Genomic DNA, 112,764 nt, shown 5'->3' on the forward strand with positions numbered 1-112,764 from the left:
CGCGGGCGGCCGCGGCCCCGGGCCTGCGCACCCAGACGGAGCGCAGGCCGCTGATGCTCACCAGGCGCCCACCGACGGACAGGTGTCCGTGGCAGGCGCCCTGCACGTACTCGCCCGACAGCGCCACCCCGTTGGTCAGATCGGCGGGGTCGAGCCGGACGACGGGCACGCCCGCCTCGCCCAGCCGGAGGACCACCATGTCCGCCGTCACGTCCTCTTCACTGGTCAGGATGAGCACGGTCATGTTCTCGGATCCGCGGTTCAGTCGTCGAAGTGCGTCTTGGAACCGGCGGTCGACGTCGTCGTCCCCAGAGCTCTCAGCGTCGCGTGGTCGGTGGCGGCGATCCGCCCGTCCGGGAGGACGTTCAACTGCAGTCCGGAGTCATACGCATACGGAGTGGTGACGTCCAACTGCACAGCGGGGCGCGCGTAGTTGAGCGTGAACGGTTGCATGGTCTCTCCCTGGTTCGGCTTTCACGTCCTTATACGAATCGAACGGGTGATTGGTTTCCTTACGCTGCGTAACCGCAGCTCGGAGCGGGCGCCGCACGGGTCCCCCGCAAGGAAACAACACAACGTTGTTCCGTTGTGCGGGCCGGATAGCATGCCCGCATGGCACAGGACGCCTACGACGCCCACGACGCCCAGGGCGCGGCTCGGCTGCGGCTCGCCGCCCTCGCGGCCGAAGCCGCGGCCGACACCGCGCTCGACGGTGCCCCGGCACACCGGGTCGCCCAGGACGCGGCACTCCTCGGCCGGCTGCTGAGCGCGACCGACCGCCGCAGGGCCGGGAACGACGCGGCGCCGGACGTCACGGCCGACGACATCGGCGCCGCCCTCAGCCTCGTCGACGGTCTGCGCCATCAACTGGACCAGCTGGAGAGCCAGGTGGTGATGGAGGCACGGCGCCGGGGCATGGACTGGCGGCAGATCGCGCTGCACCTGGGGCTGAACTCCTCCCAGGCCGCCTCGCAGCGCCACCAGCGGCTGACGACCCGGCTGGAAGAGATCCGCCAGGGCGTGCGGTAGAAAGGCGTCAGAGAGAAAGACGGATGTGGAAATGACGGACCAGCCCGACGATCTGTTCTCCGCGGTGGACTCGCTGCTCGCCGCGGTGGACGACGGCACGGTGCTCCCCGCCCCGGCGGAGCGGACGCGGCTGCGCGAGGCGGCCGGCCTGACCGAGGCCGCGGTCGCGCAGGCCCTCGGGGTCCGCGTGCCCAGCATCCAGGCCTGGGAGGCGGGCCGCGCCGAACCGAAGGGCGACCGCCGCGAGGCCTACCACCGCCTCCTGCAAGGCCTGTCCCACCGCTACCCGGCCGCACCCCGTCCCACGACACCACCGGGGACGCCTCCGCCCGCATCGGCGCCCGAGGCCCACGTAGCGACGCCTGGGCCGACTCCGTCCGTGTCCGCCGCGCCTCCGGCGCCGTCGGCCGGCGTACCGAGCCCGCAGACGCCTGCCTCGCCCAGGGCCGCTGCGGGACATGCGTCGGCTCCGGTTGACACGCCTGCGGCCGCTCCGGAAACCCGCGCCCCAGCCCGCCGCCCCGCATCCCGCACCTCGGCCCCCCGTCCGGCCCGCGGCCCCGCCGCCAAGAAGGTCGCGGCCGGCACGTCACGCGCCCCTTCCCCTTCCCCCTCGGCCCCCGACCCCGTGGACCCCCGCTTCGCGCACGGCCCCCTCGCCGTGGTCGATGCCGATGACGACGGGCGGGTGAGCGCGTACTGCGTCGGCGGGCTCGTGCTCGACGTGCCCGCCACCTCACTGGCCGGGCTCGTGGAGTGGATCCTCGCCGAGGCGCGGCTCGGGCAGCCGCGGTTGCACCGGTCCGGCAAGGACGCGGACCCCCTCGTCGTTCTCACCGAGTCGGCATGTGTGCGGTACGGGCTGCCGGCGCGGCTCAGCGCCGAGGAGCGGCTCGCCGGCCGGATCCCCGACGCGCACCAAGCGGTCCGGCAGTTGCGGAAGGCCGACTGGCTGCTCACCCGGCGCGGTTTCGGGCCCTGGGCCTGGGTCTACCGCCCCGCCGAGGGCAGCCGGCGCCACAGTGTCCACTTCTGTGTGCCGTCCTGGAACGCGCTGGACAGCCGGTACTGGGGTGACGCGGCCGGTCTGCCCCCCGCGGAACTCGCCCGTGTCCTCGGCGCGTACGCCGCCCGCGTGCTCACCCCGTGCGGTTCCACGGCCGTGACGGGCCTGGAGCTGATGACCGCCCTGCACCCGCCGACCCGCGCGGTGCGCGACGAGCACGGCACGTGGGTGTCCGCACCGAACCCCGGCGCCCTGACCGAGGCCGTCGACTGCGCGCCCTGCGAGGCCCCGGACGGCCATCCGCTCCTCGCCCATCTGCCCCGCTTCCACGAGCGCACCCCGGGCGAGATGCTCCGCGAGGAGGCCTACGACTGGGCCCGGCCGCTGACCGACGAGGAGTGCATGCTGCCGTACCTCGTCGGCGTCGACGTCAACATGGCGTTCGCGGCGGCGGCCAACCGTACCGTCGTCGGCCTCGGCGCCCCGGTCCATGTGCTCAACCCGGAGTTCGACCCGGCGCTGCCCGGCTCCTGGCTGGTCGACCTCTCCCACGTCCGGCTCGACCCCCGCCTGCCGAGCCCCTTCACACCGGACGGCGAGCCGCCCGAGGGCCCGGCCTGGTACGCGACGCCGACCGTGGCGTACGCGCTCGAACTCGGCTACGAGGTCGCGCCGTTGGAGGCCCACGTCCGCCCTGAGCACGGCCCGTACCTGGACGGCTGGTACACCAGGCTGCGCGACGCGTACATCGCCACGATGGCCGACCTCGGCGTCACCACCGGCATGACGCCCGAGGAGTACCTGACGGCGATGGAGGGGCACAAGGACCGCGACCCGCACCTCGCGCTCGTGCTTTCGGCGATCAAGGCCACGGTCAAGGGCGGCATCGGCAAGTTGCGCGAGCGCGGCCGCTCCGGCTGGCGGCCGGGGGAGCGGTGGCCGGCGCTGGACCGGCCGACCTGGCGTCCTGACATCCGGGCCGCGGTCATCGCCAAGGCGCGGGTCAACATGCACCGCAAGATGCTCGCCACCGCCCGCGCCACCGGCCGGTACCCGGTCGCGGTCCTCTCCGACTGCGCGGTGTACGCCTCCGCCGGTCCGACCCCGCTGGACTTCCTGCCGTACCGCGACGGCAAGCCGCTGCCCGGCGGCTTCCGGATCGGGGTGAGCCCCGGCATGGTCAAGCACGAGGGCACCCAGAGCGTGCTGTGGGCGGAGGGCCTGCGCGAGGAGTACGGCGACCACCTCAACCTCGCCCGCTACATCAAGTCCGGGCTGATCACCGCCCCGGACGCGGAGGAGTAGCCCCGCCTCACACCCCGAGGGCGCTCCGGGCCACCCCCAGGGCCTGTTCCGCGTATCCGCGTCCGAACAGCACGGCGTGCACCAGCAGCGGGAACAGCTGGTGCACGCCCACCCGGTCCTGCCAGCCGCCCGCGAGCGGAGCCCTCTCCTCGTACCCGGCGAGCACCCGGTCCAGATGGGGGCAGCCGAACAACTGCAGCATTGCCAGGTCGGTCTCGCGGTGCCCGCCGTGCGCGGCCGGGTCGATCAGCCGGACCTCGCCGTCGGCGCCCCACAGCACGTTGCCGTTCCACAGGTCGCCGTGCAGCCGGGCGGGCGGCTCGGCGGGCCCGGCCAGCTCCGGCAGCCGTGCGCAGACCCGCTCGAACACCTCGGCCTCCCGCGACCGGAGCGTGCCGCGGTCGACGGCGCCGCGCACATACGGCAGCACGCGGTGCTCGGCGTACCAGCGCGGCCAGTCGGTGCCGGGCGTGTTGCGCATGGGAGCGAGGCCGATGAACGCGTCCTCGGGGCCGTCGGGTGGCGGCGCTCCGAAATCCGAAGCACCCGCGGTGTGCAAGGCGGCCAGGGACTGGCCGAAAGGCATCGCTGCGTCCGGGTCCGGACGCCCGGTCGGCACCCGCTCCGTCACCATCCAGCGCTCGTCGTGCCCGAGCACCTCCGGCACCCGGACCGCGTGCGCCGCGGCCAGCCAGCGCAGTCCGGCCACCTCGGCCCGTACGGCCCCGGGGGCGTCCCCGCGCTTGACCATCACCCGGACACCGCCGTCCAGCGTGACCTCGGCGGGTGATCCGGACCCCACCGGCGCGCCGGCGACCGGCCGCCCGGTGAGCCGGGACGCCGCCCGGCCCGGGTCCTCGTGCGCGTCGTCGCGGTTGCCCGCGGCCTCGTCCCGGTTGTCCACGGCCCCAGAGTACGGCCCTCAACGGATGCACGATGCACGGAACTTCGAGCATTGCTACGACTGTTTTCAGTCAAACTCAGATGGTCACTACCCGTGCTGATTCCGTACGACTAGCGTGAGGGCGTCGCGCAGCCACACCAGGGGCACCGGGCCCCGACGGGACTAGCGCGCGGCGGAGGATTCCCTCTGTGACCACAGCATCCGTGCTGATGGCCGACGTCTTCGAAGTCCAGCCGTACACCTCCCACTGCGAGATCATCCTCGGCGAGGGCGCGCACGCCGTGATCGGTGTGTCCCCGGGCAACAGCTATTTCTCGGCCCGCCGCCTGCACGACCTCGCCCGCTGGGGACTGGACCGCTTCGACCGCGTCGACTTCGTCTACACCGACCTGTACGTCGCCGAGATGTACGAGGCGTCCGGCTATCCCCCGGACGAGGCCCGGCGCAAGGCGGTGAAGAACCTGCGCGGAGTGCGCGCCAAGGTCCGGGACGCGGTGACGGCGGCCGACCCGGACGGCACCCGGCTGGACTGGCATCCGATGTCGCAGTTCCGTACCAACCCCGCCTACCAGGAGATCCACCGGCAGCTGACGACGCGACTGGCCACCGACGGGGCCTTCCGTGCCGTGTGCGATGCCTTGGTGAATCGTTTCCTCACGGCTCGTGGCGGGACGCCGACCGAGCGGCAGCGCGCGGTGTGCCTGGAGTACGTCTGCGCCGAAGCCCCGCTGTTCCTGGACACCCCCGCGATCCTCCAGGTGCCCTCCTCGCTCAACTGCTACCACCAACTGCTGCCGATGGCCGAGCTGTTGTACTCCCGCGGCGCCGGCCTGCGCGCCTCCCGCAACCAGGGCCACGCCGTCGTCACCCCCGCCGCCCTGGAAGGAACCGCCGCATGACCACCGCCCCCGCCCTGCGCCCCGACGCCCCGCCGCTGCTCGGCTTCCCGTTCTCCTGGGACGGCACCCGGGTGCCCGCCGAGGTCGAGGAACTGCGCGCCACCACCCCCGTGCGGCGGGTGCGGACCATCGCCGGCGACGAGGCCTGGCTGGTGTCGTCGTACGACCTGTGCGCACGGGTGCTCAAGGACGACCGGTTCTCCCTCAAGGACACCTCCGCCCCGGGCGTGCCCCGCCAGTACGCGCTCACGATCCCGCCCGAGGTCGTGAACAACATGGGCAACATCACCGGGGCCGGACTGCGCCGGGCGGTGCTCAAGGCGCTCAACCCCAAGTCGCCGGGCCTGATGGAGTGGCTGCGCGCCGAGGCCCACCGCCTGGTGGACCGGCTGCTGGCGGACGGCCCCACGGCGGATCTGCGCGGCGCGTTCTGCGAGCCGTACTCGGCCGGGATGCACTGTCACCTCCTCGGCATCCCGCAGACCGAGGCCCCGGCCTTTCTGCGCAGCCTCGACATCGCCTTCATGAACGCGCCCGGCCCGGTCGCCGGCGCGCGCATCAACTGGGACCGGGACATCGCCCGGATGACGGCCCTGCTCGACGATCCCGCGACAGGCGGCCTGATGGGCGAACTCGCCGCCCTGCGCGACGACCCCGACTACGCCCACCTCACCGACGAGATGCTGGCCACCGTCGGCGTCACCCTGTTCGGCGCCGGTGTCATCTCCACCTCGGGCTTCCTCGCCATGGCCCTGGTCTACCTGCTCACCCACCCCGTCGCCCGCGACCTCCTCCGGGACCGCCCGGACCTCATCGGCCCCGGTGTGGAGGAACTGCTGCGGGTGAACCTCTCCATCGGCGACGCCCTGCCCCGGCTGGCCCTGGCCGACATCCGGCTCGGCGACACCGTGGTGAAGAAGGGCGAACTGGTCCTGGTACTGGTCGAGGGCGCCAACCTCGACCCGGCCAGGTTCGAGGACCCGCACCGCTTCGACGTCCACCGCGACAACACCGCCGACCACCTTTCCTTCGGCGGCGGCGCCCACTACTGCCCCGCGACCGCCCTCGGCCGCGCCCACGCCCGCATCGCCCTGGAGGTCCTCCTCGACCGCCTGCCCGACCTCGCCCTCGCCGTCCCACCCGCCCAACTGGTCTGGCGCACCGGCTTCATGAAACGCATCCCCGAACGCCTGCCGGTGACCTGGTAACCCGGAAACCGCCCGCACGGCACCCCCGACCCGGCACCCCGGGCGGGGGCGCTGACGGTCTACGACGCCCGGGTCAGCCCCACCGGATTGGTCGGGGGCAGGAGACCCGAGGTCTCCACGGCGTCGGCCAGTGGATCCAGCAGCTCGGCCAGACGGGCGGCGCGGTCCGTGCCGAGGGCGGTCCACGGTGCTTCGGCCGCCGCGTCGGTCAGTGCCTCGACCTCCGCGCGTACGGCCGCCCCGGCCGGGGTGAGCGACCCGTCCGCCGCGAGCAGACCCCGCTCGCGCAGCCGCGCCCCGGCCGCGTCCCAGTCCGGCTGCTCCCACTTGCGTGTCTCGCGCAGGAACGCCGCGTCCGACTCGCCGGCCGCGGCCTTGAGCACCATCGCCTCGACCGGCCCGAGCCCCTGGCTCACCAGCACCGCGACATGCCCGTCACCCCGGTGCTCACGCAGGGTGGTCAGCCCCTGCCACAGCCGGGCTGCCGGGCCCTCCGGCCGCTCCAGCGCCTGGTTGGCGGCGGCCAGCACCCGGCCCGTGGTGTCCGCGGCGGCCGCGGCCTCCCAGGCGAGGTCGGCGGCCTCGGCGAAGTCCGCGGAGCCGACCGTGTCCGGCCCGAACAGGCCGGTCATCGCCGCCTCCAGGGCCTCCAGCCGGGCGGCCAGGACGTCGCCGGGCGCCGCGTACCGCCAGGCGTCCGGCAGGGCCCGAGCCACCCGGGCGGGGTGGAAGACGTAGAAGCAACTGGTCACCACGGACGGGGACACGGCACCGAGCGGCGCGGCGCGCAGCGCGAAGTACCCCATCCAGTACCCGCGCATCCCGAGCGCGTCCGCCGCCCTGTGCGCCTCCGGTGCGAAGTACACGAGGTCGTGCACCGGCTCGTACCGCTCCCACAGGGCCCGCGCCATCCCGTCCGCCACTGCTTCCTCCCACCGCGTCGGCCTGCCGTGCTTGTCGGCACCAGCCTGCGTTATGACGGCGGTCATAACAAGGGGGTCAGCGGGGAAGAGCCTGGACGCGGCCGAGCGTGTTGCCGATCAACCCGGTGAACCACACGGCCCGGTCGGGTCCCGTGGCCAGCCGGAAGGGTACCTCGGCGGCGCCGTCCGGCACCGGGAAGGCGGTCACCTTACCCCGCGCGTCGATCCTGCCGATCCGGCCGGACCGGTCGGCGTACCAGATCCCGCCGTCGGGCCCGCGTGCGATGCCGCTCGGGTCGCCGTTCGGATCGGGCAGCGGGAAGCGGGTGACGTGGCCGGTGCGGTCGATCCGGTCGACCGCGTGCGCGCCGGGCGCGGTCAGCCACATACCACCCGGTCCGGCGACGATGCCGTCGGGCAGGCCGGCGGCCCCGGGCAGCGGATACTCCGTCACCCGGCCCGACGTGGTGATCCGGCCGGCCTTCCCGGCGACCAGCTCGGTGAACCACAGTGCGCCGTCGTCGCCCGGCGCGATGGACTTGGGTGAGGCGCCCGGGGTGGGGACCGGGAACTCGGTGAACCGGCCGTCGGGCGTGAGCCGGCCGATCCTGTCCGCGTCCGCCTCGGTGAACCACAGCGCCCCGTCCGGCCCGAGCGTGATCCCGGCCGGCCCGCTGTCGGCCGTCGGGACCGGGAACTCCGTAAGCCCTCCGGAGACGGTGAGACGGCCGATCCGGCCGGCGCCCGTCTCGGTGAACCACAGGGTCCGGCCGGGCCCTTGGGTGATCTCGGTGGGCCCGGTGCCGGGACCGGAGGTGGGGAAGTCGGTCATGGTGCCGTCGAGGGCCATCCGGCCGATCCGGCCGACGCCGTTCTCGGTGAACCACAGGGCGCCGTCCGGCCCGGCAGTGATGCCGACGGGACCGCTGTCGGGCGCGGTGGTCACCGGATGCTCCGTCACCTCGCCGACGTCGGCCCGGGCGGGGGCGGCGACGGCGGTGAGGCCGATCAGCGCACCCAGCGGCACCGCGAGCAGCCGCCGGGTGAGCGAGGTCTCGGGCAGGGAGCCCCTTCTCGACGGACGGGCCGCCGGGGCACCGCCTGAATCCGAGGGAATGTCGGATTCAGGCTAGGACCGAGGGCGCGGCCGTACGCCTCCGCCGTCGCAGACGGAGTACGACGCCGGGCCCGCCGCCGACGCCCGCAGGGCCCGAACACCCCGAGGTACTGGTCCGTCGCGTGCTCGGGGGGCGAGCGTGAAGGATGCCTCGAAGCCCGCCGCGGAGTGCCACAACTCCCCGACCGTGTGGGGCGAGGAAGGCGAACCCCGCCCGGCGGTAGGCCCGTCCGCCACCGACCGGCCACAGCGGCACGGTGACCGTCAGCACCTTGAACTGCACGGCCCTCACGCCGTCCAGGGCGGTCAGCAGCAGGTAGGGAAGGTTGCCCAGGGCTGTCCGGCGCGGCCCCGGGCGGCGGGCGAGGACGCCACCGGTGGCAGCAGGGCGAGGACGGCGGCGGACGCCAGGCCGGACAGGGCCGGACCGGCGACGAGTAGCTGGTAGGCGGTCTGCGGGCGGGCGCCGCCGTAGTGCCGGACGAGCGGACCGCGCGCGGCTGCCCCGGCCCACCTCGCACCCGTCGCCGGCGTCTACGACGTGATGCGCCGTACGACGGTGGCGCCACGCCGCTCGATTCCCCCGAACGGCGGTCTAAAGAAGGCGATCACTGGGACAGACGGGTGGCTCGGTGACCCGGCTGGGTGGCTCGGATGGTGCGAGTCCGGCCACGCGCTGACGGTGGTTCATGTCGAGGCCGGGTCTATCCAGCTGATGAGGTATCCGCTGCCCGGTCACGGCGGAAGGACATCGCTATGCGTTCTGCCCGCAGGCTTCTGGCGACGGCGGCCGTCAGCGCCGCTCTCGCCTTCGCCACGCCCGGCGCCGCGTTCGCCGCCCATATGGGCGACGACGGCGGCCGGGGCAACCATTCTCACAGCCAGGACAACGACCGGGACAGCGGCGACGACCGCGGGTCCGACAAGGGCAACGGTCGCGACGACGACCACGGCCGTGGCGGCGACCACGGCCGGGACAACGACAACGATCGCGGAGGCGACCACGGCAGGGGCCGCGGACACGACGAGCCGCGCGGTGGAATTCACACGGGTGGCGGAGCACTCTCCGTCGTGCGTGGCGATGACCACGGCGGCGACCGCGGCCGGGGCGGCGACGAGGACAACGGTCGCGGCGACGATGACCACGGCGGCGACAGCGACCGCGGTGGCGATGACGACCACGGGCGTGACGACGACAACGGCCGGGGCGATGACCACGGTCGGGACAACGAACACGGTCGGGGTGAGGACCACGGCCGGGGCGGCGACCGCGGTGGCGACGACGAACACGGTCGCGGCGGCGAACACGGTCGGGGCGGCGACCGCGGTGGCGACGACGAACACGGTCGGGGCGGCGACCGCGGTCACGGCAACGACCGTGGTCGGGGCGGCGACCGTGGGCGTGGCGAGCCGCGTGGCGGTGTGCACACCGGTGGCGGCGCCCTCGCCTTGGTGAGTAGCGACAACTGGGGTTCGGACTCGGGTCGCGACAACGGCCAGGGCAACGACCGTGGGAACGGCCGGGACAACGGCCAGGGCAACGACCGTGGGAACGGCCGGGACAACGGCCAGGGCAACGACCGTGGGAACGGCCGGGACAACGGTCGGGACAACGACCGTGGGAACGGTCGGGACAACGACCGCGGCAACGGCCGGGACAACGGTCGTGGCGATGACGAGCGCGGCAACGACCGCGACCGGCCCAACGGCGGTATGCACACGGGTGGCGGCGCTCTCGCCGGTCCGAGTGTTACCGCGGGCGGCCTGGCGGTGCTGGCCGCGGGCACGGCCGGCATCTACGTGATGCGCCGTCGGAAGGCCGGTCAGCAGTCCTGACCCGACTGACCCGACGGCTCGTTGCCGAGAGCGGCCGCCGCCGACGCGCCCATCGCGTCGGCGGCCCGCCGCCCGAGCGAGGCCCCGTGTTCCTCCCTGTGCGCCGGGCTTCGCGCCGGCGCCCTTGTTCTGATTCCTGTGCTGCCGTGTCCGAGCGAGGTGGTGTCCGATGGCAGCAAATCCCTCCTCCCCGACACCGGTGGACGGGCGGAGTTCCAGCCGCAGCGGGCGGCTGACGCTGTGGGTGGTGGCGATCGTCGTCCTCTTCGTCAGTGTGCTCGGCGGCCACCACAAGACGGGCGACGCCCCGCAGACCGCGCGTCCCGCGGGCGCCGGCGCTGGCGCAGGCGCCGGGGCAGGCGCGGGCGCGGGCGCGGGCGCGGGCCCGGGTGCGCGTACCGGCCCGGGCGCGGGAACTGCCGCGCCGGCCGATCCGCAGGAGCTCGACGAGGAGCTGCCCCGGTCCGCACCGACCCGCCTGCTCATCCCGAAGATCGACGTGGACGCCCCTTTCACCACCCTGGCCAAGGGCGCCGGGGGCGAGCTCCAGCCTCCGGCCGCCGAAGACACCAACCTGGTCGGCTGGTACGCCCAGGGCGTCTCGCCCGGTGAGAAGGGCACCGCGATCATCGCGGGGCACCTCGACACCACGACCTCCCCGGCCGTTTTTGCCGGCCTCGACGAGCTGAAGGAGGGCGACACGTTCACCGTGCAGCGCGCCGACGGTCGCGACGCGGACTTCGTCGTGGACGACACCGAGACCTTCGCCAAGGACGCCTTCCCCGACCAGCGCGTGTACGCCGACGCGTCGCGCCCCGAGGTCCGGCTGATCACCTGTGCCGGGCCGTACGACCACGACGCGAAGGACTACAAGGACAACCTGGTGGTCTTCGCCCACCTGGTGTGAGCAGGCTTGTACGGTTCAGGCGGCGCCCTTTCCGAGGGCGCCGCCCGGCGTGAACGCCCGCGCCGCGAACCGCTCGCCGATGCGGCGATGTGCGGCGGCGTCGGGGTGGAGGTCGTCGGGCAGCGGCAGCTCGCCGAAGTCGGCCTCGCCGTACAGGTCACGGCCGTCGAGGTAGTGCAGGTGCGGGTCCTCGGCGGCCCGCTCGCGCACGATCCGGGCCAGCTCCTCCCGGACGACCCGCAGGGTGAGCTTGCCGCTCGCGGTCTCCGCCGGATCCCCGGCGGCCCGGAACCGCAGCCGTCCCTCGCTCAGGGCGGAGAAGTCCGGGACGCTGGGACCCGGCGTGTCCTCGTGTATCGGGCACAGGATCGGCGAGACGACGAGCAGCGGGGTGTCGGGGTGGCCCTCGCGGACGGTGTCGAGGAAGCCGTGCACGGCGGGGCCGAACGCGCGCAGCCGCATCAGGTCGGTGTTGACCACGTTGATGCCGAGCTTGACGCTGATCAGATCGGCGGGCGTGTCGCGCAGTGTGCGCGCGGTGAACGGGTCGAGCAGCGCGCTGCCGCCCAGCCCGAGGTTGATCAGCTCCACCCCGCCCAGGGACGCGGCGAGCGCCGGCCAGGTGGTGGTCGGGCTCGCGGCGTCGGAGCCGTGGCTGATCGAACTGCCGTGGTGCAGCCACACCGTGCGGCCCCGGTCCGGTACGGGCTCCACGGGTGCGTCGGTGCGCAGCGCGACCAGCTCGGTCGTCTCGTTGTGCGGCAGCCAGATCTCCACGTCCTTGACGGTGCCGGGCAGGTCCGTGAAGCGGATGGTGCCGACCGGGCCCGGCCGGTGCGCGGCGCTGCCGGCCGCCATGTCGATCGTGAGCGTGTTGCCGCCCTCGACCCGGCCGCTGCCGGCGAGCCGCCCGTCGATCAGCAGGTCGTACACGCCGTCCGGGCGGGGCGGCGCGCCGACGTGGACCCGTTTGGTCGGCAGGGTGTCCAGCTCGACGGTGGTCGCGCGGGTGCGCAGGACCAGCCGTACGCCGGAGGGCTGGGACTCCGCCAGGGCCAGCTGAGGGTCGGCGCACTGCGCGCGGGCGCGGGCGGGCAGCCGGTGCGGCAGCAGTCCGTGCCCGGTGCGTTCCACGTCCAGCGCGCCGCGCAGGAGTTCGGGGGTCAGCGGGATGGTGTGCATGGTGTCGGCCTGCGTTTCGAAGGGGTCGAAGAGGGTCAGGGGGTGGGCCAGTCGCGCAGCAGGGAGTCCAGCGCGTCCAGGATCCGGGTCCAGGACTCCTGCGAGTCGGGGGCGCTGTGGCTGAAGCCGCCGGCCGTCTCCAGGCTGACGTAGCCGTGGAAGACGCTGCCGAGGAGGCGGACCGCGTGGGTCTGGTCGGGCTCGGGCAGGTCGTAGCCGCGCAGGATCGCCCGGGTCATCTGCGCGTGCCGGCCGCCCGCGCTCGCCGCCGTCGCTTCGGGGTCGAGTGGATGCCGGGTCGCCGCGTAGCGGCCGGGGTGTGCGCGGGCGTAGTCGCGGTACACGTCGGCGAACGCGATCAGGGCGTCCTTGCCGGCCCGGCCGGCGAGCGCCTCGGCGGCGCGGTCGGCCAGCTCCTCCAGGGCGAGCAGCGCGATCCGGGTCTTGAGGTCCTGGGAGTTCTTCAGATGCGAGTAGAGACTCGCGACCTTGACGTCGAACCGCCGGGCCAGCGCGGACACGGTCGCCTGCTCGAAACCGACCTCGTCGGCCAGCTCGGCGCCCGCACGGACCAGACGCTCGGTGCTCAGACCTGCGCGAACCATAAATTATCTCCCCTCTGCCATAATCGATTATGGCACTGCCTAAAAGTATTAGGCAAACGAGGATATGCTGTAGCCACGTCGAAACGTGGACGGCTTCGCTCAGTGGGCGGTCGACTCGCGCAGCACCAGCGAGAAGGGGCTGACGAACTCCTCCTGCTCCGCCGGAGGCCCCGCGCTGCCGAGCCGGGCGACGAGCAGCCCGACGGCGCGCTCGGCCATCAGATCGTGATCGGGATCCACCGTGGACAGCGACGGCACGAGGAAGGCGCTCTCGTCGACGTTGTCGAAACCGATCACCTTGACCTGCTCCGGCACCCGCACCCCGGCGTCCGCCAGCCCCCGCAGCACCCCCATCGCCACGGTGTCCGTCACACAGAACACGCCGTCGAAGTCCAGGCCGCCCGCCACCATCGCCCGCGCCCGCCGGGCCCCCTCCGCCATGGTGAGCGCCGGCACGCTCTGCACCAGGGCCGGGTCGGCGGGCAGCCCGGCGGCCCGCAGTGCCTGCCGGTAGCCGGTGTGGCGCAGGCTCGACATATGGACCTCGTCGCGCAGCTCCCCGCACACGAGGGCCACGCGCCGGCAGCCCCGCTCGATCAGATGCCGGGTGGCGGCGGCGGACGCCTCGACGTTGGGCATGGCGACATGGTCCACGGGCCCGCCGAAGATCCGCTCGCCGAGGAGCACCACCGGGTGGTCCACCTCGAGCGCCGCGACATCGGCCGGGCCCATGCCGACGGTGCTGAGGATGAGCCCGTCGTAGAGCCGGTTGCGGGACAGCGACAGCGCCGCCAGCTCGTTCTCGCGACGGGCGCCGGTCTGCTCGACGCTCACCCGCAGTCCGTGCCGGGCGGCCGCGGTGATGATGGCCGCGGCCAGCCGGCCGTAGTACGGGCGGTTCACCTCGGGGACCGCGAGGCCGATGGTGCCGGTGCGGCCCTTGCGGAGGTTGCGGGCGGCCACGTTGACCCGGTAGTCGAGCCGGGCCATCGCCGCGAGGACGCGTTCCCGGGTGGCGGGGCGGACGTTGGGGTGGTCGTTGATGACGTTGGAGACGGTCATCGCCGACACCCCGGCCGCCTTCGCCACGTCCTGGATCGTCGCCACGCTCACTCCCGCCCGGTGTCCTCCGCAAGACGATAGAGGGCGGCGCCGTGGGCGGGCACGTCGACGGTCAGCCGTCGGCCGTCGTGCGTGACGTCGCTGTGGCTCCACAGCTCCCGGACCCGGTCGGCGGGCCGGCCACCGAGCGAGCCGAGCGGCACCTCGTACCGGCGGGGCACGTCGGCGAGGGAGAACACGGCGGCGTAACGGGTACGGCCGTCCGTGTCGCGGGCCGTCCACAGCACCAGGTCGCCCTCGCGCAGCACCTCGCGGTTGCCGGTGCTGTGCCACAGGACGGCCAACGCCTCGTCGTTGCTCAGGAGTTCGATGGTCTCCGGGGGACTGGTCGGCAGGTCGCCGCCCATCATCAGGGGCGAGCGGGAGATCAGCCACAGGGTGAGCAGGCTGATCTGCTCGGGCCGGGTGAGCCGGGACAGCCGGTCCGCGCCGCGTTCGGCGCGGATGCCGATCCGGCCGAGCGGCAGCATGTCGGCGTCCGCCCAGCCGCCCTCACCCTGCCAGGGCGCCCACCGGGCCATCCGCGCGAACTGGGCCTCCACGTCCGCCCAGCGGTCCCACAGGTCGTCGCAGACCCGCCACATCGTGGCGTGCCTGCGCAGATGGTCCAGGTGGGCGAGGGAGACATCGGTACCGGGGGACAGGCTCAGCTCGATCGGCCGTCCGCTGCGCTCGATGGCCCGCGCGTAGGCCGCGATCTCCCGCTCGTGGTACGGGAAGAGCATGTCGTCGGCCTTGACGAAGTCCACGCCCCAGTCGGCGAATTGGGCGAGCTGGGAGTCGTAGTAGGCCTGGGCGCCCGGATGGTCGTGGTCCAGGCCGTGGTTGTCGGAGTTCCACGGGCAGACGGAGTCCGTGTCGGCGATCTCGCCGGCCGTGAACTCCGTGCCGTACACGGGTAGTTGGGAGGCGACGGCCCGGCGTGGGATGCCCCGCATGATGTGCAGGCCGAAGCGCAGCCCGAGGTCGTGCACCCGCCGGGCCAGCGGCGCGAAGCCCGCCCCGCCGGCGGCGGAGGGGAACCGGTTCGGCGCCGGGAGCTGACGGCCGTACGCGTCCAGGACCAGCGGCGCGTCCGGGTTGTAGCCATGGGAGCGGGCCGTCGGCTCGTACCACTGGATGTCCACCACCACCGTGTCCCAGCCGTGCGGGAGCAGGTGATCGCGCATGAACACCGCGTTGGCGAGCACCTCGTCCTCGGTGACGGTCGTGCCGTAGCAGTCCCAGCTGTTCCAGCCCATCGGGGGACGCGACCGCCGCTCGGGCAGGGGCCGTTCCATGGTCGCCATCTCTCAGCCCTCCACGGTCAGGGGAGCCTGGACGGTCACGAAGGAGTGCGGGGGCAGGGTCAGCGCCAGCCCCCGGTCCGTGACCCGTACGCCGTCGCCGTCGAAGGCGCGCGGGGCCACCGCCTCCGGTGCCTGCGGGGTGTTGTGCGCCTGGAGCTTGTCCGCCGTGAGGATCCGCGCCCGCGCCTCACCGATCCGGCCGCCGCGCAGGTCCAGGGTCACCTCGGCGGCCTCCTCGGCGTCCAGGTTGCTCAGCGAGACGAGGACGGTCCCGTCCTTCACACTGGCCGAGACGGACACCGTCTCCAGCTCGGCGTCCCCGACGGCGCGCCGGGCGCCGTCCGCGCGCAGATGAACGGGGAGTGAAGTGGCGTCCTGGTGGCCCTTGTTCATCTCGAAGACGTGGTACGTCGGTGTCCGCACCAGTGCGTCCCCGTCGGTGAGCACCATGGCCTGGAGCACGTTGACGGTCTGCGCGATGTTGGCCATGACCAGGCGGGCGGCGTGCCGGTGGAAGACGTCGAAGTGGGTGCTCGCCACGAGCGCGTCCCGCAGCGTGTTCTGCTGGAACAGGAAGCCCGGGTTGGTGCCCGGCTCGACGTCCCACCAGGTGCCCCACTCGTCCAGCACGAGGCCGACCGTGCGCCCCGGGTCGTAGCAGTCCATGACGGTGGAGTGACCGGTGAGGATGCGGTCGACGCGCCGGGCGGAGACCATCGTGCGGTAGTAGTCGTCGGTGTCGAAGACCGTGGCGCTGCCCTTGGCCTCCCAGGGTCCGGCCAGCGTGTAGTAGTGGACGGACAGCGCCTGGTAGTAGGTGCGCGGAGTGGCCTCGCAGCCGAAGCAGTTGATCTGCCGCATCAGCGTCTCGGTCCACTTGTAGTCCTCGTCGGAGGCGCCCGAGGCGATCCGGTACAGCTTGTTGTCGCCGTGGTCACGGCAGTACGTGCCGTACTGGCGGGCCAGGTCGGCGAAGTACTCGGCGCGCATGTTTCCGCCACAGCCCCAGGTCTCGTTGCCGAGGCCCCAGAACCTCACCCGCCACGGCTCCTCGCGCCCGTTCTCCTTGCGTAGCCGCACCGTCGGGCTGTCGCCCGCCCGGGTGAGGTACTCGACCCACTCGCTCATCTCGCGGACCGTGCCGCTGCCCACGTTGCCGCTGATGTACGGCTCCGCGCCGAGCAGTTCGCACAGGGCCATGAACTCGTGGGTGCCGAAGTGGTTGTTCTCCTCGACGTTCCCCCAGTGGGTGTTGACCATCCGGGGCCGCTGCTCGCGGGGTCCGATGCCGTCCTGCCAGTGGTACTCGTCGGCGAAACAGCCGCCCGGCCAGCGCAGGTTGGGAATGTCCAGGGCGCGCAGTGCCTCGACGACGTCCAGGCGGATACCGCCCTCGTTCGGGATCGGGGAGTCCTCACCGACCCAGAACCCGCCGTAGACACACCGGCCGAGATGCTCGGCGAAGTGCCCGTACAGGTGGCGGCTGATCGTGGGGCCCTCGATGTCGAGGTTGATGATCGCGGTGGCGGTGGGCACGCGGTACTCCAATCCGAGATCGTTTGTATCGATAAAAAATCACATCGGGATCGGGGCGCGTCAAGAGGCCGGGAGCCGGCGGTATCGGGAGGGGCAGGGGGAGGGAGGGGCATCCGGTACGCGTGCACCTGCCCCGTTGAGGGGCGGGCCGGGTCGCGTTGGCGGGCCGCCCCTCTCGTACACCCACTTTTTTGTGCGTACTTGGCAGCCGGTACCTGGCCGGGAGAGGCTCGTCCCACGAGGTCAGGGACGTGCGCGGTGGCACAACGGACGGGGGTGGAGGTGTGGCGACCGCGCGTCAGAAGGACGCGACCCCGCGTTCGCGGAGGCGCTCCAGGCGGCGGTGTCCCCAGTCCGAGACGGGGCCCAGGGCCTCGGACAGGTCGCGGCCGAAAGCGGTCAGCGAGTAGACGGTCTTCGGCGGCAGCACGTCGTGCACCTCGCGGTGCACCAGGCCGTCCTCCTCCATCTCGCGCAGCGCCTGCGTCAGCACCTTCTCACTCAGCCCCGGCAGTCGGCGCCGCAGGGCGGCGGGCCGGTGCGGGCCGGACTCCAGCAGCCACAGCAGGGACGTCTTCCACTTGCCGTCGATCACGGCGATCGCGGCGGTCACCCCGCAGACGTTCGGGTCCTGGGCGCGGCTGCGTGTCATTGGCGTCCTCGGTTCCTCACCAGGCCGTAAGGCCATTTTCTTGAACACGTATGTTTCGCACACGTACAGGAGTTGGAACATGTCCGCATCCTCGAATCTTCCTGCCGTCACCGTGCTCGGACTCGGCCCCATGGGCCGCTCGCTGGCCGCCGCGTTCCTGGGAGCGGGGGCGCGTACGACGGTCTGGAACCGTACGCCGGGCAGGGACCGAGAGCTGATCGAGCGGGGCGCCGCCGGTGCCGGCTCGGCCGAGGAGGCCGTGGCCGCCTCCGACCTCACCGTGGTGTGCGTGGTGGACTACGACGCGGTCGACCAACTGCTGCGGCCCGAGGCGGTTACGCGTGCGCTGAAGGGCCGTACCGTGGTGAACCTGACCGCGGACACCCCCGGACGGGCCCGGGACATGGCGGACTGGGCGGCCGCACACAGCATCCGCTACCTGGACGGCGCGATCATGACCCCGGCGCCCAGCATCGGAACACCGGAGGCCGTGTTCCTGCACAGCGGCCCGCAGGACCTGTACGAGGAGCACCGACCTGTCCTGGCGGCGCTGGGCGGGACGCACACCCACCTCGGCGAGGAGATCGGGCGCGCGGCGACGTTCGACATCGCGCTGCTGGACATCTTCTGGACCGCCATGGCGGGCTACGCCCACGCCATGGCGATCGCCCGGGCGGAAGGCGTCACCGCCGGCGAACTGGCCCCCTTCGCGCAGGGCATCGGCGCGATCCTGCCACCCCTGTTCGCCACGTTCGCCCAGGACGCCGACGAGGGCACCTACTCCGGCGAGATCAACCCCATCACCTCGGCCGTCTCGACCATGTCCCACGTCATCGCCCTCTCCGAGTCCCACGGCATCGACGCGGGCGTGATGCGCGCCGCGGAGGCCATGGCCCGCCGCGCCATCGGGCTGGGCCACGGGACGGACGGCTTCATCCGCACCACCGAGGTACTGGGCCGCCGGTGAGGGGGCCGAGCGGCGCGGGGCGCTGCGCCGGCGCTGAGAGATCAGGGCCGCGCTGGAGTGGGGCGGGGTCGGGGCGGGGCGGCACCGGTCCACCCCCGAGAAGCGTCGGCCACCCTCGGGGCGGGCTCCGGGGCCGGTGGGCCGGGGCCGAGGTCGTCGGTGCCGTGTGCTCGGCCAGGGCCTGGGGGCGGCGGTGCGGTGGGTTCGGTGCGGGTCGGAGGCCGGTGGTTGTGTGGTGCGGGTTCGGGTTCCGGGGTGGGGTGTCCTGTCTGGCCTTGGGCCGGTGGTTGTGTGTGTTCGGCGCGGCTGTGAGGCCGTCCGTGCGGTGTGCTCGGTTCGGGCTCGAGGCCGGTAGTTCCGTGCTGTCGGTCTGGGTCCCGGGGCGGGGTGTCCTGCCTGGCCCCGGGCCGGTGGTTGTGTGGTGCGGGTTTGGGGTCCGGGGTGGGGTGTCCTGCCTGGGCCGTGGCCGGTGGCTGTGTGTTCGGCGTGGCTGCGTGGCCGTCGGTGCCGTGTGATGGGTGCGGGCCGGAGGCCGGTGGTTGCGTGCCGTGGGTCTGGGGCCCGAGGTCGGCGGATCCTTGCGGCCGGGCTGGGGCCTGAGGTGAGGCGGACCTCCGGCCCGGCCCCGGGGATGGTGGGCTGTCTGCTCGCCCGGACCCCCAAGGTCGGCTGACCTGCCCCTTGTGTCGGGTGCGGCACAATGGAACGCTTCGGGCCGCCGGGTGTGGTCAGGTGCGGCGGTGGTGGTGAGCGGCGGGGTTTCCGGGGCGGGTGGTACTCGGGTGTGGGGATGAGGAGGGGTGCGATGGAGCTGGAGCTGCGGCATCTGCGGGTGGTGTGCGCGATCGCCGACGTCGGCAGTGTGGGGCGCGCGGCGGCACAGCTCGGGTATTCGCAGCCCGCCGTGAGCACTCAACTGCGCCGTATCGAACGGCACTTCGGCGAGCCCCTCTTCGAGCGCGGCACGAGTGGGGTGCGGCCCACCGCATACGGCGCCGAGGTGGTCGCCCAGGCCCGCGACGTGCTGGCCCGTGCCGACGCCATCGGTCACCGCCCGACGTCGTCGCGGCCTCGCCGTACGCTGCGCGTGGCCGCGACCAACTCGCCCATGCTGTCCGGCACGGTCTCCCGCGTTCGCACCCGGCTGCCGGAGCTGTCCCTCGCGGTCAACAGCGTCTACGCCTCCTCACGGATCGTGGAGCTGCTGGAGCAGGGCGCGGTGGACGCCGCGATCGCCGCCGACTACCCCGGCATGGAGCTGCGCCACTCGGACGCCGTGAAGCACCGCGGGATCGTCACCGAGCCGACGTTCGTCGCCCTGCCCTCCCGGCACCGGCTGCGCCAGTGCGCCCAGGTGCAGCTCGCGGACCTCGCCGAGGACGCGTGGTTCGTGACCCCGGACGACGGCGCCGGCTGGCCCGGGGTGTTCTACGACGCCTGCGCGGCGGCTGGCTTCACCCCGGTCACGGTCCATGAGTTCCTCGGCGACCAGAGCCAGCTGCAGAGCATGATCGCCGACGGTCTCGGGGTGTCGCTCGTCCAGCCGACGCTGCGGCCGATCCCGCACGTCGTGGTCAAACCGCTGGTCGGCTCGCCGCTGTGGTGCCGTTATGTGCTGGCCTGGCGGCCCGACACCGTCGACGACGAGGTCCTGGAGGCGCTGGCCCAGTCCGCCACGGCCGCGTACCGCGATCTCGTCGCCCAGGCACCCCATCTGCGGGCCTGGGCCTCGCGCACCTGGAGCGTCACCGGGGTGTAGCGGCACGTCGGCACGGCTGCCTGTCGGCACGTCACGAGCACACCGCGATGTTATGAGGCGTCAGTGTCATGTGCTATGTCACACGGCATTGTTGGAGCGCGCGGCCCGCTGAGACAGTGCCTCACACGCCTCAACACCCCACCGAGGCGCATCCCTTCGTGGAGGAACCCCGATGCGCTATCGCTTCGCGCTGCCCAGACGCATGCCCGGCCGCAGCCACCCTCGTACGGCCACGCGCATGGCCGGTGCCGTGGTCGTCTGTGTCACCGTGGCCGGACTGCTGTCCACGCCCGCGCTGGCGGCCCCGCAGCGGCCGCACACAGCTGCCGCCACCGCGCCCCGGCAGCACGCGTCCACACCGTCGCCGACCGGCGCGACCACCCCCGTCACCGAGCGTCCCGCGAGCCAGGCCCGGCGGCTCAGCCCGGACCGGCTCCCGCCTCTGCAGCCCCTCTCGGCCCATCCGGCCCGAAGGGCGGCCAAGGCGGCCTCCTGCACTCCGGCCGATTTCGGCAGCCGTACCGGCTCCGCCCTCGTGTCCTTCGTGAAGGCCTCGTCCACGGACTGCGTCAACACCCTGTTCTCGGTGACCGGCAAAGACGCGCACGACGTCTTCCGGCAGGCCCAGATGCTCAGCGTGGCGGCCGCGTACACCCGCACGGCCAAGCTGTACCGCGGCGACAACTCGGGCGGCCTGGAGCAGCTGGTGCTCTTCCTGCGAGCCGGTTACTACGTGCAGTTCAACCACTCCGCGGACGTGGGCGCGTACACCACCCGCCTCACCACGGCCGTCACGGCGGGCCTGGACGCCTTCTTCGCCCGGTCGTACTCGCGTGATGTCACGGCGGTCAACGGCGACATCCTCGGCGAGACCGTCATCCTCACCGACAGCGCCGACCAGCAGGGCCGCTATCTCTCCGTGTACCGGCGGCTGCTGAACGACTACGACAGCTCGTACGACTCCGTCGACAGCATGGTCAGGGCCGTCAACAACGTCTACACCCCGCTGTGGCGCGGCAACTGGAACCCCGACTACGTCAAGGCGGTCGAGGCCGACCCGGGCATCATCGACACCCTGGACGACTTCGCGCTCGCCAACACCGACCTGCTCGGCACCGACCGGGCGTTCCTGGACTCCAACGCCGGGATGAACCTGGCCCGTTACGTCGAGCACCCCGAACTGCAGGACACCGTCCGCCCGTTGACCAAGGACCTGCTCGAGGAGACCGCGATGACCGGCCCCACGGCCGGGCTCTGGGTCGCCGTGGCCACGCAGGCGAACGCCTACGACAGCGCCAACTGCGCGTACTACGACGTCTGCGACCTGCCCGGCAAGCTGACCAGGGCCGTCCTGCCGGTCAGTCGCCGGTGCGACGCGAACGTCAGCATCCTCGCCCAGTCGCTGACCGCCGCCGACCTCGACTCCGCCTGCGCCAGTGTGCTGAACCAGAGCGCCTACTTCCGCGGTGTGGTGAAGGCCGACGGAGAGATACCCGGCCAGTACGTGTCCAGCATCCAGCTCGTGGTCTTCGCCAGCCGCGCCGACTACCAGACCTACGCCGGCCCGATCTACGGCATCAGCACCGACAACGGCGGCATGACCCTGGACGGTGACCCGTCCGACCCGGCCAACCACGTCACGTCGATCATGTACCAGAAGGACTACGACGACGGTTTCACGGCCCGGATATGGAACCTCAACCACGAGTACACGCACTTCCTCGACGGCCGCGACGACATGAAGGGCGCCTTCGACCAGCAGATCTCGGTGCCGGACATCTGGTGGATCGAGGGCCTGGCCGAGTACGTCTCCTACAGCTACCGGGGTCTCGCCGACGACCAGGCCACCCAGGAGGCCGGAAAGCACACGTACAAGCTGAGCACCCTGTGGCAGAGCACCTACGACAACAGCGACGTGATCCGCACCTACCCGTGGGGCTATCTCGCCGTGCGCTACATGGCCGAGAAGCACCCTGACGACCTCCAGCACATGCTCGCCCGCTTCCGCGTCGGTGACTACGCCGGCGGATACGCCGTCTACCACGACGGCATCGGCACCCGCTACGACGCCGACTTCGACCAGTGGCTGACCGCGTGTGCCGCGGGCGCCTGCGCCAGGCCGGCGAAGGCCTGACCGCACGCGCCCCAGCACAACGGCCGCCGACCGGAGAACCCGGTCGGCGGCCGTACGCGTGTCGACGAAACGGATCAGACCGCCGTCGCCGGGAACGTCGGGTACTCGACGCCCGAGACGTGCTGGACGACGCGGACGACCTGGCAGGAGTAGCCGAACTCGTTGTCGTACCAGAGGTAGAGGATCGCGTTGTCGCCGTCGACCTTGAGGGCGCCGGCGTCCACGATCGAGGCGTGGCGCGAGCCGATGAAGTCGCTGGAGACCGCGTCGGGCGCCGTGATGAAGTCGATCTGGCGGCGCAGCGGCGAGGTCAGCGAGACCTCGCGCAGGTAGTCGTGGACCTCCTCGCGGGTGGCCTCGCGGGCCAGCTGCAGGTTGAGGATCGCGATCGAGACGTCCGGCACCGGGACGCGGATCGAGCTGCCGCTGATCTTCGCCTTGAGGTCGGGCAGGGCCTTGGCGACTGCAGAGGCGGCACCCGTCTCGGTGATCACCATGTTGAGCGGCGCGGAGCGGCCCCGGCGCTCGGACTTGTGGTAGTTGTCCAGCAGGTTCTGGTCGTTGGTGAACGAGTGGACGGTCTCCACATGGCCCCGCAGCACACCGTACTCGTCGTCCATCGCCTTCAGCGGCGGGACGATCGCGTTGGTCGTGCAGGAGGCGCAGGACAGGATCCGCTCGTCCGGCTTGACGGTGTCGTGGTTGACGCCGTGCACGATGTTCGGGACGTCGCCCTTGCCCGGCGCGGTCAGCACGACCTTGTCGATGCCGGGGCGCAGGTGACGGGAGAGGCCCTCGCGGTCGCGCCACTTGCCGGTGTTGTCGATGAGGATGGCGTCCCGGATGCCGTACTCGGTGTAGTCCACGTGCGACGGGTCGTCGGCGTAGATCACCTTGATCGCGTTGCCGTTGGCGACGATCGTGCTGGTGTCCTCGTCCACGGTGATCGTGCCCTGGAACTGGCCGTGGATGGAGTCACGGCGCAGCAGCGAGGCGCGCTTGACGAGATCCTCGGCGGCCCGGCCGCCGCCGCCGCGCACAACGATGGCACGCAGGCGCAGACCATTGCCGGAGCCGGCCTTCTCGATCAGCAGCCGGGCGACGAGCCGGCCGATGCGGCCGAAGCCGTACAGGACGACGTCGCGCGGCTCACGGCGCTCGATCTTGTTGCCGCCGGTGGCACCGGCGACGGCCTCGGCGGTGAACTCCGCCACGCTCAGGCCCCGGTCGTCGGCCTTGTACGTGCTGGCCAGCATGCCGAGGTCGATCTGGGAGGGCCCGAGGTCGAGGGTGGCGAGGGCCTGCAGGAACGGCATGGTCTCGGTGACCGACAGCTCCGCGCCGGCGATCTGCCGGGCGAAGCGGTGCGTCTTCAGGATGCTGACCACCGACTTGTTCACCAGGGAGCGGCTGTGCAGCAGGACGGTCACGTCCCGCTCGCGGTGCAGCTTCCCGATGAGCGGGATCATCGACTCCGCGATCTCCTCGCGGATCTTCCAGTTGGTGAACGAGTCGTCGTTGACAGTCACTACATCCATCTTTCGAGCTAGGGAGCGCTCATATGTTTACCACACCCTATGTCGATCTTTCCGGGAGCCGTCATCGGGGTGCCGGTCGGGGTTGTTTGCCAGGATTGCCCCGATTCCGAAAGAAGGGGGAATTTCCTGAATCAGGGTGGAAGTGTGTAAGAAACCCGGGTCGCGGATTGAACGTCTTACCAGGCGTGTTCAAGGTCAATAGGGTGAGTACCTCATCCGTACCCCGGCCCGAGTCGGCCGCCCCCAGTCGTCCGCTCCGACGACCGACCCTGCCCCGGATCGCCCGACGCGGGATCCCCGAGGGCGCGCTGCCGGCCCTCGCCCTGTTCGCGGCAGTCCGGTTCGCCGGGATTCTGGTGGTGATCCTCACCAACGCCCAGCGCGGCCACCCGCTCGTCAAGAGCCTCGCGCACTCCTGGGACTCCCGCTGGTATCTGCACATCGCCGCCCACGGCTACGGCCACAAGATCTGGATCACCCCGCAGGGCGCCGTCCAGGCCGACTGGGCCTTCTTCCCCCTGTACCCGGGCATGATCAGAGCGCTGACCACGGTCCTGCCGCTCACCCCCGGCCAGGCCGCGCTGCTGATCTCCTGGATCGCCGCCGTCGTCGCGGCGTACGGCGTCTACGCCATCGGTCACATGCTCTACGGGCGCGGCGTCGCCACCGCACTGGTCGCCCTGTGGGCCGCGATGCCGCACGCCGTCGAACTGACCATCGCCTACACCGAGTCGCTGTTCGCCGCGCTCGCCATCTGGTCCCTCTACCACGTGCTCAAGGGCCGCTGGCTGTGGGCCGGGACGCTCGCCGCGCTGGCGGGTCTGGCCCGGCCCAGCGGTTTCGCGATCGCGCTGGCCGTCTCCCTCGCCGCCGCCTACGAGGTGCTACGACAGCGCGGCCGGGTCCCGGTGAGCCTGTGGGCCGGCGCCGTGCTCGCCCCGCTGGGCTGGCTCGGCTATGTGCTGTGGGTCGGAAGCCAGACCGGAGACCTGCTCGGCGGCTACTTCAAGGTGCAGAGCGCCTGGGACTCCAAGTTCGACGGCGGCATCGGCTCGGCCAAGTTCGTCAAGGCCCTGCTGCTGCACGGCGGGGGCGTGGTCTACCCGATGGCCCTGGTGCTCGTCGCCGCGGGCGTCCTGCTGTTCGCGCTGCTGTGCCTGGAGCGGGCCCCGCTGGCGCTGCTGGTCTTCTCCGGCGTCCTGATCCTGCTCGTGGTCGGCGCATCCGGCTCCTTCTCCTCCAAGCCGAGGTTCCTGCTGCCGGCCTTCCCGCTGCTGATCCCCATGGCCCGTGCGCTGATGCGGACCTGGCGGGTCCGCCCGGCCCACGCGGTGCTCGTCTACGGCACCCTCACCGTCGTGTCCCTGCTGTTCGGCGCCTATGTGACGGCGGTGGCCAAGTCCCCGCTGTGAGCCACGGCCGGCGGGTCCTACGGCGCCGGGCGCGTGCCCTCGTGGGGAATCCCGGGGGTTTGTGCCCGGCGCGTCGAGCGGCGGGCCTCCCGCGCCGGGCGCGCGGGGCTCACGGGGCCGGGGGCGCCTGCCGGGCGAGGGGTGGGCGAAGGCGTTCCACGACGGGGCCGAGGGCCGGCGCGGTGAACGCCGGTGCCATCAGCAGGACGCTGACCCAGACCGGGGAGCGGTAGCCGAGCCCGCCGTCGATCGCGGCACCGCCCAGGAGCGGGCCGAGGGCGGCGCCGACGTTCAGCGCCGACGTCGCGAACGCGCCCGCGAGGGACGGTGCGTCCGCCGCCTCGTACAGCACCCGGGTGATCAGCGTCGAGCCGACGCCGAACGCCAGCAGCCCCAGGACCGGGACGAGCAGCACGGCCGCCGCCGTGTGCCCGGCGACCACGGCCAGCAGCGCCCAGCCGGCGAGCAGCGCGGCCCCGCCCGCAGGACCGGCAGGGGCCGCCGGTCCGCCAGCCGGCCCGCCGACGTCACCCCGGCGAACGCGCCGGCCCCGAACAGCGCCAGCACACCCGGCACCCACGCGGCCCCGAGTCCGGTCACCTCCGTGGCCAGCGGCGCGAGGTAGGTGAAGGTGCAGAAGGTGGCGCCGTTGACGAGCGCGCCGAGGCCCAGCGTCACCAGCAGCCGGCGCCGGCGCAGCACCCGCAGCTCCGCACGTGCCCCGGTGCCGGGCCGGTCCGGCTCGCTCCGGCCGCCCGGCACCGAGCGGGCGATCGCGGCCGGCGCCGGCGCGGACAGCAGGACCACCGCCCAGAACGCCGAGCGCCAGCCCAGCAGATGCCCCAGGGCGGCACCGGCGGGCACCCCCATCACACAGGCGAGCGTGGTGCCGCCGAGCAGGACCGCGGTGGCCCGGCCCTTGGCGTCGGACGCGACCATGCCGGTCGCCGCCGTCAACCCGACGGCCAGGAAACCGGCGTTGGCGAGGGCCGCGAGGACCCGGGTGGCCAGCAGGACGGCGAAGTCGGAGGTGAGCGCCGCGACGACATGGACGGCCAGGAACACGCCCAGGAACACCAGCAGGGCCTGGCGTGGCGGCCGGCGCCGGCCGAGCAGCACCGTCAGCGGCGCCCCGACGATCATGCCGACGGCGAAGGCGGACGTGAGCGTGCCCGCGGCGGGGACGGAGACCCCGAGGTCCCGGGCGATGTCCGGCACTAGGCCGGCCAGCATGAACTCGGACGTGCCCTGGGCGAAGACGGCCAGCCCGAGCAGATAGAGAGCGAAAGGCATGAAGACTCCACACACCGTGTCGCGGACGGGTAGCGAGAACGCGGACCCGCGACGGTCACGACCGGTGAGTGCGGTCGTTCACGACAGATGAGCGCAGTCGGAATCGGACATCCAGCCGGGCGCACGGGTCAGTGCGTGCGGAACGGCGGTCCGGTGAGGGGCGTACGTCGCACGGCCTGCACGGCCTGCACGGCCTGGACGGAGAGACAGGACAAGAACGCCACCGGACGGCCGGTGACTAGCGCCTGGATGCCTCGGGACTGGACATGGGTGGCACGCCAACGCCTGGGCGCGGACGCGTGCCACCCGTTTTCGGCGTGGGCCGGCCGTCAGCGCGGGTTGAACACGATGCTGGCGAAGTGCGCGCCGCTGGGCGCCGACTTGCCCGGAGCGAGCCGCGTCGCCGCTCCCTTGCACTTCTTCTGCGTGTACACGACCAGCGGTTTCTTCATGGCGTTGCGGGCGCCGCGCGCCTCCTGCCCCATGTCGAGGCACTTGTTCTCCGGCGGGTTCTCCAGGTAGTACGCCTTGCCCTGGGGGCCGACCCAGACGAACATGCCGTCCGCGGCGAGCGCGGAACCGGCGGTGGTCAGGGCGAGGGCGAGCCCGCCGAGTACGGCGACGAGCGGACGGCGCAGGCGCATGACGGTGATCCTCCGTGGGCGTGAAAAAAGGGGGGCGGGGGTGAAGGGGGGTGAGAGAAGGGGCGGCCCGGGGCCGCAGCCGTAATCTCCCATTCCGGTCCGGCGTGGCATGGGCCCGACACGGGCACGTCCACCGTCCGGGGGACGGCAGGGATCGCGCCGCTGACCCCCTTCACCGAAGCCCCGCCCAAAGGCGGGATCATCAGATTTCGGTAAAATCTAGGCGTTTGCCGAAAATTCAGGTGGGTGGCCGCCGAGGGTCACCGCCGCGCCGGAAGTGATCGATGCCCCGTAAGCGCTCCATGGACGAAGGCGACGAGCTGCTGGCCCGACTCGGCTCGCTCACCGCCCAGGCACGCGAACGCGCGGAGGTGCAGCGCAGCCAGGTCGAGCTGGCCATCGCCCTGCAGCGCGGGATGCTGCCCAGGGACCTGCCCACCGCTCCCGGCCTGCACCTCGCCGTGCGCTACACCCCGGCCAACCTCGGTCTCAACGTGGGCGGCGACTGGTACGACGCCTTCGCCCTGCCCGACGGCCGGATCGGGCTGTCCATCGGCGACGTCCAGGGGCACAACATCGAGGCCGCCGCCTTCATGGGCCAGGTGCGGGCCGGACTGCGCGCCCTCGCCTCGGTCACCGGCGACCCGGGCGAACTGCTCGCCCGTACCAACGAGCTGCTGCTCTCCCTGGGCAGCGACCTGTTCGCCACCTGCACCTTCATGCGCCTCGACCTGGAGAGCGGGGTGCTGGAGAGCGCCCGGGCCGGCCACATTCCCTTCGTGTGGGCCACGGCGGACGGCAGGTCGGGCGTCGTCGACGACGAGGGAGGGCCGCCGCTCGGCATCGGGCAGGGCATGGAGTACCCGGTGACCCGGCACAGGCTGACCACGGGCGGGGTGTTCGTCCTGCTCACCGACGGCGTGGTGGAGGGACCGTCGCTGACCATCGAGGACGGCCTCGACCAGGTGGTGCGCCTCGCCGGCATCGCCGCCGTCGCGAGCCTGGAGGCACACGCGCTGGCCGCCGCCGTGATCAAGGGCGCGGAAAGCGTCGGTCACGAGGACGACGCAGCGGTCCTCGTCGTCGGCCTGGACGTCCCCTGTACCCGCCCCTGACCGTCCTCGTTGTCGGTCGGGTGGGCCGGGTCTGCGGTCGTAGCCGTCTCGTTGTCGGCTGGCTGGGCCGGGTCCCTGGCCGTGACCGTCCTCGCCGTCGGCTGGGTGCGCTGTGTCTGCGGTCGTGGCCGTCCTCGCCGTCGGCTTGGACAGGGTCCTGCCCTCGGGCTCTGGCCGCCCCGTCGTCGGCCCGCGCGGGTCCTGCCCTGGGTCGTGCCTGTTCCGTGGTCGGCTTGGACGGGCTCTGCCCCCGGGCTCTGACCGTCTCGATCGGCCTGGACGGATCCCGCCCCGCCCCTGACCGCCCCGTCGTCGGCCCGCGCAGGCTCCGCCCCCGGCGCTACCAGCCGCCGGCCGGACACGGCCGCATTAGCCCATGGGAGCGGACGGCGCCCGCTCTCGCCTCGCCGAGCTGAGGGCGGCGGTGTGAGATTACTGCTGTGGTGGGTTATGAGGATCTGCGTCGGCCGGGCGGTTACGTCGTTCAGGTGCTGGCCGTCGGTGCCTGCTACTTCGCCGCGGGCCGGCTCGGGCTCATGCGGGAGCTGGTCGTCGAGGGGGCGGTCGTCACTCCCGTCTATCCCGCCAGCGGCGTGGCCGTAGCCGCCCTGCTGATCCTCGGTGTGCGTTGCTGGCCCGGCATCACGATCGGTGCCTACTTCGTCGTGCTGTCCATCGCCAGTCCCCGCCTCGACGTGCTCGGCACCCTCGCCGGTCAGACCGCCGCACCGGTGTGCGCGGCGCTGCTGCTGCGCCGGGCCTGTTTCCACACCGACCTCGGCCGGTTACGCGACGGCCTCGCCCTGGTGTTCCTGGGCGCGCTCGGCGCCATGCTGATCAGCGCGAGCGTGGGCGTCGGCCTCCTCGTCGTCACGGACCATCTGGCCGCACACAGCTTCTGGCCGGTCTGGCTGGCCTGGTGGGTGGGCGACGCGATGGGCGTCCTGCTCGTGACCCCGCTGCTGCTGTTGCTGCGGAGCGCCCGCCGGCCACCGCCCCTGGCCCGCTGGAAGGAGGCGACCGCGCTGGCCGTCGTCGCCTGCTGTCTGCTGCCGACCGCCGTCTACAGCTCGCTCAGCCTGCTCTACCTCGTCTACTCCCTCCTCATCTGGACCGCCCTGCGCTTCCAGCTCGCCGGCAGCGTGCTCTGCGCGCTGCTGACCTCCGTGCTCGCCACGGTGGCCGCGACGGACGGCGTCGGCGCCTTCGCCGGGCTGAGCCGGATCGAGGTCATGGCCAAGCTTCAGGCGTTCAACGGCTCGATGGCCCTGACCGCGCTGCTGCTGTCCGCCGTGATCACCGAACAGCGCAACACCCGCCGCTCGGTGGAGCAGGCCTGCCAGGAGCTGGTCGAGGTCCTGGAGCACCTCACCGCGGGCGAGGCCCCGCGACCGCGCCCCCGCCCGGACGCCGAGGGCCGGGAGGATCCACGTACCGGCCGGTCGCGCTCGACCTCATGACACCCGCCGCGGCGCCCACGGCTCGGTCCGCACGGTGCCACCGCCCGCCTGATTACTTACCCGTGGTTGAACAGTCCAGACTGATAAACCTACCGTTATCAAACATGGACACGGTTGCACTCGCCGCCGGACTCCGGCTGGCCATGGGCCGGATCGTCCGCCGACTGCGGCAGGCGCACGCGGTCGGGGACGTGTCGCTCTCCGGCGTCTCGGTGCTGGCCCGGCTCGCCCGCACGGGTCCGGACTCGCCCGGGGCGCTCGCCGAGCTGGAACGGGTCCGGCCGCAGGCGATGGCCAGTACGCTCGCCGGGCTCGAACAGCGCGGACTGGTGAGCCGTACCCCCGACACGGCCGACGGGCGCCGGGCCATCGTCTCCCTCACCGACGAGGGACGGGCCATGCTGGAGCAGCGCCGCTCCGAGTCCGTGGCCCGGCTGGCCCACGCCCTGGACGAGTTCACCCCGCGGGAACGCCAGGCCCTGCAGGACGCCCTGCCCCTGCTCGACCGACTGGCGGACCGGCTGTGAGCGGCAGTACGCCCGCCGCGGGCGTACGCGGCCGCCTCCTCGCCCGCTCGGCGCGCCTCAGGGATACGCCAGGCCCCGGCTACAAGTGGGTCGCCCTCTCCAACACCACGCTCGGCGTGCTGATCGCCACGATGGATGCCTCCATCGTGATCATCTCGCTGCCGGCTATCTTCCGCGGGATCGGCCTGGACCCGCTCGCGGTCGGCAACATCGGCTATCTGCTGTGGATGATCCTCGGCTATCTGCTGGTCTCGGCCGTGCTGGTGGTCGTCCTCGGCAGACTCGGCGACATGTTCGGCCGGGTCCGGATCTACAACCTGGGCTTCCTGGTCTTCGCCTGCGCCTCCGTCGCGCTGTCCCTCGACCCGTTCCGGGCCGGAGCGGGCGCGCTGTGGCTGATCCTGTGGCGCATCGTGCAGGCCTTCGGCGGATCGATGCTCACCGCCAACTCGGCCGCCATCCTCACCGACGCCTTCCCGGCCCGGCAGCGCGGCATGGCCCTCGGCATCAACCAGATCACCGCGCTCGCCGGGCAGTTCCTCGGTCTGCTCGCCGGCGGTCTGCTGGCCGTGGTCGACTGGCGGGCGGTGTTCTGGGTGAGCGTGCCGGTCAGCGTCACCGGCACCGTCTGGTCGTACCTGAGCCTGCGCGAGACCGCGGCCGGCGGACGCGGCCGTGTCGACTGGCTCGGCAACCTCACCTTCGCCACCGGCGCCGGCATCCTGCTCGCCGGCATCACCTACGGCATCCAGCCCTACGGCGGCCACTCCACCGGCTGGACCAACCCCTGGGTGCTCACCGGGCTGTGCGGCGGCCTCGTCCTGCTGCTGGTGTTCGGCTACGTCGAGACCCGGGTCCCCGAGCCCATGTTCCGGCTGTCGCTGTTCAGGGTGCGGGCGTTCGCCGCGGGCAACCTCGCCGCCCTGCTGACCGCGATCGCCCGCGGCGGGCTGCAGTTCATGCTCATCATCTGGCTCCAGGGCATCTGGCTGCCGCTGCACGGCTACGACTTCGGGGACACCCCGCTGTGGGCCGGCATCTTCATGCTGCCGCTCACCCTCGGCTTCCTGATCGCCGGGCCCGTCTCCGGCTATCTGTCCGACCGGTTCGGCGCCCGGCTCTTCTCCACCGCCGGGCTGCTCGTCGTCGCCGGGTCCTTCCTCGGCCTGCTCGCCCTCCCGGTGAACTTCGACTACGGGCTCTTCGCGGCGCTGCTGCTGCTCAACGGCCTGGGCCAGGGCATGTTCTCGGCGCCCAACACCTCCTCCATCATGGGCAGCGTGCCGGCCCGCCACCGGGGCGTGGCCTCCGGGATGCGCTCCACCTTCCAGAACTCGGGTACGGCCCTGTCCATCGGCGTCTTCTTCTCGCTGATGGTGTCCGGTCTCGCCGGCACGCTGCCGAAGACGCTCGCACACGGGCTCCAGGCGCACGGCGTCCCCGCCGGCACCGCCCACCAGGTCGCGACGCTGCCGCCGGTCAGCACCCTGTTCGCCACGTTCCTCGGCGACAACCCCGTCGGCCATCTGCTCGGCTCCGCCGGCACCCTGGACCGGCTGACCACCGCCCAGCGCGCCGCCCTGACCGGCCACACCTTCTTCCCCGAACTGGTCTCCGGCCCCTTCCACCACGGCCTGACCATCGTCTTCGGCGTGGCCGCCGGCATGGCCCTGGTCTCCGCGCTCGCCTCCGCCCTGCGCGGCGGCCACGAGCGCGCCGACGACGACACCCCCAAGGCCACGCACGACACGGAAGGACAGCCCGCGCGGGGCACAGCGCGCTCCTCGTGAGGGCGCGGCCGTCGCCGGCACCTCAGGGGTCAGTCCGCGCGGCGCCTGCGCACGACGTGCCGTACGACGAACGCCGCGACGAGGAGGGCGGCGGCGATGACGACGTACAGCAGATAGCGGTTGAACTCCTCGTAGATCACCGTGATGTGACTGCCCGCCACATAGGCCAGGGTCGTCCACAGACCCACCCACAGTGCCGCGCCGAGGGCGTTGAAGGCGAGGAAGCGGCGCCAGTGCATGCCGGAGGTGCCGGCGATGATTCCGTTGGCCTGGCGCAGGCCCTCGATGAACCGGGCCACGGTCACGATCTTGCCGCCGTGCCGGGCGAAGAACTCCTCGGCGGTCGCGAACCGCTCCGGCGTCAGAAAGACGTACTTCCCCCACCGGTGCACGAACGCCCGCCCGCCGACCCGGCCGATCAGATAGCCGATGTTGTCCCCGACGACGGCCGCGACGAAGGCGATGACCGCCACCGCCATGACGTTCAGCCGTCCCGCGCCCGCGTACACCCCCGCCGCGAGCAGGATCGTCTCGCCGGGCGCGGGCACCCCGAAGTCCTCCACCAGGACCACCGCGCCCACCGCCCAGTAACCGTAGTGTTCGAGCAGCGGGGCCAGATGAGCGAGCGGGCCCGGGAGCGGAGGGGCGGACATGACACCACGGTACGTCCGGGCGGGCCGCCGTCAGGAGCGGCCCACCGTGTCCTCGTCGGGTACGACGGCGAGCGGAGCCTCGGCCGGCACCGTCCGCCCGCCCCGGCCCCCGGTCGGCCGGCGCGCGACCGGCTCGGTGTACCGGGCGGTCAGCGGGCCGAGGACCACGAGGATCAGTACTAGGCCGTGGCCGGCGGGCCGAGGCCGGAGTCGATCCCGGTCGTCGCGATCTTGGTGAATGTTTCTTGGTGAAACCATTACTCGGAGCTTGTCCCGGCGGCAGGTGGGCGCCGGGAGCGCCCCGGTCGGGCAGGGCAGCGGTTTTACGCGTCGGAGCGGCGGATGTCCTCGTCCTCGCCGGGAAGGGGCTGGCAACCGTGGCACAGCTCGTGGTCCCCGTCGCGGGTGACGACGGTTCCCCAGCCCAGGCACACCGCGCAGTCACGCGCGAGGCTCAGGTCGGGACGGGGAGTCAGGAGGGGGCTGTATTGGGCTCCGTGTGCCATGCGGTATGCGGCTCCTCGGAAGTCGCGGGGAAAGCGGAGTAATGCTGCTGGGAGCAGTGACAACGCTGTCAGGCGACTTCAATTATGTCTGACTTATCCCTTATGTCAGTGACCTACGTCACATCACCCTCATGTCAGCCGAGATTGCCCAGCCGGGCCTCCCGCCACAGGTCCACGCCACCGTCGGTCGCGTACTTGTCGATCTCGGCCAGCTCCTCGGTGCTGAATTCGAGGTTCTCCAGCGCGGCGACGTTCTGCTCCAGCTGCTCGGTCCGCGAGGCCCCGATGACGAGTGACGTCACCCGCTCGTCGCGCAGCGCCCAGGCCAGCGCCAGCTGCGCGAGGGTCTGCCCGCGCCGCCCCGCGATGTCGTTCAGGCAGCGCAGCCGGTGCAGCATGTCGTCCGTCAGCCAGGAGGCGTCCAGCGACGTACCCTTCGCCGCCCGCGAGTCCTGCGGTACGCCGTCGAGGTAACGGCCCGTCAGCAGGCCCTGGGCGAGGGCGGTGAAGCCGATCACTCCAAAGCCCTCCTCCTCGGCCGCGTCCAGCAGACCGTCGGTCTCGATCCAGCGGTTGAGCATGCTGTACGACGGCTGGTGGATCAGCAGCGGCGTGCCCAGCTCGCGCAGGATCGCGGCCGCCTGCCGGGTCCGTTCGGCGTCGTAGGAGGAGATGCCGACGTAGAGGGCCTTGCCCTGGCGTACGGCGGTGTCGAGCGCGCCCATCGTCTCCTCCAGCGGCGTGCTCGCGTCCAGCCGGTGGGAGTAGAAGATGTCCACATAGTCCACGCCCATACGGCGCAGTGACTGGTCCAGTGAGGCCAGCACATACTTGCGCGAGCCGCCGCCCTGCCCGTAGGGGCCGGGCCACATGTCCCAGCCGGCCTTGGTGGAGATCACCAGCTCGTCCCGGTGTGGCGCGAGGTCCTCCCGTAGCAGCCGGCCGAAGTTCAGCTCGGCCGCGCCGTACGGCGGGCCGTAGTTGTTGGCCAGGTCGTGGTGGGTGATCCCGAGGTCGAAGGCGCGCAGGGCGATCTCACGCTGGGTCTCGAAGGGGCGGTCGTCGCCGAAGTTGTGCCAGTAGCCGAGCGACAGGACCGGCAGGTCCAGTCCCGAGCGGCCGGTGCGCCGGTAGCGCATGGTGCCGTCGTAGCGAGCGGGGTCCGCGACGTAGGTCATCGGGTCGTTCTCCGGGAGGTGCTGTAGGGGGTGCCCCTCCGGATACGGACGGGCTCGTCCACCCTGCGCCCGCGCGCCGCGCAAGTCCAACCGCCGTACCGGATGGGATTGAGCGGTTCGGTTTCTGAATCGACCTCATCCCGCAGACGGTTGTTCGATCCTACGAACTTCACGCAGACCGGGTTACGGCTCCTCACTGGCTTTGATAGGAAACTTTCCTACCAGTAACGGAACGGACCAACTCCCCGCCCCCCACCCCGACTTGGAGTCCCTGTGGTGCACGCAGACCGCGACCCAGCCCCCGCCACCGTCTCCCGCCGCACCGTCGTCGCCGCGCTCGGCGCCGCCGTAGCCTCCGGCGCCCTCATAGGAACCCAGCGCGCGACCGCGGCCCCGGCGGGCCGGGCGGCCGCGACGGGCCTCGACGACCCGGCGAAGAAGGAGATCGCCATGGAACTCGTCTCGAGCGCGGAGAACTCCTCGCTCGACTGGAAGGCCCAGTACAAGTACATCGAGGACATCGGCGACGGCCGCGGCTACACCGCCGGCATCATCGGCTTCTGCTCCGGCACCGGCGACATGCTCGACCTCGTCCAGCTCTACGCCGACCGCAAGCCCGGCAACGTCCTCGCCAAGTACCTGCCCGCCCTGCGCAAGGTCAACGGCACCGACTCGCACGACGGCCTCGACCCCAACTACCCCAAGGACTGGCGCAAGGCCGCCCAGGACACGGTCTTCCAGCAGTGCCAGAACGACGAACGCGACCGTGTCTACTTCAATCCCGCGGTCGCCCAGGGCAAGGCGGACGGCCTGCACACCCTCGGCCAGTTCTGCTACTACGACGCCATCGTCATGCACGGCGACGGCGACGACCCCACCAGCTTCCGCAACATCCGCAAGCGGGCCCTGCGCAGCGCCAAGCCGCCGGCGCAGGGCGGCGACGAGACGACGTACCTCAATGCCTTCCTCGACGCCCGGGTGTGGGCCATGAAGCAGGAGGAGGCGCACAGCGACACCACACGTGTCGACACCGAGCAGCGGGTCTTCCTGCGCAAGGGCAACCTGGACCTGAACACCCCGCTCGACTGGAAGGTGTACGGGGACAGTTACCACATCGGGTGACGCGCCTGTCCTAGGAGGCGTGCGGCAGGCCGGCGGGCGCGGGCACCGGAGTCACGGACCGCAGCCCGGCGGCCTGACGTGCCGTGATGCGCTGGATCACGGCGATCGCCAGGACGGCGGCCAGGAGGTCGAGGCCTTCCGACGCCACCAGCAGCGGCAGAGAGGTGCCGCCGCCCAGGTTCATGGCGGCCAGGGACAGCGTCGCGTGCCCGACCCAGGCCGCCCACCACACGTTGACCAGGACGTTCTCGCGCCCCTCATCCGCACGGCCGGGGTCGCTCGCGCGCTGTACGTCCAGCACGAGCCCGTGCGGAACCCAGAGATTCATCACCGGTATCAGCCAGGCGACAACGGCCCACGCGACAGAGCCGCGCACCGCACCGGGCGAGAGGAGTCCGGCGTTGCGCCAACAGCGGGCGAACCAGAGGAGGAACAGCACGATCGCCGCCGTCATGACGTTCACGAAGATCATCGACACCCGCCCGAAATCGGAGGCCGTGGTCGTCGCCGGATGCAGCAGATGAGCACGGGCCGTCAGCGCCCGGACCAGTTCGACGCCGGCCGCCGCTGCCACGGCGAACTGGGCGCAACGCGCGAGGAGCCAAGGAGCCTGGGCGGCGGATGCGGTCACGGTTGAAGCCCTGTCTGTGGAAGGCGCCCCTGCACGGACGGCAGCACGGCGCGACGATCGGCGGACCGGATCATAGAGCGGGGCGCACTCGCGTGTCAGGGCCCTGACGAGGAAAGATGGGCGGTGAGCGATCGATCACACGGATGTCGATCCCACCGACGCGGAGGAACGGACTCATGCCGCACGAGCGAGCGGGCCGGCCGGCCGGTCCCGAGGACCTTGTCGACGTGGCCCGGCTGGTCACGGCGTACTACGCGCTCCACCCGGACCCGGCCGACCCGGGCCAGCGGGTCGCGTTCGGCACCTCCGGGCACCGGGGCTCCTCCCTGGCGAGCGCGTTCAACGAGGACCACATCGCGGCCACGAGCCAGGCCATCTGCGAGTACCGCACGGCCCAGGGCACCGACGGCCCCCTCTTCCTGGGCGCCGACACCCATGCTCTGTCCGAGCCCGCCAAGGTCACCGCGCTGGAGGTGTTCGCCGCCAACGGTGTGAGCGTCCTCGTCGACAGCGCGGACGGCTACACGCCCACCCCCGCCGTCTCGCACGCGATCCTCACCCACAACCGCGGCCGTACCTCCGGTCTCGCCGACGGCGTGGTGGTCACCCCGTCGCACAACCCGCCCGCCGACGGCGGCTTCAAGTACAACCCGCCGAGCGGCGGCCCGGCGGCCTCCGACGCCACCTCCTGGATCCAGGACCGGGCCAACGAGATCATCACGGGCGGCCTGAAGGACGTACGCCGGCTGCCCTACGCCCGGGCGCTCGCCGCCGACACCACCGGACGGTACGACTTCCTCGGCGCCTACGTCTCCGATCTGCCGAGCGTGCTGGACCTGGACGCGATCCGCGCGGCCGGGGTGCGCATCGGCGCCGACCCGCTCGGCGGCGCCTCGGTCGCCTACTGGGGCCGGATCGCCGAACAGCACCGCATCGACCTGACCGTGGTCAACCCGCACACCGATCCCACCTGGCGGTTCATGACGCTGGACTGGGACGGCCAGATCCGCATGGACTGCTCCTCGCCGTACGCGATGGCCTCGCTCATCGAGCAGCGCGACCGGTTCCGTATCGCCACCGGCAACGACGCCGACGCCGACCGGCACGGCATCGTCACCCCGGACGCGGGCCTGATGAACCCCAACCACTATCTCGCGGTCGCCATCTCCTACCTCTACCGGCACCGCGAGCAGTGGCCCGCCGACGCGGGCATCGGCAAGACGCTGGTCTCCTCCACGATGATCGACCGGGTCGCCGCCGACCTCGGCCGTCAACTGGTGGAGGTGCCGGTCGGGTTCAAGTGGTTCGTGGACGGACTGGTCGGCGGCACGCTCGGGTTCGGCGGCGAGGAGTCGGCCGGCGCGTCCTTCCTGCGCCGGGACGGCTCGGTGTGGACCACCGACAAGGACGGCATCATCCTGGCCCTGCTCGCCTCCGAGATCACGGCCGTCACGGACCGGACCCCGTCGGAGCACTATGCCGGCCTGACCGCCCGCTTCGGCGAGCCCGCCTACGCCCGGATCGACGCCCCCGCGACCCGCGAACAGAAGGCGCTGCTGGGTAAGTTGTCCCCGGCCCAGGTCACCGCCGACACGCTGGCCGGAGAGCCCGTCACGGCCGTCCTCACCGAGGCGCGCGGCAACGGCGCCGCGATCGGCGGCATCAAGGTCACCACGGACAACGCCTGGTTCGCGGCCCGCCCTTCGGGCACCGAGGACGTCTACAAGGTCTACGCCGAGTCCTTCCTCGGCCCGGACCACCTCGCCCGGGTGCAGGAGGAGGCCAAGGCCGTGGTGCTGAGCGCGCTCGGCGGCTGAGCGTCGTGGAACGGTCCCCGGCACGGGGATACGGCGGCCTGCCGCAGGTCCTGCCGCGGCCGGCCGCCGTCCGCGCGCCGGGCTCAGTCCCGGCCGCGTCCCCGGTCGAGTCGGTTCAGCACAGCCTGGGCCATGGACTGCTCGCCCTTGGCGTTGGGGTGTGCCGGGGCCGCGGGGGAGGTGGGCTGGAGCGGTTCGATCCAGCGGTCCGTGGGCGGCTTGCACATGTCGTGGCCGACCGTGGGGCCGTACGTGTCCACGTACTCGGCCCGGTTGACGGCGGCCACCAGCCGCAGCATCAGGTTCAGGCGCTTCTCGGTGTCCCGGAGGTAGGGGAAGTCGCCCTGAGCGAAGGGGACTTGGGGGAAGCAGCCGGTGCCGTCGTCGGGCAGCAGGTCCGGGTAGCCGACGACGACCACGCGGGCGTGCGGTGCCCGGGCGTGCACGGCTCGCAGCACCCGGTCGACCTTCGGCGCGGTCCTGGCGATCGCGAGGGTCAACTCGTCGTAGCCGGAGGCCTGGTAGGAGCGCTCGCAGGGGTTGCCCGCCGGGTCCTGGGCGGCGAGCCGGGCGCAGGTGCCGATGATCGGGCCGAACCCGACGTCGTTGCCGCCGATCTGGAGCGTCACGAGGTCCGTGTCCCGGTTCACCGCGTCGAGCTGGGGCTTGTTGGTGCCCTGCGCCTGCCACATCTCGGCGGTCGTCGCTCCGGCGCAGCTGACGTCCGTGAAGGAGGTCACCTCCCGCTGGGCGGCCACCAGTGAGGGATAATTGCGGTCGGAGCGGGCGCAGTTGGTGTCCACCTGGGCGGGGATGCCGGGGCCCGAGGTGTAGGAGTCGCCGAGCGCCACATAGCCGGTGCCGCGGCCGTGCCCGGCGGGGTGCGCGGCGGCCGGGGTGGTGGAGGCGGCAACCAGCGCGCAACCACCCAGCGCCACCCCGAGCACGGCGACCCGCCGCCGGCCTCTCGTCCCGTCCGCCGGACGTATGTCCTTCGCCATGACATCCTCCCCCTGAGTTCGACGGAGTCTGTATACCGTCCGGTAGGTCTCGCCGACCAGAAGCGGGAAGCAACGAGTTGCCGGGCGGCACCCAAGGGCACAGACCGTCACGTCCTCGCCAATGCCGCCCGCCGGCCGCCGCGGCCCGGCCCCTCGGCCGGCCCACACCCTCGACGACGCCCTCGCCGAACTCTGGGCGGCCGCGGCGGAGAGCGTGCCGTGAGCCTGCTGGTCCCGCTGTATGTGCACCCGGCCGAGGACCCCGCCGCCTGGCACCGGCTGATCACCGCAGCCCCGGGCACCTACGCCGTCGTCCTGAACCCGGCCGGCGGACCCGGCACCGCGCGGACCCGTCGTTCACGGCGGTCGTGCGGGCGCTGCGCGCGGCCGGGGCCCGACTGCTCGGGTACGTCGACACCGACTACGGCGTCCGGGACCGGGACCGGATCACCGAGGACGTGCGCCGGCACCAGGCCTGGTACGCGGCGGACGGCTGCTTCCTCGACCAGGTCACCGCCGACCGGGAGGGCCTGCCCGCCTGTCGCCGTCCGGTTCGCGAGATGCGGCGGCTCGGCGCGGCCACCGTCATCCTCAACCCGGGGGTCCACCCGGCTCCCGGCTACGCCCGTCTCGCCGACCTGACCGTCACCTTCGAGGGCCACTGGTCCAGGTACGTCGGTGCGTTCACCCGGCCTGCCTGGACGGGCCGTCATCACCCCGACCGGTTCGCGGTCCGGTGACCGGCGAACCGCCCGATCCCTGGGCGGTGTTGACGTCGGCGTTACCCGGTGCGGACGAGTGACCTGGGGGAACGGTATGCGAAGCTGTGGGGGTCCACAACCGCGCTACGGAGGGGAGGCGCCAGCATGGCCATCATCCACCACACCACGCTGAAGCCCACGAAGCTGGGGCTGCTCACCGACTGGCTGCCCTCCCGCCCCTGGTACCGTGGCGGCCCCGGCGCCCCGGTGCTGACCAAGTCCGGCGGCTTCCGGCTGGACGACCCCGAGGGCGAGGTCGGCATCGAGCTCATGGTGGCCACCGACACCTCCACGCCCGAACCGACCGCCTACCTCGTCCCGTTGACCTACCGCGGCGCACCGCTGGCCGGCGCCGAGCACGCGCTCATCGGCACGATGGAGCACGGTGTGCTGGGCAAGCGCTGGGCCTACGACGGCTGCCACGACCCGGTGCTGGTCGCCGAGTCGCTCTCGCTGATCGAGGGCCGGGCCCAGGCACAGGCCCAGAGCATCGACGACACCCCCGACCACGAGGTGGTCCGCTCCTACACCGGCGCCCCCTTCACCCTGGACGGCCTCACCCCCGTCCCGGCCGACGACGAGGAGGGCACCCGCCTTCCCGCGCCGCACGGCACGGTCCTGCGCGTGCACCGGGTCCTGAACCCCGTCGCGGGGAACCCGCCGGAGCGCCCCGAGGGAGCGATCGGCCATGTGGCGCGCGGCTGGCAGGCGCCGGACGGTGGCCGGTTGGCCGCGCTGTTCATGACGCTGCACACCGGCTGATCCGGAACGTCCATACGCCACTCCTGCCGGGCCTTCTGGCATGGACGGGTCAAATCTGTCACGCTTTCCGCCAGTCCTCGCCCTGACCCCTCGAGGGCGCGGCGCACCTCACGGTGCAGCGATCGCGCAAGCCCCGTCCGCGGCCGCCCGGCGCACCCCAGCCGGCGCCGGCCGCCATCGAGCAGGCCGGGATCCCGGCCGCCGCAAAGGAGTAGCGTGTGAGACCGACCCCCCACAAGGCCCTCGGCGCCGGTGCGCTCACCGTCGTCGCCGCGCTGGCCGCGTTCGTACTCCCCGCAAGCCCCGCCGCCGCCCAACCGGCCACGCACCAGGCCACGCATCGAGCGGCCGCCGCCTGCACCCCGGCGCAGGTCGTCGCGAACGGCGGTTTCGAGAACGGGACGTCGCCCTGGACCCAGTCCACGGCAGACGTCGTCACCAGCCGCACCGGAGAGACCGCCCACGGCGGCAGCTCCTACGCCTGGCTGGACGGCACCGGCGCCACCCACACGGACACCCTGTCCCAGAGCGTCACCATCCCGGCCGGGTGCGACAAGGCCACGCTCACCTTCTGGCTGCACATCGACACCGACGAGACGACGTCGTCCACCGCCTACGACAGGCTCACGGCCAAGATCGGCGGCACGACGCTGGCCACCTACTCGAACCTCGACGAGAACACCGGCTACGTCCAGAAGTCGATAGACGTGTCGGCCTACGCGGGGCAGACCGTCAGCCTGTCCTTCACCGGGACCGAGGACTCCAGCCTCCAGACGAGCTTCGTCCTCGACGACATCGCGCTCGACACCTCCGGCGGCACCGCTCCGCCGAGCGACTCCACCCGCACGCCGGCCGCACCCTCGTACACCGTGAACCTCAGCAGTGACACCACCGGCACCGAGTGGACCGGACACGAGAGCGTGACCTTCACCAACGCCTCGGCCACCGCGCTGAACGAGGTCTACCTGCGGCTGTGGGACAACTACCACGGCACCTGCGACGCCATGCCGATCCGGGTCACGGGCGTCACCGGCGGTACGGCCGAGCCGCCCACCGTGGCCTGCACCGCACTCAAGGTCGACCTGCCGGCCCCGCTCACCCAGGGGCAGAGCGCCACCATCGGCTTCGACCTCGGCATCACCGTGCCCAGCGGCGCCGACCGCTTCGGCCACGACGGCGCCTACAGCTTCATCGGCAACGCCCTGCCCGTCCTCGCCATACGCGACAGCTCCGGCTGGCACCTGGACCCGTACACCAACAACGGCGAGTCGTTCTACTCCCTGGCCGCCGACTTCAAGGTGACCCTCGACCACCCCAGCAGCCTGCTGGTCCCGGCCACCGGCACCTCCACCGACACGCCCGGCTCCAGCGGCCGTACGGTCACCACGGCCACCGCGAGCAAGGTCCGTGACTTCGCCTGGGCCGCCGGTCCCTTCAGCAAGATCTCCGGCACCTCGTCGTCCGGCGTCGCGGTGAACGTCTACTCCGTCTCGGGCATCAGCTCCTCCAGCGCCCAGTCGATGCTCAGCACCGCCAAGACCGCCGTCGACGCCCACGCGAGCCGCTTCGGGGCCTACCCCTACGGCGAGCTGGACGCGGTGCTCGACAACAACTACTGGTTCGGCGGAATGGAGTACCCCGGGTTCGTCCTGGACCTGGTCAGCACCACCGCCCTCACCCACGAGATCGGCCACCAGTGGTGGTACGGCCTCGTCGGCGACGACGAGTACAACGGCCCCTGGCTGGACGAGGCGTTCACCGACTACGCCACCGACCTCGCCCTCGGCAAGACCGGCAGCGGCTGCTGGAACAGCGTCTCCTGGGCCTCGGCCGACGAGAAGATCACCGACTCGATGGCCTACTGGGACGCGCACTCCTCGCGCTACTCCACCGTCGTCTACGGCTACGGCAAGTGCGCCCTGCACGACCTGCGCCGCGTCCTCGGCGACACCGTCATGGCCAAACTGCTGAAGGACTACGCGACCGCGCACTGGTACGGCGTGTCGACCACGGCCGAGTTCAAGGCCGCCGCCCAGGCCGCCACCAGCACCGACCTCACCTCCTTCTGGACCCAGCACCGCATCGACGGCTGACCAGGGCTGACACCGTCCGACAACGGCTGACCGGCCGGGGCCGGTCGCGGAAGGCGCCCCTCGCGTCCCCCGTGACCGGCCCCGGCCGCGGCTCCGGGGGCACGGGGGCACGGGGGCACAGGGGCACGGGGGCACCCGAACGGACCAAACACGGCCCGGAACGGCCTCGTTGGGCGGTATCCGGAGTGCGCTCCGGCCCGACCGCGGGTCAGATGGTGGGCGTGAGATGCTCCATATCCCTTCAGCGCGGCCCGTCCCGGCTGGCCCTCACGGGCGCCCTGACCGGCCTCCTCCTCTGCGCGTCCGTCCCCGCGGCGCTGCCCGCGTCGGCCCCGGACGCACCCCTGCGCGGCAGCGCGTACATGGGCATGGGCGTGCTCGCCCACGACGGCGGCGGCAGCGGCCCGGACGCCCCGTTCCCCGTGATCCGCGCGAGCCAGGCCGAGGGCGTGGACGTCTCCAGCTATCAGCGCAACGTCTCCTGGGCCACCCTGTGGGGCGACGGCACCAAGTGGTCGTACGCGAAGGCCACCGAGGGGACGAGCTACACGAACCCCTACTTCACCCAGCAGTACAACGGCCCGTACAGCGCCGGCATGATCCGCGGGACCTATCACTTCGCCACCCCGGACACCTCCGGCGGCGCCGCTCAGGCCGACCACTTCGTGGAGCACGGCGGCGGCTGGTCCAAGGACGCCAGGACCCTGCCCGGCGCCCTCGACATGGAGTGGAACCCGTACGGCGACGCGTGCTACGGCAAGTCCGCGAGCGCGATGACCGGCTGGATCCGCGACTTCCTGAACCGCTACAAGGCACGCACCGGCCGCGACGCCGTCATCTACACGGCGACCAGCTGGTGGGAGCAGTGCACCGGGGACTACGGCGGTTTCGCGGCGAACAACCCGCTGTGGATCGCCCGCTACGCCTCCAGCGCCGGACCGCTGCCGTCGGGCTGGTCGACGTACACGATGTGGCAGTACACCTCGACCGGGAAGACCGTCGGCGATCACGACCGCTTCAACGGTTCCCAGGACCGGCTGCGGGACTTCGCGGCCGGGTGAGCCGGTCCGGTTCAGTCCACCTCCACGTCGTCGAACAGCGCGTGCATCGCGCCGAGCACGCGCAGGCACGCGTCGATGTCGTCCAGGGTCAGATCGCCGCCCACGCGGCGCAGCAGCGCGTGTTCGCGGGCCCGTACCGCGCCGATCGCGTCCCGGCCCCGGTCGGTGAGTCGGATGAGTGAGGACCGGCGGTGGGCCGGGTTCGTGACGCTCTCCACCAGACCGAGCCGTGCCGCGTCGTTCACCATGCGCTGGACGAACTGCCGGCTGAGCGCCTGAGCCCGCCCCATCTGCGGCACCGTCATGGACCCCTGCGTGCGCAGCAGATCGAGCACGGCACGCACCCCGACGGACAGGCCCTCGATCGGCGCCGCCTCCTCCACCTTGCGGTGCACCCGCCGGTAGAGCGGTCCGACCAGGTCGAACACCTCGGTGAGGCGCTCGCCCAGCTCGTCCGGGGAGGGTCTGGCGGCGGATGCGGTCCGTTCGTTCATGAGACCAGTTTGACACCTAGGTTGCCAATATCGAGACGGGGATGACACCTTGGTTGTCATGACAGTCGACTTCACTTCCACGCCGACCCGTTCACTGCCCACCGCCGACGGCTCACTCGCCTACCGTGCAGCGGGCTCCGGATCGCCTCTGGTGTTCGTGCACGGCGGCTTCCTCGACCACCGCATGTGGGCGGAGCAGATCCGCGCCTTCGCCCCGCATCACCGCGTCATCGCGTACGACGTCCGCGGCCACGGCGGCTCGGCCAACGCCTCCGGCGCGTACCGGGACGCCGACGACCTCGCCGCGCTGCTGCGCGGCCTCCACGCTGCCCCCGCCGTGCTGGTCGGGCTGTCCATGGGCGGGGCCATCGCGGTCGACTGCGTGCTGGAGTACCCGGAACTGGTCCGCGCGGTCGTCGTCAGCGGGGTCGGCACCAGCGAGCCGGTCTTCGAGGACCCCTGGGTGCTGAAGGTGTTCGCCGACCAGGAGCGGGCGCTGGCCGCCGGGGATCTGGAGGGCTGGGTGGACGCCTTCCAGCGGTTCACCGTCGGCCCGCACCGTGACCCGGCCGACGTGTCCGCCGATGTGCTGCGCCGGATACGGGAGATGGCGCTGAACACCCTGGCCAAGCACACCGCCGACGAGCCCCTCCACCGGGTGCCCGTCACCGCCACCTGGGAGCGGGCCCCGCACATCGCGGTACCGCTGTGCGCGATCAACGGCGCCCTCGACGCCCCGGACCACCTCGCCATGGCCACGCGTCTGACGGACCTCGTCCCCGGCGCCCGCGCCGTCACCGTGCCGGGCGCGGCGCACTACCCGAATGTGGACAACCCAGCGCGCTTCGACGCCGAACTGTCCGCGTTCCTGGGGGAGTTGCCGTAGCGGTTGCCTCGGAGCCCAGGATCCGGAGCTCAAGGGAGACCGCGGGCCCGTGTCCGACTCAGCGGGGGCACCCCGGAGCCGAGGGCGCGGACCGGCAGGTCTGCTCGCGGCCGCGGACCGAGGCGTCGTCGTGGGCCTGGGCCAGCGCGCCGGTGAAGACGATGACCGTGACCAGGAGGGCCATCACGGTCTGGCCGACGACGGTCACCATCGCGCGGGCGCGGGCCGCGACCAGGGCGGCCAGAAGGGCGACCGCGCCGACCGCACCCGCGGCGGTCAGATAGCCCCACAACGAGTCCGCGTGGACCGTCTTGGCGGTGTCCAAGGTGAACCCGGACAGCAGCCAGCGCCCGAAGACGGCCACCAGGGCCACGAGTTCGAGGAAGACCAGTCCGCAGCCGGCCGCGATGTCCGCGCCGGTGTCCGCACGCTCACGCTGCCGTGGGCCCTCGGTGGCGTCGAACGCCGGCGGGGCGACGGGAAGATTCATGACCGCCACGGTGCCGTGCCGGGGCGGCGCACACATGAGTACGGGTACTCACCTCCCGCCGAGGTCGCACGCAGCCGTGCGCGGTGAGCCTGCCGTCGGGGGCGTCGGTGAGGCAGACCCCGGTTCACGCACGCACGTGCTGCTCGGTCGGGGTCGTGAACCAGGAGCTGGAGTTCTCCCACACCTCCTCCGCCTCGTCGCATCAGGGTGTCTCGATGAGGCCGTGGCCTCCCGCGTGGCCATCAGCGGCACGTACCAGATCAGGTCGGCCACCGCCCAGATCACCGCGAAGGCAAGCAGATACGGCAGGACGGGGGCACCGTGCGGCACGAACTGCGGCAGGAAGGAGACAGCGAACACGCCCGCCTTGGGATTGGCGATGTTGGTCACCAGGCCCTGGCCGTACGCTCGCCGGAGCGGGACCCCGGCCGGTTCTGCCGCTTCCTCCTGCTCCCCGCCGCTCCGCCGCGCCTGCCACAGGGCGCGCGCACCCATCCACACCAGCACCGCGGCGCCCGTCACACGTGTGACGTCGTACGCGACCCGTGAGGCCAGCAGCACGGCCGAGAGGCCGAAGGCGGCGGCGAGGCCTCACAGCAGGACGCCGCACTCGTTGCCCAGGACGGTGGCCAGGCCGGTTCTCCGGCCGTTCACCACCGCCCGGCGCAGGATGACGACGGTGCTCGGGCCCGGGACCATGGCGATCAGGAAGGCCGCGCCGATGAACGCGATGACGGAAGTGGGCATGGGTGAAGCTTCGCCAGCCCGGTGCGGCTCCACAAGGCGCCGGACGCGCTCCGGTGGTGCGACCGGTGGCCGATTTCGCGCCGTTCGGATTCACTTCGCAGAACGCTCGCCGGACTGGCCCTGGCGCTGCTCGTCGGAGCCGGTCTGGTGCCGGCCGGTTCTGGTGTGGCGAGTGCCACGGCGACCACGGACATACCGGCCGTCACCGAGGGCGGGATCTCGGCCACGGTCACCTTCCACGGCGCCGTCGTCCCGCAGCCGGACCAGCCGGATCCCAACGCCGCCGTCGGCGTGGGACCTCAGGACGCGAGGCTCGGCGGTGTCCAGTCGGCGTGTCGCAGGATCGCCCGCATCGTCGCCCCGGACGGGGCGAGCCGCAGGGCGGTGTTGCGCAGGGAGACGGCCAGCGGGTGGGCGAGCCGCTGGCCCATACGGCCTGCCTGCCGGGCGGCGCGGGCGACCGCCTGGGAGCGGGGTCGGCGCTCCGCGTCGTAGCGGGCCAGCGCCGCAGCGACCGAGGTCCGCGTGGCGAGCGCGGCGGCCAGCGTGGCGGCGTCCTCCAGGGCCTGGTACGCGCCCTGGCCCAGGTTCGGCGTCATGGCGTGCGCCGCGTCACCGAGCAGGGCGACCCGGCCGGCGACGAACGACCGCAAGGGCGTGACCAGTTCGTGGATGTCATGGTGGAGCACGGCCTCCGGGCGGGTCGCGGCGAGCAGTTCCGGGATCGGAGCGTGCCAGCCGCCGAACCGACGGCACAGCCAACCCAGCGGGTCGCCATGGCGGAGGGAGGCCGGCGCGGTGAGCACCGCGTGCCACTCGGCCCGGCCGTCGGTGAAGCCGATGTGCCCGAACTCGGCGCCCTCGCCCCACGTCAGCTCGAAGTCGGTGTCCAGGTCCAGGGGGTGGTCGGTGATGGCCCGCAGGACCGTCGAACCGGCGTAGACCGGTCCGGGATGCTCGGGGAACAGCAGTCCGCGCAGTCGGCTGTTCACGCCGTCGGCCGCGACGACCAGGTCCGCGTCCCAGACCTCGTCCGCGACCGGCACGGCCACCCGGTCCGGTGCCGAGCGGTCCAGGGTGGGCACGGTGACGCCGATGCGCAGGCACTCGGCGGGCAGTGCCGCGCGCAGCAGCCGGTGCAGGTCGGCGCGCCGGATGCCCACGATCGGCGTGCCCAGGGCGCGTTCGAGCGCGGCGCCGTCCATCCGCGCCAGCCACCGGCCCTCGGGGGTGCGGGTGCCGCCGGTGTACTGCGGGCGGGCCGCCGCGCGCACCGCCTCACCGACGCCGAGGGCGTCCAGCGCGCGCAGCCCGTTGGCGTGCAGCGAGATGCCCGCGCCCGCGTCGGCCAGGGTGCCGGCCCGCTCCACCACCCGGACGTCCCAGCCGATCCGGTGCAAACCGATGGCCGCGGCCAGCCCACCGATGCCGCCCCCGACCACCACCGCCGTACCACCCATGCCGGACCCCCTTCGACCTCGCGTTTTCCTCGCGTCTTTCTACAGGTGTAGAAGACCCTACCTGTCACCCTCTACAGGTGTAGAAGCGGGGGTGTAGAAAGAGGGGGTGACCGCAGACCGACGTACTCTCCTCGCCGACACGGCCATCGCGGTGCTCGCCGACACCGGCATGCGGGGGCTGACCCATCGCGCCGTGGACCGGGCGGCGGACCTCCCGCCCGGCACCACGTCCGCCTACTACCGCACCCGCCAGGCCCTGCTCACGGCGCTGGTACGGCGTCTGGTGGCGCTCGACCAGGCCGAGCTGGAGGAGGCGGGGGCCAGGGTGCCGGTGGTGCGCACGGCGGCCGAACTGGCCGAGGGCATCGCCGCGTTGGCCGGGGCACGGCTCACGGGGGACGGACGCAGACGCTCGCTCGCGCGCTACGCGTGCGCCGTCGAGAGCGTGCACCACCCCGAACTGCGCGAGATCCTGGTGCCGCGCGAGAACCGGGGCCGGCGGACGGTGCGCGACTTCCTCGCCGCACAGGGGGTGGCGGACGCGGAGGAGCGTACGGTGACGCTGCTGACCTGCGTGGACGGCCTGGTCTTCGACCGGCTGGTGAACGGCGGCAGCGTGCACGAGCAGGAGATCCGCGGACTCGTGGCCGCGGCGCTGCGCTGAGCCGAGCGGCAACACGACGGCCGCACCATCGGCGGTGAGTTCCTTGTCTCACGGGTGAGTTGGACCGGGCGGTGGCACCGCGCGCAGGGCACGCAGCACCGACCAGACGACGGAGACCAGCGGTACGGCCACGACGGCGCCGATGACCCCCGCGACGATGCTCCCGGCGATCACCGACACAGCGACGACCAGCGGATGCAGCCGTACCGCCCAGCTCATCACCAGCGGATGCAGCACATGCCCCTCCAACTGGCCGATCACCACGATCAGCGCCAGCACCGCCACGGCCGTGAGCGGTCCGCGCCCGGCCAGTGCGACGATCGTGGCGACACCGAGCGCCACCGGCGAGCCCACCAGCGGCACGAACGCGGCGAAGAACTCCAGCAGGGTCAGCGGCAGCGCCAGCGGCACCCGCAGGACGAGCAGCGAGATCCCGACGAGTACGGCGTTGGTGGCGGCCACGATGATGATGCCGCGCGTGTACCCGGCGAAGGCCCGCCAGGCCGCCCGCCCCGCCCGGTCCCAGGCCGGCCGGGCACCGCTCGGCAGCAGCTCGTCGCGCATCCAGCCCCACAGGCGCTCGCCGGAGTGGATGAAGAACACCGAGGCGAACAGCGCGAGCGCGCCCCCGGTGACCACCTCGACCGCCCGGCTCAGCCCGCTCACCGCGCTGCTGAGCAGGCTCGCGCGGTGCGTGGAGATGTAGTGCGTCACCTGGCTCTGCAGCTCGGAGAGCCGGCCGGGGCTCAGCCGGAACGGCGGCCGCTGCAGCCACTGCTCGATCCGGTGCACGCCGCCCCGGAACTCGCCCGCCAGCCGGCCCGACTCGCCCGCCACCGCGTTGCCCACCAGGGCCAGCAGCGTCAGCAGGACGAGGATGCTGCCCACCAGCGCGACGGCGACGCACAGCGGTCGCGGCAGCACCCGGTTGAGCAGATCCGTCAGCGGGCGCAGCACGGAGGTGATGATCAGCGCGAGGAACAGGGCCACGGCGATGAGCTGGAAGCTGCCGATGATGATGAAGATGCCATAGACGACGATGCCGACGAGGATGAGCCGCCAGGCGTAGGCCGCCGCGACCCGCAGCCACGGCACCGTCCGCTCGGCCACCAGCACCGGCTCGGTGCGCGCGGTGGGCGGCAGCCGTACGGAGTACGCCGGCCGGCTGCCCAGCACCTCCCCCGTCCGGCGCCGTCCGCCCGGCCCCGCCGTCCGCCGAGTCCGCCGACGCGCATCGCCCACCACCGCTTACGGCTCCTCTCCGTCACCCCTGCTGACGGTCGGTCACATTGAGAGAACCGTAAGCGCACGGCACGGAAGGGCCTCGTACAACGCGCCCGGGCGACGGATGCGACCGCTTCCTCAGGCGCTCCTGACCTGCTGGTACTGCCCGAGGAAGACCGGCTTGCCGTTCTGCACCCGCCACAGGAACAGGCCCGGGTTCATCTGCACCACACCGTCGCTCGCGCCGAAGGCGAAGGTGCGGGTCACGCCGCGGTACGACAGGGCCCGCAGCCGGTGGGCCACGTTTCCCGGGTCCACGTGGCCTGTCCCGGCGGCCGTCAGCGCGGTGGTGACCATCCCCGCGGCGTCGTAGGCCTCGGCGGCACCGACCGGGACGCTGTCCACGGCGTACCGCTTCTCGTAGGCCCGGACGAACCCGGTGGCCGAGTCCAGGCGGGCCGGGTCCACGAAGGTGGCCGAGAAGACCCAGCCCTCGGCCGCCGTACCCGCGGCGGCCAGGAACGCGGCGTCGAGGACCGGTTCCGTCGCCGCGGCCGTGCCGGTGAACCCGGCGGCGCGCAGGGCCCGGGCGCAGGCGGCGGCCCGCTGGGGCGAACGTCCGCAGTAGACGACGGCCTGCGCACGCGCCGACATCGCTTGCGCGACGGCGGGGCCGAAGTCGTCGCTGCCGGCGGAGACCGTGGCGGTGACGGCCGTGCCGTGCGGCAGGGTGGACTGGGCGAGGGACTTGGAGATCTGCCAGCTGTAGTACCTCGCCGCTCCGTCGTTGATCAGTGCCCGGCGGGGGGCCGGGCGGACGGTGGCGAGGTAGTGGACGAGCGGGGCGGCGATCGCGTCGTCCGACGGGCGGAGCTGGAACACGGCGGGCGGGGTGGACGCCGTGGCGTACAGATCGGCGGAGCCCGACCAGGCCGTCACCAGCGGCAGGTGTGCCGTGTTGTAGATGTCCCGCACGGCGAGCGCCGTGGTGTCCGAGGTCGGGCCGATCACCGTGGACACCCGCCCGGCGGCGACCAGGTGCCGGGCCACCGTCCGTGCCCGGTCGGCCTCGCCCCGGTCGTCGTAGGCCCGGACGACGAGGTCGAAGGGCCGGTCGGCGCGCGCGTTGTGCTGCGCGGCGGCGAGTCGTACGCCCCGTTCGACCGCCGCGCCGAGGGCCTTGCCGGGACCGGTCAGGTCGGCGTGTACGGCGATCGTGCGGGAGGGTACGGCGGTGGGGGCGGCGGAGTGCCGGGTGGCGAGCCAGGCTGCCGTGGCCCCGCCCGCCGCGAGCACTCCCGCCGAGGTGCCGAGCAGCAGGAAGCGGCGTCTGGTCGGCGCGGGTGCTTCCTCCGCGAGCGTGGGCGGCTCGGCGCGCTGCGGCTCGGGCAGCTCCAGGACCTGGGCCGAGCGTTCGGCGATGATCGCGGGCAGGCCGGGTGGCAGCCAGTCGTCGGTGCCGAAGTGGCCGAGTGCGACCCGGAGTTCGGACACCGTGGGACGGGCGGCCGGTGACTTCGCCAGGCAGCGGGCGATCAGCGCGCGCAGCGGCTCGTCCAGGACGCCCGTGAGGTCCGGTGCCTCGTGGATGGTGCGGAAGATCACCGCCGCCGCCAGGCCCGTGCCGAACGGCGGCCGGCCCGCCGCCGCGTAGGCCAGCAGACAGCCCAGCGCGAACACGTCGCTCGGCGGGCCCAGTTCACCGCCCCGGGCCCGTGCCTGCTCCGGCGACAGATAGCCGGGGGTGCCGATCACGACGTCCGTCTCGGTCAGCGCGGTCGCACCGCCCGCGCGGGCGATGCCGAAGTCGATCAGCCGCGGTCCGTCGAGCGCGAGCAGGACGTTGCCGGGCTTGATGTCGCGGTGCACGAGCCCGGCCGCGTGCACGGCGGCGAGCGCCTCGACCAGCCGGGCCCCCAGCGCCCGTACCGTGCCCGGGGGCAGCGGGCCGTGCCCGGCGACGATCTCGGCGAGCGAGGGGCCGGGCACGAACGCCGTGGCGAGCCAGGGCTCGGGAGCCTCCGGGTCGGCGGCCAGCACCGGAGTGGTCCAGCGGCCGTCGACCCGCGCCGCCGCCCGCGCCTCCCGCCGGAACCGGGCCCGGAAGGAGGGGTCGGTGGCGTGCTCCGCCCGGATCACCTTGACGGCGGCCAGGGCGCCGCCCTCGGAGCGGGCCAGGTAGACCACGCCCATGCCACCGGCACCGATCCGGGCGAGCAGCCGGTACGGGCCGATGGACTCGGGGTCGGCGGCGAGAAGCGGACGCACCGTCACTTGCCCCGGGGCAGGGGCGCCTTGTCCGGGGCTGGGCCGACGTAGCGCAGGGCGCCGCCGCGCACCTGGTGGACGAAGCTGGCCGGAGTGGCGAGCATCGGGGTCCCCACGGTCTTGGAGTCGAAGACGAACTCTCGTGTGATACCCCGGTACTTGGCCTTCTGAAGCGGCGCGATGAGGTCCCTGCGCGCAGGTCGCCCGCCCTTCGTCGCGGTCAGCTGCTGGATCAGCAGGTTCGCCGCGTCGTAGCCCTCGGCCGCCCAGAAGCCGGGCGCGTGCCCGTACCGGGTACGGAACGCCGTGGCGAAGGAGGTGACCTGGGCGGCGCCGGGGCCGATCGCGCTGGCCAGGACCGTCCAGCCGTTGGCAGTCGGCTCGGCGGCGAAGCGGGTGTCGAGGGCGGGCTCGGCCGCGTACTTGGGGCCCGTGAAGTCGGCCATGCCCCGGGCGGCGCGCAGCGCCCCGTCGAGCGGGCCCGCGTACACGAAGGCCTTGATGCCCGCCGAGCGCATCTCGTCGAGCACCGGCTTCAGGTCGGTCGTACCGGCGGGCACGACCCGGGGGTGGGTGGTGCGGCCGTACTCGCGGACGATCAGGTTGACCATCTGGATGGTCATCCAGGACACGTCACCGCCGCTGCGGTCCAGCAGCATCCCCACGGGCCCGGCCGCGCTGGTGGCCGCCCACTGGAACGCCAGCTTCATCGCGACCGCGTTGTGCAGCGGGCGGCCGCGCAGGAAGGAGCGGGTGTTCTGCAACAGGTTCTGCCCGGCGGACATGCTCAGCAGGGGCAGCAGGGCCGCGTCGTACACCGGGAGCGCGGCCTGTGTGGTGACGTCCGTGCTCGACCCGATCACCGCCAACACGTCCTTGTCGTCGGCCAGTTGCCGTGCCGCCGTGGTCGCGCGGCCGGTGTCGCCGCGGTCGTCGGCGGTGCGCAGCTCCAGTGTGAACGGCTTGTCGCGGCGGGCGTTGAACTGCTCCACGGCGAGCCGCGCGCCCTGCTCCTGCGCCTGCCCGGCCGACTTGCCGGGACCGCTGAGATCGGCCTGCACCCCGATCGCCCAGCCGGGCGCGGCCGGTCTGCCCGACCCGTCGGGGGTGCCGCGCAGCGCGGCCCAGGCCGCCGCCCCGCCGCCGACGGCCAGGACGGCCGCCCCGGCGGACGCGGCCGTGAGGAAACCCCGGCGGGAGGGAGCCCTGACGGCCGGCGGCTCGGCGAGGGTGGCCTCGATCTCGGGCAGCGCGAGCATCTGCGCCGACCGTTCGGCGATCATGCGGACCACATCGGCCGGCAGCCAGTCGGCGGTCCCCGACGGCACGTCCTCCACCAGCGCCGCGTCCAGTTCGGCCGGTGTCGGCCGGGCGGCGGGATCCTTGGCCAGGCAGCGGGCCAGCACCGCAGCCAACTCCTCGTCCACGCCGTCGAGATCGGGCTCGTCGTGCACGGTCCGGTAGAGCAGGGCGTCGGTCGCCCCGGTGCCGAACGGCGGCCGTCCGGTCGCCGCGTACGCCAGCACACAGCCCAGCGAGAACACATCGCTCGCGGGGGACAGATCCCCGGCCGCCGCCTGCTCGGGGGAGAGGAAGCCCGGGGTGCCCACGACCAGATCGGTGGAGGTGACAGCGGTGTCGTGCGGGGAGCGGGCGATGCCGAAGTCGATCAGCCGCGGGCCGTCGACGGCCAGCAGGATGTTGCCCGGCTTCACGTCCCGGTGGACCAGACCCGCCTCGTGCACCGAGGCCAGCGCCCGCGCCAGCATCTTGCCGAGCACCCGCACGGCCCGCGAGGGCAGCGGGCCGTGCCGCCGTACGGCGTCGGCGAGGGCGGGGCCGGGCTCGAACGCCGAGGCCAGCCACGGCTGTTCGGCTTCGGCGTCCGCGCCGGTCACCTTCACCACCCAAGGGCTCGCCACCTTCTGGGCGGCCCGCACCTCGCGGCGGAACCGGACGCGGAACTCCTCGTCGTGCGCGAACTGCGCCTGGATCACCTTGACGGCGGCGAGCGCCCCGGACTCCGTACGGCCCAGGTAGACCACACCCATGCCGCCCTCGCCGAGCCGGGCGAGCAGCCGGTGGCCGCCGACGAAGGACGGGTCGGACGGACGCAGCGAACGGTCGATCACTTCGGTGCCCCCAGCTGGTTGCGCACTCCGGTCTCCATGTCCGCGACCGCCCGCGCCTGCACGGTCAGCAGATCGGCCTGCTGGAAGCCCTTGCCGCCCTGGACGGCGACGGCGATCGTCACCGGCCCGAGCCGCACCTGATCCCACAGATAGAACAACGGGCCCTTGTCCAGGGCGGGGTTGAGGTAACTGCCCACCTCCTGCAGGTAGTCGTCGGCGGACACGTTGCCGTTCGAGCCGTACCCTGCGCCCACGGAGTTCAGCCCGGAGATCCGCTCGGTGGCGCGCAGTTGCTGGTCGGGGCAGCGCAGCGCCTCCTCGAGCGTCTCGGCGATCTCCTGGTCGGCCTGTGCTGCGGTGCGGTGGACGGTCACGGTCGCCGCGGTGTGCACCTCGCCCTTGCCGCCGCCGGCCGGGAGCCTGCTGTAACGGGTGAGGCTGGCCAGCACGTCACCGGGCAGCGCCTGCTGCTGCCACACACAGTCGGTGCCGAGCACCGGCCAGTCGGCGGGGTCGCTCTCGAACGGGCTGCGTTTGGTGTAGCCCGGCCCGTAGCTGTCCGGGCCGGCGGTCACCGCACGCAGCAACTCCAGCGCCGCGGACCGGGTCCTGGGCAGCTTCGCCGGATCGGCCGTGAAGCGTGGTGTGGTCTCGGCCGTACCGCCGTCGCTCGCCCGCGCGCTCACCGAACCCGACGCGGACGGGTTCGCCGTCCCCGACCCGCCGCTGCCGCCGTCCGAGCCCGAACACCCCGCGAGCAGCACCCCGCAGACGGCCAGCGCGGCGCCCGCGCGCCCGCCGTGCCTTCGCGTCCCTGCGTTTCCCACCGTTCTCCGTTCCGTTCCGCCCTCGTCCCGGAGATCCAACAACCGCCGGTCACCGGTCAATCTCGCAGATCACAGCGGGCTCCTACGTCCGTGTGACCACGTAACTTCCTACGTATCCGGGGAGTACGAAGGCGTTCGGGCCTCACTCCGTGGCCCGCAGCCCCTGGTACGGCGAGTGCGGCCCCGATGCCTCGTCGGGCCGGGGCACGAGCGCGGCGAGCGCGGTACGGGACGACACGCCGGTCTTGCGGTAGATGCGCGACAGATGGGTCTCCACCGTGCGCGTGCTGAGCACCAGCTTGGCCGCGATGTCCTTGCCGGTCAGTCCCTCGGCGACCAGCGTGGCGATCTCCCGTTCGCGCGCGGTGAGCCCGGCCAGCGGCGCGGCCGGCCGGTCCGACGCGCCGAGTACGGCGTTCCGGGTGGCGTCGGCCAGGCCCACGAGCGCGGCGGCACCCCCGTCCAGCGCCAGGCGCCGGCCGCGCCGCCAGGCCTGCCCGGCCCGGGCGGCATGCCGGGGCGAAGCCGCCATCAGCGGGGCGCCCAGCAGCAGCGAGTACGCCTCCCAGAACCGCGCCCCCGACCGCTCGCACTCGGCGGCGGCCTCGGTCAGCAGCCCGGCGGCGTCTCCCGGCCGGCCCTCCGCCACCGCGAACTGCGCGGAGATGCGCAGCGCCAGCGCCCGTTGCAGCGGCAGGTCCAGCCGGCCGGCGATCTCGCGGGCCCGTCCCTCGTGCGCACGGGCGCCCGGCAGGTCTCCGAGGGCCAGACAGGCCCGGACCAGGATCTCGAGGAAGAGCAGGTGCCGGGAGGGCGGAAAGCGTTCCAGACCGGGCCCGCCCGCTCGCAGCACCAGGTCCCGCGCGCCCTCCGGATCGCCGCTGAGGAACGCCGTGTAGCCGAGCACGCTCCACGCCGTCGACGCCCACCAGTCCACGCCCGGCCCCGACACGGCCACCGCCTCGCGCGCCGCGGCCACCGGAGCCGGATCGCCGGGCGGGCAGGCGGCGGTCAGCACCTGCGCCTTCAGCGCCATCACGAACGACAGCGCCTCGTCACTGCCCAGCCCGCGCGCGACGTCCTCGGCCTCCGCGACCTGCTCCAGTGCGGTGCGCAGTTCGCCGGTCTGATTGCCGATGTGCGCCTTCGCCAGCAGCAGATACGGCAGTTGGGCCACCTGGCCGGTGCACCGCGCGACGGCGAGACCCCGGTCGGCGTGCCGGCCCGCGTCGGCGAAGGCCTCCAGCAGTGTCTCCGCCCAGGCCAGACGGGCGAGCGGCTCGCACAGCCCGGTCAGATCGTCGTCGGGCAGCGCGTCCACCAGCGCGGCGGCCCGCAGGGCGTCCCGGCGCGCCGCCGCCATGTCACCCTCGTACGCCTCGCCCAGCGCGGACACCGCGAGGACACCGGCCTCCGCCACCTCGTCGCCCAGTGACCGGGCCGCCGCGAGCGCCCGTACGACGGTCGCCCGGACCTCCCCGTAGGCGGCGGCCCGGGACGCCGACGAGCCCAGCTCCCGGCCCAGCGCCACCACGTCGGCCGGAGCCGGGCCGGGCCGTCGCTCCAGCTCCCGGCGCAGCAGCGCGACCGCCTCCGCGTACCGGCCCAGGTGCCGCTCCATGTCCGCGCAACTCACCACGGCCGGCACCCGCACCGAGGCGTCGTCCGGCCCCTGTGCCAGGGCGATCACCTCGTGCAGCAGGTCACGGCTGTCCCGCAGCCGCCCGGCGGCGCCCAGCGCCCGGGCCCGCTCCAGCATCCAGCCCCGGCGCCGGCCCGCGTGCTCCGCGGTGTGCGGTAGATGGCGCAGCGCCGCCTCCCACCAGTGCGCGCTGCTCGCCGGCGCCGTCCGCGCGGTCTGCCGGGCGGCCCGAACGAGTACGCCCGCCGCATCCGGGTCCCAGCCGGTCAGCGCCCGCTCCACATGGTGCGCCTGCTCGGCCGCGGCGGCGCTCGTCCGGGCCAGTGCGGCGGCGGCCCGGCGATGCACGGCGGCCCGCCGCCACGGCTCCATCTCGTCATGGACGAGCGACCGCAGCACCGGATGGCGCAGCGCGAGCCGGTCGCCCGGGCCGGAGCGCAGCAGATCGCGACGCGCCAACACGCCCAGGTCGTCCAGCAGTTCGGCCTCGGGGCGGTCGCTGACCGCCCGCACCAGAGCGGGGGTCGCCTGGTCACCGAGGATCGCGACCGTCTCCAGCGCGCGCAGCTGCTCCTCGGCCAGCGGGCTCAGTTCCTCCAGCAGCAGAGACGTCAACCCCACTGCGGGCAGGGCCTGTTGGGTGCCTGCCGTCCGGTGGGCGTGCAACAGGGCCAGCAGATAGAGCGGGTTGCCCTCGCTCGCCGTGTGCAGCCGGTCCAGCTCCGCGGGCGCCAGATCGGGGGCGAGGCGCTCGGCGCACGCCTGCCGGGGCAGCGGGCCGAGGTCCAGCCGGAGCACGGTGTCGGCCTCGACGCCCCGGGTCAGCGACGCGGCGAGCGGCGCCGGACTCTGCCGGGCCCGGCGGGCGACGAGCAGGACGACGGGGCCGGGCGCGGGGTGCCGTACCAGATGGTCCAGCAGATCCCAGGACGCCGGGTCCGCCCAGTGCAGGTCGTCCAGCACCAACAGCAGCCCCGGGCCGCTGACATGGGACAGCAGTGCGGCCGTCGCCCGGTGCAGCCGGAACCGTTCCACCCCGCTCCGTACAGAGCCGTACAGCACGGGAGCGGCGTCGGCGAGCGCGGCGAAACCCTCCGGTGCGCGCGGGTCGAGGTCGGCGAAGGCGTCCGTGAACGGCTGGAAGGGCAGATGCCGTTCGTACTCCGTTGCCCGTCCGCGCAGCACCGTGAACCCGCGCTGCCGCGCCCGTCGGGCCACCTCGCTCAGCAGCCGGCTCTTGCCGATCCCGGCCTCCCCGGTGACGTCCACCACCGACGGCGTCCCGCGCTCGCCACCGCCCGCCAACACCGCTTCGAGTGCCGCGAGTTCGGCGTCCCGGCCGACCAACGGGGCGACCCGCCCGGCCACCGCCTCCATGCCGATCCCAGCCTCCACGCGTCCCCCTCCGCACACCCGCCCGCCCCGGCGGTCCTCGCCTGCTCACCTGTCGGACAGATCATCGCCTGTGACCGGGGACCGCAGAAGACGGTCACAGGACCTTCACAACGGCGGACGGCGGGTGCCCGCGGACCGGGGGACTCGGGAGATGTCCCCGCGCGGAGGGAGAGCCTCCAGTGATCATCGTCGCGGTTCTGCCGCTGCCCGTCCTGACGTTTCTGCTGTTCGGCCTCGACCAGGTCGAGGACCGGTGGATCGTCCGCCCTCCGGCCCCCCACCACGCTCGCCACCGCCGCCGGGCCGTTTCCCGGCCGGCCGTCGCTGAGCGGCCACCGGGACCCGCCTGACGGCGGCCGATGAGCTGGTCCGGATCTGGCAGCCCCCGCCACCGCGCCGCGCGCCCGCACCGGCCGGCCGCCGCCCCGGCTCAGCCCGTGTTCCCGGTGCCCTCGGTGCCCTCGGTCTCTTCGGCCGCCCGGCCCACCGGCAGCAGCGCGCGGATGTCCGCGGGCAGCGCGGCCGCCATCCGCTCGGTCAGTTCCGGGGCGACGGCGGCGTCCAGCACCTCCAGCACGGCGGCGGCCTCCCGCAGCGCCGTGTCCTCGTTTGTGCCCGCCCGGCCGGCTATACGGCCGGCGAACGCGGTCAGCCCGAACCTTTCGGCCGCCGTGCCGGCGTCGGCACCCGCGCAGGCGTCGGCCGCCTCCCGCATCGCCGCTGCCATGTCGGGCGGCAGTTGAGCGGCCACATGCCGGGCCAGGCCGGACGGCAGCCGCTCCGACCGTGTGCACACCACGGCGTGCGCGGCCCGCTCGGCCGACCCCCGGTCGGGCAACTGGGCGAGTGCCTGCACCTTTGCGATCATCTCGTCGTGCCGCATGAGGCCGGTCCTTTCCGGATGAAGTTCTCCCAGGCTCTCCCCGGTCGGCCGTCCATGCCGAGAACACTGGGTTCCCCGGGGTGAGCGAGCGACACGCGGGTGCGGCACACTTCTCAGGCGTTCGAGGACCTGCGCCAGGCGATCCGGATGGAGGAAATGACCTGAGCCGCGCCGACGAAACGCCGCCGCGGTCCTTCACCGCACCCGGAACAGCGACGACCATCGCATGTCATGAACATTCTGCTCGTGGCCAGCGCGTTCAACAGCCTCTCCCAGCGTCTGTACGCCGAACTGTCGGATCTCGGTCACCACGTCGACGTCGTCCTCGCCTCGCACGGCCCCGGCCCGGTCCGGGCCACCGTGCGCGACCCGCGGCCGGATCTGGTCGTCGCGCCGATGCTCAGAACAGCCCTGCCGGAGGACGTGTGGCGCGAGCACACCTGCCTGATCGTGCACCCGGGGCCGCCCGGCGACCGCGGCCCGTCCGCGCTGGACTGGGCCATCGACGGACAGGCGGCGGAGTGGGGAGTGACCGTCCTGCAGGCCGAGGCGGCGATGGACGCAGGCGCCATCTGGGCCGCGCAGGCGTTCCCCGTACAACCCGTCGGCAAGAGCAACCTGTACCGCAACGAGGTCTCCGACGCCGCCGTCACCGCCGTCCTCACGGCCGTACGGCGCTACGCCAAAGGGTCCTACAAGCCCCGCCCGCAGACCGACGAGTCCGTCAGTGTGGTCTGGCAGGACGCTCTGAAGCAGGAGCGGCGCCGCATCGACTGGGCAGGCGACGACACCGGGACGGTCCTGCGCAAACTCCGCGGTGCCGACTCGCAGCCCGGCGTCCTGGACGAGCTCCTCGGACGAGAGGTGTTCCTGCACGGCGGGCACCCCGAGGACGAGCTGCGCGGCCGGCCCGGCGAACTGCTGGCACAGCGCGCGGGCGCCGTCTGCCGGGCCACGCGGGACGGCGCCGTCTGGATCCCGGAACTGCGCCCCCGCAAGAGCTCCGGCGACCCCGCACCCTTCCGGCGCCCGGCCGCCTCCGTCCTCGCAGCCTGGGAGCCCGGCCTGCGCCTCCCGGACGCCGCCGCCCCGCTGGAACTGCCGGCCGGTCGGCGCACTTGGACCGACATCCGCTACCGGCAGCGCGGCGACACCGGCTTCCTGGGCTTCACCTTCCCCGGCGGCGCGATGAGCGCCGACCAGTGCCGCCGGCTGCTCGCCGCCTACCGGTACGCGCTGACCCGCCCCACCCGGGTCCTCGTGCTCGGCGGGGAGCGCGACTTCTTCTCCAACGGCATCCATCTGAACGTCATCGAGGCGGCCCCCGACCCGGCCGAGGAGTCGTGGACCAACCTCAACGCCATGGACGACCTGGTCGAGGCGGTGCTGCGCACCACCGACCGGCTGGTGGTGGCCGCCCTCGCGGGCAACGCGGCGGCCGGCGGAGCCATGCTCGCCCTCGCCGCCGACGAGGTGTGGTGCCGCACCGGAGTCGTCCTCAACCCGCACTACCGGCGCATGGGTCTGTACGGCTCCGAGTTCTGGACCTACACCCTGCCGCGCCGCGCCGGAGCCGAGCAGGCCGGGCGGCTGACCACCGAGGCACTGCCCGTCAGCGCCGCGTCCGCCGCGCGGCTGGGACTGGTGGACCGGCTCGTACCCGCCACGACCGGTGCCTTCCCGGCCGAGGTCGAACGGCTCGCGGCCCGACTCGCCGCCGCACCCGGCCTGGACCGGCGGATCGCCGACAAGGCCGCCGCCCGCGCCGCGGACGAACACGAGCGTCCCCTCGCGGACTACCGCGCGGCCGAACTCGCCCGCATGCACGCCCTCTTCTTCGACCCGCGGGCCCCCTACCACGCGCTGCGCTCGGCCTTCGTGCGCAAGACACCCTCCGGCTCGCCCCGGCCTCTGGCCGCGCCCGCCGGGGACGTCCGGTGACGGCCCGCCTGCTGGTGGCGGGCGTCGGCAACGTCTTCCTCGCCGACGACGCCTTCGGCCCCGAGGTGATCCGCGCCCTCGCACAGCGCCCGCTGCCGTCCCAGGTGCGCGTGCGCGACTACGGCATCCGAGGCATGGACCTCGCCTATGACCTGCTCGACGGATACGACACCGCCGTCCTCGTCGACACCGCGCGGCGCGGACACCACCCCGGCACCCTCACCCTGATCGAGACCGAACCGCCCGACGCCACCGTCGTACCCGAGGCCCACGGCATGGACCCCGCGAAGGTGCTCGCCCTGGCCCGGCACCTGGGCGACGAGCCACTGCCCCGGGTTCTCCTGCTGGCCTGCGAGCCCGCCGTGCTGCCGAGCGGGGACGACGACATCCTCCCCGGGCTCAGCACACCGGTCCGGGCGGCCGTCGACCATGCCGTGGCCGCCCTGCACACCCTGATCCCAGCCCTGCTCGCCGACCCCGCCGGTCCCATGCCCATCTCGGCGTCGGGCCACTCGATCCCCGCCGGGCCCGCGCCCAAGTCGGGCCGCCCTGTCCCCGCCGGACGCGTCCCCGCGTTGGGCCGCCCGGTGGAATCCGGGCCCCCGCGACCGGCTGCGCTGCCCGGCGGCGCGGCCGGCGGAGCCGAAGATCGGTGAGATCCCGGGCCGCATCCGATGCGGCCCGGTCCCCGCCGCCGTATTCGAGGAGCAGCGCCCATGTGCCGGTCCGACGTCCGCCAGGCCGTCCTGGCCAAGAACGACGACCTGGCCGCGGGCCTGCGCGGCGACCTCGCCGGGCAGGGCGTGAGCGTCGTCAACCTGCTGTCCAGTCCCGGCAGCGGCAAGACCGAACTCCTCGGCCGGGTCCTGGCCCGCGCGGTGGGGCGGGGTGTGCCGGTGGTCGCGCTGACCGCGGACCTCGCCACCGAGAACGACGCCGTACGGCTCGCCCGGTCCGGGGCGCCCGTCCAGCAGCTGCTCACCGACGGACTGTGCCACCTGGAGGCCCGCCAGGTGCGCGCCCGGCTGGACGGCTGGCTGCCGCCGGACACCCGGCTGCTCTTCGTGGAGAACGTCGGCAACCTCGTCTGCCCCGCCGCGTACGACCTCGGCGAGACCCTGCGGATCGTGCTGATGGCGGTCACCGAGGGGGAGGACAAGCCGCTGAAGTACCCGACCGCGTTCGGCTCGGCCCATCTGGTCGTCATCACCAAGACCGACCTCGCCGAGCCTGCCGGCTTCGACGAGAGCGCCTTCCGGACGAACGTGCACCGGGTCAACCCCGGCGTGGAGATCGTCCGGTCCTGCGCCCGCACCGGCGCCGGTGTCGACACCCTCCTGGACCGCGCCCTCGCCGCCCGGGACGGCACCCCGCACCGCCCGCCCCTCGCCCCGCGTCCGCACGGCCATCACTCCGCCACCTCCGCCCCCCTCGCATGACCGCCCCCGCCGCCGGCCTGGTGCGCCGCGTCGTCATCGTGCGGGGCACCGTGCAAGGGGTCGGCTTCCGGCCGTACGTGCACCGCCTCGCCGCCGGACTGGGCCTCGCCGGATTCGTCGGCAACACCGGCGACGGCGTGCACATCGAGATCGAGGGCCCCGCGGAGGAGGTGCACCGCTTCTGCGTCCGCCTCGCCGAGCAGCCGCCGCCCCTGTCCACCGTGACCGCCGTCGACTGTGCGGACCTGCCCGCGACGGGCGACACCGGTCCCTTCGCCATCCGCTCCACCGAGCGGGCCGGCGGCCGCACCCAGCTCCCGCCCGACACCGCCACCTGCGCCGACTGCCTTCGTGAACTGGCCGATCCGGCCGACCGGCGCCATCGGCACCCGTTCGTCACCTGCACCCACTGCGGCCCCCGGTTCACCATCGCCACCGGAATGCCGTACGACCGCGTGGCGACCACCATGGCCGGCTTCCCGATGTGCCCCGCCTGCGCCCGCGAGTACGGCGCCCCTACCGACCGGCGTTTCCACGCCCAGCCCGTCGCCTGTCCCGACTGCGGCCCGAGGCTCGCCCTGATCCCCGCCGACGGCCTCGGGGTGCGCCCGGCCCGGGACGCGGAAGCCCTCGCGGCGGCGCGGGTGCTGCTGGCCGCCGGGCGGATCATCGCCGTCAAGGGACTCGGCGGCTACCACCTGGCCTGCGACGCCACCGACGCCCAGGCTGTGGCCACCCTGCGCGGCCGCAAGGAACGGGGCGGCAAGGCCTTCGCGGTGATGTGCGCGGACCTGCCCACGGCCGAGCGGATCGCGGTCGTCTCCGACGCGGAGCGCGCGGCCCTGACCGGCCCGCACCGCCCGGTCGTCCTGCTGCGCCGGCGCACCCCGGCGGACGGCCCCGGCCTCGCCGACCAGGTCTGTCCGGGCAGCCCGCACGTGGGGGTCATGCTGCCCTACACCCCCGTCCACACGCTGCTGCTCGGGCTGCCCGGCGATCCCCCCGGCCCCCGCATGCTCGTCATGACCAGCGGCAACCGCTCCGGCGAACCCATCGTCACCGACGACACCGAGGCGCTCACCCGGCTTGCCGGGCTCGCCGACGCCTGGCTCACCCACGACCGGCCCATCGCCTGCCCCTGCGACGACTCGGTGCTGCGGGTGCGCCCCGACGGCAGCACCCAGGTGCTGCGCCGCTCCCGCGGATACGTGCCGCGCCCGCTGCGGCTGCCGGTCCCGGTCCGCCCCACGCTCGCGGTCGGCGGCGACCTGAAGAACGTCCTCTGCCTGGGCGAGGGCGACCACGCCTGGCTCGGGCCGCACATCGGCGACATGGGCGAACTGGCCGCCCTGGAGGCTGCCGAGCACGCTGAGCGGCACCTGACCCGCCTGACCGGGGTCACTCCGGCCCTCGTCGCCGCCGACCGGCATCCCGGCTACCACTCCACCCGCCAGGCCCGGCACCGTGCCGCCGGGCTGCCGGGCGGCTCCTTGCGGCAGGTCCAGCACCACCACGCCCACATCGCCTCCGCGATGGCCGAACACGGCCTGGACGGCACCACCCCCGTCATCGGGGTCGCCTTCGACGGCACCGGGTACGGCGACGACGGCACCGTGTGGGGCGGCGAGGTCCTGCTCGCCGACTACGGCGGATACCGGCGCTACGCGCATCTGGCGCCCGCCCCGCTGCCCGGCGGGGACGCGGGCGTGGCCAACCCGTGCCGGCAGGCGCTGGCCAGGCTGTGGGCGGCCGGGCTGGCCTGGGAGCCGGACCTGCCGAGCGTGCGGGCCTGCACCGAGGCCGAACTCAGCCTGCTACGGCAGCAGTTGACCCGGCGGACGGCATGCGTCCCGACGTCCGGCATGGGCCGCCTGTTCGACGCGGTGTCGTCCCTGGCGGGAGTGTGCCAGCGGGCGGGGTACGAGGCGCAGGCCGCGCTGGAGCTGGAGGCGGCGGCACTCCAGGCCGCGGACCACGACGCGGTGGCGTACCCCTTCGGCGTCACCGGCAGGGATGTCATTGTGTGCAGCCCCGCGCCGATGCTGCGGGACCTGCTCGCGGACCGGCGGCGCGGCACCCCCGCACCGGTGCTCGCCGCCCGCTTCCACCGGGGTGTCGCGCATGCAGTCGCCCGGATCTGCCGCCGCGCCCGCGCCGACACCGGCCTGCGCACGGTCGCGCTGACGGGCGGCGTCTTCGCCAACGGCCTGCTGGAGCAGGAGTGCACCGCGCTGCTGGCCACCGACGGCTTCACGGTCCTCAGACACGGCGAAGTCCCCCCGAACGACGGAGGACTGGCGCTCGGTCAGCTCCTGGTCGCGGGAACGGCAAGGAACCGACGGACGGAGTGACCCATGTGTCTCGCAGTGCCCGGCAAGGTCGTGTCCATCGACCGCGATGCCAGTCCACTGACCGGACTGATCGACTTCGGCGGTGTGCGCAAACAGGCATGCCTGGAATACCTGCCCGACGTGCGGGCGGGGGAGTACGTCATCGTCCATGTCGGCTTCGCCCTCCAGCGCCTGGACGAGGAGTCGGCCCGCGCATCCCTGGAGCTGTTCGAACAACTGGGGCTGCTGGAAGAGGAGTTCGGTGACGCCTGGGAGCAGGCGGCACGGCAGCGGAACGGGAGTGAGGCCCGGTGAAGTACATCGACGAGTTCAACGACCCCGCGCTGGCCCGGCGGCTGCTTGACGAGATCCGCGCCACGGCCACCCGGCCCTGGGCGCTGATGGAGGTGTGCGGCGGCCAGACCCACTCCATCATCCGCCACGGCATCGACCAACTGCTCCCGGACGAGGTCGAGTTGATCCACGGCCCCGGCTGCCCGGTATGTGTCACCCCGCTCGACGTCATCGACAAGGCCCTGGAGATCGCCGCCCGCCCCGAGGTGATCTTCTGTTCCTTCGGGGACATGCTGCGCGTGCCCGGCACCGACCGCGACCTGTTCCGGGTCAAGGGCGAGGGCGGTGACGTACGCGTCGTGTACTCGCCGCTGGACGCCCTCGACCTCGCCCGGAGGAACCCGGACCGCGAGGTCGTCTTCTTCGCAATCGGCTTCGAGACGACCGCCCCCGCCAACGCGATGGCCGTCCACCAGGCCCGCCGTCTCGGTGTCGGCAACTTCAGCCTGCTGGTCTCCCACGTCCGGGTCCCGCCGGCGATCGAGGCCATCATGACGGCACCGGAGTGCCGGGTGCAGGGCTTCCTCGCCGCCGGGCACGTGTGCAGCGTGATGGGCACCGCCGAGTATCCCGGCCTGGCCGACCGGCATCGGGTGCCGATCGTCGTGACCGGCTTCGAACCCCTGGACATCCTGGAGGGCATCCGCCGTGCCGTGCGCCAGCTGGAGCGCGGCGAGCACCTCGTGGAGAACGCCTACCCGCGCGCCGTACGCGAACAGGGCAACCCCGCGGCCCTGCGCATGCTGGAGGAGGTCTTCGAGGTCACCGACCGCAACTGGCGCGGCATCGGCCGGATCCCCGCCAGCGGCTGGCGGCTGTCCGACGCCTACCGGCCGTACGACGCCGAGCACCGGTTCGACGTCACCGGCATCCGCACCGAGGAGCCCGCCGTGTGCCGGGCCGGCGAGGTGCTCCAGGGGCTGATCAAGCCGACCGAATGCGAGGCGTTCGGCACGGCCTGCACACCGCGCACCCCGCTCGGAGCCACCATGGTCTCCAGCGAGGGCGCCTGCGCGGCCTACTACCTGTATCGCCGGATGTCCGACGGCCCGGCAGGACAGGGGGCCCGCATCCTGCAGACGGAGGTGAACCCCGTTGGCTGACCTGGCCACCGACGCGGCCGTCGACCCCGCGAACTGGACCTGCCCCGCCCCCCTGCGCGACCAGCCGGTCGTCGTCATGGGACACGGCGGAGGCGGTGCCCTGTCCGCCGAACTGATCGAGCAGGTCTTCGCACCCGCCTACGGCAACCCCACCCTGGCCGCCCTCACCGACTCGGCCGTCCTCGACCTCGCCGGCACCCGGCTGGCCTTCTCCACCGACTCCTACGTGGTGCGGCCGCTGTTCTTCCCCGGCGGCAGCCTCGGCGACCTGGCCGTCAACGGCACGGTCAACGACCTGGCGATGAGCGGCGCCCGGCCCGCCTTCCTCTCCACCGCCTTCGTCCTGGAGGAGGGGGTGGAGATCAGCGTCGTCGGGCGCGTCGCCCGGGCCATCGGCGCCGCGGCGCGGGCCGCCGGCGTCACCGTCGCCACCGGCGACACCAAGGTGGTCGAGGCCGGACACGGTGACGGCGTGTACGTCACCACCGCCGGTGTCGGCCTCGTGCCCGACGGGGTCGACATTCGCCCGCAGCGCGCCCGGCCCGGCGACGCCGTCCTCGTCAGCGGACCCATCGGCCTGCACGGTGTCGCCGTCATGAGCGTGCGCGAGGGCCTGGAGTTCGGCGTCGAGATCGCCTCCGACACCGCGCCGCTGGCCGGCCTCGTGGCGGCGATGCTGGACGTCACCCGGGACGTCCATGTCCTGCGCGACCCGACCCGCGGCGGGCTCGGCGCGTCCCTGAACGAGATCGCCCGCGCCTCCGGCACCGGGGTACGGCTGGACGAGCGGGCCGTCCCGGTCCCGGACGAGGTCCGCAATGCCTGCGGATTCCTCGGGCTGGACCCGCTGTACGTGGCCAACGAGGGCCGGCTCGTCGCCTTCGTGCCCCCGGAGCACGCCGAGGCCGTGCTGGCGGAGATGCGGTCCCATCCGCAGGGCACCGGTGCGGCCCGCATCGGCACGTGCGTGGCCGATCACCCCGGCATGGTGGTCGTCGCCACCGGCCTCGGCGGCACCCGCGTGGTCGACCTGCCGCTGGGCGAGCAACTGCCCCGCATCTGCTGAGAAACCGGCGAGGCGGCCGGCCCCGGGTGGGGGGCCGGCCGCCCGTTCAGCGCGCCGGTTCGACGCCCGTGATCTCCAACTCCCGCCCGCTGCGCAGGTCCTGCGAGGGCCGGTCGCAGCGCGGGCACCAGAAGAACGGCGGCATGCCGACCGCGAACTCCTCGGCGCACGGCGCGCAGTACGCATGGGCGGCCACCTGCTCGACCACCAGCCGGGCGGCGGCCAGCGCGGTACTCTTCCGGGCGACCTCGAAGGCGAAGTCCAGCGCGTCGGGGACGACACCCGACAGCTCGCCCACGCGTACCGTCACCGACGAGACGCCGCCGGCCCCGTCGGCGCGGGCGATCTCCTCGGCCTGCTCCACGATCGCGGTCGCGATCGACAACTCGTGCACGGCCGCCTCAGCGGTGGCGGCGGTCGACGCACGGGCCACCGGTCATCCGGTAGATCTTCAACTCACGCCTTACACTGGGCAGTTGCCTGATGAACAGAGCCAGCAGCAGGCCGCCCACCACGGCCGCCTGGGCGATCAGCACCTGGCGGCCGGACATCGCCGACCTCGCGGTCGGGCAGCGCTTCAACACGGTCACTCCTGTTCCCTCATCCCGGTGAGATGTTCGGCATGGCCTTCAGCAGGGCGTCATGCCGCTTCGAATGGATCCCCGTGGAGCGGCGCGCGTCCGCGGTGCCGTCCTCGTGGTGTCCGCCCTGCCGGCCGTACGGGCCCTTGTTGCCCTGGTGCAGACCGGGTACGTGCGTGGGGGTGTCGGGCCTCGCCTGGGCTCGGCCCACTCGGATGCTGCCCATGGTCATCTCCTTTCCGGCTTCACGACCGCTCGGTGAGCTCCGAGAAGAACCGTTCCACGGCCGGCCAGACCCGGCCGCCGCCGGACAGCCCCCGCCACTCACGGCGTACGAGGGCGACCATCCGGTAGCAGTCGTCGACCGGCACGATCCAGTGTTCGTCCAGGCCCCGCACGGTGTTCACCAGCAGCGCCTCCACCTCGGGTGCCACGGAGGCGAGCCGCGGACACCCGGCGGTCAGCTGCTGCCAGGCCGCCGCGTCCACCTCCCAGCGCATGGCCCCGGCCGGGCTCGGGCCCTGGGCGGTGACCGTGCCGTCCGCGTGCGGTACGAAGAACACCAGCCCCACGGGCACGCCCAGCACCGCCGTGTCCACGGACGGCAGCCGGACCCGGCGCCGGGGCACGAGCCGGTACCGGCCCGCCGCGTCCCCGGGGAACAGCACCGAGCACGGCGCGCACACGCACCGCACGGCGGCCGCACCGGTCTCGTACAGGTGCGGGTGGCCGTCGGCCACGGGAGCGGCGCACAGGTCGCAGCGCTCGGCCTCGGCGGCCGCCGCGCGGTCCGCGGCGGACCGGATGACCCGGGCCAGCGCCCCGGCCGTGGTCACCGCGCCTCCTGCGGCCGTGCCGCGCGGTGGGTCACCGTCGCCAGCGGGACGAACGCCGGAGCCGTCCGCCGCCCGGCGGCCTCCGGCACCAGGGCCACGGCCGTCAGCTCGGGTGCCACGGCCAGCACCGCCGCCCGGACGGCAGCCAGGGCGTCGCCGGCCCCGCCGCCGCATCCCGCCCCGCACCCGCCGCCCGTGCTCAGCCGGACCCGGGCCACACTCCCGTCGAGGCCGGCCCACTGAAGGTCGCCGCCGCGCTCGCGCACCGCGGGCCGCAGCCGCTCGACCGCGCGGGCCGCCCGGCGCTCCGGCGGCTCGGGATGGATCGCGTGCAGCACCAGCAGATGCCCCACCAGCTCGTCCTCGGCGAGGCCCGCCCGCAGCGGCGCGTCGGCGCGGTCCAGCACCCGGGCTAGCGCCTCGCCGTAGACCTCGGTCAGCAGCGAGACCGCCTCCAGAGCCGGGCCGGGTGCGGACTCCAGCTCGGCGAGCACCTCGTCGAGCCGGGCCAGCCGCGCCTCGATCGCCGGGCCGGTGAGCCGTACGGCGTCAGCCATGATTCGCTCCGTACGTCGGCGAGTGCACCGTGGACAGCGTCCGGCCCTTGCCCATGTACATGTGCACACCGCACGGCAGACACGGGTCGAAGCTGCGCACCGTGCGCATGATGTCGACGCCCTTGAAGTCGTCCGGACCGTTCTCCTCGAAGATCGGCTGGCCCTGCACGGCGTCCTCGTACGGGCCGGGGGTGCCGTAGATGTCGCGGGGGCTCGCGTTCCACGGGGTCGGCGGGTACGGGTGGTAGTTGGCGATCTTCTTGTCCCTGATCACCAGGTGGTGGGAGAGGACACCGCGCACGGCCTCGTGGAAGCCGCAGCCGATCGCCTCGTCCGGCACCTCGAAGTTCTCGAACACCTTGGTGTCCCCGGAGTGCAGCATCCCCATCGCCTCCTCCAGGAACTGCAGGGCCATGGCGGCGGCGTAGGCGACGAAGTAGGGCCGGGCGCGGTCCCGTTCGATGGTGTTGCTCCACTTCGGGATGCGCCACTCCAGCGTGGTCTCCGGCAGCGTCTCGCCCTTGGGCAGGGAGATGCGCACGCTGTCGCCGGTGGCCTTGACGTACGGCGTGTCGACCAGGGCGCTCAGCGCCGTCGACCACAGCCGGGCGAGCGGCCCGCCGCCGGTGTCCAGCGCGAGGTGCTGTCCCGTCTCCGGGTGTTGCCAGCGCGGGCTCATCACCCAGCTGTACTTGCCGTCGAAGTCGCGCTTCTGCGGCACCGGGACGGTGGTCTGGTTCCACGGGTGGCGCATGTCGACGGGATTGCCGAGCGGGTCGTGGGTGACGAACGGCTGCTCGTTGACCCAGTCCTCGTAGAAGGAACTGCCCAGCATGATGCGCAGGCCGAGGTTGATGTCGACCAGGTTGTTCGTGACCAGCTCACCGTCCACGACGATGCCGGGCGTGACGTACATCGCCCGGCCCCACTCGTTCATCGTCGCGTAGCGGTAGTCGACCACGTCCGGGTTCTGCCAGGCGCCCCAGCAGCCCAGCAGGACGCGGCGCCGGCCGACCTCCTCGTAGCCGGGCAGGGCCTCGTAGAAGAAGTCGAAGACGTCGTCGTTCATCGCCACCGCCTTCTTCACGAAGTCGATGACACGCATCAGCCGGGAGAGGTAGTCGGTGAAGGTGTTCGGCTGCGGCATCGTGCCGACACCGCCCGGATACATCGTGGAGGGGTGCACATGCCGGCCCTCCATCAGGCAGAACATCTCCCGGGTGACGCGGCTGATCTTCAGCGCTTCCTTGTAGACCTCGCCCTCGAAGGGGTTGAAGGCCTTCATGATGTCGGCGACGGTCCGGTACCCGTGGACGTCCCCGCGGGGCGCGGCCGTGCGCTCGGCGCGGGCCAGCACCCCGGGGTTGGTGGCCTTGACCATCGCCTCACAGAAGTCCACGAACACCAGGTTGTCCTGGAAGAGCGTGTGGTCGAACATGTACTCGGCGGCCTCGCCGAGGTTGGTGATGTGCTCGGCCAGCTTCGGCGGTTTGACGCCGTAGGCCATCTGCTGGGCGTAGTTGGAGCACGTGGTGTGGTTGTCGCCGCAGATGCCGCAGATGCGGGAGGTGATGAAGCCCGCGTCGCGGGGGTCCTTCCCCTTCATGAACACCGAGTAGCCGCGGAAGAGCGACGAGGTGCTGTGGCACTCGACGACCTCCCGGTTGGCGAAGTCGATCTTCGTGTAGATGCCCAGGTTGCCGATGATCCGGGTGATCGGATCCCAGGACATGTCGACGAGCTGGGCGGGTTTGCGTCCTGTGGGCCGGGACTCGGTGGTGGTCATCTGCGGTGCTGCCCCTCGCTGTTCGGGTGGTGGTGCGGGCGGGTCGGGGATGCGGGACGGACGGTGTCAGGCACGCCAGTGCGGGTCGTAACCGCTGGTCAGCTTGCGCTTGTTGTGCCGCCACCGCGGCTCGTGGTTCACCATGTCGTTGGTCAGCCCGCGCAGCCGGCGGATGACGGCGCCGTACGGCTTGATGACGAGCGACGACAGGGTGCTGCCGGGCGGCTCGTCCATGAACGGCATGAAGGTGTCGGGGAAGCCGGGCATCGTGCAGCCGATGCAGATGCCACCGACGTTGGGGCAGCCGCCGATCCCGGCCATCCAGCCCCGCTTGGGGACGTTGCAGTTGACGACCGGTCCCCAACACCCCGTCTTCACCAGGCACTTGGGGGAGTTGTAGTCCAAGCCGAAGTCGGCCTGCTCGTAGTACGCGGCCCGGTCGCACCCCTCGTGCACGGTCTTGCCGAACAGCCACTGCGGACGCAGCATGTGGTCCAGCGGCGGCGGGGGAGCGGCACCGGCCGCGTGCTGGAGCACCCAGATCAGGGTCTCCATGAAGTTCTCCGGCTGGATGGGACACCCGGGCACGTTGACGACGGGCAGCCCGCCCTGCGACCGGTAGTCCCAGCCCAGGTAATCCGCGAGGCCCATGCAGCCGGTCGGGTTGCCCGCCATCGCGTGGATGCCGCCGTACGCCGCACAGGTCCCGGCGGCCACCACCGCCCAGGCCCTGGGCGCCAGTTGGTCGATCCACCAGTTGAGCGTCTGCGGCTCGCCCGTGTCCGGGTCGTTGCCGAACGACGTCCAGTAGCCGTCGCCCTTGATGACGTTCTGGTTCGGGACCGAGCCCTCGATCACGAGGACGAACGGGGTCAGCTCGCCGCGTGCCGCCGCCCGGTACGGGGCGAGGAAGTCCTCGCCGCCCAGGCTGGGCGAGAGCACCTTGTTGACGAGATGGACCTTCGGCAGGCCCGGGATGAGACCGAGCACCACGTCCTCCAGCGACGGCTGGTCCGCAGCGGTCAGTGAGACGGTGTCGCCGTCGCAGCTCATGCCCTCCGAGATCCAGAGGATGTGGATCTCGTCGAACCCGTCCCGCGCCTCGGCCCCGCCGGGCTCGTCGCGCACCTCGGTGGCACCGTGCTGTGTCGTCATGTCTGCGCCCTCCGTTGCAGCCGGTCCCCGAGTGGTTGACGGGCCGCCGGGTCCGGGCCGTCCGCGGGTGCGAGCGGTTCGAGTTCGGCGGGCCGGAAGTAGTGGAAACGGCCGTACCAGCCGTGCAGGTCGGCGGCGGGATCGCCGTCGACCGTGACGGCCAGGTGCACGCTGCCGTCCACGTCGTGAAGGACCGCTGCGACCTGCGCGGTCCGCCCCGCCAGGAACATGTCCTGGGCGTCCGTACCCCGGCCGCGCGGGCACAGCCGCACCCGGCTGCCGGAACCGACGGGCACCCCGCCCACGAGCACGGAGTCGGTGGTCGGGGACAGCCCCTCTTCCCCGCCCTCCTGCCACCACGCGGGCCGCCCGGAAGCCGGGGGGTGAGCGCGGGCCGCTGGGGTCGGTGCGGTGGTTGCTGGGGGGTGCGTGGGGGTTGCGGTGGGCCGTGTGGGGCTTGCCGGGATTTGCGCGGGAGCCAGGGAACGGATCGCGCCGTGCAGCCCGGCGAGGACCTCCTGGGGCAGCGTCTCCACCCGGTCGAGGATCTGCGCGGCCCGTGTGTCGGTGGCCCGCGCCTCGGCCTTCTCCTCCTCGGTCAGTAGCATCGTGCGCAGCGTGAGGATCTCGTCGATCTCCGCCGCGTCGTGCAGATCACCGGGACTCTCCGGCGCGACCTGCGGAAAGTCCGGCAGGATGATCGGCGCGGAGAGCAGCACGGCGCCCGTGCCGTCCGTCCGGGGCGCGCCGCCCAGTACGGGGAACGTGAACGCGTTGCGGCAGCCGCGCGCGTGCTCCGCGAGGCCCTCGGGCGGATCGATCAGGGACACGAACTCCACGCCGTCCCCGCCGACGAGGGTGTGCGTGGCGATCAGTGCCTGCCGCAGCGCCTCGCCCCGGGGAGCCCGGGGATCCGGCAGCTCGCCGGTGTTCTCGGTCCGCACCCGCAGCCGGTACAGGTCCGGTGCGAGCGGCTCGGCGGCCACCGTCGTACGGGCCCGTACCTCCCGGCACCGCCGCACCGTCCGCCCGGCGTCCGACGGCAACGGCTCGTACTCCGTGCCGGCGGGCGCGCCGACCTCGCCGGTGCGCCCGCCGCGCAGCAGGTCCCGCAAAGGCAGCACGAGTTCGGTCTCGCGCGGCACCGCCTCCTCGAACGACAGATGCGCGGCACCGTCGGCCGACCGCAGTGACGCGACCGGGCGGTGCCGGCCGTCACCGCCGGCCGCCTCGACCTGTTTGTCCCGCATCTGCAGGTACCGCACCCGCACCCGTACGACCGCGTTGGCCCGCAGCACCCGCAGCAGGCACTCGGTCCGCTGGTACCAGGAGTCCGCGGAACCGGCGATCCCGGGCTCGACGGGGCCGTCCCGCTCCGCCCAGGCGCGCGGCAGCAGCACCCCGAACTGCCACCGGACCCGGTTCTTCGGCGAGGACCGGCGGTACGGATAGAGCAGGTAGCCCTCGTAGAGCACCGCGTCCGCGACGGCGCCGACCTGGTCGAAGGCCTCGGGCCCGACTCCGTCCGTCATGCCGCCTCCTCGTCACCGGTGTACCCGCGGATCTCTATCCCCCACGGTCACACCCGTCACGGCCGCTCGCCCCTCCGGAGGACCGTCATTGGGCCGCTCAGGGGACGACGAACAGCGCTTCGAAACATTCGAAGTATGGAGATCGAATTACGATCTTGCTGTCTGCGATGCTGGCAATCTTGTTGAAGTCTCCCCTTTGGCAAGCCATTTGAACTGCTGAAACAAAGATCTCGCCACTTGTTCGCCTAGACGAATGTTTCGAAATAATCACCGAAACTGTTGACAGATGACATGCCCAGACCAACACTCCCCACCAAGCCACACCCGCACAGGCCATACGAGGAGGAGGCACGACATGAACGCGTTCGATCACGTACTGAGCCGCAGGAGCGCGGGCGCCCTGCTGCTGGGAGCAGCGGCCGGGCTGGCCCTGCCCGGCACCGCCCGCGCCGCCACGGTCATCACCACGAACCAGACCGGCACCAACAACGGCTACTACTACTCGTTCTGGACCGATGCACAGGGCACGGTCTCCATGACCCTGGGCAACGGCGGCAACTACAGCACCAACTGGCGCAACACCGGCAACTTCGTCGCCGGCAAGGGCTGGAGCACCGGCGGACGCCGGAGCGTGACGTACTCGGGCAGCTTCAACCCGTCCGGCAACGGCTACCTGTCCCTCTACGGCTGGACGTCCAACCCGCTCGTCGAGTACTACATCGTGGACAACTGGGGCACCTACCGGCCCACGGGCACGTACAAGGGCAGCGTCACCAGCGACGGCGGTACGTACGACATCTACCTGACGACGCGGTACAACGCCCCGTCCGTCGAGGGCACCAGGACCTTCAACCAGTACTGGAGCGTACGGCAGTCGAAGCGGACCGGCGGCACCATCACCACCGGCAACCACTTCGACGCCTGGGCCCGCGCCGGGATGACCCTCGGCAGCTTCAAGTACTACATGATCCTCGCGACCGAGGGGTACCAGAGCAGCGGCAACTCCAACATCACGCTGACGTCATGAGGGCCGTACGACCGCTCTCGTCACGCTCGGCGGCGGCGGCCGCCACCGCCGTCGCGCTGGCCGCCGCCGGCGCGCTCACCGTCGGCGCCGCCCCGTCCCACGCGGCCGGCTGCTCCGGCTACGTCGGACTCACCTTCGACGACGGCCCGTCCACCGCCCACACCCCGGCCCTGCTGGCCGCCCTCAAGCAGTACGGGCTCCGGGCCACGATGTTCAACGAGGGCCGGTACGCGGCCGCCTATCCCGCCCAGGTGCGGGCCGAGGCGGCCGCCGGGATGTGGATCGGCAACCACAGCTACACCCATCCGCATCTGACCCAGCTGAGCCAGGCGCAGACCGACTCCGAGATCTCCCGCACCCAGCAGGCGATCGCGGCGGCCGGCGGTGGCACGCCGAAGCTGTTCCGCCCGCCGTACGGCGAGACCAACGCCACGGTCAAGGCGGTGGCCGCCAAGTACGGGCTGACGCAGGTCATTTGGGACGTCGACTCGCAGGACTGGAACGGGGCGAGCACCGACGCCATCGTCCAGGCCGTGTCCCGGCTGACCAACGGCCAGGTGATCCTCATGCACGAGTGGCCGGCCAACACGCTGGCCGCGATCCCGCGCATCGCCCAGACACTGGCGAGCCGTGGCCTGTGCGCGGGCATGATCTCCCCGCAGACGGGCCACGCCGTCGCCCCCACGGGCTGAACCGGCCCACGTCCCCGTTGGTGCGGCGGTCCGGTCGCCGTACCAACGGGCTTCGCGCGCTCGCGCCGTCCCCGATGCTTCGAACGCCGCCTTCCCCGCCCCCGCCCGCATGGGATCATGGTCCAGGTCCGCCCAGGCAGCCGACGGAGAGGAACCGCACATGTTCGATGCCTTGAAGAACCTCAAGGACAAGGTCGAGGACATCGCCGAGGAGCATGGCGACAAGATCGCCGACGGGCTGGAGAAGGTCGGCGACTTCATCGACGACCGCACCGACGGCAAGCACAGCGACAGGATCGACACGGCCGTCGACAAGGCGCAGGACTTCGTCGAGAAGCTGGGCGAGAACGGCAAGAAGCACTGACCCCAGGTCCCTGCCCTCCCGCACCGGTCACGGGGAGCGCGCGAGGTCGAGGCAGCAGCGCACGAAGTCCCGTACGACCGGATTCCGGTCGTCGGCCGGGGCCCAGGCCACGCCCACCCGCGTCGGACTCACTCCCGTGACCGGCCGGTAGACCACGCCGGGGCGGGCGTAGAACCGCGCGGCGGACTCGGGCGCGAGGGCGATGCCGTAGCCGCTCGCGATGGCGCTCAGCCAGTCGTCGGGCTGCTCGGTGACCGCGCCGACCCGGACCGGCCGGCCCTCGCGCTCGCCGGCGGCCAGCCAGTGCTCGCGCCAGGCCCCGGTCTCCTCCGGCGCGGCGACGAACGGCTCGTCCCACAGCTCGCGGAAGGCGATCTCGGTGCGCCCCGCGAGCGGATGCCCGCTCGGCAGCGCCACCCAGCGCGCCTCACGGAACAGCACCTCCACCCGCAGCGCCTCCTGCCCCGGGAACGGCAGCCGGAGCAGCGCCGCGTCCACCTCGCCGTCGGCCAGGCCCGCGCTCGGGTTCGTCCAGGCCGCCTGCCGGAGTTCGGCCCGCCAGCCGGGGCGCCGCCGGGCGAACTCGGCGACGATCTCCTGCGTCGCCTCGTTGGCCGCGCTCGCCACGAACCCCACGCGCAGCACCCGCGCCGAACGCCTGCCGGTGGCCTGCGTGGCGCGCAGGGCGTCGTCCCAGGAGGCGAGCAACTCCGGTACCCGGCACGCGAGTTCACGGCCCGCATCCGTCAGTGCCATCCCGGCGCGCGAGCGGTCGAAGAGCCGTACGCCGAGCTGGTTCTCCAACTGGCGGATCTGCTTGGTCAGCGCCGGCTGGGACACGAACACGCGCTCGGCGGCACGGGTGAGACTGCCCTCCTCGGCGACGGCGCGGAACGAACGCAGCAGACGCGTGTCGACATCCATTCCCACAGGTTATAGACGCTGGTATTGGACGGCATGCCGGCCGTCCGGTGAGGGTGGAGCCATGGATATCGCCTATGTGCTCGTCACCTGCGCGGCCGTCCTGGCCAACGGGAGCATCGCGGCCGCCGACATCGCGAAGGCGCCGTTCGTGCTCGCCAACTCGGCCGAGGTCGGCGTGCCACGCACCTGGCTCCCGTCGCTGGCACTGCTGAAGGCGGCCGGAGCGGTCGGGCTGCTCCTCGGCCTGTTCGGCGTACGCCCCCTGGGGATCGTGGCCGCTGCCGGACTGGTGCTGTTCTACGCCGGTGCGATGACCGCCCATGTCCGGGCGCGCGTGTTCCACAACATCGCCTTCCCGGGTCTGTTCCTCGCGCTGGCCGTGGGCGCGCTGGTCCTGGCGGCGGCCCGCTGACCAGTGCCGTCACGGCAGCCGTTCCAGGGCTACCAGGGCCGCGTCGTCGCCGAGGTCGCCGCGGACGTGGTGCAGCAGGTCACGGCGCAGGGCGGCCACCATCGCCTCCAGCGGCCGGCCCGCGTGCGCGCGTACCCGGGCGGTCAGGTCGTGGAAGCGGCCATGGCGGTCGCGGGCCTCGATGAAGCCGTCGGTGTACAGCACGAGACGGTCGCCGGGCGCGAACGGCACGTTCTGCACGGCGAGTTGGGTGTCCAGCAGATCGCCGAGCCCGAGCGGCGCGCCGGGGCGGTCGGGTTCGCAGGGCCGTACCTCGCCCGCGCGGACGAGATACGGCTCGGGATGGCCGCAGTGCACGATGCGGGCCACGGACTCGCCCGGCGGGAACTCCATCAGCAGCGCCGTCGCGAACCGCTCCGTGAACAGGGCGTCCTGCCCCCGGCCGTCGGTCTCCGCGAGGTCCGGCGCGCCGTCCAGCGCGGCGATGTGCCGCCGGGCCCGGGCGTCCAGCCGCTCTGCGGCCCTCGTCAACGACGGCTCCCGACAGGCGAGTTCACGGAACGCGTTGAGCAAGATCGAGGTGGCGCCGACGGCCGGCAGCCCCTTGCCCCGTACGTCACCGATCAGGATCCGGGTGCCGTACGGCGTGTGCAGCGCCTCGTAGAAGTCGCCGCCGATCCGCGCCTCCGACTCGGCCGGCAGGTACACACCGGACAGGGCGAGCGAGTCGACGCGGCGGGGCAGCGGATGCATCAGGGCGCGCTGCGCGGTCTCGGCGACGGAGCGGACCTGTCGCAGCTGCCGTTCCCGGCGCTGCCGCAGGGAGCATGCGGCCAGCGAGGTGAGTCCGACCACGAACAGACTGCCGAGCGTGACGTCCGCGTCCGGATGCCCGCAGCTCCCGGCCTCCCACCGGAGCAGCACCGTGATCACGAGCACGGCGGACGCGAGCACCGCCGTCGCCCACCGGGGGAGCAGGACGGCGGCCAGCACGGGCACGGCGGCCAGGATCGGTGTGATGTGCAGCCAGTCCGGGGTGAGCAGATCGGTGACGGTGACGACCGCCATGAGCAGCACGGGTGCCGAGACGATGAACGCGCGTACCGGGATGGGCGGGGTGGTGAGGTGATCGGTGGGGTGAGAGGTCATCGTCGCGGGGTGGGCCGTAGCGGGTCGAGGATCCGGTGGGAGCGTGCGGACGGGGCGGGCGCCGGTTCCGACAGACAGGTCAGGGCCGACTCCAGGGGCCGCAGCAGACGCTGGTCCGTGGCGGCACCGGGCGGGGGATCGCAGCCGGGGGCGCCGAGCCGGGCGAGGGCGTGGGCGTGCCGGGCGGCCGGCAGCGCGGGGTGCGGCCGGCCGCCCCGGCAGGAGTAGGCGCACAGGGCCGTCGTCCGCAGCAGGCGCGCGTACGGCCGGGAGAAGCCCGAGTCGTCGGGCGCACCGGACTCCGTGTCGAGCAGGCGGCCCGTCGTGGTCACCTGCCCGGCCACACCGCTCAGCGTGCGCAGCACCCGGTGGTCCAGGTGCCAGCGGTGGCGCCGGGCGGTCGGCCGGAGGTTCCAGCGCAGGCTCTCGTGTGCCTCGTCCACGGCGGTGCGGGCCCGGGTGAGAGCCGTGTCGAGGTCGTCCTCCCAGGCCGGCCCGAGCACGCTCCGTGGCCGCTCCCGTCGTACGACCGCGTCGGCCAGGCCGTCGAGGTGCCGCGCGACCAGCAGCCGCAGCTCCTCCAGGGCCCGCTCGGCGGACCGCACGCGTACGGCGGGGAAGAGCAGCGCGCCGCACGCCAGGCCGAAGCCGATGCCGAGCACGATCTCCACGAGGTGGGTGATCAGCTCGCTGTGGTGGCGGCCGCGGACCAGGACGAAGGTGATCAGGGCGGTCATCGGGACGTGCAGGCCGTGGTGGCCGAGGAAGCCGTGCCGGGCCAGCAGCACGGAGACGAAGGCGACGAGCACCAGTCCCGCCATGCCGGGCCCGGCGTACAGCGCGCCGGGCACCGCGACGAGGGCGCCGAGCAGGCATCCGGCGGCGTACCGCGTGGCGGCGCCGATCGTCGCCGCCACGGTCGTCTCGACGACGAGCAGGGCCGCGACGGCGCCCGCGTAGGGGTCGGAGACATGCAGCAGCAGTACGCAGGCCTGCCAGGTCAGCCCGGCCGCCACGGCGGCCCGCGCCGCCTCGGCCCATCCGGCCCGGCGGATCCGGGACATGAGGGCGGACAGCTGTGCGCTGTGCATGACGGGGTCGTCTCCCTTCCACCAGTGATTCCGGCGGGGCCGTCGAGCCGCCCAGGATAAACGGACAAATGGGGCAGGTGGCAAATAAGGGTGGTGTAGGGACGGCTGTTCACATCTCAAGGGAACGGCCGGTGTCCGCGCCCCTTTCGGGTCGGTTCAAGGGACCGTAAAATGCGGGTCCGCAGCCATGGGGGCGCTGCTGATGGGGGGAGCGGTCATGTCCGCAGGTTCATACGGTCCGTACGGCGGGAACGGCTCGGAGCCATGGCCCGGGACACCGCCGATACCGCCGATACCGCCGATGCCGTCGAGTCCGCCGCTCGCGCCGCCGGACGCCTGGCGGGCCGCCGGGGTCGCCCTGCTCAACCTGAGCGGTCTCGGCCTGGGATACGTGCTGCTGCGACGCCGGCTGCCGGCCGCCGTGTGCTGGGCGGCGACGGCCGCGCTGCTGCTGGTGGCCCTGCCCGCGGACGCCGACGGAGTGCCCGGCGCCGCGCTCGCCGGCTACGCCGTACTCCTGCTGCTCGCGGCCGTCCACGGCGGCATCGTCGGACGCCGCACCCGGCTCGCCTGGCCGGGCAGAGCGCCCCTCGCCGTGCTGCTGGGCGTGGCGCTGCTCGCCGTACCGGCGGGCGGCGCCCTCTGGTACCAGGACGCCCACCACGAGGCGGTCGAGCAGGCCCTGCTCGACCGCCTCGACCGGGCCGACCGCCTGGTCCAGGCGAGCGGCCGGCAGCCGTTCACCACCGCCGAGTCCGGCTACCGTTCGGCCCTGGCCGTCTACCGCGACCTCGCGACGAACCACTCCGGCTCCCGCGCGGCCGGGCGAGTCCCGGACAGCCTGCGGACCTACTACACGACGGTCGGCGCGCCCTACGGCCGCCAGGAGTACTGCGAGGCCGTCGAGCCGCTGAAGTATCTGCGCACGGTCCCCGACGCCATGCCGAAGCAGCAGCTCGGATCGCTGGCCCGCTGGCCCGACGACCGGCTCGCCACCTCGCTCTACGAGTGCGGCACACAGCGCCTCACGGCCGGCGGGACCGACTGGGACGCCCGCTTCGGCGACCTGCTCACCACCTTCCCGAAGTCCGCGCCGGCGACCAAGGTGGCACCCGCCCTCGACTCGGCGGTGGCGAAGGCGGAGAAGGACGTCCGGGGCGGCCAACCCTGCGCCGCCGTCGAGCGGTTGCGCGACCTGGACACGCGCATCGGCGGGCTGTCGAAGTCGTCCGGCGACACGGACGGCAGCCTGGCCAAGGCCGCCGGACGCGCCGGGCGGAGCGGTGACGCGGGGGAGTACGCCTGCGGAGTCGCCCAGTACAAGAACGGCGACTTCGACGCGGCCCAGAAGACCATGGAGCAGTTCGTCGCGGACAACAAGAACGACGGGAACGTGGCCCGCGCCAAGAAGATCGCCATAGCCGCCGAGGTCGCCCAGACCCTCCCGCAGGCCGGCAAGCAGCTGCCCACCACCGCCTCCGGCGGGAGCATCTCCGTCACGGTGAAGAACGACAGCCCGCACGACGTCACCGTCCTCTACACGGGCCCCGTCACCGGCAGCTTCACCCTCAAGGCCTGCGGCGGCTGCACGTCGTACACCCTCGCCGACACGCTGCTGACCGGGTTCAAGCCGTGCAACGACAGCGGCAAGGACTACCCGCAGCGCACCCTCAGCCTGCCGGTGGGCACCACCTACTTCGTGCACAAGCCCAACGGTGGCAGTACGACCCCGGCTTCGGACACGGCCAAGCTGCGGTCCGGCTACATCTACACGGAGTGCGCCTACACCACGCGGACGCTGGGGTCGAGTTACTGACCTGCCTCCTGCTGCCGTCTGCCCCTGCCTCCTGCCCTTTGTCCTCGGAGTCCCTTCGAAAGCCCGGTACTGGTGGCCGAAACGGGCGGGGAGGGGCACGTGAGACGCATGACGGCTCGACCGGCGAACGCCCATCAGGCCCGCCTGCTGAAGCTGCTGCGGGACGGCGGCCCCAACTCCCGTGCCCAGCTGGGCGACCAGGTCGATCTGTCCCGGTCCAAGCTGGCCGTGGAGGTGGACCGGCTGCTGGAGACGGGCCTGGTGGTTGCCGACGGACTCGCCGCCTCGCGCGGCGGCCGCCGCTCCCACAACGTCCGGCTCAGTCCCGACCTCAGGTTCCTCGGGGTCGACATCGGCGCGACCTCGGTCGACGTCGCCGTCACCAACGCCGAACTGGAGATCCTCGGCCATCTCACCCAGCCGCTGGACGTCCGTGTGGGACCGGTCGCGGTCTTCGAGCAAGTCCTGGACATGGCCGGGAAGTTGAAGGCAGCAGGACTCGCCGAGGGCTTCGACGGGGCCGGCATCGGCGTCCCGGGACCGGTCGACTTCCCCGGGGGCGTGCCGGTCGCCCCGCCGATCATGCCCGGCTGGGACGGCTTCCCCGTACGGGAGGCGCTCAGCCAGGAACTCGGCTGCCCGGTCATGGTCGACAACGACGTGAACCTCATGGCGATGGGGGAACAGCACGCCGGAGTCGCCCGCACCACGGCGGACTTCCTCTGCGTCAAGATCGGTACCGGTATCGGCTGCGGGATCGTCGTCGGCGGCCGGGTCCACCGGGGTACGACGGGCAGCGCCGGCGACATCGGCCACATCCAGGCCGTGCCCGACGGCCGCCCCTGCGTCTGCGGCAACCGGGGCTGCCTGGAAGCCCACTTCAGCGGCGCGGCCCTGGCCCGGGACGCGACGCAGGCGGCCGGACAGGGGCTGTCCGCCGAACTCGCGGCGCGACTGGCGGCGAACGGCACCCTGACCGCCGTCGACGTCGCCGCCGCGGCCGCCGCGGGCGATGGCGCCGCACTCGACCTGATCCGTGAGGGCGGCACCCGGGTCGGCCAGGTCATCGCCGGACTCGTGTCCTTCTTCAACCCCGGCCTGGTGGTGATCGGCGGCGGGGTGACCGGCCTCGGCCAGGCGGGCCTGGTCACCCGCCACGACAAGCGCTGCCCGCTGTTCCACGCCAAGGACGGGGTCGTCAACACAGGCAACGGGATGGGCTACGACATGGTCCCGTTCGGCACCGGAGACATCGACTACCGGTCGTTCTTCACCCGCGTCGGGCACCGGAACCATCACAACCCGATGGTCGAGCAGGACAACGCCCCGAGCGCGACCGACCCGGGCCGGTCCCTGCGACACGCGGCGATCGGCTACCGCAACCTGGCGGCGCTGCGCCGGTAGCGGTCCGTACGGCGCGCGGTCTCCCCGGCGTGTGAGAGGAGGCCGCACGCCCTGAACTTGTCTGGTCAAGTTTGGTCCTGGTTCTTCCGCTCGACAGCGGCGCCCGCTACTCATGTCCCGTTCGTTGCGCACAGTCAGGCCGTGCGGACACCGCTCCGCACGGCATCCTCACCAACGGGACGAGGTACCACGTATGCGACCGTGCTGGAGATCCCTGGTCGGGCTGCTCGCCCTCCTCGGCGCACTGATCGTCTCCGCTCCCGCGCCCGCGCAGGCGGCCGGGAGCAGTGGCAATCTCATCGTCAACGGCGATGCGGAGAGCGGCGGTTACTGCACCTCCGACTGGTCGGCCGCCACCACGGTGCCCGGCTGGACCACCGAGGCCGGCGGCATCGACGTCATGTGCCACTCCGTCGCCTCCTTCGGCCTGCCCGGCGACGGCAACACGCCCGGCAAGGCCTTCTTCGGGCCGGGCAACCTCGGCGACGGGGCGATGACCCAGACCGTCGACGTGTCCTCCGCCGCCTCGGCCATCGACGCGGGCGGTGTGCACTACAACCTGGCCGGCTGGCTCGGCGGCTGGACCACCTACAGCGGCTATGTCGCGGTGAGCCTGCACTTCCACGACGCCGGCGGACACCCCCTCGGCGCCACCGCCAAGCTGCCGACCGTCTCCGCGTCCGACCGGGGCCTCGCCACCGAGTTCCTCGCGCGCAGCACCACCGGCTCCGTGCCCACCGGCACCCGGTCCATCCAGGCCGAGGTGCAGTTCCTGTCGACGAGCAACGAGACCGGCTACCTCGACAACCTCTCCCTCACCCTGGACACCCCGGTCACCGCACCGGCCCCGCTTGCCCCGCCCGTCTCCAAGGTTCCGGGCTACGACCACGTGTTCATGGTCATGATGGAGAACACCGACTACTCCGAGGTCATGAACGACCCGGCGGACACGCCGTACATGCACAGCCTCATGGCCCAGGGCGCCACGCTCACCGACCACCACGCCGTCTACCACCCGAGCGACGAGAACTACCTCGCCGTCGCGGGCGGTGACACCTACACCAAGGGCGCCACGTACTTCCCGAACATCAACTCCCCGGAGCGCAACCTCGGCGACACCATCGAGGCGGCAGGCAAGACCTGGAAGGCGTACGAGCAGGGCATGGGCACGCCCTGCAACACCAAGAACAACAACGACAGTTACTACGAGCCGGACGACGCGCCCTTCATCAACTACACCGACATCAGCGGTGACGCGGCCCGCTGCGCGGCCCACCTGGTCGACACCTCGCAGCTGACCACCGACCTGAAGTCCGCAGCCGCCACGCCGAACTTCTCCTGGATAGCCGCCGACGACTACTACGACGGCGAGGCCTCCGGCAACGGCAACGCCACCAGCCTGAAGACCCAGGACGGCTGGCTGAAGCAGACGCTGGCTCCGGTCCTGGCCTCCCCCGCCTGGACGCAGCAGCGCTCGCTGCTCATCCTGACCTGGGACGAGAGCCAGAACGAGGCCTACGACCACGTGGTCACCACGCTCGTCGGTTCCCAGGGCAGCGTCCCGGCCGGCACCAGCAGCCCGGCCCACTACGACCACTACGGCATCGCCCGCACCATCGAAGCCGCCCTCGGCCTGCCCGGCCTCACCGCCAACGACACCTACGCCACGCCGCTCAACGACGCGTTCGTACCGTCCACCGCGACGGTACCGACCCTCACCGGCGGCCTGAACGCGGTCGCGAACGGCGGCAACATGACCTTCCGGTACGCGGTGCCGTCGGCGGGCCAGGTGAACGCCAAGAACTGGATCGGTGTCTACCCGGCGGGCGTCACCCCGGGCAAGCAGTCCTCGCTGACCTGGTCCTACGCCCCGAACGCCAGCGGCGCGCTGACGTTTTCGACAAGCAGGACGGGCGGCACAGGGACGTACGACGTGTACTACCTGGCCGACGACGGCTACTCGGTCCTCGCCGGACCGTTCACCGTGACCGTCGGCTGACAACCTACGGCGCTCGGCGCACCGGACGCGACCGCGGCAGCCGGTGGTCGCGCGCGAGCGGCGCGTCCAGGACCCAGTCGGCGTCCCCGTGCGCACGCGGGGCGCCGGCCGGCCGGGGCCGCCGGACCACGGCGGCCTGCACGGGTCAGCCGAGGCGGCCGGGGATGCCCGGACGACTCGGCGAGCAGGTCGGCCGCGAGACACTCCCGGAGAGGTGACACCACAGCATGGCGGTCACAGGCCCAGGGCGATGGCCGCGCGGGTCAGCTCGGCCGTGTTGGTGATGTTGAACTTGGCCCGGATGCGGCGCAGGTAGGCGTCCACGGTGTGGGTGGACAGTCCCATGTGGCGGGCTGTCTGGAGGTAGGTGCGGCCGGCGGCGATGTGCCGCAGTGTCTCCCGCTCGCGCGGTGCCAGCGTGGGCTGGGGAGCGGGGGCGGAAGCGGGCGCGGGAGCTTCGGAGTGCGGTGCGGCGAGAGTGGCACTCATGAGGCTGTCCTCCGACGGGATCTGTCCGATTAGGGTGGTTTGCCCTTGTTCCTCCACTTTGTGCGCCGTACTTCATGAGCCTGTCCGCCGACTGTCACAGGCGTGTCACAGGGACCGGGGACTGGTTTGGATCATGTCAGGCGAGACCGGTCCGGTGGGCGTACAGGGCCGCCTGGACCCGGTTCTCCAGGCCCAGCCGGGTCAGGATCCGGTTGACCCGGCTCTTCACGGTCGCCTCGCTCAGCCCCAGGTCCGCGGCGATGCGGGCATTGGACAGCCCTCGCGCGACCAGCACCAGGACCTGGATCTCGCGCTCGGTGAGCGTGCCGTCGAGCGGTGCCGGAGCGGGCGTGGGCGCCGTCGGCAGCAGCGCGGCCGGCAGCGCGGTGACGGTGTCGACGAGGCGCCGGGTGACCGTCGGGGCGAGGACGGTCTCGCCGTCGGCCGCCATGCGGAGGGCCTCGGCGAGCTGCTCGGGCCGGCTGTTCTTCAGCAGGAAACCGACGGCCCCGGCGCGCAGGGCCGCGTGCACGTACTCGTCCAGGTCGAACGTGGTCAGCACCAGCACGCGTGGCGCCGGCCCCGGACCCGGCCAGTCCCGGACGATCCGCCGGGTCGCCTCGACGCCGGTCGTGCCGGGCATCCGTACGTCCATCAGCACCACGTCCGGGCAGAGCGCCACGGCCTGGGCGACGGCCTGCTCGCCGTCGGCCGCCTCCCCGACGACCGACAGGCCCTCGCGGCGGTCGATGACGAGACGCAGCGCGGTCCGCACGATCTCCTGGTCGTCCACCACCAGCACGCGTACGGTCACCGGTCCCCCCGGGGAGCATGAGGCACCCGCGCGGACAACACGGCGTACAGCCGCCAGCCGCCGTCCGGACGCGGCCCGGCGTCCAGCTCGCCGTCGAAGGCCGCCACGCGCTCCCGCATCCCGACGAGCCCCCGTCCGGTACCGGGCACCGGCCGGTGGCCCGGGGCCGGTGGATCGTTGTCGACCTCGATCGTCAGCCGTGTGCCGTCACCGTGCACCGCGATCCGTACGGCGACCGGACCGGCGTGCTTGACCACGTTCGTCAGCGACTCCTGGACGACCCGGTAGGCGGAGACCTGCATCCCGGCGGGCGGCGCCGACCGTCTGTCCACCTCGTCCACCTCGACGGCACAGGTGACCCTGCATCCGGCCGAGGCGGCGACGCCGACGAGCTGGTCGAGACGGTCGAGCGACGGTTCGGGGGCGAGGCCCCGCTCGCCGTCCCGTTCGCCGAAGGAGAGCAGCCCGAGCAGCCGGCGCATCTCGGTGAGCGCCGTGTCGGCGGTGCGCCCGATGACGCCGACGGCCTGCGCGGCCTCCTCCCGCTGGAGCGGACCGGAGACGAGCACGTCCTCGGCCGCCCGCGCCTGGAGGGCGATCGCGCTGACGTGATGGGCGACGACGTCGTGCAGATCGCGCGCGATCCGGGCACGCTCGGTGAGCACGGCCTGGCGCGCGTTGAGCTCCCGCTCGGCCGCGAGTCGCCGGTTCAGCTCACGCAGCCGGGCCGCGTCGGCGTCGATCCGGCGCCGCCCGAACCCCAGCAGCCAGGCCAGGGCGAAGAAGAACACGAACGTCGTGACACTGATCGGCTCCAGCGAGCCGAGCCGCGGCCGCTCCCAGTGCCCGGTCAGCGCGTCCGTGACGGCGGCCGAGACAAGGCTGAGCACGGTGAGCGGCGCACTCGCCGACGCGGGCCTGCGGCGGGCCAGGGCGTAGACGCCGAGCATCAGCAGAAACGGCCCCGGCACCTTCGTCGGGACCGGGCCGAGCGCCTGGAAGAGGACGTACAGCCCGGTCATCGCGAGCAGCACGGCTCGCGGCGCCGTCCGCCGCCACAACAGCGGCACGGTCTGCGCACCCCACAGCGCCACCCCCCAGCCGGGCGGCCCGGGCGTCCGGTCCACCACCGTGGCCATGTCGAACAGTGTGAGTCCGCCGACCCACACGGCATCCGTCAGCCGGGGTCGGCCGGCGAGCCGGCGCAGGGCGGCTCCGGGCAGGGCGTTCACCTGGATGGTCATCTCGGTCGTCAGGCTAGACGACCCGGTGAGCGCAGCGGATCCACCGCAGGGCGCGCATCGAAAGGTGCGTCGGCGCGCCCAGGATCGGCATCGAGCCCGAGGCGCCGCCGAGGCGGCCCGCCCTAGCGTCCGGGACATGACGAACACAGCCGTACAGCCGCCGTCTCAGCCGACGACGGACCAGCCCCCGCCGACGACAGGCCGGTCCCCGCAGCGGACGCCGGCCCGCACACACACCTGGCCCTTGCTGCCGCTCGGCACCGCGGCGATGCTCTTCGCGGTCGGCGGCCGGTGGGACATCGCGGCCGCCGCCTGGCTCTTCCCCGTCCTGCTGCTGCGCTTCAGCCGCCTGAGCCGCGCCTGGTCCGGAGCGCTGTGGATCTGGGCGGCGCACCTCGCGGCGGCCGTCTTCTGGGTCCAGGAGTCGGCGATCGGCTTCAACCCCGTGGTGCTCGCCGGAGCCCTGGCCCTGGCCGCCCTGCAGACGCTGCCGTTCCTCGCCGACCGACTCCTCGTGACGCGCCTGCGTCCGGCGTGGGCGGCGCTGGTCTTCCCGGCCGGTGTGGCCGCCGTGGAGTTCCTGATCACCCTGGTGTCCCCGTTCGGCACGGCGTACGGTTCGCTGGCCGTCACCCAGCACGGAGACCTCCCGCTCCTCCAGGTCGTCTCGGTCACCGGCCCCTGGGGCATCGGCTTCCTCATCGCCTACGTCGCGAGTACCGTCAACCGCCTCTGGGAGGGGGCTACCTGGCGGCGCGGCGCCCTCGCCTGCACGGCCGTCCTGCTCGGTGTGCTGCTCGCGGGCGGCGCCCGGCTGGCCTTCTTCCCGCCGCAGAGCACGACCGTACGGATCGCCGGTATCACCCCGGCCCGCACCGTCACCGACACGCAGAAGGCCACGTTCGCCCGGGTCGCCGACGGCCGCGGGGGAGTGGCCGGCGCCCCCGCCGCCGCGGTGCGGCCCGCGATGAGGGCCGTCGAGGACGATCTGCTCGCCACCACCCGCCGCGAGGCCGCCGCCGGCGCGAAGATCGTGATCTGGCCCGAGAACGCCGTCCGGACCCAGGAGGCCGACGAGGCCGCCGCCATCGCCGCCGCACGGCGCGAGGCCCGCCGCTCGCACGTCTACCTGGAGATCGGCGTCCGCGTGTACAGCACCACCCCGCCCGCCTACGGCAAGGACGAGGCACTCCTCATCGACCCGAGCGGCAAGGTGCTCTGGACCTACCAGAAGGCCCACCCCATCCCCGGCTCGGAGAAGTACACGCCCGGCGACGGCCATGTCCCCGTCGTCCGCACCCCGTACGGCCGCCTCGCAGGCGTCATCTGCTACGACGCCGACTTCCCGGCCCTGATGCGCACCCGGGCCGACATCATGCTCGTCCCCTCGCACGACTCGAAGGAGTACGGCGCCGCGCACACCGACAAGGCCGGCCTGCGCGCAGTCGAGAACGGCTACGCCCTGATCCGCCAGGACGCGGAGGGCGTCTCGACCGCCTACGACAGCACGGGGCACGTCCTCGCCACCTCGGACTACTTCACCACCGGCCGGCAGACGATGGTGGCCGACGTCCCCGTGCACGGCGTCCGGACCGTCTACGACCGCATCGGGGACACCTTCGCCTGGCTCTGCCTGGCCGCGCTCGCCGCGCTCACCGCCACGGCCATCGTCCGGCCCCGGCGCCCGGCGGACCGCTGAGACGCCACGCGACGGCCCCTGGGACCGGGCATCGTCCACCCATGGGGCCCAATCCTCGCCCGGGTTGACCGGTCGGCGGCGTGTACGCGCGGCCGGGCCGCGGCTCTCGCTTATCGTCGGCCGGACACCGACATCCGGAGTGATGATGGAAAAAACGGATGAACTGGTTGGTGTGGCCGAGGGCGTGCCGGTCGTACCCGTCGATCCGCCCGTGCGCCGCATCCGGCCCTGGCTGCACGGCGCCGCTCTCGCGATCGCGGCCGTCGCCGTCGCCGTACTCCTCCTCACCAATACCCCGTGGCTGCACCAGCCGGCCGTCCAGGCCTGGCGCACCGTCTGCCTCGCCATCACCGTCCAGGCGCTCCCCTTCCTGCTCCTCGGCACCGCGCTGTCCGGCGCCATCAACGCCTTCGTGCCGGCCGGTCTGTTCACCAAGGTCCTGCCGAAGCGGCCCGCCCTTGCCGTCCCGGTGGCCGGCATCGCGGGCGCGGTACTGCCGGGCTGCGAGTGCGCCTCCGTCCCCGTCGCGGGCAGCCTGATCCGGCGGGGCGTGACCCCGGCCGCCGCCTTCGCCTTCCTGCTCTCCGCCCCGGCCGTCAACCCCGTCGTGCTGACCGCCACCGCCGTCGCCTTCCCGGGCAACCCCGCCATGGTCGCCGCCCGGCTGATCGCCTCCCTCGCCACCGCGGCCGTGATGGGCTGGCTGTGGCTCTGGCTGGGCAAGGAGAAGTGGCTGCGCCCCATGCCACGGCACCGGCACACCGGCCACCGGCCCGGCCACGCCCGCTGGAACGAGTTCCGGCTCGCCTTCCAGCACGACTTCCTGCACGCCGGCGGCTTCCTGGTGCTCGGCGCGATGGCCGCCGCCACCTTCAACGTCGCGGTACCGCGCTCCGTCCTCGACACCTTCTCCGGCTCGCCCTGGCTGTCGGTGCTCTTCCTGGCCGGGCTCGCCGTGCTGCTGGCGGTCTGCTCGGAGGCCGACGCGTTCGTCGCCGCCTCGCTCGCCGGGTTCTCGCCGACCGCCCGGCTGGCCTTCATGGTGGTCGGCCCGATGGTCGACCTGAAGCTGATCGCCCTCCAGGCGGGCACCTTCGGGCGGGCGTTCGCCTGGCGGTTCTCCACGGCCACCACCGCCGTGGCGGTCGCCGCGAGCGTCCTGACCGGAGGCGCGCTGCTGTGAGACGCCCGGTACAGACCCTGCTGCTGACCCTCACCGGCATCGGCCTGCTGCACACGGCCCTGTTCACGGACATCTACCTGCGCTACGTCAAGGCCGGCCTGCGCCCGCTGCTCATCGTCTCCGGCGTGGTCCTGCTGCTGCTCGGGCTGGCGTCGGCGGTCATCGGGGACGGACGGCGGCACACGCACCACGAAGACCACGGTCATGTCCACTCCGGGGCCCCGCGCATCGCCTGGCTGCTGTTCCTCCCGGCGCTCAGCCTGCTCTTCTACGCTCCGCCCGCGCTGGGCGCGTACACGGCGGCACGCTCGAACACCAAGCCGGTCACTGTGCAGAAAGGTTTCGCTCCGCTGCCCGCGACGTCCCCCCTGCCGCTGACCCTCACGGACTTCACCAAGCGCGTCCAGCAGGACCGCAGCCTGGCCATCAGGAGCCGTACCGTCCAGCTCACGGGCTTCGTCACCCCGGCCGGGGACGGCGACGGCTGGTACCTGACCCGCATCATCTTCACGTGCTGCGCCGCCGACTCACAGACCGTCAAGGTCCGCGTGTACGGCACCGAGGCACCCCCCGCCGACACCTGGCTCGCGGTCACCGGCACCTGGCATCCCCGGGGTGCCCTCGGCACGAAGACCGCGCAGGCGGCGCTGGACGTGACGGACACCCACCCGATCGCCCAGCCGGTGAACGCCTACACGGACGATCTGCCGCTCACCCCGTCGTAGTCCGGAGTACGGCCTTCCGCCGGCCCGTCGCCGAGCGGCACGCCCGTGACCGGGCGGGGCCGGATGCGCACGGTCCAGCCGCGGGTGGACGGCCGGCACGGCCCGGCGGGTGAAGACGATCCTGTCCAGGGACACACTGCCCAGCAGCCGCAGCGCCTCGACCCGGTCGAGGTCGACGCGGCGCGGGCGGAGCGGCACCGCGGGGGATCGGTGCCGCTCCTGACTCCACTCTGGCCCGTCTCGCACGGTCCCGGCCAGTGCCCTTCGGTCCTGGTTCGGGTGGCTTCCTCACTCATGCCGCCGCGATCCCGATTGAGGTGCACGATGGAGTGGTGGCACCCGTCGTACGCCCGGCGCGGTGGAGAGGAGGCGGTGACGATGGCCCGGACACCTCCCACGACAGTCACCCCGGTACGGCTGTGGCGGTGGCGGCGCAATCCACTGCGCCGGCACAGCGACGTCGTCGAGGCCTGGATCGTCCTTGCGACCTGGGTGCTCGCCGTTCTGTGCGGGGTCGTCGCCGGCCTCGCCGCGGCGCATTCCGCCGACTCGACGTTCTCCGCCCGGCGGGCCCAGGTGCACGCGGAGCACGCCGTGATCACCGACGACGCGGCGCGCACCCCCACCAACGGGACCGGCTACGACGACGGACGGGTCTGGGCCACCGTGCGCTGGACGGACGCCCGCGGCGTGGTCCACACCGACCGGGCGAAGGTCACCCCCGGCGCCCCCGCCGGTTCCCAGGTGACGGTCTGGACGAACCGCGCGGGGCGCGTCGTCTCCCCGCCGGTCACCGGCACCGCGGCGGACATCCAGGCAGCCCTCACCGGTGCCCTCGTCGCCCCGTCGGCCGGCGCGGCCGTCTGGGTCGTGGGCTGGGGCATCCGCACCCGGCTCATCCGGCGGCGCATGGCCGAGTGGGACGAGGAGTGGAAGCAGATAGGGCCGAGCTGGGGGAACCTGAGCGGCGGCCGCGGCTGACCAGGTGACACCGGTCCACCGGGATCCGTGCGGCCTCCGGTTGTCCCTGGGATCCGCGTCGCATCCGAGCCTCATGGCATTCAGGCGGCGTCAGACCTTTCCCCGGATCCGGGCTGCCCGGCCTCTCCGGGCATTCGCGTGGCATCCGGCCCTTCCCGGGATCCACGCGGGACCCGCCCTTTTCCCGGATCCTCCTGACATTCGCGCGGGACCCGCCCTTTCCCGGATTCCGGCGGCACCCGGTATTTCCGGCATTCAGGCGGCGTCCGGCCCTCCCCGGTATCCGCGCGGCGCCCGGCCTTCCCGAGTCCGCGTGGTGCGTGGCCGATGCCGGCGCCCATGTGCCAACCCGCGCTTTCGGGATCCGCGTGGAGCTGGGCCCCTTCCGGTATTCGCGGGGCATTCGGCCTTCCGCGTCCCGCGTGGCGTGTGGCCGATGCCGGTATCCATGGGTCGCCCCGTGCTTCCGGGATCCGTGCGGAGCTGGGCTCTTTCCGGTGTTCGCGGGGCATTCGGCCTTCCGCGTCCCGCGCGGCGTGTGGCCGATCCCGGTATCCACGCGTGACCCCGTGTTTCCGGGATCCACACGGAGCCCGGCCCTTCCCGGCGCTCACATGGTGCGCTCGGTCCTCCCGCGAATCCACGCAGCCCCAGCCCTTGCCGGGCATTCACGCGGCACATGGCGTTTCCCGGACACGGAAGGGCGGGAAGGGCCAACCCGCTTCTCGCGGATCCGGATTGCGCGGTGCGCGGTTCCCGGCCGCTTCTCCGCGTCTGTCTCGGTCCTTCCCGCCACTACCAGCACACCACGGAAACCTCCGGCCCACCAGGGGCGTACGGCCCCGGCATCACGACCATGTCACTCGAAAGGGTCGTTCCTGTGCCGCGCGGGCCGTACGAGCGCATGACCGGACCCGGGGCGGTGAGACCTCTGTCATGGAGACACCGGCTTCGGGGCACCCACTCCCGGCCCAGCGCACCCCGTCCGAGCCCGCCATCGTGTTCACGGCGGACTTCACCTCCGCCCGCCAGTGGGTCGCGGGCCGTTCCTGGGCGTATCCCGGCGGCGGCCCGGTGAATCCGGGCGACGACAAACTCGACCACCTGGTGTCCGACCCCTCCTACTCCCGCTCCGGCGTCTTCAAGGCCACCCGGCGCCCGGACGGCGACTGGGACACCGGCCTGCTGACGACCGAGGGCAGCGAGGAGGCCTTCACAGTCCGGTCCGGGGACGTGCTGGAGGCCCGGGTACGGCTGCCCCGTGAGGTCGGGGCCTGGCCGGCGATCTGGACCTGGCGTGACGGTGACCAGGAGATCGACGTCTTCGAGTACCACCCGGACCACCCGGACCTCCTGGAGTTCGGCAACCACGTCCGCCGCGCCGGCGCCTCTTTCCGGGACGCCGCCGTCAGCCCGGGGGCCTGGGTCGATCTGCGCACCGAGTTCGGGGCCCGCTCCGTCGTCTGGTCGGTGAACGGCGCCAAGGTCTTCGCCGACGGCCGGGGCGTGGGCCACCACTGGCACGCCCACCTCATCGTCAACCTCTCGGTCTCCGCGGGCCGTTACCACCCCGCCCCCGCTCCGGAGACGACCGAGATGACGTGCGAGGTGACCGGTCTCGTCGTACGCCGCCCCCAGCCGGCCGACCGGATGCCGGTCGACTGACGACGGCCCCGGCTGGATCCGGTAGCAGGAGAACGACGAGCACCGACGGCATGCCCCTCCTGGCCGCCACCGCGGTCGGAGGCCTGGCGTTCGTCGCCGTACGCCCCCACGGCCCACCGCGTGCCCCGGCGCCCGCCCCCGTCGGCCCAGGCTTCCGTGCGCCCACCCGCCTCACCCGAACGGTAGAGTGGCCGACCGGCAGCACTCGGTAACTTACCGTGATCATTGCTGGTCAACCCTGCGGAGGCGTCGACATGTCCACCCCGTCCACTGGCTCCCGCTCGCTTGCGCCGATCGAGGTCGGCCCGGGCGACGACCGTTACGAGGCGCGCCGCCGGGGCTTCAGCCAGCGGTGGATCGCCACACCGGATCACGTGGTGGTGGCCACGAGCACGGCCGACGTCGTGGCCGCCGTGAACGCGTGGCTGGCCCGGCATCCGGGCACCGGGACGCCGCCGCGCCGGATCACCGTTTGGTCCGGCGGCCACTGCTACCGCGCGGCCCGCCCGGCAGCGCGTAGGCGTACGGCCGGTCGTCGGGCAGTACGGCGACCGGCGTGGCCGGCAGCCCCTGGAGTGCTGCGTGGGCCCGCCGCCGCATCCGGTGATGGCCGAACAGGGCGCGGCCGCAGGCGGCGACGACCGCGAGCAGCGCGGGGATCGAGGCCTTGCCCGCGACCTCGTGCCGGGGCACGCTCTCCCGCACCTCGGGGTCCGACCAGCCGTCCGGCAGGGGGTTGCCGGGCAGCTGGGCCGTGCCGACCACCATCAGCAGCGCCAGGCACACCGTGCTGCACAGTGCCATGACCGTGGACACCCACGTCAGCAGTACGGTCGCGGTGCGCGGGTGGAGGCGCTGCTCGGCCAGGCGGGCGACCGGCCAGGACGTCAGCGGCAGGACCAGGGGGAGGAGGACGAAGATTCCCATGCGCGCCCGGTCTCGTCCTCAGTCCTCGTCGGTGGCCTGGTCCAGCAGTTCGCGCAGCAGTTGTTCGTCGCCCTCGGGCAGCGCGGTGATGAAACTGGCCAGCACCGCGCGCCGGTCCTGTTCGCGATCGAGGACCTTGCGCATCTTCAGCGCGGCCAGCCCGGCCTCGTCCGCGGCGGGCAGCCACACGAACGACCGGCCCTCGCGCCGGCGCGTCACGGCACCCTTCGCCAGCAGCCGGGCCAGGACCGTCATCACGGTCGTGTAGGCGAGGTCGGCGGCCAGACGGTCCTGCACCCAGCCGGCGGTCACCGGGCCCCCGGCCTCGTGCAGTGCCGCGAGCACCTGTGTCTCCAGCGCGCCCTGCGCCCTGCGCCGACGGCGCGGATCGGGGTCCGTCACCCGCTGTCTCCCTTCCCTCGCGCCTCTCGCCTCGAATCCTCGTGCCGGAGGAGCGTCACATCGTACAGAGCCGCCGGTTGTGGCCGTGCCGTACGCCGCCGCTACATCTACAGTGCTGTAGATTCTAGTCGCGGATCCAAGACACGGATCCGCGGCGAGCGTCTGCGGTGAACGTGAGCGAAGGGCGAAGCGATGGGTGTGTCCCGGTTCGGGTCAGTCGCGGGAGTTGCCGAACAGGATGCGGTAACCGATGAGCAGCACCAGGGAACCGCCGATCGCCGCGCCCCAGGTGTACAGGTCGAAGAAGTGCTTCTCCACCGGGCGGTCGAGGAAGCGGGCGGAGAGCCAGCCGCCGATGAAGGCGCCCGCGATGCCGATGACGGTGGTGCCGATCAGGCCGCCCGGGTCGCGGCCCGGCAGCAGCAGCTTGGCGATGGCTCCGGTGGCCAGGCCGAGGATGATCCAGCCGATGATGCCCACGGTGTTGTCCTCCAGTCGGTTGCGTGTTCGCGCAAGCCTAGGGGTGGTTGACGTGATCGCCGGGTGGTCGCCGGCCTCTGGTGATGTCCCGTCGAGGTTCTGCTACATGATTAAGACATTGCGCAACTGGGGAACCGGAAGGGCCCGGATGGCATCCATCGAGATGGACGCGGGAAGTGCGAGCGGCTGCGGAGGACGTGGATGAGTGTGTCCCTGACCAAGGGCGGCAATGTGTCGCTGAGCAAGCAGGCCCCCGGTCTGACTGCGGTGACGGTCGGGCTGGGCTGGCAGGCGAACACCGGTTACGAGCTGGACGCCAGCGCGTTGCTGTGCGACCAGGCGGGCCGGGTGCTCTCCGACGAGCACTTCGTCTTCTTCAACAACCTGACCAGCCCCGACGGTTCGGTCCGCCACGGCGGCGGGGGCGGGCCGGCGGGCGGTGACGACCAGCGGATCCAGGTCGACCTGACCCGGGTCCCGGCCCAGGCGGAGAAGGTCGTCTTCCTCGTGTCCCTCTACGAGGCCGCGAGCCGGGGCCAGGCCTTCGGGCAGGTGCACCGCGCGCACATCCGCGTCCTCGACCAGGACGGCGACACCGAACTCGCCCGCTACGACCTCGCGTCGGGCGGTCTGTCGGCCGAGACCGCGCTGGTCTTCGGCGAGTTGTACCGGCACGGCGCGGAATGGAAGTTCCGCGCGGTCGGGCAGGGTTACGCCTCGGGCCTCGCCGGCATCGCCTCCGACTACGGCGTGACGGTGCTCCAGGAGACATCCCCGAGCCCGGCCCCGAGCCCGGCCCCGGTCGCCGCACAGCCGGCGAGCGCGGCCGCGCCCGTGCCGCCCGTCCACTCCAAGCCGCCGGTCGCCGCCCCGCCGGCCCCGGCGTTCACCGCATCCCCGCAACCCACCGGGAGTTCCACCGTGACCTGTTTCTTCGACCCCAACCACGGCCCGGGCACGACGACCGTGACCTGGTCCCCGCAGTGGGGCGTGCCCCGGCCCGTCCAGACCTGCGGCGGCTGCGCGCAGCGCGTGCAGACCACGGTCCCGCCGTTCTACACCCCGCCCCAGCAGGGTTACCCGCAGCCCGTGGCGCAGGGCTACCCGCAACAGGGCTACCCCCAGCAGGGCTACCCGCAGCAGGGATACGGCGAGCCGTACGGCGACCACCACCATGACCACCAGCAGCAGGGCGGCGGCCGCCGCTTCGGCACCGGCGCGCTGATCGGTGCCGGTGCGGCCGGTCTCATCGGCGGCGCGCTCCTCAACGAGGCGTTCGACGACGACGAACCGGAGGTCGTGGTCAACAACTTCTACGAGGACTGACCCGCTCCGGCCGGTCCTCGTCGGCCCCGACTCCGTGCGCCCGCCGGGCCGTTGCCGGTGGCGCACGGCCGCCGGGGCCGGACGCCTACACTGGGTGGGCGCATGAGTGTCGGCTGTGACGAGGGCAGGGACGGGAGAGGACTGTGACGCAGAACGCCGGCTTCGAGGACCCGCCCGCCGAGGTGCTGGCGGAGGCCGCCGCGGCGTTCGGGTTGCTCGCCTCCTCCGCCCGGCTGCATCTGATGTGGGCCCTGTCACAGGGCGAGAGCGATGTCAGCCATCTCGCCGACCGGGTGGGCGGTGCGCTGCCCGCAGTCAGTCAGCACCTGGCGAAGCTGAAGCTCGCCGGACTCGTCCGCTCCCGCCGCGAGGGCCGGCGGCAGATCTACTTCATCGACGATCCCGACGTGGTCACTCTGGTCCGGGTGATGGTCGGTCAGCTCACCGCACGCACACAGCATGCCTCCGCCCCCGTCCACCGCCTGCGCGGAGTCGGCGGCTGAGGGCACTCGTAAAAAGCGGGTGTGAGAATTCCGGGCGGGTGTTTGATGTCGATTTATCCCGCCGTACACCCCACGTGGAAGCGCACCTGACGCCGTTCTTAATCAGGGGGCGTACACTCCCCCTCCCGTACCGGCCCAGGTCCGCACGGCGGTTCCATGTGGTGCCCCGCCTGTGAATTGAGTGTGTATCCGTGCTGTTCGGGCCACAGGTTTGTTAGATTGCGCAACTACGCAAGCAAGGTGGGGCGACAGTGCTTCACCTGTCCTTACGCCGCCGCGCGGTCCCGGCCGTCACACCTCTCGGCCGGAACTGAGAGGCCCGACCGTTCATGGGAGTGGGAGATGAGCGACCCGTGGGACGGGCCCGCCGGGCAGGCCACGCGGAGCCGTGGCGCACGGGTGCCCGGGCAGCGGGCGACCGAGTCCGACGGGGGACGGGCGCAGGGCGGCAGGGCCGCGGCCCGGGCGGCCGCCCGCTCGGGCAGTGCCAGGCGCGGACGCCGGGCCCGTCAGGCGGGGCGCGGCAAGAAGGCGCTGAAGATCATCGGCATCGGCATGTCGAGCATCATCGTGATCACCGCGGGTGCCGGCTGGTGGTTCTACGAGCACCTCAACGGCAACATCCACAGCGTCGCGCTCGACGGCAAGGGCGGCACCGAGAAGGCCGACGCCTTCGGCCGGACCCCGATCAACATCCTGGTCATGGGCTCGGACGGCCGTACCAGCACGGAGGACTGCAAGCTCGGCGGCGGCTGTTCGAAGACCGGTGTGCAGACGGGCAGCAACGCGGACGTGGAGATGGTGGTGCACATATCCGCCGACCGCTCCAACGCCACGGTGATGAGCATCCCGCGCGACACCATGACCAAGGTGCCCGCCTGCACGGACAGCGAGACCCACCAGTCCACGAACGGCTACTTCGGGCAGATCAACAGCGCGCTGCAGTACGGCCCCGCCTGTCAGGTGGCCACCGTCCACCAGCTCACCGGCATCCCGATCGACCACTTCGTCAAGCTCGACTTCTCCGGCGTCGTGAAGATGTCCGACGCCGTCGGCGGTGTTTCCGTGTGTGTCAACGACGACGTCTACGACACCTACTCGCACCTGAAGCTGGCCAAGGGCACCCACACCCTCAAGGGCGTCGCGGCCCTGGAGTTCGTCCGCTCCCGGCACGGCTTCGGCGACGGCAGTGACCTCGGCCGTACGACGACCCAGCACCTCTTCCTCAGCTCGCTGATCCGCAAGTTCAAGAGCGCGGGCACGCTCACCGACCCCACCGCGGTCTACGACCTCGCCGACGCCGCGACCAAGGCGCTGACCGTGGACGACGGCCTGGGCACCGTGAAGAAGCTGATCGGCCTTGCGTCGGACGTGAACAAGGTGCCCACCAAGCGGATGACGTTCACGACGATGCAGACGGCCCCCGACCCGAACAACAAAGACCGCCTGGTCGTGGGCGCGGGCGCGCAGACCCTGTTCTCCACCATCGCCAACGACCAGTCGCTGACGACCGATTCGGGCGGGAAGTCCGCGGCGGCCTCGGCCACCGCCAAGCCCACCGCGTCGGCCGTGCCCGCCTCGCAGATCGCCGTGACGGTGGGGAACGGCACCACGGTCACCGGCCGGGCCTCGGACATCGCGACAGCCCTGACCGACCAGGGTTTTGGTTCCGCCACGATCACGCGCTACGCCCCGAGCTCCGCGACGACCACGCTGACCTACGGCACCGGCCAGAAGGCGGAGGCACAGACGGTCGCCAAGGCGCTCGGTCTGTCCTCCTCGCACCTGAAGCAGGGCACCGGCACCGGACTGACCCTGGTGATCGGCGCCGACTGGCCGAGCGGCACCAGCTTCCCGGGCGGTACGTCCTCGCCCGCGCCGGCCGACACCCACGCCGCGGTCTCCAACGCCCACGCCTCCACCGCCGACGAGGCCAAGACCTGCGCCAAGGTCAGCCAGTACAGGACGGTGAGCCTCAACGGCGTCCCGATGACGCCGGCCCAGGCCTACGCGGCGGCGAAGGGCACCCCCGACTCCGACTCCTGACCGGCCGGCGAGCCGCGTGCGGCGGGCCGGTCAGGGGCTGGCGATGTCGAAGCCGTACCGCAGCGGCTCGCCGGTCACGGCGTAGTCGCGGCGGTACAGGTACACCGCCTCCGCGCGCACACCGTCGGCCGAGGCGGTCTCCACCTCGCAGGGGTACGTCACCTGGATCACGCGCGGTCGGCCGGAGACCTTCATGCGCAACCCGTCCGCCGGCCCGCCCTCGAGCTCCGCGGTCTCCGGGCCTGTCACTTCGGTAGTGTTGTCCACGTCGGACAGTTTAAGGGTTGCGCAAGTCTTGATCCGGTGAAGCGGGTCACTGGGCGCACAGGGGGAAGGGTGACCGATGGACTGGATCTGGTGGGCGCTGATCGTCTTCTGGACGGGCGGCTTCGCCTGGCTCGCCGACACCGTGCGCACCGCGCTGCGGAACCGGCACGAACGGAAGCTGGAGTTGATGGAGGCGACGCGGCAGGAGCGCATCGCCGTCGAAGCGGCCCACCAGACGCCGGAGCCCGTCTGCGGATGCACCCATCACCTGGCCAAGCACGACAAGCAGGGCCGCTGCCACGAGCGAGTCGAGGTCCCGACGGCCTGGGACGAGAACAAGAAGCCGCTGCGTTACGAGCCCGGCCAGTGCAACTGCCAGCAGTACGTCGGGCCGCAGCCGCTGTCGCAGGTGTACGCGGAGGAGCTGACCGACCGGGCCTGAGAGCGCCGTGCCGAGCCCATCACCTGATAGACGGAGTCCGTGCCTCGACGGTACGGGAACTACGCCGGACGCTGTGAAGCCGCCGCGGTGGGTTCCAGGTCGGCCAGGGTGAGCGGGTGGGCCGGCGGATCGGGCAGGGCGAGGTGGGCGGTGGTATGCAGGTCGGGGCCGACGTGGAGCAGTTCGCCGGGGTCCATGAGCCGCCACAGCGGGTTGTCGTCCATGGGCTCACTGGCCACGGCGACGGAGGCGAGCGCACTCAGCCGTGCCGAGCGGACCCGCAGATGACCGTGCCGGCCGGCGTGGTCCAGATGCCGCGAGCCGTGGTGACCGCCCGGCGTGCGCCGCAGGACGTACAGCTCGTGTGTGGCGGGATAGCGCAGCGCCCACAACTCGTCGGCGGTGGTGAGGATGACGTTGAGGGCGTACAGGGGAAGGTGCTCGGCGACCCAGCGCGCCGCGGACACGAGGCCGGCGGACACATCACCGCCGTGCGCCGCGGTCTCCCGTGTGACCAGGGCGAAGAAGCGCTCGGAGTCGGTGTCGCCATGCACCAGTGACCGGTCCTCGCCCAGGTGGCGGTCGAGCTGGTCGAGCCCCTCGATCACCCCGTTGTGTGCGAACAACCGCCCCTGCTGGGCGAAGGGATGTGTGTTGCGCACGTCCAGGCCTCCGGTCGAGGCATAGCGGATATGGGCGAGGAAGGTGGCCGACTCGATCTCCCGGGCCTCCTGGGCGAAGGCCCGGTCCTCATAGGCGGCGATCGGTGCCTTGTGCACCTCGGGCGTCCCGTCGGCCTCGAAGAAGCCCAGTCCGGTGCCGTCGGGTTCGCGGTGGCTCTGCGCGCTGAGACTGTCGGGCGCGTCCAGCAGCCAGAACGTGGCGTGTGTCCGGTGGGGAGAGCTGATCAGTCCGAACAGTCGGCACACGGCATCCTCCTTGACGCCCCTTGTCCCCGGCCTCGCGCCGGGACCCGTCACCGTACCCCTTGCGCGCCCGTTCGCCCGGGACCTCAACCGGCCGTTCGCAGTACCGAGTCCAGCGCCTCGTCGATCGTCGGGTGGGCGAACGTGAACCCCGCCTTGTCCAGGGCGCCCGGGACGACGCGGGCGCTGCAGGTGATGCTCCCTGCGAACTCGCCCAGCACCGCGCGCAGGGCGAAGGCGGGGACGGCCGCGAGCGCCGGGCCGTGCAGGGCGCGTCCCAGTGCCCGGGTCACCTCGCGGTTGGTCAGCGGTTCGGGGGCCGTGAAGTTGACGGGACCGGACAACTCCTCGGTGTCGAGGGCGAAGCGGAGCGCGGCGACGTGGTCCGTCAGCGAGATGAACGGCCAGTACTGGTCGCCGGAGCCGAGCCGGCCGCCCAGGCCGAGGCGGAAGAGCGGGAAGAGGCGGCCGAACGCCCCGCCCTCGGCCGAGACCACCAGACCGGTGCGCGGATGGACCACCCGGACACCGGCCTGCCGCGCCGGATCGGCGGCCGCCTCCCAGTCGACGCAGACGGAGGCCAGGAAGTCGTCCCCGGCCGGCTCGCTCTCCTCGATGATCCGCGCGCCGGTGTCGCCGTAGTAGCCGGTCGCGGACGCGGACACCAGGACGCGCGGCGGTGCGGCGGAGTCGGCCACGGCACGCGCGATGGTCCCGGTGCCGAAGACCCGGCTGTCGTGGATCACCTGCTTGTAGGACGCCGTCCAGCGTTTGTCGCCGACCCCCGCGCCGGCGAGGTGCACGACGGCGTCGGCGCCGTCCAGCGCACCGGACTGGATCCGCCCCGTGACCGGGTCCCAGTGGGCGGTCTCGCTGCCGTCCTGCAGGGCGGTGGCGGTCCGGTCGCGGACGAGGCGGACGACCTGATGGCCGTCCGCCAGCAGCGAGCGGGTGAGTGCGGAGCCGATGAGTCCGGTGGACCCGGTGATCGCGACGCGCAAGGCGTCCTCCCGAGGAGGCGTGGGCGGTTCTCGTGGTTCAAATTTGAATCACGAGGGACGATACACCGGTGCTTGTAGTTTCAAGTAAAGCCTGTCCCGCCTCACGCGGGTCAAGGCCGAGACGGCACGGGCCTGGGCAGCCGGAGCCGTCCAGGGGCCCGCTGGACGAGATCCGTGGCGGCCGACTCCCAGGTGGGATAGCTGAAGCGGAACCCCGCCTCCCGCAGCCGGCCCGGCGTGACCCGGCGGCTCTTGAGGAGCAGCTCGGTGTCCGAGCGCAGCGCGAACGCGCCCAGTTCCGCCATCCAGCGCGTCGCGGGCAGCCCGAACGGGACGCCCCAGGCCGCGCGCAGGGTCCGCATGAAGTTCCGCTGGGGGAGCGGGCCGGGGGAGGCGAGGTTCACCGGGCCCTCGATGTCGTCGCGGTCGATCAGGAACTCCACCGCGCGGACGAAGTCCTCGTCATGGATCCAGGAGACGTACTGCGCACCGCCCGCGACGGGTCCGCCGAGCCCCAGCCGGGCCAGGCCCAGCAGGACGTCGAAGACACCGCCCCGGTCGGGACTCATCACCATCGCCGAGCGCAGCGCCACCTTCCGGGTCGCCGGCGTCGGCGCCTCACGCTGCGCGCGCTCCCAGTTCTTCGCGATCTCGACGCTGTAGGCCCAGTAGTCCGGCACGCCGGCCTCCGTACCGCCGAACACACCGGTCGCCTCGTCGTGCGCCGCGTCGAAGCGGTGGGCGTAGATCGTCGCGGTGCTCATCTGCAGCCAGACCCGCGGGGGTTGTCCGGCCAGGGCGATCGCCTCGCCGACGACCCGCGCGGAGTCCACCCGGGAGTCCATCATGGCCCGCAGGTTCTCGGGGGTGTAGCGGCAGGAGACGCTGCGGCCGGCCAGGTTGATCACCACATCGCAGCCGTCGATCGCCTTGGCCCACGGGCCGAGCGTGACCCCGTCCCAGCCGAGCCGGCGCGCTCCTTCCGGATGCCTGGTCAGCACCGTGACCTCATGACCGGCCGCCGTCAGCGCGCGGTCGAGAATCATGCCGACCTGTCCGGTTCCCCCGGGCAGAACCACCTTCATCGCGCCCCCTCCGTTTCCTGTCGGACCCAGCGTAGCGCTGTTTTGAACGTGTTCAAAACGAGGGTGGACGCGGGTGACCTCGCGAGCCGGGTCCGTCGCATAGGCTGACCTGCGGGACGGCCGCCGCCGGGTCGTCCCGCGGTGGAGAGGAGAAGCCCGTGGACACCGTGGGGGAGAGCCTGGACCGGGCGCTGGAGGGGGCGTTCACCCGTCCCGTCCCCAAGTCCGCGCAGGCTCAGATGAAGTACCTGGTCAAGCAGCTCAAGGGCACACGGCCGGCCGCGGATCTGCTGGGCGTCTCGCAGCGCACCGTGGAGCGGTACGTGGTCGGTACGCTCAAGCACCCGCGCAAGGACCTCGCCGCGCGGCTGGAACGCGAGGTCAGGCAGCGCTGGCAGCCACAGGTGCGGGCGCGGGCCAGGGACCGGGCCGCCACGGTGGAGGGCATCGTCGTCGCGGCGCGCGCCCGGTTCGGCTTCACCGCGGCACCGGGTACCACGGACGACGCCCGGCTGCGCCACATCACCCAGGCCCTGCCGCCGCGCTGGGCCGAGCGCCTCTTCGCCGCCCGCGACCGGGGCGCCACCGAGGCCCAGTTGCAGGAGATCGCGGCGCAGGGACTGGGTGAGATGTACTTCCGTGACGCCGGCCGCCGCGCCCAGGGGCTGCTGGTGGAGTTCACCGACGTCGAGGACATCGACATCTCGCTCTGATCACACCGCCGTCACCGGCAGGGTGAGCGTGGCCGGGCGCAGACCCGGCGCGGTGGCTGTGAGGGTCAGGCGCCCAGGTCTCTTCGCGGGACGGAGGATCGCCAGGGCGCGCCCGTGCCAGGTTGCCCGGTGCGGCTGCCGGTAACTTGTCCACGTTGTGCGGGTTGCCGCTCGCGACCCCGGCGAGTTCGCCCGCTCCCGTCACGGCGAAGGTCACCGGGACCGTCGCGTCGGGCACGAGCCGGCCCCGGTGGTCCGTGACCTTCACGTGGACATGGGCCAGGTCGTCACGGCTCGTGGTGAGGGCGCGGACGTCCGGGGCGAGGCGCAGGGCGGCCGGGGCACCCACGGTGGTGAGCGAGCTGCGGCCGATCTCCCGGCCGTCGCGGAAGGCGACCGCCGTCAACTCGCCCGGTTCGTACGGCACGGTGAAGGTGGCCATGGCCCGTTCGAAGGCCGTGGGCGCGAACTCTTTCCCGTTCAGCAGGAGTTGGGCGTGGTCGCCCGGTGGGTAGACGTGCACGGTCATCGGGTGGCCGGTCTCGACGTCCCACGTCCAGCTGGTCAGCTCGTCGAAGTAGCCCCACCGGACCGCCACTTGCTCGGGTCACCGATGCCCGCGGCCGTGCCCTCGGGGGCCATCGGTGTCTTGCCGATGCCGGACTCGCCCAGGTAGTCCCAGGCGGCCCAGACCCAGCTGCCGACCGCCCAGGCGTGCTCGTTCACGAACGCCGTGTCCTGGTAGATGGTGGCGGGGAAGCCCTCGCTCTGCGTCATCGCCCTCTCGGGATGCGCGTCGTGCATCGGGCCGTATCCCTTGCCGTTGGCGTTGTAGTGCACGTCACCGACATCGACGTAACTCCACGACGGGTCGTCGGCCGAGAACGTGGAGCCGCCGCCGAGCGTGATCGGGCGGGTCGAGTCGAGCGCGCGCAGCGCCCGCGCCAGCTCCGCTCCCCGTACGCCGTTGGTCTTGTCGGTGATCTCGTTGCCGAGCGACCAGATCACCACGCTCGGGTGGTTGCGGTCCCGCAGCACGGTGCCCGTCAGGTCCCGCTCCCACCAATCGGCGAAGTGCACCGAGTAGTCCTGCGGGTTCTTGCCGGTGTCCCACACGTCGAAGAACTCGTCCATCACGAGCATGCCGAGCCGGTCGCACGCGTCGAGCAGGGACGGTGTCGGCGGATTGTGAGCGGTGCGGATCGCGTTGAAGCCGGCCTCCTTGAAGCCGGACGTGCGGTTCCACGCCAGCGAGCGGAACCCGACGGCCGTCGTGACGGTGTCGACGACCCGGCCGCCCACCAGCACCTCGGCGCGCGCGGTGTACAGGCTGGGCGACTCGGGCGACCACAGGGACGGCCGGGCCACCGTGAGGTCGAGCGGGGCGACGGCCGTGACGCCGGAGGCGAGGACCCCCGCCGGTGCCCGGCCATCGGCGACGGTACGGCCGTGCGGGTCGAGGACCGTGACCCGTACCGTCGCCGAGCCGGGCGCGGAGCCGAGGTTGGTCACCGACACGTCCAGATGCGCGACCGAACGGTCCGTGCCGACCTCGGGTGTCGTGACGCGCACGCCCCACAGGGGGATGCGCACGGGGCCCGTCACGGTCAGCCAGGTGTGCCGGTAGATGCCCGACCCCGAGTACCAGCGGCTGTTCTGGCCGCTGTCGTCGACCCGCACGGCCAGGACATTGCGGCCGTCGGCGGCCAGGTGCGGGGTGAGCTCGTGGGCGAAGGAGGTGTAGCCGTAGGGGTGGAAGCCGAGGTGCACGCCGTTGAGCCAGACGTCCGCGTTCTGGTGGACGCCGTCGAGGCACAGCTCGACGTGGCGTGCGCCGGCGTCGGCCGGTGCCGGGAGGCGGAAGTGCTTGCGGTACCAGCCGACACCGCCGAAGTGCAGCAGCCGGGTCAGCTTCAGCATGTTGTAGCTGTTGCAGTTCTCGCAGGTGCCGTTGGACAACTGGGCGGCGATGGCATCCGGTCCGTGGAACGCCTCGCCGTTGCTGTTGCCGCCGATGACGTACGAGTGGTGGTCGGTGACGATCTGCCAGAAGTTCTGCGCGATGGTGCGGTAGCGGTCGGCGAGGCCCTCCTGCCACATCCGCAAGGCGCCGACCATCTTCGGGATCTGGGTGTTCGCGTGCAGCCCCGCGAGCTGGTCCTGGCCGGCGGCCAGGGGGTCGAAGACCCGGGCGTGGGTGAAGCGTTGGGCGACGTCCAGCCAGACCGTGTCCCCGGTGATGGCGTGCAGGTCGGAGAGGACGTCGTTCATCCCGCCGAACTCGGTCTCGAGCACCTGCTGCATCTGCGCGTAACTCAGCTTGCTGGTACGGGTGTTGACCCACTGACCGAGTTGCAGCACGACATCGAGGGCCTGGGCGTTCCCGGCCAGCCGGTACTGCTCGACCAGCCCGGCCATGATCTTGTGGATGGTGTAGTACGGCGCCCAGACGCCCGTTCCGGCCTCCAGCCGGTCGAAGAAGTTCTCCGGGAACGCCGACAGGTACCCCTTGCCGTAGCCGGCCTTCGGTGACGCGGCCTGGCAGGCGGCCAGGGCGGCGACGAGGCTGCGGCCCTTGTCGCGCAGCGCGGTGTCGCCTGTGTTGGCGTAGGCCAGGGCGAGACCGGAGAGCAGGTGCCCGGTGGAGTGCCCGCGCAGTTCGACGGTCGGCGCCTCCCAGCCGCCGCAGGGCTGGGCGCTGCTGGGCAGGCCGACGTTCCGGCGGAAGGTGTGCAGCAGCCGGTCGATGTCGACGAACCGCAGATAGGCGCTGTTGCGGTGCTGGTTGTCCTGGAACGGCCCGGCCAGCAGGGTCACCGCGGTCAGCGGGAACGGCTGCACCTGGGTGGCCAGTCGGCGCCGTGCTCCGGTCCCGTGGGGTGCGGCCTGGGCGGCGACGGCGTCGGTCACCGTCAGGGCCGCCGCGGTGGCGCCGGCCGCGCCCAGGAAGGACCGTCTGCCGAGGGGTGGGGTCATGAAGTCCTCCGCATGTCGATGGCGTGGGGCGGGGAGTCCCGGTCCCCGCCCCACTGACTCGTCGTGTGACGCGTCGTCCGAAGAGGGGCGTTCGAGATATCGAAAGCTGTGCGACATGCTGTGCGGAGATCTACCGTAGAGGGCTGACTCCCGGTGTCAACGGCGTGGGAGAGACAGGAGCGGCGAGACCGAAATCAGCTCGACAACCGCTTTGCGGATGACGAGAGTTGGTGCCATGGAGCAGGAGAACGTCTGGGACGCCGCCACCGCCCGGCACTACGACACCCCCGGTACCGGGATGTTCGCGCCGGAGGTCCTGGAGCCCACCGTGGCGCGCCTCGCCGAGCTGGCGGACGGCGGAGCGGCACTGGAGTTCGCGATCGGGACCGGACGGGTCGCCGTCCCGCTCGCCGGGCGCGGAGTCCCCGTCACCGGTATCGAGTTGTCCGAGCCGATGGTGGAGCGACTGCGGACCAAGGCCGACGAAGCGACGATCCCCGTGGTCATCGGCGACATGGCGACGACCGCCGCCCCGGGGACGTACCGCCTCGTCTACCTCGTCTACAACACGATCTCCAATCTGCTCACCCAGGCCGAACAGGTCGAGTGCTTCCGCAACGCCGCCCGCCATCTCGGCCCCGGCGGCCGGTTCGTCATCGAGCTGTGGGTGCCCGAGCTGCGCACGCTCCCGCCGGGCAAGGCGGCCACCGTCTGGCGCGCCGACGCCGACTACGTCGGTCTGGACACCTACGACATCCTCCACCAGCGTGTCGTATCGCACCACTTCCGCTTCGACGACACCGAGCGGGCCGAGCTGTACCGCAGCCCGCACCGCTACATCTGGCCCGCCGAGCTCGACCTCATGGCCCAACTGGCCGGATTCGACCTGGAGTTCCGGCACGCGGACTGGGAGGGCGACGCCTTCACCGCCGAGTCCCGGTCCCATGTGTCGGTGTACCGGCTTCCGGTGAACCCCTGAGCCCTTCCGGACCAGGCAGCAGCCGCAGGGTGTACAGCGCGGCGCCCAGGTCGGCCAGTGCGGCCGGGTCCGAGAGCGAGCGGCCCGTCAGTTCCTCGATGCGGCGCAGCCGGTAGCGCACGGTGTTGGGGTGGACGAAGAGGCGGTCCGCCGTCTCGGCTGCCACGCCGCCCGCGGTGAACCACTGGCCCAGCGTCCGCAGCAGCCGCCCCCGCTCCGCCTGCGGCAGGGCGAGGACCGGGCCCAGGGCGACCTCGACCAGCCGGCTCGCCTCCGCCGGGGCCGCGGCGACCAGCATGGCCAGCGGACTGTCGTCGAAGCGCGTGACGCCCGGCCCGTCGCCGGGCAGCCCGGCCAGGGCCAGCCGGGCGAAGCGCAGCGCCTGCGGGGTGTCCCGCAGCGAGTCGAACCGGGGGCTGACCCCGACCCGGGCGCGCCGCCGTCGCAGTGCCCGCAGGCTCGCCGGCTCCGCGTCCCGGTGTGCGAGCGAGACCAGCCCGATCTGCTGGTCGGGCAGCAGCCGCCAGACCGACGACACCCCGGACCGGCGCAGGGACGCCTCGATGCCGGGCAACGGCTCCTGACCGGGATCCGGCACGGCGGCGGCCACCACCGCGTACGGGCCGCGCTCCGGCAGACCGAGCTGCCGGGCCGCCTCCCACGGCGTCGTACGGTCCGCGAGCGCGCCCGTGAACAGCGCCTCGGCCAGCGCCGAGCGACGTGCCTCGCGCTGCAGCGCCAGCTCTGCGCTGGCCTCCCGGTAGGCGGCCGCCACCGCCTCCGCGTACCGGCCGAACAGGGCCCACACCTCGGACGAACCGGCCACCAGCTCGGCGTCCGTGACATCCGGATGCCGGCGCGACTCCTCGACCATTTCCGACCAGAACAGCTCGAAACCGACCCGATAGGCGTGCAGCGCGTCCGCGAGTGGCACCCCCTGCTCCGCTCGCAGCCGCCCGGTCTGCAGCGCGGCCCCCACCTCGGGCTCGGTGCCGTAGGCGAACCGGCCGAGGAGCAGATCGGAGTTGTCCTCGCACGACTCCCTGAGCGACGCGAACGGGATGAGCGCGTCGTCCGCGTACGACTCGACCTCGGCCCGGATGCGCTCGGCCATCCGCACGCCCAGCTCCGGAAGGCGCTCACGCAGCGCCGCTCCCACATTCTGGAGACCCATATGCGCAGCGTACGGGGGTCTGTTTGTTCCTGGGAACAACTGAGGGGGCCGTGGACTGTGGGCGCGGCCATGGACGGCCGTGAGCGCGCGGGCGACCATGCCGTGAGCGTCGGCGGCGGGACCCGCGGGCGCCCGGGAGCAGGGGTGCGAGGAGGCATCATGGCCAATCTGGCGGACTTTCTGGTGGACACGGCGCGGCGCCTGCCCGGCCGTCCGGCGCTGCGCCTGGGGACGGTGACCCTCACCTACACCGAACTGGACCGGCTGAGCGCCCAGGCCGCCGCCCTGCTGCGCACCGAGGGCCTGCGCACCGGCGACCGGGTCGCGCTGATGCTCCCGAACGTGCCCGAGTTCGTCGTCCTGTACTACGCGGTCCTGCGCGCCGGCGGCATCGTCGTACCGATGAACCCGCTGCTGAAGGAGCGCGAGACCGCCTACCATCTGCGGGACTCCGGTGCCGTGCTCCTCTTCGAGTGGCACCGGGCACCCGGTGAGGGCGCCGCGGGCGCGGCCGCCGCCGGGGTACGGCACCTGGCGGTCGAGCCCGCCGCCTTCGCCGCCGAACTGGCGTGCCTGGAGCCGCGGTTCGAGGTGACGCCCGCGGCCGGCGACGACATCGCCGTCCTGCTCTACACCTCCGGCACCACCGGCCGCCCCAAGGGCGCCGCGCTCACCCATGCCGGGCTGCGCCACAACACCGAGGTCAATGTCGCCGAGGTCCAGCGGCTGACCGCCGAGGACGTGATCGTCGGCTGTCTGCCGCTGTTCCACATCTTCGGACAGACCTGCACGATGAACGTCGCCGTCCGCAGCGGCGCCGCGCTCACCCTCGTGCCCCGCTTCGAGCCGGGCGCGGTGCTCGACGCCATCGCCCGCGACCGGGCCACCGTCTTCGAGGGCGTGCCCACCATGTACGCCGCGCTGCTCCAGCACCCGGGCGCCGCCGAGGCCGACGTGTCCAGCCTGCGCATGTGCATCTCGGGCGGCGCCTCCCTCCCCGTGGAGGTGCTGCACGGGTTCGAGCGGCGCTTCGGCTGTATGGTGCTGGAGGGTTTCGGCATGTCCGAGACCAGCCCGGTCGTGTCCTTCAACCACCCCGACCGGCCGCGCAAGCCGGGTTCCGTCGGCACGCCGATCCGGGACGTCGAGGTCCGGCTGCTGGACGAAACCGGACACGACGTCGCACCGGGCGAGGTGGGCGAACTGGCCGTGCGCGGACCGAACGTGATGAGGGAGTACTGGAACCGTCCCGAGGAGACGGCGGCCACCGTCCCGGACGGCTGGCTGCGCACCGGCGACCTGGCCCGCCGGGACGAGGACGGCTACCTCTACATCGTGGACCGCAAGAAGGACCTGATCATCCGCGGCGGCTACAACGTCTACCCGCGCGAGATCGAGGAGGTCCTGCACGAGCACCCCGCCGTCGCCCTCGCCGCCGTCCTCGGTGTGCCCGACGAGCGGCTCGGCGAGGAGGTGGCGGCCGCGGTGGTGCTGCGCCCCGGAGCCCAGGCGGACACCGAGGAGTTGCAGCGGTTCGTCCGGGACCGGGTCGCCGCCTACAAGTACCCGCGCCGGGTCTGGCTGACCGACGCGCTGCCCATGGGCCCGAGCGGCAAGATCCTCAAGCGGGAGATCACCGCTCCGGTGCCCGGAACAGGTCCGGTGCCGGCGTCCTGAGACAGACCCGTGCCGGCCCGGCAGGACCACATGTCATGAAGGGTGGCAGCACGAGCCCCGGCGGAGGCGGTCGGCCACCTCCAGCCAGGACATCTCCCGGGGCGGTTCGTGCGGCACGGCCGACCGGTGGGAGGACGTCAGGTCGGCCTGCGTGTGCGGGACTCCCTCGCGCACCACGACCGGGGTGTCGACCAGGACACCGAAGTCGGAGAAGGGGTCACCGTCGACGATCGTCAGGTCGGCGATCTTGCCCTCCTCCACCGTCCCGAGGTCGGCGTCCAGGCCGAGGAGACGGGCCGGCTCGGTGGTCGCGGTGTGCAGGGCCTCGGCGGCCGTGAAGCCGTGCGCGTGCAGGGCGCGCAGGCCCAGGTGCAGGGAGAGACCGACCGGGACCAGCGGCGCGTCGGTGCCCAGGGAGATCCGGGCGCCGTGCGAGGCGAGCCTGCGGTAGTCGGCCATCTCCCGCTCGAGGGCGAGCAGATCGTGGTCCGTCGGCTTGACGCCGGCCTCCCTGCGGACGGCGGCGACGTCCCAGGGCGGCATCAGGGCGGTCACGCGCGGGTCGTCGGCCAGCCGGGGGTCGGCGGCGAGCAGGACCTGCGCGTGGAACGGCGTGATGACCAGGGCGAAGGAGCCGTCCGCGTAACTCTCCACCAGGTCCGGGCCGATACGGCCGAGGGGCGTGGTGGCACGCCCGTACTCCAGGCGCTGGGTCGCCTGCAGATGGGTCGTCAGGTCCTGGCCCGCCGAACGGCCGGGCGTGCACAGATGGCTGCCGCTCGGTACACCCAGCGCGTGCGCGGCCTCGGCCGCCAGGGCCATGGTCCCGCCCGGCGCACGCACATAGGTCTTGACGAAGTCGACCTCTAGGGCCGTGGCGCGCCGCAGTGAGCGCCGTACGCCGTCCCGGGTGCGGTGGGCCCGGCCCATGGCGTACGCGGTCCGCGCGCCGTCGAGCAGTTCGGCGCAGGCGAGCTGCCGCGGCCCGAGCAGGTCACCGCAGGCGGCGGCCTCGCGCAGCCGGACCGCGTCGTACAGCGGACCGCCGAGACAGAACGTGGTCGTGATGCCGTACGCGAGGGTGGTCAGGCTCTGGCGGGCGCCATAGGTGGCCGCATACGGGTGGGTGTGGCTGTCCACGAGTCCGGGGACGACGGTCCGGTCGGAGGCGTCGAGGGTGCGGTGGCCGGGGCGGCGAGAGCGGTGGGGCTCGACGGCGGTGATCCGCCTGCCGGTGACGAGGATGTCGACGTCGTGCCGGGGCGGCGCGCCGGTGCCGTCCCACAGCTGGCCGGCGTGGATGCGCAACGGCTCGTGCGTGCCGGGTCGCGCGGTCAGGCGGAGCGGGAGTGTGCGCGCCCGCGAGGTGCTGACGTCGAGGCTGCGCAGCCGGCCCTCGGAGAGGTAGAGGATCGTGCCGGAGTCCGCGGACCAGCTGGGGTGGTCGGCCGGCTCGTCGGTGAGCCGGCGGGCGGGCCCGGACGGGGTCCCGTCGGCCGTCACCGGCAGCAGCCACAGGGCCGACTCGGCGACCAGCGCCATCCAGTGGCCGTCGGGGGACCACACGGGCCCGGAGGCCACCCGGTCGGACAACGACTGGTGCTCGGCGGGCAGATGACGGCGCTCACGACCGGTGCGGGTGTCGATGACGCGAATGAGGTTGTACCCCTCGCGGAAGCGGTGGTTGAGCCGGTTGCGGTCGCAGAAGGCCACGTACCGGCCGTCGGGCGACCAGGTGGGTGCGCCGGGCGGACCGTCGGTGGCCAGCGGCTTGGCCAGTTCCTGCTCCTCGCCCGTGGCCAGGGTGCGCACCAGCAGGTTCCCGGTCACGTCCTGGCAGGCCAGCCGGGTGCCGTCCGGGGACAGCGCGAGCCGCCCACCGCCGGTCACCGCCTCGTCGCTGCCGTCCCGCAGGTGGTACCGGCGTACGGCCACCAGGCCGTCCCGGTCCGTGCAGTACAGCAGGCTGCGCCCGTCCGGCGCCCACACCGGCATCTGCAGCCAGTGGACGCCGGCCTCCTGACGGAGCTTGCGGGGCGTGCCGCCGATCGGCAGCAGCCACAGGGCGCCGAGCGCCGCGAACGCCACACTGCGGCCGTCGGGGGACAGGGCCGGCCGGTGCAGACCGAGCACCGGGGCGGACCCCTCCGGCAGGAGCGGGTGCCGCCGCCGGCGCCGGGACGGCTCCGGCATCGGCATCCGGGCGGTGAACGGAACCTCCCGTACGGAAGAGTCGGCGACGGAGCGGATACGGATGCGGCCGTCACCGACGTACAGCAGCTCGTCGTCGCTCAGCCAGCACGGCGGCGCGGCCGCCAGGTCCTCGTCCGCCGTGACGATTTCGCCGTCCACCATGAGAGCCGCCGTGTCGGGCGTCTCCCCGGCGCCGGCCGGACCGGTCAGGTGGAGGTAGGCGATCCGGCCGGCGGGCGAGACGGACGGGCACAGCAGCCGGCCCGCGAGCACCGTGCGCACCACCTGCGCCTCGCCACCCCCGACGGGCACCCGGACCAGCGCCAGGCCACCGTCGTTGCCGCCGCTCGCGACATGGGCGGCGCGCACGCACACCAGCGACCGTCCGTCCGGCGCCCAGGCCGGGTCGTAGTCCTCGAAGTCCCCGCCGCTG

Annotated in this window: 100 protein-coding genes and 8 pseudogenes (2 of these 108 cut by a window edge); 49 read left to right on the forward strand and 59 right to left on the reverse strand. The window is 72.6% G+C overall.

Annotation, left to right across the window (positions count from 1 at the left end):
• Both tgmB and tgmA read right to left on the reverse strand, forming a co-directional pair.
• Positions 1-244: the 5' portion of an ATP-grasp ribosomal peptide maturase gene (gene tgmB / locus ACH47Z_RS04665; RefSeq protein WP_399070483.1), read on the reverse strand. Its footprint begins 740 nt before the window's first position; the window shows 244 of its 984 coding nt (coding positions 1-244); it begins with the start codon at positions 242-244; its stop codon lies off the left edge, out of view.
• 17 nt (positions 245-261) lie between these two features.
• On the reverse strand, positions 262-453 hold the full coding sequence (tgmA, locus tag ACH47Z_RS04670; protein WP_020938095.1) for a putative ATP-grasp-modified RiPP: 192 nt from the start codon (positions 451-453) through the stop codon (positions 262-264).
• A gap of 159 nt (positions 454-612) precedes the next feature.
• On the opposite strand from tgmA, the gene ACH47Z_RS04675 reads away from it, so the two are divergent.
• Together ACH47Z_RS04675 and tap are read left to right on the forward strand one after the other, a co-directional pair.
• Positions 613-1,029: a hypothetical protein gene (locus tag ACH47Z_RS04675; protein ID WP_399070484.1), complete on the forward strand. Its 417-nt coding sequence runs from the start codon at positions 613-615 to the stop codon at positions 1,027-1,029.
• Positions 1,030-1,060: 31 nt separating this feature from the next.
• A complete protein-coding gene (gene tap, locus ACH47Z_RS04680) occupies positions 1,061-3,340 on the forward strand; it encodes a telomere-associated protein Tap (protein ID WP_399070485.1) in 2,280 nt (759 codons plus the stop codon).
• Between the two features lie 7 nt (positions 3,341-3,347).
• Here tap and ACH47Z_RS04685 read toward each other — a convergent pair whose 3' ends face one another.
• Positions 3,348-4,244: a fructosamine kinase family protein gene (locus ACH47Z_RS04685; protein ID WP_399070487.1), complete on the reverse strand. Its 897-nt coding sequence runs from the start codon at positions 4,242-4,244 to the stop codon at positions 3,348-3,350.
• Between the two features lie 188 nt (positions 4,245-4,432).
• Between ACH47Z_RS04685 and ACH47Z_RS04690 the strand changes: the two genes are divergently transcribed.
• Positions 4,433-5,143 (forward strand): tRNA-dependent cyclodipeptide synthase, encoded by a 711-nt coding sequence (locus tag ACH47Z_RS04690; RefSeq protein ID WP_399070490.1) that lies wholly within the window; start codon positions 4,433-4,435, stop codon positions 5,141-5,143.
• Entirely contained in the window at positions 5,140-6,351 is a 1,212-nt protein-coding gene (locus ACH47Z_RS04695) for a cytochrome P450 (protein WP_399070491.1), read from the forward strand. Before ACH47Z_RS04690 ends, ACH47Z_RS04695 begins: the two co-directional genes overlap by 4 nt.
• Positions 6,352-6,410: 59 nt before the next feature.
• On the opposite strand, the gene ACH47Z_RS04700 is transcribed toward ACH47Z_RS04695, so the two are convergent.
• The 3 genes from ACH47Z_RS04700 to ACH47Z_RS04710 all read right to left on the reverse strand — a co-directional run bounded on the left by ACH47Z_RS04700 (position 6,411) and on the right by ACH47Z_RS04710 (position 9,819).
• Positions 6,411-7,262, reverse strand: coding sequence for a hypothetical protein (locus ACH47Z_RS04700; RefSeq protein WP_399071357.1), 852 nt, complete (start codon positions 7,260-7,262; stop codon positions 6,411-6,413).
• An 88-nt stretch (positions 7,263-7,350) separates the two neighbouring features.
• On the reverse strand, positions 7,351-8,301 hold the full coding sequence (locus tag ACH47Z_RS04705; RefSeq protein WP_399070493.1) for a hypothetical protein: 951 nt from the start codon (positions 8,299-8,301) through the stop codon (positions 7,351-7,353).
• Positions 8,302-9,126: 825 nt separating this feature from the next.
• Positions 9,127-9,819 (reverse strand): hypothetical protein, encoded by a 693-nt coding sequence (locus ACH47Z_RS04710; RefSeq protein ID WP_399070495.1) that lies wholly within the window; start codon positions 9,817-9,819, stop codon positions 9,127-9,129.
• 24 nt (positions 9,820-9,843) lie between these two features.
• Between ACH47Z_RS04710 and ACH47Z_RS04715 the strand changes: the two genes are divergently transcribed.
• Both ACH47Z_RS04715 and ACH47Z_RS04720 read left to right on the forward strand, forming a co-directional pair.
• Complete coding sequence (locus ACH47Z_RS04715) at positions 9,844-10,227, forward strand: hypothetical protein (protein WP_399070497.1); 384 nt, start codon at positions 9,844-9,846, stop codon at positions 10,225-10,227.
• A gap of 169 nt (positions 10,228-10,396) precedes the next feature.
• Positions 10,397-11,134, forward strand: coding sequence for a class F sortase (locus ACH47Z_RS04720; protein WP_399070499.1), 738 nt, complete (start codon positions 10,397-10,399; stop codon positions 11,132-11,134).
• 15 nt (positions 11,135-11,149) lie between these two features.
• Here ACH47Z_RS04720 and ACH47Z_RS04725 read toward each other — a convergent pair whose 3' ends face one another.
• The 6 genes from ACH47Z_RS04725 to ACH47Z_RS04750 form a co-directional block, all read right to left on the reverse strand.
• Entirely contained in the window at positions 11,150-12,316 is a 1,167-nt protein-coding gene (locus ACH47Z_RS04725) for a GDSL-type esterase/lipase family protein (protein ID WP_399070501.1), read from the reverse strand.
• Positions 12,317-12,351: 35 nt separating this feature from the next.
• Positions 12,352-12,921, reverse strand: coding sequence for a TetR/AcrR family transcriptional regulator (locus ACH47Z_RS04730; protein WP_399070503.1), 570 nt, complete (start codon positions 12,919-12,921; stop codon positions 12,352-12,354).
• 99 nt (positions 12,922-13,020) lie between these two features.
• Positions 13,021-14,028 (reverse strand): LacI family DNA-binding transcriptional regulator, encoded by a 1,008-nt coding sequence (locus ACH47Z_RS04735; protein ID WP_399070505.1) that lies wholly within the window; start codon positions 14,026-14,028, stop codon positions 13,021-13,023.
• A 2-nt stretch (positions 14,029-14,030) separates the two neighbouring features.
• A complete protein-coding gene (locus ACH47Z_RS04740) occupies positions 14,031-15,332 on the reverse strand; it encodes a glycoside hydrolase family 27 protein (RefSeq protein ID WP_399070507.1) in 1,302 nt (433 codons plus the stop codon).
• 3 nt (positions 15,333-15,335) lie between these two features.
• Complete coding sequence (locus ACH47Z_RS04745) at positions 15,336-16,868, reverse strand: alpha-N-arabinofuranosidase (RefSeq protein WP_399070509.1); 1,533 nt, start codon at positions 16,866-16,868, stop codon at positions 15,336-15,338.
• 298 nt (positions 16,869-17,166) lie between these two features.
• Complete coding sequence (locus ACH47Z_RS04750; RefSeq protein WP_399070511.1) at positions 17,167-17,520, reverse strand: winged helix-turn-helix transcriptional regulator; 354 nt, start codon at positions 17,518-17,520, stop codon at positions 17,167-17,169.
• A 79-nt stretch (positions 17,521-17,599) separates the two neighbouring features.
• On the opposite strand from ACH47Z_RS04750, the gene ACH47Z_RS04755 reads away from it, so the two are divergent.
• The 3 genes from ACH47Z_RS04755 to ACH47Z_RS04765 all read left to right on the forward strand — a co-directional run bounded on the left by ACH47Z_RS04755 (position 17,600) and on the right by ACH47Z_RS04765 (position 22,380).
• Positions 17,600-18,487, forward strand: a complete 888-nt coding sequence (locus ACH47Z_RS04755) for an NAD(P)-dependent oxidoreductase (RefSeq protein ID WP_399070513.1) — start codon at positions 17,600-17,602, stop codon at positions 18,485-18,487.
• Positions 18,488-19,292: 805 nt separating this feature from the next.
• A complete protein-coding gene (locus ACH47Z_RS04760; protein ID WP_399070515.1) occupies positions 19,293-20,246 on the forward strand; it encodes a LysR family transcriptional regulator in 954 nt (317 codons plus the stop codon).
• 172 nt (positions 20,247-20,418) lie between these two features.
• Complete coding sequence (locus ACH47Z_RS04765) at positions 20,419-22,380, forward strand: collagenase (RefSeq protein ID WP_399070517.1); 1,962 nt, start codon at positions 20,419-20,421, stop codon at positions 22,378-22,380.
• A gap of 74 nt (positions 22,381-22,454) precedes the next feature.
• On the opposite strand, the gene ACH47Z_RS04770 is transcribed toward ACH47Z_RS04765, so the two are convergent.
• Positions 22,455-23,909 (reverse strand): glyceraldehyde-3-phosphate dehydrogenase, encoded by a 1,455-nt coding sequence (locus ACH47Z_RS04770; RefSeq protein WP_399070519.1) that lies wholly within the window; start codon positions 23,907-23,909, stop codon positions 22,455-22,457.
• Between the two features lie 212 nt (positions 23,910-24,121).
• Here ACH47Z_RS04770 and ACH47Z_RS04775 point away from each other — a divergent pair, with 212 nt between their 5' ends.
• Complete coding sequence (locus ACH47Z_RS04775; protein WP_399070521.1) at positions 24,122-25,330, forward strand: mannosyltransferase family protein; 1,209 nt, start codon at positions 24,122-24,124, stop codon at positions 25,328-25,330.
• A gap of 109 nt (positions 25,331-25,439) precedes the next feature.
• Here the strand turns inward: ACH47Z_RS04775 and ACH47Z_RS04780 are convergent.
• Both ACH47Z_RS04780 and ACH47Z_RS04785 read right to left on the reverse strand, forming a co-directional pair.
• Positions 25,440-26,623, reverse strand: a pseudogene (locus tag ACH47Z_RS04780) (Cmx/CmrA family chloramphenicol efflux MFS transporter).
• Positions 26,624-26,952: 329 nt separating this feature from the next.
• Positions 26,953-27,267, reverse strand: coding sequence for a hypothetical protein (locus ACH47Z_RS04785; protein ID WP_399070523.1), 315 nt, complete (start codon positions 27,265-27,267; stop codon positions 26,953-26,955).
• Between the two features lie 284 nt (positions 27,268-27,551).
• Here ACH47Z_RS04785 and ACH47Z_RS04790 point away from each other — a divergent pair, with 284 nt between their 5' ends.
• From ACH47Z_RS04790 to ACH47Z_RS04805, 4 genes are all read left to right on the forward strand, one after another.
• A complete protein-coding gene (locus ACH47Z_RS04790) occupies positions 27,552-28,382 on the forward strand; it encodes a PP2C family protein-serine/threonine phosphatase (RefSeq protein WP_399070525.1) in 831 nt (276 codons plus the stop codon).
• Between the two features lie 440 nt (positions 28,383-28,822).
• Positions 28,823-29,842: an MASE1 domain-containing protein gene (locus ACH47Z_RS04795; protein WP_399070527.1), complete on the forward strand. Its 1,020-nt coding sequence runs from the start codon at positions 28,823-28,825 to the stop codon at positions 29,840-29,842.
• A gap of 104 nt (positions 29,843-29,946) precedes the next feature.
• Positions 29,947-30,369 carry a MarR family winged helix-turn-helix transcriptional regulator gene (locus ACH47Z_RS04800; protein ID WP_399070529.1) on the forward strand — a complete coding sequence of 141 codons (423 nt, stop codon included), beginning with the start codon at positions 29,947-29,949 and terminating at the stop codon, positions 30,367-30,369.
• 131 nt (positions 30,370-30,500) lie between these two features.
• A complete protein-coding gene (locus ACH47Z_RS04805) occupies positions 30,501-32,159 on the forward strand; it encodes an MFS transporter (protein WP_399071359.1) in 1,659 nt (552 codons plus the stop codon).
• A gap of 29 nt (positions 32,160-32,188) precedes the next feature.
• On the opposite strand, the gene ACH47Z_RS04810 is transcribed toward ACH47Z_RS04805, so the two are convergent.
• From ACH47Z_RS04810 to mgrA, 4 genes are all read right to left on the reverse strand, one after another.
• The gene (locus ACH47Z_RS04810) at positions 32,189-32,812 is read right to left on the reverse strand and encodes a DedA family protein (protein ID WP_399070531.1); all 624 of its coding nucleotides are present in this window, start codon (positions 32,810-32,812) and stop codon (positions 32,189-32,191) included.
• Positions 32,813-32,842: 30 nt separating this feature from the next.
• Positions 32,843-32,980 (reverse strand): hypothetical protein, encoded by a 138-nt coding sequence (locus tag ACH47Z_RS04815; RefSeq protein ID WP_399070533.1) that lies wholly within the window; start codon positions 32,978-32,980, stop codon positions 32,843-32,845.
• Positions 32,981-33,135: 155 nt separating this feature from the next.
• Positions 33,136-33,318, reverse strand: coding sequence for a hypothetical protein (locus ACH47Z_RS04820; RefSeq protein WP_399070534.1), 183 nt, complete (start codon positions 33,316-33,318; stop codon positions 33,136-33,138).
• Between the two features lie 134 nt (positions 33,319-33,452).
• Entirely contained in the window at positions 33,453-34,496 is a 1,044-nt protein-coding gene (mgrA, locus tag ACH47Z_RS04825; protein WP_399070536.1) for an L-glyceraldehyde 3-phosphate reductase, read from the reverse strand.
• 273 nt (positions 34,497-34,769) lie between these two features.
• Between mgrA and ACH47Z_RS04830 the strand changes: the two genes are divergently transcribed.
• Positions 34,770-35,618, forward strand: coding sequence for a chitosanase (locus tag ACH47Z_RS04830; RefSeq protein WP_399070538.1), 849 nt, complete (start codon positions 34,770-34,772; stop codon positions 35,616-35,618).
• 10 nt (positions 35,619-35,628) lie between these two features.
• Here ACH47Z_RS04830 and ACH47Z_RS04835 read toward each other — a convergent pair whose 3' ends face one another.
• Positions 35,629-36,249, reverse strand: coding sequence for a DUF4328 domain-containing protein (locus tag ACH47Z_RS04835; protein ID WP_399070540.1), 621 nt, complete (start codon positions 36,247-36,249; stop codon positions 35,629-35,631).
• Positions 36,250-36,425: 176 nt separating this feature from the next.
• Between ACH47Z_RS04835 and pgm the strand changes: the two genes are divergently transcribed.
• Complete coding sequence (gene pgm / locus ACH47Z_RS04840) at positions 36,426-38,066, forward strand: phosphoglucomutase (alpha-D-glucose-1,6-bisphosphate-dependent) (RefSeq protein ID WP_399070541.1); 1,641 nt, start codon at positions 36,426-36,428, stop codon at positions 38,064-38,066.
• 83 nt (positions 38,067-38,149) lie between these two features.
• On the opposite strand, the gene ACH47Z_RS04845 is transcribed toward pgm, so the two are convergent.
• Positions 38,150-39,067 carry an SGNH/GDSL hydrolase family protein gene (locus tag ACH47Z_RS04845; protein WP_399070543.1) on the reverse strand — a complete coding sequence of 306 codons (918 nt, stop codon included), beginning with the start codon at positions 39,065-39,067 and terminating at the stop codon, positions 38,150-38,152.
• A 219-nt stretch (positions 39,068-39,286) separates the two neighbouring features.
• Between ACH47Z_RS04845 and ACH47Z_RS04850 the strand changes: the two are divergent.
• The 4 genes and pseudogenes from ACH47Z_RS04850 to ACH47Z_RS04865 all read left to right on the forward strand — a co-directional run bounded on the left by ACH47Z_RS04850 (position 39,287) and on the right by ACH47Z_RS04865 (position 43,744).
• Positions 39,287-39,869, forward strand: a pseudogene (locus ACH47Z_RS04850) (spherulation-specific family 4 protein).
• Between the two features lie 64 nt (positions 39,870-39,933).
• Positions 39,934-40,590, forward strand: coding sequence for a 1,4-alpha-glucan branching protein (locus tag ACH47Z_RS04855; RefSeq protein ID WP_399070545.1), 657 nt, complete (start codon positions 39,934-39,936; stop codon positions 40,588-40,590).
• A gap of 218 nt (positions 40,591-40,808) precedes the next feature.
• Positions 40,809-42,683 carry a M1 family aminopeptidase gene (locus tag ACH47Z_RS04860; protein ID WP_399070547.1) on the forward strand — a complete coding sequence of 625 codons (1,875 nt, stop codon included), beginning with the start codon at positions 40,809-40,811 and terminating at the stop codon, positions 42,681-42,683.
• A 212-nt stretch (positions 42,684-42,895) separates the two neighbouring features.
• Positions 42,896-43,744, forward strand: a complete 849-nt coding sequence (locus ACH47Z_RS04865; protein WP_399070549.1) for a lysozyme — start codon at positions 42,896-42,898, stop codon at positions 43,742-43,744.
• 11 nt (positions 43,745-43,755) lie between these two features.
• Here ACH47Z_RS04865 and ACH47Z_RS04870 read toward each other — a convergent pair whose 3' ends face one another.
• A complete protein-coding gene (locus tag ACH47Z_RS04870) occupies positions 43,756-44,238 on the reverse strand; it encodes a MarR family winged helix-turn-helix transcriptional regulator (RefSeq protein WP_399070551.1) in 483 nt (160 codons plus the stop codon).
• Positions 44,239-44,296: 58 nt separating this feature from the next.
• On the opposite strand from ACH47Z_RS04870, the gene ACH47Z_RS04875 reads away from it, so the two are divergent.
• Positions 44,297-45,124: an alpha/beta fold hydrolase gene (locus ACH47Z_RS04875; protein WP_399070553.1), complete on the forward strand. Its 828-nt coding sequence runs from the start codon at positions 44,297-44,299 to the stop codon at positions 45,122-45,124.
• A gap of 58 nt (positions 45,125-45,182) precedes the next feature.
• Here ACH47Z_RS04875 and ACH47Z_RS04880 read toward each other — a convergent pair whose 3' ends face one another.
• From ACH47Z_RS04880 to ACH47Z_RS04895, 4 genes and pseudogenes are all read right to left on the reverse strand, one after another.
• The gene (locus ACH47Z_RS04880; protein WP_399070555.1) at positions 45,183-45,614 is read right to left on the reverse strand and encodes a DUF6234 family protein; all 432 of its coding nucleotides are present in this window, start codon (positions 45,612-45,614) and stop codon (positions 45,183-45,185) included.
• A gap of 48 nt (positions 45,615-45,662) precedes the next feature.
• Positions 45,663-46,190: pseudogene (locus ACH47Z_RS04885) on the reverse strand (LysE family translocator); the annotation flags it as partial.
• A 15-nt stretch (positions 46,191-46,205) separates the two neighbouring features.
• Complete coding sequence (locus ACH47Z_RS04890; protein WP_399070557.1) at positions 46,206-46,361, reverse strand: hypothetical protein; 156 nt, start codon at positions 46,359-46,361, stop codon at positions 46,206-46,208.
• Between the two features lie 299 nt (positions 46,362-46,660).
• A complete protein-coding gene (locus tag ACH47Z_RS04895) occupies positions 46,661-47,821 on the reverse strand; it encodes an FAD-dependent monooxygenase (protein ID WP_399070559.1) in 1,161 nt (386 codons plus the stop codon).
• 106 nt (positions 47,822-47,927) lie between these two features.
• On the opposite strand from ACH47Z_RS04895, the gene ACH47Z_RS04900 reads away from it, so the two are divergent.
• A complete protein-coding gene (locus ACH47Z_RS04900) occupies positions 47,928-48,485 on the forward strand; it encodes a TetR/AcrR family transcriptional regulator (protein ID WP_399070561.1) in 558 nt (185 codons plus the stop codon).
• A 48-nt stretch (positions 48,486-48,533) separates the two neighbouring features.
• Here ACH47Z_RS04900 and ACH47Z_RS04905 read toward each other — a convergent pair whose 3' ends face one another.
• The 5 genes from ACH47Z_RS04905 to ACH47Z_RS04925 all read right to left on the reverse strand — a co-directional run bounded on the left by ACH47Z_RS04905 (position 48,534) and on the right by ACH47Z_RS04925 (position 57,973).
• Positions 48,534-49,727: an AI-2E family transporter gene (locus ACH47Z_RS04905; RefSeq protein ID WP_399070563.1), complete on the reverse strand. Its 1,194-nt coding sequence runs from the start codon at positions 49,725-49,727 to the stop codon at positions 48,534-48,536.
• Positions 49,728-49,847: 120 nt separating this feature from the next.
• Positions 49,848-51,977: a bifunctional serine/threonine-protein kinase/ABC transporter substrate-binding protein gene (locus ACH47Z_RS04910; protein WP_399071361.1), complete on the reverse strand. Its 2,130-nt coding sequence runs from the start codon at positions 51,975-51,977 to the stop codon at positions 49,848-49,850.
• A gap of 2 nt (positions 51,978-51,979) precedes the next feature.
• A complete protein-coding gene (locus ACH47Z_RS04915; RefSeq protein ID WP_399071363.1) occupies positions 51,980-54,106 on the reverse strand; it encodes a bifunctional serine/threonine-protein kinase/ABC transporter substrate-binding protein in 2,127 nt (708 codons plus the stop codon).
• A complete protein-coding gene (locus ACH47Z_RS04920) occupies positions 54,106-54,936 on the reverse strand; it encodes a hypothetical protein (protein ID WP_399070565.1) in 831 nt (276 codons plus the stop codon). The genes ACH47Z_RS04915 and ACH47Z_RS04920 overlap by 1 nt, the downstream gene beginning before the upstream one ends.
• A 142-nt stretch (positions 54,937-55,078) precedes the next feature.
• Entirely contained in the window at positions 55,079-57,973 is a 2,895-nt protein-coding gene (locus ACH47Z_RS04925; RefSeq protein WP_399070567.1) for an AAA family ATPase, read from the reverse strand.
• A 179-nt stretch (positions 57,974-58,152) separates the two neighbouring features.
• On the opposite strand from ACH47Z_RS04925, the gene ACH47Z_RS04930 reads away from it, so the two are divergent.
• On the forward strand, positions 58,153-58,323 hold the full coding sequence (locus ACH47Z_RS04930) for a hypothetical protein (RefSeq protein ID WP_399070569.1): 171 nt from the start codon (positions 58,153-58,155) through the stop codon (positions 58,321-58,323).
• An 80-nt stretch (positions 58,324-58,403) separates the two neighbouring features.
• Here ACH47Z_RS04930 and ACH47Z_RS04935 read toward each other — a convergent pair whose 3' ends face one another.
• Positions 58,404-58,856 (reverse strand): DUF2267 domain-containing protein, encoded by a 453-nt coding sequence (locus tag ACH47Z_RS04935; RefSeq protein WP_399070571.1) that lies wholly within the window; start codon positions 58,854-58,856, stop codon positions 58,404-58,406.
• 231 nt (positions 58,857-59,087) lie between these two features.
• Here ACH47Z_RS04935 and ACH47Z_RS04940 point away from each other — a divergent pair, with 231 nt between their 5' ends.
• Genes ACH47Z_RS04940 through hypE form a run of 7 tightly spaced genes read left to right on the forward strand, consistent with a single transcriptional unit; the run spans position 59,088 to position 67,089 of the window.
• Positions 59,088-60,797 (forward strand): hydrogenase maturation protein, encoded by a 1,710-nt coding sequence (locus tag ACH47Z_RS04940; RefSeq protein WP_399070573.1) that lies wholly within the window; start codon positions 59,088-59,090, stop codon positions 60,795-60,797.
• Positions 60,794-61,453 carry a hydrogenase maturation protease gene (locus ACH47Z_RS04945; RefSeq protein WP_399070575.1) on the forward strand — a complete coding sequence of 220 codons (660 nt, stop codon included), beginning with the start codon at positions 60,794-60,796 and terminating at the stop codon, positions 61,451-61,453. Before ACH47Z_RS04940 ends, ACH47Z_RS04945 begins: the two co-directional genes overlap by 4 nt.
• A 60-nt stretch (positions 61,454-61,513) precedes the next feature.
• The gene (hypB, locus tag ACH47Z_RS04950) at positions 61,514-62,236 is read left to right on the forward strand and encodes a hydrogenase nickel incorporation protein HypB (protein WP_399070578.1); all 723 of its coding nucleotides are present in this window, start codon (positions 61,514-61,516) and stop codon (positions 62,234-62,236) included.
• Positions 62,233-64,587: a carbamoyltransferase HypF gene (hypF, locus tag ACH47Z_RS04955; RefSeq protein WP_399070580.1), complete on the forward strand. Its 2,355-nt coding sequence runs from the start codon at positions 62,233-62,235 to the stop codon at positions 64,585-64,587. Before hypB ends, hypF begins: the two co-directional genes overlap by 4 nt.
• A gap of 3 nt (positions 64,588-64,590) precedes the next feature.
• On the forward strand, positions 64,591-64,881 hold the full coding sequence (locus ACH47Z_RS04960) for a HypC/HybG/HupF family hydrogenase formation chaperone (protein ID WP_399070582.1): 291 nt from the start codon (positions 64,591-64,593) through the stop codon (positions 64,879-64,881).
• Positions 64,878-66,023: a hydrogenase formation protein HypD gene (gene hypD / locus ACH47Z_RS04965; protein WP_399070584.1), complete on the forward strand. Its 1,146-nt coding sequence runs from the start codon at positions 64,878-64,880 to the stop codon at positions 66,021-66,023. The genes ACH47Z_RS04960 and hypD overlap by 4 nt, the downstream gene beginning before the upstream one ends.
• Positions 66,016-67,089: a hydrogenase expression/formation protein HypE gene (gene hypE / locus ACH47Z_RS04970; RefSeq protein ID WP_399070586.1), complete on the forward strand. Its 1,074-nt coding sequence runs from the start codon at positions 66,016-66,018 to the stop codon at positions 67,087-67,089. Before hypD ends, hypE begins: the two co-directional genes overlap by 8 nt.
• Positions 67,090-67,135: 46 nt before the next feature.
• Here the strand turns inward: hypE and hypA are convergent, their stop codons facing one another.
• The 8 genes from hypA to ACH47Z_RS05010 all read right to left on the reverse strand — a co-directional run bounded on the left by hypA (position 67,136) and on the right by ACH47Z_RS05010 (position 73,536).
• Positions 67,136-67,483 (reverse strand): hydrogenase maturation nickel metallochaperone HypA, encoded by a 348-nt coding sequence (gene hypA / locus ACH47Z_RS04975; protein ID WP_399071365.1) that lies wholly within the window; start codon positions 67,481-67,483, stop codon positions 67,136-67,138.
• A 7-nt stretch (positions 67,484-67,490) separates the two neighbouring features.
• Positions 67,491-67,679 carry a hypothetical protein gene (locus tag ACH47Z_RS04980; protein ID WP_399070588.1) on the reverse strand — a complete coding sequence of 63 codons (189 nt, stop codon included), beginning with the start codon at positions 67,677-67,679 and terminating at the stop codon, positions 67,491-67,493.
• 10 nt (positions 67,680-67,689) lie between these two features.
• Positions 67,690-67,896, reverse strand: coding sequence for a hypothetical protein (locus ACH47Z_RS04985; protein WP_399070589.1), 207 nt, complete (start codon positions 67,894-67,896; stop codon positions 67,690-67,692).
• 19 nt (positions 67,897-67,915) lie between these two features.
• Positions 67,916-68,506, reverse strand: coding sequence for a DUF5947 family protein (locus ACH47Z_RS04990; RefSeq protein ID WP_399070591.1), 591 nt, complete (start codon positions 68,504-68,506; stop codon positions 67,916-67,918).
• A complete protein-coding gene (locus ACH47Z_RS04995) occupies positions 68,503-69,063 on the reverse strand; it encodes a NifU family protein (protein WP_399070593.1) in 561 nt (186 codons plus the stop codon). Before ACH47Z_RS04995 ends, ACH47Z_RS04990 begins: the two co-directional genes overlap by 4 nt.
• On the reverse strand, positions 69,056-70,849 hold the full coding sequence (locus ACH47Z_RS05000) for a nickel-dependent hydrogenase large subunit (protein WP_399070595.1): 1,794 nt from the start codon (positions 70,847-70,849) through the stop codon (positions 69,056-69,058). The genes ACH47Z_RS04995 and ACH47Z_RS05000 overlap by 8 nt, the downstream gene beginning before the upstream one ends.
• A 66-nt stretch (positions 70,850-70,915) precedes the next feature.
• Positions 70,916-72,004, reverse strand: a complete 1,089-nt coding sequence (locus tag ACH47Z_RS05005; RefSeq protein ID WP_399070597.1) for a hydrogenase expression protein HypE — start codon at positions 72,002-72,004, stop codon at positions 70,916-70,918.
• Positions 72,001-73,536 carry a hypothetical protein gene (locus ACH47Z_RS05010; RefSeq protein ID WP_399070599.1) on the reverse strand — a complete coding sequence of 512 codons (1,536 nt, stop codon included), beginning with the start codon at positions 73,534-73,536 and terminating at the stop codon, positions 72,001-72,003. Before ACH47Z_RS05010 ends, ACH47Z_RS05005 begins: the two co-directional genes overlap by 4 nt.
• A 355-nt stretch (positions 73,537-73,891) precedes the next feature.
• Here ACH47Z_RS05010 and ACH47Z_RS05015 point away from each other — a divergent pair, with 355 nt between their 5' ends.
• The 3 genes and pseudogenes from ACH47Z_RS05015 to ACH47Z_RS05025 all read left to right on the forward strand — a co-directional run bounded on the left by ACH47Z_RS05015 (position 73,892) and on the right by ACH47Z_RS05025 (position 75,619).
• Positions 73,892-74,563 (forward strand): glycoside hydrolase family 11 protein, encoded by a 672-nt coding sequence (locus tag ACH47Z_RS05015; protein ID WP_399070601.1) that lies wholly within the window; start codon positions 73,892-73,894, stop codon positions 74,561-74,563.
• A pseudogene (locus ACH47Z_RS05020) lies at positions 74,560-75,252 on the forward strand (polysaccharide deacetylase family protein); the annotation flags it as partial. The gene ACH47Z_RS05015 and the pseudogene ACH47Z_RS05020, both read left to right, overlap by 4 nt.
• Positions 75,253-75,415: 163 nt before the next feature.
• Complete coding sequence (locus tag ACH47Z_RS05025; protein WP_399070603.1) at positions 75,416-75,619, forward strand: antitoxin; 204 nt, start codon at positions 75,416-75,418, stop codon at positions 75,617-75,619.
• Between the two features lie 27 nt (positions 75,620-75,646).
• Here the strand turns inward: ACH47Z_RS05025 and ACH47Z_RS05030 are convergent, their stop codons facing one another.
• Positions 75,647-76,543 carry a LysR family transcriptional regulator gene (locus tag ACH47Z_RS05030; protein WP_399070605.1) on the reverse strand — a complete coding sequence of 299 codons (897 nt, stop codon included), beginning with the start codon at positions 76,541-76,543 and terminating at the stop codon, positions 75,647-75,649.
• A gap of 61 nt (positions 76,544-76,604) precedes the next feature.
• Between ACH47Z_RS05030 and ACH47Z_RS05035 the strand changes: the two genes are divergently transcribed.
• Complete coding sequence (locus ACH47Z_RS05035) at positions 76,605-76,955, forward strand: DoxX family protein (RefSeq protein ID WP_399070607.1); 351 nt, start codon at positions 76,605-76,607, stop codon at positions 76,953-76,955.
• A 9-nt stretch (positions 76,956-76,964) separates the two neighbouring features.
• Here ACH47Z_RS05035 and ACH47Z_RS05040 read toward each other — a convergent pair whose 3' ends face one another.
• Positions 76,965-78,104: a PP2C family protein-serine/threonine phosphatase gene (locus tag ACH47Z_RS05040; RefSeq protein ID WP_399070609.1), complete on the reverse strand. Its 1,140-nt coding sequence runs from the start codon at positions 78,102-78,104 to the stop codon at positions 76,965-76,967.
• Complete coding sequence (locus ACH47Z_RS05045; RefSeq protein ID WP_399070611.1) at positions 78,101-79,195, reverse strand: aromatic acid exporter family protein; 1,095 nt, start codon at positions 79,193-79,195, stop codon at positions 78,101-78,103. The genes ACH47Z_RS05040 and ACH47Z_RS05045 overlap by 4 nt, the downstream gene beginning before the upstream one ends.
• A gap of 301 nt (positions 79,196-79,496) precedes the next feature.
• Between ACH47Z_RS05045 and ACH47Z_RS05050 the strand changes: the two genes are divergently transcribed.
• The 3 genes and pseudogenes from ACH47Z_RS05050 (at position 79,497) to ACH47Z_RS05060 (ending at position 84,414) form a co-directional block, all read left to right on the forward strand.
• The gene (locus tag ACH47Z_RS05050; protein ID WP_399070613.1) at positions 79,497-81,011 is read left to right on the forward strand and encodes a hypothetical protein; all 1,515 of its coding nucleotides are present in this window, start codon (positions 79,497-79,499) and stop codon (positions 81,009-81,011) included.
• A 108-nt stretch (positions 81,012-81,119) separates the two neighbouring features.
• Positions 81,120-82,145: pseudogene (locus ACH47Z_RS05055) on the forward strand (ROK family protein); the annotation flags it as partial.
• Positions 82,146-82,608: 463 nt separating this feature from the next.
• Positions 82,609-84,414 carry an alkaline phosphatase family protein gene (locus tag ACH47Z_RS05060; RefSeq protein ID WP_399070615.1) on the forward strand — a complete coding sequence of 602 codons (1,806 nt, stop codon included), beginning with the start codon at positions 82,609-82,611 and terminating at the stop codon, positions 84,412-84,414.
• Positions 84,415-84,648: 234 nt separating this feature from the next.
• Here ACH47Z_RS05060 and ACH47Z_RS05065 read toward each other — a convergent pair whose 3' ends face one another.
• From ACH47Z_RS05065 to ACH47Z_RS05075, 3 genes are all read right to left on the reverse strand, one after another.
• A complete protein-coding gene (locus ACH47Z_RS05065) occupies positions 84,649-84,903 on the reverse strand; it encodes a response regulator transcription factor (protein WP_399070617.1) in 255 nt (84 codons plus the stop codon).
• Positions 84,904-85,039: 136 nt separating this feature from the next.
• Positions 85,040-85,717 (reverse strand): response regulator, encoded by a 678-nt coding sequence (locus tag ACH47Z_RS05070; RefSeq protein ID WP_399070619.1) that lies wholly within the window; start codon positions 85,715-85,717, stop codon positions 85,040-85,042.
• Positions 85,714-86,961 carry a sensor histidine kinase gene (locus ACH47Z_RS05075; protein WP_399070621.1) on the reverse strand — a complete coding sequence of 416 codons (1,248 nt, stop codon included), beginning with the start codon at positions 86,959-86,961 and terminating at the stop codon, positions 85,714-85,716. Before ACH47Z_RS05075 ends, ACH47Z_RS05070 begins: the two co-directional genes overlap by 4 nt.
• A 136-nt stretch (positions 86,962-87,097) precedes the next feature.
• Here ACH47Z_RS05075 and ACH47Z_RS05080 point away from each other — a divergent pair, with 136 nt between their 5' ends.
• From ACH47Z_RS05080 to ACH47Z_RS05090, 3 genes are all read left to right on the forward strand, one after another.
• Entirely contained in the window at positions 87,098-88,660 is a 1,563-nt protein-coding gene (locus ACH47Z_RS05080) for a nitrilase-related carbon-nitrogen hydrolase (protein WP_399070623.1), read from the forward strand.
• A 145-nt stretch (positions 88,661-88,805) separates the two neighbouring features.
• Entirely contained in the window at positions 88,806-89,843 is a 1,038-nt protein-coding gene (locus ACH47Z_RS05085; protein ID WP_399071367.1) for a permease, read from the forward strand.
• On the forward strand, positions 89,840-90,568 hold the full coding sequence (locus tag ACH47Z_RS05090) for a TIGR03943 family putative permease subunit (protein ID WP_399070625.1): 729 nt from the start codon (positions 89,840-89,842) through the stop codon (positions 90,566-90,568). The genes ACH47Z_RS05085 and ACH47Z_RS05090 overlap by 4 nt, the downstream gene beginning before the upstream one ends.
• 81 nt (positions 90,569-90,649) lie before the next feature.
• Here the strand turns inward: ACH47Z_RS05090 and ACH47Z_RS05095 are convergent.
• A pseudogene (locus ACH47Z_RS05095) lies at positions 90,650-90,814 on the reverse strand (pyridoxamine 5'-phosphate oxidase family protein); the annotation flags it as partial.
• Between the two features lie 78 nt (positions 90,815-90,892).
• Here ACH47Z_RS05095 and ACH47Z_RS05100 point away from each other — a divergent pair.
• Both ACH47Z_RS05100 and ACH47Z_RS05105 read left to right on the forward strand, forming a co-directional pair.
• Positions 90,893-91,549, forward strand: coding sequence for a hypothetical protein (locus ACH47Z_RS05100; RefSeq protein WP_399070626.1), 657 nt, complete (start codon positions 90,893-90,895; stop codon positions 91,547-91,549).
• Positions 91,550-92,485: 936 nt separating this feature from the next.
• The gene (locus ACH47Z_RS05105) at positions 92,486-93,214 is read left to right on the forward strand and encodes a beta-glucanase (protein ID WP_399070627.1); all 729 of its coding nucleotides are present in this window, start codon (positions 92,486-92,488) and stop codon (positions 93,212-93,214) included.
• Positions 93,215-93,709: 495 nt separating this feature from the next.
• Here ACH47Z_RS05105 and ACH47Z_RS05110 read toward each other — a convergent pair.
• The 3 genes and pseudogenes from ACH47Z_RS05110 to ACH47Z_RS05120 form a co-directional block, all read right to left on the reverse strand.
• A pseudogene (locus tag ACH47Z_RS05110) lies at positions 93,710-94,141 on the reverse strand (M56 family peptidase); the annotation flags it as partial.
• Positions 94,142-94,159: 18 nt separating this feature from the next.
• Positions 94,160-94,543 carry a BlaI/MecI/CopY family transcriptional regulator gene (locus tag ACH47Z_RS05115; protein ID WP_399070629.1) on the reverse strand — a complete coding sequence of 128 codons (384 nt, stop codon included), beginning with the start codon at positions 94,541-94,543 and terminating at the stop codon, positions 94,160-94,162.
• A gap of 213 nt (positions 94,544-94,756) precedes the next feature.
• Complete coding sequence (locus tag ACH47Z_RS05120; protein WP_399070632.1) at positions 94,757-95,023, reverse strand: GlsB/YeaQ/YmgE family stress response membrane protein; 267 nt, start codon at positions 95,021-95,023, stop codon at positions 94,757-94,759.
• A gap of 201 nt (positions 95,024-95,224) precedes the next feature.
• On the opposite strand from ACH47Z_RS05120, the gene ACH47Z_RS05125 reads away from it, so the two are divergent.
• The 3 genes from ACH47Z_RS05125 to ACH47Z_RS05135 all read left to right on the forward strand — a co-directional run bounded on the left by ACH47Z_RS05125 (position 95,225) and on the right by ACH47Z_RS05135 (position 98,898).
• A complete protein-coding gene (locus ACH47Z_RS05125) occupies positions 95,225-96,349 on the forward strand; it encodes a TerD family protein (RefSeq protein ID WP_399070635.1) in 1,125 nt (374 codons plus the stop codon).
• Between the two features lie 143 nt (positions 96,350-96,492).
• Positions 96,493-96,852: an ArsR/SmtB family transcription factor gene (locus ACH47Z_RS05130; protein ID WP_399070637.1), complete on the forward strand. Its 360-nt coding sequence runs from the start codon at positions 96,493-96,495 to the stop codon at positions 96,850-96,852.
• Positions 96,853-97,194: 342 nt separating this feature from the next.
• Complete coding sequence (locus ACH47Z_RS05135; protein ID WP_399070639.1) at positions 97,195-98,898, forward strand: LCP family protein; 1,704 nt, start codon at positions 97,195-97,197, stop codon at positions 98,896-98,898.
• Positions 98,899-98,928: 30 nt separating this feature from the next.
• Here the strand turns inward: ACH47Z_RS05135 and ACH47Z_RS05140 are convergent, their stop codons facing one another.
• Positions 98,929-99,165, reverse strand: coding sequence for a hypothetical protein (locus ACH47Z_RS05140; protein WP_399070641.1), 237 nt, complete (start codon positions 99,163-99,165; stop codon positions 98,929-98,931).
• 76 nt (positions 99,166-99,241) lie between these two features.
• On the opposite strand from ACH47Z_RS05140, the gene ACH47Z_RS05145 reads away from it, so the two are divergent.
• Entirely contained in the window at positions 99,242-99,607 is a 366-nt protein-coding gene (locus ACH47Z_RS05145) for a hypothetical protein (protein WP_399070643.1), read from the forward strand.
• Positions 99,608-99,666: 59 nt separating this feature from the next.
• On the opposite strand, the gene ACH47Z_RS05150 is transcribed toward ACH47Z_RS05145, so the two are convergent.
• The 3 genes from ACH47Z_RS05150 to ACH47Z_RS05160 all read right to left on the reverse strand — a co-directional run bounded on the left by ACH47Z_RS05150 (position 99,667) and on the right by ACH47Z_RS05160 (position 102,619).
• Positions 99,667-100,536, reverse strand: a complete 870-nt coding sequence (locus tag ACH47Z_RS05150; RefSeq protein ID WP_399070645.1) for a class II glutamine amidotransferase — start codon at positions 100,534-100,536, stop codon at positions 99,667-99,669.
• 83 nt (positions 100,537-100,619) lie between these two features.
• On the reverse strand, positions 100,620-101,534 hold the full coding sequence (locus ACH47Z_RS05155; RefSeq protein ID WP_399070647.1) for a TIGR01777 family oxidoreductase: 915 nt from the start codon (positions 101,532-101,534) through the stop codon (positions 100,620-100,622).
• 110 nt (positions 101,535-101,644) lie between these two features.
• On the reverse strand, positions 101,645-102,619 hold the full coding sequence (locus ACH47Z_RS05160) for a TIGR01777 family oxidoreductase (RefSeq protein WP_399070649.1): 975 nt from the start codon (positions 102,617-102,619) through the stop codon (positions 101,645-101,647).
• 158 nt (positions 102,620-102,777) lie between these two features.
• Between ACH47Z_RS05160 and tpg the strand changes: the two genes are divergently transcribed.
• On the forward strand, positions 102,778-103,332 hold the full coding sequence (tpg, locus tag ACH47Z_RS05165) for a telomere-protecting terminal protein Tpg (protein ID WP_399070651.1): 555 nt from the start codon (positions 102,778-102,780) through the stop codon (positions 103,330-103,332).
• On the opposite strand, the gene ACH47Z_RS05170 is transcribed toward tpg, so the two are convergent.
• The 3 genes and pseudogenes from ACH47Z_RS05170 to ACH47Z_RS05180 form a co-directional block, all read right to left on the reverse strand.
• A complete protein-coding gene (locus ACH47Z_RS05170; protein ID WP_399071368.1) occupies positions 103,333-103,437 on the reverse strand; it encodes a hypothetical protein in 105 nt (34 codons plus the stop codon). It lies immediately after the preceding gene.
• Between the two features lie 97 nt (positions 103,438-103,534).
• Positions 103,535-103,861: pseudogene (locus tag ACH47Z_RS05175) on the reverse strand (DUF4982 domain-containing protein); the annotation flags it as partial.
• 35 nt (positions 103,862-103,896) lie between these two features.
• Positions 103,897-106,308, reverse strand: coding sequence for a beta-L-arabinofuranosidase domain-containing protein (locus tag ACH47Z_RS05180; RefSeq protein WP_399070653.1), 2,412 nt, complete (start codon positions 106,306-106,308; stop codon positions 103,897-103,899).
• 235 nt (positions 106,309-106,543) lie between these two features.
• On the opposite strand from ACH47Z_RS05180, the gene ACH47Z_RS05185 reads away from it, so the two are divergent.
• Positions 106,544-107,287: a class I SAM-dependent DNA methyltransferase gene (locus tag ACH47Z_RS05185; RefSeq protein ID WP_399070656.1), complete on the forward strand. Its 744-nt coding sequence runs from the start codon at positions 106,544-106,546 to the stop codon at positions 107,285-107,287.
• Here ACH47Z_RS05185 and ACH47Z_RS05190 read toward each other — a convergent pair.
• Complete coding sequence (locus ACH47Z_RS05190; RefSeq protein WP_399070658.1) at positions 107,232-108,461, reverse strand: PucR family transcriptional regulator; 1,230 nt, start codon at positions 108,459-108,461, stop codon at positions 107,232-107,234. The two genes, ACH47Z_RS05185 and ACH47Z_RS05190, sit on opposite strands and share 56 nt — an antisense overlap.
• Positions 108,462-108,620: 159 nt before the next feature.
• Here ACH47Z_RS05190 and ACH47Z_RS05195 point away from each other — a divergent pair, with 159 nt between their 5' ends.
• Complete coding sequence (locus ACH47Z_RS05195; protein WP_399070661.1) at positions 108,621-110,138, forward strand: long-chain fatty acid--CoA ligase; 1,518 nt, start codon at positions 108,621-108,623, stop codon at positions 110,136-110,138.
• Between the two features lie 33 nt (positions 110,139-110,171).
• On the opposite strand, the gene ACH47Z_RS05200 is transcribed toward ACH47Z_RS05195, so the two are convergent.
• On the reverse strand, positions 110,172-112,764 hold the 3' portion of the coding sequence (locus ACH47Z_RS05200) for an amidohydrolase family protein (RefSeq protein ID WP_399070663.1). It continues 545 nt past the right edge of the window; only the last 2,593 of its 3,138 coding nucleotides appear in the window; its start codon lies beyond the right edge, outside the window; the stop codon is at positions 110,172-110,174.

Origin of the sequence: Streptomyces sp. NPDC020192 (assembly GCF_044388685.1) — a bacterium.
Lineage (GTDB): Bacteria > Actinomycetota > Actinomycetes > Streptomycetales > Streptomycetaceae > Streptomyces.

Bases quoted from the DNA above. Each gene is read 5' to 3' on its own strand.
- ACH47Z_RS05015 (WP_399070601.1), top strand. From the start codon at position 73,892: ATGAACGCGTTCGATCACGTACTGAGCCGCAGGAGCGCGGGCGCCCTG.
- ACH47Z_RS05075 (WP_399070621.1), bottom strand. From the start codon at position 86,961: ATGACCATCCAGGTGAACGCCCTGCCCGGAGCCGCCCTGCGCCGGCTC.
- pgm (WP_399070541.1), top strand. From the start codon at position 36,426: ATGCCGCACGAGCGAGCGGGCCGGCCGGCCGGTCCCGAGGACCTTGTC.
- ACH47Z_RS05125 (WP_399070635.1), top strand. From the start codon at position 95,225: ATGAGTGTGTCCCTGACCAAGGGCGGCAATGTGTCGCTGAGCAAGCAG.
- ACH47Z_RS04890 (WP_399070557.1), bottom strand. From the start codon at position 46,361: ATGCCCACTTCCGTCATCGCGTTCATCGGCGCGGCCTTCCTGATCGCC.
- ACH47Z_RS05105 (WP_399070627.1), top strand. From the start codon at position 92,486: ATGGAGACACCGGCTTCGGGGCACCCACTCCCGGCCCAGCGCACCCCG.
- hypF (WP_399070580.1), top strand. From the start codon at position 62,233: ATGACCGCCCCCGCCGCCGGCCTGGTGCGCCGCGTCGTCATCGTGCGG.
- ACH47Z_RS05030 (WP_399070605.1), bottom strand. From the start codon at position 76,543: ATGGATGTCGACACGCGTCTGCTGCGTTCGTTCCGCGCCGTCGCCGAG.
- ACH47Z_RS04720 (WP_399070499.1), top strand. From the start codon at position 10,397: ATGGCAGCAAATCCCTCCTCCCCGACACCGGTGGACGGGCGGAGTTCC.
- ACH47Z_RS05180 (WP_399070653.1), bottom strand. From the start codon at position 106,308: ATGACCCCACCCCTCGGCAGACGGTCCTTCCTGGGCGCGGCCGGCGCC.
- ACH47Z_RS04880 (WP_399070555.1), bottom strand. From the start codon at position 45,614: ATGAATCTTCCCGTCGCCCCGCCGGCGTTCGACGCCACCGAGGGCCCA.
- ACH47Z_RS04820 (WP_399070534.1), bottom strand. From the start codon at position 33,318: ATGGCACACGGAGCCCAATACAGCCCCCTCCTGACTCCCCGTCCCGAC.
- ACH47Z_RS05035 (WP_399070607.1), top strand. From the start codon at position 76,605: ATGGATATCGCCTATGTGCTCGTCACCTGCGCGGCCGTCCTGGCCAAC.
- ACH47Z_RS04935 (WP_399070571.1), bottom strand. From the start codon at position 58,856: ATGCGGCACGACGAGATGATCGCAAAGGTGCAGGCACTCGCCCAGTTG.
- ACH47Z_RS04855 (WP_399070545.1), top strand. From the start codon at position 39,934: ATGGCCATCATCCACCACACCACGCTGAAGCCCACGAAGCTGGGGCTG.
- ACH47Z_RS05005 (WP_399070597.1), bottom strand. From the start codon at position 72,004: ATGACGACACAGCACGGTGCCACCGAGGTGCGCGACGAGCCCGGCGGG.
- ACH47Z_RS05025 (WP_399070603.1), top strand. From the start codon at position 75,416: ATGTTCGATGCCTTGAAGAACCTCAAGGACAAGGTCGAGGACATCGCC.
- ACH47Z_RS04675 (WP_399070484.1), top strand. From the start codon at position 613: ATGGCACAGGACGCCTACGACGCCCACGACGCCCAGGGCGCGGCTCGG.
- ACH47Z_RS04750 (WP_399070511.1), bottom strand. From the start codon at position 17,520: ATGACACGCAGCCGCGCCCAGGACCCGAACGTCTGCGGGGTGACCGCC.
- ACH47Z_RS05085 (WP_399071367.1), top strand. From the start codon at position 88,806: ATGGAAAAAACGGATGAACTGGTTGGTGTGGCCGAGGGCGTGCCGGTC.
- ACH47Z_RS05050 (WP_399070613.1), top strand. From the start codon at position 79,497: ATGCCGTCGAGTCCGCCGCTCGCGCCGCCGGACGCCTGGCGGGCCGCC.
- ACH47Z_RS04755 (WP_399070513.1), top strand. From the start codon at position 17,600: ATGTCCGCATCCTCGAATCTTCCTGCCGTCACCGTGCTCGGACTCGGC.
- ACH47Z_RS04865 (WP_399070549.1), top strand. From the start codon at position 42,896: ATGGTGGGCGTGAGATGCTCCATATCCCTTCAGCGCGGCCCGTCCCGG.
- ACH47Z_RS04995 (WP_399070593.1), bottom strand. From the start codon at position 69,063: ATGGCTGACGCCGTACGGCTCACCGGCCCGGCGATCGAGGCGCGGCTG.
- ACH47Z_RS04940 (WP_399070573.1), top strand. From the start codon at position 59,088: ATGAACATTCTGCTCGTGGCCAGCGCGTTCAACAGCCTCTCCCAGCGT.
- ACH47Z_RS04985 (WP_399070589.1), bottom strand. From the start codon at position 67,896: ATGGGCAGCATCCGAGTGGGCCGAGCCCAGGCGAGGCCCGACACCCCC.
- ACH47Z_RS04790 (WP_399070525.1), top strand. From the start codon at position 27,552: ATGCCCCGTAAGCGCTCCATGGACGAAGGCGACGAGCTGCTGGCCCGA.
- ACH47Z_RS04730 (WP_399070503.1), bottom strand. From the start codon at position 12,921: ATGGTTCGCGCAGGTCTGAGCACCGAGCGTCTGGTCCGTGCGGGCGCC.
- ACH47Z_RS04875 (WP_399070553.1), top strand. From the start codon at position 44,297: ATGACAGTCGACTTCACTTCCACGCCGACCCGTTCACTGCCCACCGCC.
- ACH47Z_RS05135 (WP_399070639.1), top strand. From the start codon at position 97,195: ATGAGCGACCCGTGGGACGGGCCCGCCGGGCAGGCCACGCGGAGCCGT.
- ACH47Z_RS04845 (WP_399070543.1), bottom strand. From the start codon at position 39,067: ATGGCGAAGGACATACGTCCGGCGGACGGGACGAGAGGCCGGCGGCGG.
- mgrA (WP_399070536.1), bottom strand. From the start codon at position 34,496: ATGACCTACGTCGCGGACCCCGCTCGCTACGACGGCACCATGCGCTAC.
- ACH47Z_RS04810 (WP_399070531.1), bottom strand. From the start codon at position 32,812: ATGTCCGCCCCTCCGCTCCCGGGCCCGCTCGCTCATCTGGCCCCGCTG.
- ACH47Z_RS04960 (WP_399070582.1), top strand. From the start codon at position 64,591: ATGTGTCTCGCAGTGCCCGGCAAGGTCGTGTCCATCGACCGCGATGCC.
- tgmA (WP_020938095.1), bottom strand. From the start codon at position 453: ATGCAACCGTTCACGCTCAACTACGCGCGCCCCGCTGTGCAGTTGGAC.
- ACH47Z_RS05010 (WP_399070599.1), bottom strand. From the start codon at position 73,536: ATGACGGACGGAGTCGGGCCCGAGGCCTTCGACCAGGTCGGCGCCGTC.
- ACH47Z_RS05045 (WP_399070611.1), bottom strand. From the start codon at position 79,195: ATGCACAGCGCACAGCTGTCCGCCCTCATGTCCCGGATCCGCCGGGCC.
- ACH47Z_RS04760 (WP_399070515.1), top strand. From the start codon at position 19,293: ATGGAGCTGGAGCTGCGGCATCTGCGGGTGGTGTGCGCGATCGCCGAC.
- ACH47Z_RS04800 (WP_399070529.1), top strand. From the start codon at position 29,947: ATGGACACGGTTGCACTCGCCGCCGGACTCCGGCTGGCCATGGGCCGG.
- ACH47Z_RS05040 (WP_399070609.1), bottom strand. From the start codon at position 78,104: ATGACCTCTCACCCCACCGATCACCTCACCACCCCGCCCATCCCGGTA.
- ACH47Z_RS04725 (WP_399070501.1), bottom strand. From the start codon at position 12,316: ATGCACACCATCCCGCTGACCCCCGAACTCCTGCGCGGCGCGCTGGAC.
- ACH47Z_RS04870 (WP_399070551.1), bottom strand. From the start codon at position 44,238: ATGAACGAACGGACCGCATCCGCCGCCAGACCCTCCCCGGACGAGCTG.
- ACH47Z_RS05100 (WP_399070626.1), top strand. From the start codon at position 90,893: ATGGAGTGGTGGCACCCGTCGTACGCCCGGCGCGGTGGAGAGGAGGCG.
- ACH47Z_RS05080 (WP_399070623.1), top strand. From the start codon at position 87,098: ATGACGAACACAGCCGTACAGCCGCCGTCTCAGCCGACGACGGACCAG.
- ACH47Z_RS05185 (WP_399070656.1), top strand. From the start codon at position 106,544: ATGGAGCAGGAGAACGTCTGGGACGCCGCCACCGCCCGGCACTACGAC.
- ACH47Z_RS05145 (WP_399070643.1), top strand. From the start codon at position 99,242: ATGGACTGGATCTGGTGGGCGCTGATCGTCTTCTGGACGGGCGGCTTC.
- ACH47Z_RS05195 (WP_399070661.1), top strand. From the start codon at position 108,621: ATGGCCAATCTGGCGGACTTTCTGGTGGACACGGCGCGGCGCCTGCCC.
- ACH47Z_RS04695 (WP_399070491.1), top strand. From the start codon at position 5,140: ATGACCACCGCCCCCGCCCTGCGCCCCGACGCCCCGCCGCTGCTCGGC.
- ACH47Z_RS05190 (WP_399070658.1), bottom strand. From the start codon at position 108,461: ATGGGTCTCCAGAATGTGGGAGCGGCGCTGCGTGAGCGCCTTCCGGAG.
- ACH47Z_RS04895 (WP_399070559.1), bottom strand. From the start codon at position 47,821: ATGGGTGGTACGGCGGTGGTGGTCGGGGGCGGCATCGGTGGGCTGGCC.
- tap (WP_399070485.1), top strand. From the start codon at position 1,061: ATGACGGACCAGCCCGACGATCTGTTCTCCGCGGTGGACTCGCTGCTC.
- ACH47Z_RS05000 (WP_399070595.1), bottom strand. From the start codon at position 70,849: ATGACCACCACCGAGTCCCGGCCCACAGGACGCAAACCCGCCCAGCTC.
- ACH47Z_RS04700 (WP_399071357.1), bottom strand. From the start codon at position 7,262: ATGGCGCGGGCCCTGTGGGAGCGGTACGAGCCGGTGCACGACCTCGTG.
- ACH47Z_RS05160 (WP_399070649.1), bottom strand. From the start codon at position 102,619: ATGAAGGTGGTTCTGCCCGGGGGAACCGGACAGGTCGGCATGATTCTC.
- ACH47Z_RS05065 (WP_399070617.1), bottom strand. From the start codon at position 84,903: ATGAGTGCCACTCTCGCCGCACCGCACTCCGAAGCTCCCGCGCCCGCT.
- ACH47Z_RS04785 (WP_399070523.1), bottom strand. From the start codon at position 27,267: ATGCGCCTGCGCCGTCCGCTCGTCGCCGTACTCGGCGGGCTCGCCCTC.
- ACH47Z_RS04765 (WP_399070517.1), top strand. From the start codon at position 20,419: ATGCGCTATCGCTTCGCGCTGCCCAGACGCATGCCCGGCCGCAGCCAC.
- hypB (WP_399070578.1), top strand. From the start codon at position 61,514: ATGTGCCGGTCCGACGTCCGCCAGGCCGTCCTGGCCAAGAACGACGAC.
- ACH47Z_RS05060 (WP_399070615.1), top strand. From the start codon at position 82,609: ATGCGACCGTGCTGGAGATCCCTGGTCGGGCTGCTCGCCCTCCTCGGC.
- ACH47Z_RS04805 (WP_399071359.1), top strand. From the start codon at position 30,501: ATGGATGCCTCCATCGTGATCATCTCGCTGCCGGCTATCTTCCGCGGG.
- ACH47Z_RS04740 (WP_399070507.1), bottom strand. From the start codon at position 15,332: ATGGCGACCATGGAACGGCCCCTGCCCGAGCGGCGGTCGCGTCCCCCG.